The 115,343-nt window shown below is 53.2% G+C and carries 112 protein-coding genes and 2 pseudogenes (1 of these 114 running past the window's edge); 76 read left to right on the forward strand and 38 right to left on the reverse strand.

The window, feature by feature from the left end:
• The coding region (locus FDX22_RS30395; RefSeq protein ID WP_222592511.1) for a hypothetical protein at nucleotides 1-246 on the forward strand (246 nt) is incomplete at its 5' end.
• Nucleotides 247-300: 54 nt separating this feature from the next.
• Here the strand turns inward: FDX22_RS30395 and FDX22_RS00715 are convergent.
• Entirely contained in the window at nucleotides 301-543 is a 243-nt protein-coding gene (locus FDX22_RS00715) for a DinI family protein (RefSeq protein ID WP_096757486.1), read from the reverse strand.
• Between the two features lie 344 nt (nucleotides 544-887).
• Between FDX22_RS00715 and FDX22_RS00720 the strand changes: the two genes are divergently transcribed.
• From FDX22_RS00720 to FDX22_RS00755, 8 genes are all read left to right on the forward strand, one after another.
• Nucleotides 888-2,087, forward strand: coding sequence for a hypothetical protein (locus FDX22_RS00720; protein WP_146716578.1), 1,200 nt, complete (start codon nucleotides 888-890; stop codon nucleotides 2,085-2,087).
• A gap of 378 nt (nucleotides 2,088-2,465) precedes the next feature.
• Nucleotides 2,466-2,654, forward strand: coding sequence for a hypothetical protein (locus FDX22_RS29950; RefSeq protein ID WP_181539770.1), 189 nt, complete (start codon nucleotides 2,466-2,468; stop codon nucleotides 2,652-2,654).
• Between the two features lie 356 nt (nucleotides 2,655-3,010).
• Nucleotides 3,011-3,532 (forward strand): DUF1571 domain-containing protein, encoded by a 522-nt coding sequence (locus FDX22_RS00730; RefSeq protein ID WP_249415746.1) that lies wholly within the window; start codon nucleotides 3,011-3,013, stop codon nucleotides 3,530-3,532.
• A gap of 13 nt (nucleotides 3,533-3,545) precedes the next feature.
• Nucleotides 3,546-4,016, forward strand: a complete 471-nt coding sequence (locus tag FDX22_RS00735; RefSeq protein ID WP_115258807.1) for an SRPBCC family protein — start codon at nucleotides 3,546-3,548, stop codon at nucleotides 4,014-4,016.
• 239 nt (nucleotides 4,017-4,255) lie between these two features.
• On the forward strand, nucleotides 4,256-5,398 hold the full coding sequence (locus FDX22_RS00740) for a transglutaminase-like domain-containing protein (protein ID WP_146716580.1): 1,143 nt from the start codon (nucleotides 4,256-4,258) through the stop codon (nucleotides 5,396-5,398).
• On the forward strand, nucleotides 5,376-5,732 hold the full coding sequence (locus FDX22_RS00745) for a mercuric transporter MerT family protein (RefSeq protein WP_146716581.1): 357 nt from the start codon (nucleotides 5,376-5,378) through the stop codon (nucleotides 5,730-5,732). Before FDX22_RS00740 ends, FDX22_RS00745 begins: the two co-directional genes overlap by 23 nt.
• Nucleotides 5,729-6,010 carry a heavy-metal-associated domain-containing protein gene (locus FDX22_RS00750; RefSeq protein ID WP_096757480.1) on the forward strand — a complete coding sequence of 94 codons (282 nt, stop codon included), beginning with the start codon at nucleotides 5,729-5,731 and terminating at the stop codon, nucleotides 6,008-6,010. The genes FDX22_RS00745 and FDX22_RS00750 overlap by 4 nt, the downstream gene beginning before the upstream one ends.
• Before the next feature lie 84 nt (nucleotides 6,011-6,094).
• Nucleotides 6,095-6,760, forward strand: coding sequence for a YecA family protein (locus FDX22_RS00755; RefSeq protein WP_096757479.1), 666 nt, complete (start codon nucleotides 6,095-6,097; stop codon nucleotides 6,758-6,760).
• A gap of 29 nt (nucleotides 6,761-6,789) precedes the next feature.
• Here FDX22_RS00755 and tyrP read toward each other — a convergent pair whose 3' ends face one another.
• Nucleotides 6,790-8,001, reverse strand: a complete 1,212-nt coding sequence (gene tyrP / locus FDX22_RS00760; RefSeq protein WP_115258804.1) for a tyrosine transporter TyrP — start codon at nucleotides 7,999-8,001, stop codon at nucleotides 6,790-6,792.
• Nucleotides 8,002-8,214: 213 nt separating this feature from the next.
• Between tyrP and FDX22_RS00765 the strand changes: the two genes are divergently transcribed.
• Complete coding sequence (locus FDX22_RS00765) at nucleotides 8,215-8,454, forward strand: YecH family metal-binding protein (protein ID WP_096757478.1); 240 nt, start codon at nucleotides 8,215-8,217, stop codon at nucleotides 8,452-8,454.
• 45 nt (nucleotides 8,455-8,499) lie between these two features.
• On the opposite strand, the gene ftnA is transcribed toward FDX22_RS00765, so the two are convergent.
• Together ftnA and FDX22_RS00775 are read right to left on the reverse strand one after the other, a co-directional pair.
• Nucleotides 8,500-8,997, reverse strand: coding sequence for a non-heme ferritin (ftnA, locus tag FDX22_RS00770; protein ID WP_096757477.1), 498 nt, complete (start codon nucleotides 8,995-8,997; stop codon nucleotides 8,500-8,502).
• 193 nt (nucleotides 8,998-9,190) lie between these two features.
• The gene (locus FDX22_RS00775) at nucleotides 9,191-9,526 is read right to left on the reverse strand and encodes a YecR-like lipofamily protein (protein WP_117341916.1); all 336 of its coding nucleotides are present in this window, start codon (nucleotides 9,524-9,526) and stop codon (nucleotides 9,191-9,193) included.
• Between the two features lie 269 nt (nucleotides 9,527-9,795).
• Between FDX22_RS00775 and FDX22_RS00780 the strand changes: the two genes are divergently transcribed.
• Nucleotides 9,796-10,434 (forward strand): RpiB/LacA/LacB family sugar-phosphate isomerase, encoded by a 639-nt coding sequence (locus FDX22_RS00780; RefSeq protein ID WP_115258802.1) that lies wholly within the window; start codon nucleotides 9,796-9,798, stop codon nucleotides 10,432-10,434.
• 34 nt (nucleotides 10,435-10,468) lie between these two features.
• On the opposite strand, the gene FDX22_RS00785 is transcribed toward FDX22_RS00780, so the two are convergent.
• Entirely contained in the window at nucleotides 10,469-11,890 is a 1,422-nt protein-coding gene (locus FDX22_RS00785) for an MFS transporter (RefSeq protein WP_146716582.1), read from the reverse strand.
• A 127-nt stretch (nucleotides 11,891-12,017) separates the two neighbouring features.
• Here FDX22_RS00785 and FDX22_RS00790 point away from each other — a divergent pair, with 127 nt between their 5' ends.
• Entirely contained in the window at nucleotides 12,018-12,269 is a 252-nt protein-coding gene (locus FDX22_RS00790; RefSeq protein ID WP_096757473.1) for a DUF2766 family protein, read from the forward strand.
• 80 nt (nucleotides 12,270-12,349) lie between these two features.
• Here the strand turns inward: FDX22_RS00790 and FDX22_RS00795 are convergent, their stop codons facing one another.
• Nucleotides 12,350-12,853 carry a non-heme ferritin-like protein gene (locus FDX22_RS00795; RefSeq protein ID WP_137399682.1) on the reverse strand — a complete coding sequence of 168 codons (504 nt, stop codon included), beginning with the start codon at nucleotides 12,851-12,853 and terminating at the stop codon, nucleotides 12,350-12,352.
• A gap of 501 nt (nucleotides 12,854-13,354) precedes the next feature.
• On the opposite strand from FDX22_RS00795, the gene FDX22_RS00800 reads away from it, so the two are divergent.
• The 6 genes from FDX22_RS00800 to otsA all read left to right on the forward strand — a co-directional run bounded on the left by FDX22_RS00800 (nucleotide 13,355) and on the right by otsA (nucleotide 20,200).
• A complete protein-coding gene (locus FDX22_RS00800; protein ID WP_115258799.1) occupies nucleotides 13,355-13,912 on the forward strand; it encodes a DJ-1/PfpI family protein in 558 nt (185 codons plus the stop codon).
• Nucleotides 13,913-14,228: 316 nt separating this feature from the next.
• Nucleotides 14,229-15,218 carry an arabinose ABC transporter substrate-binding protein gene (locus FDX22_RS00805; protein WP_115258798.1) on the forward strand — a complete coding sequence of 330 codons (990 nt, stop codon included), beginning with the start codon at nucleotides 14,229-14,231 and terminating at the stop codon, nucleotides 15,216-15,218.
• 114 nt (nucleotides 15,219-15,332) lie between these two features.
• Nucleotides 15,333-16,847 (forward strand): L-arabinose ABC transporter ATP-binding protein AraG, encoded by a 1,515-nt coding sequence (araG, locus tag FDX22_RS00810; RefSeq protein ID WP_115258797.1) that lies wholly within the window; start codon nucleotides 15,333-15,335, stop codon nucleotides 16,845-16,847.
• Nucleotides 16,848-16,861: 14 nt separating this feature from the next.
• A complete protein-coding gene (gene araH / locus FDX22_RS00815) occupies nucleotides 16,862-17,848 on the forward strand; it encodes an L-arabinose ABC transporter permease AraH (RefSeq protein ID WP_096757468.1) in 987 nt (328 codons plus the stop codon).
• Between the two features lie 152 nt (nucleotides 17,849-18,000).
• A complete protein-coding gene (gene otsB / locus FDX22_RS00820) occupies nucleotides 18,001-18,804 on the forward strand; it encodes a trehalose-phosphatase (protein WP_117341920.1) in 804 nt (267 codons plus the stop codon).
• Complete coding sequence (otsA, locus tag FDX22_RS00825) at nucleotides 18,779-20,200, forward strand: alpha,alpha-trehalose-phosphate synthase (RefSeq protein WP_096757466.1); 1,422 nt, start codon at nucleotides 18,779-18,781, stop codon at nucleotides 20,198-20,200. The genes otsB and otsA overlap by 26 nt, the downstream gene beginning before the upstream one ends.
• A 17-nt stretch (nucleotides 20,201-20,217) precedes the next feature.
• Here otsA and uspC read toward each other — a convergent pair whose 3' ends face one another.
• Complete coding sequence (gene uspC / locus FDX22_RS00830) at nucleotides 20,218-20,646, reverse strand: universal stress protein UspC (RefSeq protein ID WP_096757465.1); 429 nt, start codon at nucleotides 20,644-20,646, stop codon at nucleotides 20,218-20,220.
• A 792-nt stretch (nucleotides 20,647-21,438) separates the two neighbouring features.
• Here uspC and flhD point away from each other — a divergent pair.
• The 6 genes from flhD to cheW all read left to right on the forward strand — a co-directional run bounded on the left by flhD (nucleotide 21,439) and on the right by cheW (nucleotide 26,858).
• Entirely contained in the window at nucleotides 21,439-21,780 is a 342-nt protein-coding gene (gene flhD, locus FDX22_RS00835; RefSeq protein ID WP_137399382.1) for a flagellar transcriptional regulator FlhD, read from the forward strand.
• 2 nt (nucleotides 21,781-21,782) lie between these two features.
• Nucleotides 21,783-22,361, forward strand: a complete 579-nt coding sequence (flhC, locus tag FDX22_RS00840) for a flagellar transcriptional regulator FlhC (RefSeq protein ID WP_161959006.1) — start codon at nucleotides 21,783-21,785, stop codon at nucleotides 22,359-22,361.
• Nucleotides 22,362-22,486: 125 nt separating this feature from the next.
• The gene (gene motA / locus FDX22_RS00845; RefSeq protein ID WP_096757462.1) at nucleotides 22,487-23,374 is read left to right on the forward strand and encodes a flagellar motor stator protein MotA; all 888 of its coding nucleotides are present in this window, start codon (nucleotides 22,487-22,489) and stop codon (nucleotides 23,372-23,374) included.
• Nucleotides 23,371-24,300, forward strand: coding sequence for a flagellar motor protein MotB (gene motB / locus FDX22_RS00850; protein ID WP_115258793.1), 930 nt, complete (start codon nucleotides 23,371-23,373; stop codon nucleotides 24,298-24,300). Before motA ends, motB begins: the two co-directional genes overlap by 4 nt.
• Before the next feature lie 4 nt (nucleotides 24,301-24,304).
• Complete coding sequence (cheA, locus tag FDX22_RS00855; RefSeq protein WP_146716583.1) at nucleotides 24,305-26,329, forward strand: chemotaxis protein CheA; 2,025 nt, start codon at nucleotides 24,305-24,307, stop codon at nucleotides 26,327-26,329.
• Between the two features lie 25 nt (nucleotides 26,330-26,354).
• Nucleotides 26,355-26,858: a chemotaxis protein CheW gene (gene cheW / locus FDX22_RS00860; protein WP_115258791.1), complete on the forward strand. Its 504-nt coding sequence runs from the start codon at nucleotides 26,355-26,357 to the stop codon at nucleotides 26,856-26,858.
• Between the two features lie 69 nt (nucleotides 26,859-26,927).
• Here cheW and FDX22_RS00865 read toward each other — a convergent pair whose 3' ends face one another.
• The gene (locus tag FDX22_RS00865; RefSeq protein WP_115258790.1) at nucleotides 26,928-28,187 is read right to left on the reverse strand and encodes a dicarboxylate/amino acid:cation symporter; all 1,260 of its coding nucleotides are present in this window, start codon (nucleotides 28,185-28,187) and stop codon (nucleotides 26,928-26,930) included.
• Between the two features lie 260 nt (nucleotides 28,188-28,447).
• Here FDX22_RS00865 and tar point away from each other — a divergent pair, with 260 nt between their 5' ends.
• The 10 genes from tar to FDX22_RS00915 all read left to right on the forward strand — a co-directional run bounded on the left by tar (nucleotide 28,448) and on the right by FDX22_RS00915 (nucleotide 40,022).
• A complete protein-coding gene (gene tar, locus FDX22_RS00870) occupies nucleotides 28,448-30,109 on the forward strand; it encodes a methyl-accepting chemotaxis protein II (RefSeq protein WP_146716584.1) in 1,662 nt (553 codons plus the stop codon).
• 152 nt (nucleotides 30,110-30,261) lie between these two features.
• On the forward strand, nucleotides 30,262-31,134 hold the full coding sequence (cheR, locus tag FDX22_RS00875) for a protein-glutamate O-methyltransferase CheR (protein WP_117341923.1): 873 nt from the start codon (nucleotides 30,262-30,264) through the stop codon (nucleotides 31,132-31,134).
• On the forward strand, nucleotides 31,131-32,180 hold the full coding sequence (gene cheB, locus FDX22_RS00880; protein ID WP_115258787.1) for a protein-glutamate methylesterase/protein glutamine deamidase: 1,050 nt from the start codon (nucleotides 31,131-31,133) through the stop codon (nucleotides 32,178-32,180). Before cheR ends, cheB begins: the two co-directional genes overlap by 4 nt.
• Before the next feature lie 16 nt (nucleotides 32,181-32,196).
• Nucleotides 32,197-32,586, forward strand: a complete 390-nt coding sequence (gene cheY / locus FDX22_RS00885) for a chemotaxis response regulator CheY (protein ID WP_045444172.1) — start codon at nucleotides 32,197-32,199, stop codon at nucleotides 32,584-32,586.
• Between the two features lie 13 nt (nucleotides 32,587-32,599).
• Entirely contained in the window at nucleotides 32,600-33,244 is a 645-nt protein-coding gene (gene cheZ / locus FDX22_RS00890; RefSeq protein ID WP_096759429.1) for a protein phosphatase CheZ, read from the forward strand.
• Nucleotides 33,245-33,414: 170 nt separating this feature from the next.
• Nucleotides 33,415-34,566, forward strand: a complete 1,152-nt coding sequence (gene flhB / locus FDX22_RS00895) for a flagellar biosynthesis protein FlhB (protein WP_115258786.1) — start codon at nucleotides 33,415-33,417, stop codon at nucleotides 34,564-34,566.
• Nucleotides 34,559-36,637, forward strand: coding sequence for a flagellar biosynthesis protein FlhA (gene flhA / locus FDX22_RS00900; protein ID WP_137362884.1), 2,079 nt, complete (start codon nucleotides 34,559-34,561; stop codon nucleotides 36,635-36,637). The genes flhB and flhA overlap by 8 nt, the downstream gene beginning before the upstream one ends.
• Nucleotides 36,637-37,029 carry a flagellar protein FlhE gene (gene flhe / locus FDX22_RS00905; protein WP_115258784.1) on the forward strand — a complete coding sequence of 131 codons (393 nt, stop codon included), beginning with the start codon at nucleotides 36,637-36,639 and terminating at the stop codon, nucleotides 37,027-37,029. The genes flhA and flhe overlap by 1 nt, the downstream gene beginning before the upstream one ends.
• 265 nt (nucleotides 37,030-37,294) lie before the next feature.
• Nucleotides 37,295-38,878: an MFS transporter gene (locus FDX22_RS00910; RefSeq protein WP_117341925.1), complete on the forward strand. Its 1,584-nt coding sequence runs from the start codon at nucleotides 37,295-37,297 to the stop codon at nucleotides 38,876-38,878.
• 4 nt (nucleotides 38,879-38,882) lie between these two features.
• Entirely contained in the window at nucleotides 38,883-40,022 is a 1,140-nt protein-coding gene (locus FDX22_RS00915) for a glycoside hydrolase family 105 protein (RefSeq protein WP_117341926.1), read from the forward strand.
• Here FDX22_RS00915 and mrdA read toward each other — a convergent pair.
• Entirely contained in the window at nucleotides 39,994-41,925 is a 1,932-nt protein-coding gene (mrdA, locus tag FDX22_RS00920; RefSeq protein WP_146716585.1) for a penicillin-binding protein 2, read from the reverse strand. The two genes, FDX22_RS00915 and mrdA, sit on opposite strands and share 29 nt — an antisense overlap.
• Nucleotides 41,926-42,166: 241 nt before the next feature.
• Complete coding sequence (argS, locus tag FDX22_RS00925; RefSeq protein ID WP_146716586.1) at nucleotides 42,167-43,900, reverse strand: arginine--tRNA ligase; 1,734 nt, start codon at nucleotides 43,898-43,900, stop codon at nucleotides 42,167-42,169.
• 238 nt (nucleotides 43,901-44,138) lie between these two features.
• Here argS and FDX22_RS00930 point away from each other — a divergent pair, with 238 nt between their 5' ends.
• Nucleotides 44,139-44,705: a VOC family protein gene (locus FDX22_RS00930; RefSeq protein WP_135912213.1), complete on the forward strand. Its 567-nt coding sequence runs from the start codon at nucleotides 44,139-44,141 to the stop codon at nucleotides 44,703-44,705.
• 2 nt (nucleotides 44,706-44,707) lie between these two features.
• A complete protein-coding gene (cutC, locus tag FDX22_RS00935; protein WP_146716587.1) occupies nucleotides 44,708-45,454 on the forward strand; it encodes a copper homeostasis protein CutC in 747 nt (248 codons plus the stop codon).
• Between the two features lie 161 nt (nucleotides 45,455-45,615).
• On the opposite strand, the gene cmoB is transcribed toward cutC, so the two are convergent.
• The 5 genes from cmoB to FDX22_RS00960 are packed head-to-tail and all read right to left on the reverse strand — an operon-like array spanning nucleotide 45,616 to nucleotide 49,194.
• Nucleotides 45,616-46,584, reverse strand: coding sequence for a tRNA 5-methoxyuridine(34)/uridine 5-oxyacetic acid(34) synthase CmoB (gene cmoB / locus FDX22_RS00940; RefSeq protein WP_115258776.1), 969 nt, complete (start codon nucleotides 46,582-46,584; stop codon nucleotides 45,616-45,618).
• Entirely contained in the window at nucleotides 46,581-47,324 is a 744-nt protein-coding gene (cmoA, locus tag FDX22_RS00945) for a carboxy-S-adenosyl-L-methionine synthase CmoA (protein WP_096757441.1), read from the reverse strand. Before cmoA ends, cmoB begins: the two co-directional genes overlap by 4 nt.
• 40 nt (nucleotides 47,325-47,364) lie before the next feature.
• A complete protein-coding gene (locus FDX22_RS00950) occupies nucleotides 47,365-47,760 on the reverse strand; it encodes an MAPEG family protein (RefSeq protein ID WP_146716588.1) in 396 nt (131 codons plus the stop codon).
• 52 nt (nucleotides 47,761-47,812) lie between these two features.
• Nucleotides 47,813-48,631, reverse strand: coding sequence for a DUF72 domain-containing protein (locus tag FDX22_RS00955; protein ID WP_146716589.1), 819 nt, complete (start codon nucleotides 48,629-48,631; stop codon nucleotides 47,813-47,815).
• A complete protein-coding gene (locus FDX22_RS00960) occupies nucleotides 48,628-49,194 on the reverse strand; it encodes a hydrolase (protein WP_146716590.1) in 567 nt (188 codons plus the stop codon). Before FDX22_RS00960 ends, FDX22_RS00955 begins: the two co-directional genes overlap by 4 nt.
• A gap of 264 nt (nucleotides 49,195-49,458) precedes the next feature.
• Between FDX22_RS00960 and aspS the strand changes: the two genes are divergently transcribed.
• From aspS to ruvB, 6 genes are all read left to right on the forward strand, one after another.
• Nucleotides 49,459-51,231: an aspartate--tRNA ligase gene (aspS, locus tag FDX22_RS00970; protein ID WP_096757437.1), complete on the forward strand. Its 1,773-nt coding sequence runs from the start codon at nucleotides 49,459-49,461 to the stop codon at nucleotides 51,229-51,231.
• 1 nt (nucleotide 51,232) lies between these two features.
• The gene (gene nudB / locus FDX22_RS00975; protein ID WP_146716591.1) at nucleotides 51,233-51,676 is read left to right on the forward strand and encodes a dihydroneopterin triphosphate diphosphatase; all 444 of its coding nucleotides are present in this window, start codon (nucleotides 51,233-51,235) and stop codon (nucleotides 51,674-51,676) included.
• 28 nt (nucleotides 51,677-51,704) lie between these two features.
• Complete coding sequence (locus FDX22_RS00980) at nucleotides 51,705-52,448, forward strand: YebC/PmpR family DNA-binding transcriptional regulator (RefSeq protein ID WP_096757435.1); 744 nt, start codon at nucleotides 51,705-51,707, stop codon at nucleotides 52,446-52,448.
• A 34-nt stretch (nucleotides 52,449-52,482) separates the two neighbouring features.
• A complete protein-coding gene (gene ruvC / locus FDX22_RS00985; protein WP_045444124.1) occupies nucleotides 52,483-53,004 on the forward strand; it encodes a crossover junction endodeoxyribonuclease RuvC in 522 nt (173 codons plus the stop codon).
• A gap of 81 nt (nucleotides 53,005-53,085) precedes the next feature.
• Nucleotides 53,086-53,697: a Holliday junction branch migration protein RuvA gene (ruvA, locus tag FDX22_RS00990; RefSeq protein ID WP_096757434.1), complete on the forward strand. Its 612-nt coding sequence runs from the start codon at nucleotides 53,086-53,088 to the stop codon at nucleotides 53,695-53,697.
• Between the two features lie 8 nt (nucleotides 53,698-53,705).
• Nucleotides 53,706-54,716 carry a Holliday junction branch migration DNA helicase RuvB gene (gene ruvB / locus FDX22_RS00995; protein ID WP_115258769.1) on the forward strand — a complete coding sequence of 337 codons (1,011 nt, stop codon included), beginning with the start codon at nucleotides 53,706-53,708 and terminating at the stop codon, nucleotides 54,714-54,716.
• Between the two features lie 87 nt (nucleotides 54,717-54,803).
• Here ruvB and znuB read toward each other — a convergent pair.
• Both znuB and znuC read right to left on the reverse strand, forming a co-directional pair.
• Nucleotides 54,804-55,588 (reverse strand): annotated as a pseudogene (znuB, locus tag FDX22_RS01000) (zinc ABC transporter permease subunit ZnuB).
• On the reverse strand, nucleotides 55,585-56,340 hold the full coding sequence (gene znuC, locus FDX22_RS01005) for a zinc ABC transporter ATP-binding protein ZnuC (protein ID WP_146716592.1): 756 nt from the start codon (nucleotides 56,338-56,340) through the stop codon (nucleotides 55,585-55,587). Before znuC ends, znuB begins: the two are co-directional and overlap by 4 nt.
• A gap of 78 nt (nucleotides 56,341-56,418) precedes the next feature.
• On the opposite strand from znuC, the gene znuA reads away from it, so the two are divergent.
• The 3 genes from znuA (at nucleotide 56,419) to lpxM (ending at nucleotide 59,789) form a co-directional block, all read left to right on the forward strand.
• Nucleotides 56,419-57,363 carry a zinc ABC transporter substrate-binding protein ZnuA gene (gene znuA / locus FDX22_RS01010; RefSeq protein WP_135912207.1) on the forward strand — a complete coding sequence of 315 codons (945 nt, stop codon included), beginning with the start codon at nucleotides 56,419-56,421 and terminating at the stop codon, nucleotides 57,361-57,363.
• A gap of 15 nt (nucleotides 57,364-57,378) precedes the next feature.
• Nucleotides 57,379-58,698, forward strand: a complete 1,320-nt coding sequence (mepM, locus tag FDX22_RS01015; RefSeq protein ID WP_096757429.1) for a murein DD-endopeptidase MepM — start codon at nucleotides 57,379-57,381, stop codon at nucleotides 58,696-58,698.
• A 119-nt stretch (nucleotides 58,699-58,817) separates the two neighbouring features.
• Nucleotides 58,818-59,789 carry a lauroyl-Kdo(2)-lipid IV(A) myristoyltransferase gene (gene lpxM / locus FDX22_RS01020; protein ID WP_115258765.1) on the forward strand — a complete coding sequence of 324 codons (972 nt, stop codon included), beginning with the start codon at nucleotides 58,818-58,820 and terminating at the stop codon, nucleotides 59,787-59,789.
• Nucleotides 59,790-59,890: 101 nt separating this feature from the next.
• On the opposite strand, the gene pyk is transcribed toward lpxM, so the two are convergent.
• Together pyk and FDX22_RS01030 are read right to left on the reverse strand one after the other, a co-directional pair.
• Complete coding sequence (gene pyk / locus FDX22_RS01025; RefSeq protein WP_096757427.1) at nucleotides 59,891-61,333, reverse strand: pyruvate kinase; 1,443 nt, start codon at nucleotides 61,331-61,333, stop codon at nucleotides 59,891-59,893.
• Between the two features lie 121 nt (nucleotides 61,334-61,454).
• On the reverse strand, nucleotides 61,455-62,324 hold the full coding sequence (locus tag FDX22_RS01030; RefSeq protein ID WP_096759428.1) for a MurR/RpiR family transcriptional regulator: 870 nt from the start codon (nucleotides 62,322-62,324) through the stop codon (nucleotides 61,455-61,457).
• Between the two features lie 365 nt (nucleotides 62,325-62,689).
• Here FDX22_RS01030 and zwf point away from each other — a divergent pair, with 365 nt between their 5' ends.
• The 3 genes from zwf to kdgA all read left to right on the forward strand — a co-directional run bounded on the left by zwf (nucleotide 62,690) and on the right by kdgA (nucleotide 66,889).
• Nucleotides 62,690-64,165: a glucose-6-phosphate dehydrogenase gene (gene zwf, locus FDX22_RS01035; protein ID WP_096757426.1), complete on the forward strand. Its 1,476-nt coding sequence runs from the start codon at nucleotides 62,690-62,692 to the stop codon at nucleotides 64,163-64,165.
• Nucleotides 64,166-64,399: 234 nt separating this feature from the next.
• A complete protein-coding gene (gene edd, locus FDX22_RS01040) occupies nucleotides 64,400-66,211 on the forward strand; it encodes a phosphogluconate dehydratase (protein ID WP_115258762.1) in 1,812 nt (603 codons plus the stop codon).
• Between the two features lie 36 nt (nucleotides 66,212-66,247).
• A complete protein-coding gene (gene kdgA, locus FDX22_RS01045) occupies nucleotides 66,248-66,889 on the forward strand; it encodes a bifunctional 4-hydroxy-2-oxoglutarate aldolase/2-dehydro-3-deoxy-phosphogluconate aldolase (protein WP_003034901.1) in 642 nt (213 codons plus the stop codon).
• Nucleotides 66,890-66,936: 47 nt separating this feature from the next.
• Here the strand turns inward: kdgA and paaZ are convergent, their stop codons facing one another.
• Complete coding sequence (gene paaZ / locus FDX22_RS01050) at nucleotides 66,937-68,982, reverse strand: phenylacetic acid degradation bifunctional protein PaaZ (protein ID WP_146716593.1); 2,046 nt, start codon at nucleotides 68,980-68,982, stop codon at nucleotides 66,937-66,939.
• 285 nt (nucleotides 68,983-69,267) lie between these two features.
• Here paaZ and paaA point away from each other — a divergent pair, with 285 nt between their 5' ends.
• From paaA to paaY, 13 genes and pseudogenes are all read left to right on the forward strand, one after another.
• Complete coding sequence (gene paaA, locus FDX22_RS01055) at nucleotides 69,268-70,197, forward strand: 1,2-phenylacetyl-CoA epoxidase subunit PaaA (RefSeq protein ID WP_146716594.1); 930 nt, start codon at nucleotides 69,268-69,270, stop codon at nucleotides 70,195-70,197.
• Nucleotides 70,198-70,208: 11 nt separating this feature from the next.
• On the forward strand, nucleotides 70,209-70,496 hold the full coding sequence (gene paaB / locus FDX22_RS01060) for a 1,2-phenylacetyl-CoA epoxidase subunit PaaB (RefSeq protein WP_062773507.1): 288 nt from the start codon (nucleotides 70,209-70,211) through the stop codon (nucleotides 70,494-70,496).
• A 10-nt stretch (nucleotides 70,497-70,506) separates the two neighbouring features.
• Nucleotides 70,507-71,262, forward strand: coding sequence for a 1,2-phenylacetyl-CoA epoxidase subunit PaaC (gene paaC, locus FDX22_RS01065; protein ID WP_146716595.1), 756 nt, complete (start codon nucleotides 70,507-70,509; stop codon nucleotides 71,260-71,262).
• Between the two features lie 12 nt (nucleotides 71,263-71,274).
• Complete coding sequence (gene paaD / locus FDX22_RS01070; RefSeq protein WP_146716596.1) at nucleotides 71,275-71,775, forward strand: 1,2-phenylacetyl-CoA epoxidase subunit PaaD; 501 nt, start codon at nucleotides 71,275-71,277, stop codon at nucleotides 71,773-71,775.
• A gap of 7 nt (nucleotides 71,776-71,782) precedes the next feature.
• Complete coding sequence (gene paaE, locus FDX22_RS01075; protein ID WP_146716597.1) at nucleotides 71,783-72,853, forward strand: 1,2-phenylacetyl-CoA epoxidase subunit PaaE; 1,071 nt, start codon at nucleotides 71,783-71,785, stop codon at nucleotides 72,851-72,853.
• Complete coding sequence (gene paaF / locus FDX22_RS01080) at nucleotides 72,850-73,617, forward strand: 2,3-dehydroadipyl-CoA hydratase PaaF (RefSeq protein WP_115258756.1); 768 nt, start codon at nucleotides 72,850-72,852, stop codon at nucleotides 73,615-73,617. The genes paaE and paaF overlap by 4 nt, the downstream gene beginning before the upstream one ends.
• Before the next feature lie 2 nt (nucleotides 73,618-73,619).
• Nucleotides 73,620-74,408: a 2-(1,2-epoxy-1,2-dihydrophenyl)acetyl-CoA isomerase PaaG gene (gene paaG, locus FDX22_RS01085; protein ID WP_115258755.1), complete on the forward strand. Its 789-nt coding sequence runs from the start codon at nucleotides 73,620-73,622 to the stop codon at nucleotides 74,406-74,408.
• Between the two features lie 3 nt (nucleotides 74,409-74,411).
• Entirely contained in the window at nucleotides 74,412-75,830 is a 1,419-nt protein-coding gene (locus FDX22_RS01090) for a 3-hydroxyacyl-CoA dehydrogenase (protein WP_146716598.1), read from the forward strand.
• Nucleotides 75,823-76,244, forward strand: a pseudogene (gene paaI / locus FDX22_RS01095) (hydroxyphenylacetyl-CoA thioesterase PaaI). Before FDX22_RS01090 ends, paaI begins: the two are co-directional and overlap by 8 nt.
• On the forward strand, nucleotides 76,244-77,449 hold the full coding sequence (gene pcaF, locus FDX22_RS01100; protein WP_146716599.1) for a 3-oxoadipyl-CoA thiolase: 1,206 nt from the start codon (nucleotides 76,244-76,246) through the stop codon (nucleotides 77,447-77,449). Before paaI ends, pcaF begins: the two are co-directional and overlap by 1 nt.
• Nucleotides 77,450-77,477: 28 nt before the next feature.
• Nucleotides 77,478-78,788, forward strand: a complete 1,311-nt coding sequence (paaK, locus tag FDX22_RS01105; RefSeq protein ID WP_135912197.1) for a phenylacetate--CoA ligase PaaK — start codon at nucleotides 77,478-77,480, stop codon at nucleotides 78,786-78,788.
• A gap of 157 nt (nucleotides 78,789-78,945) precedes the next feature.
• Entirely contained in the window at nucleotides 78,946-79,872 is a 927-nt protein-coding gene (paaX, locus tag FDX22_RS01110) for a phenylacetic acid degradation operon negative regulatory protein PaaX (RefSeq protein WP_186805273.1), read from the forward strand.
• A gap of 11 nt (nucleotides 79,873-79,883) precedes the next feature.
• A complete protein-coding gene (gene paaY / locus FDX22_RS01115; protein ID WP_137399362.1) occupies nucleotides 79,884-80,480 on the forward strand; it encodes a phenylacetic acid degradation protein PaaY in 597 nt (198 codons plus the stop codon).
• 69 nt (nucleotides 80,481-80,549) lie between these two features.
• Here the strand turns inward: paaY and fhuE are convergent, their stop codons facing one another.
• Nucleotides 80,550-82,739, reverse strand: a complete 2,190-nt coding sequence (gene fhuE / locus FDX22_RS01120) for a ferric-rhodotorulic acid/ferric-coprogen receptor FhuE (RefSeq protein WP_146716601.1) — start codon at nucleotides 82,737-82,739, stop codon at nucleotides 80,550-80,552.
• A gap of 350 nt (nucleotides 82,740-83,089) precedes the next feature.
• On the opposite strand from fhuE, the gene hinT reads away from it, so the two are divergent.
• From hinT to FDX22_RS01160, 8 genes are all read left to right on the forward strand, one after another.
• On the forward strand, nucleotides 83,090-83,449 hold the full coding sequence (gene hinT / locus FDX22_RS01125) for a purine nucleoside phosphoramidase (RefSeq protein ID WP_146716602.1): 360 nt from the start codon (nucleotides 83,090-83,092) through the stop codon (nucleotides 83,447-83,449).
• 2 nt (nucleotides 83,450-83,451) lie between these two features.
• The gene (locus tag FDX22_RS01130) at nucleotides 83,452-83,826 is read left to right on the forward strand and encodes a YcfL family protein (RefSeq protein ID WP_096757423.1); all 375 of its coding nucleotides are present in this window, start codon (nucleotides 83,452-83,454) and stop codon (nucleotides 83,824-83,826) included.
• Between the two features lie 13 nt (nucleotides 83,827-83,839).
• Nucleotides 83,840-84,481 carry a penicillin-binding protein activator LpoB gene (lpoB, locus tag FDX22_RS01135; protein WP_096757422.1) on the forward strand — a complete coding sequence of 214 codons (642 nt, stop codon included), beginning with the start codon at nucleotides 83,840-83,842 and terminating at the stop codon, nucleotides 84,479-84,481.
• On the forward strand, nucleotides 84,462-85,286 hold the full coding sequence (thiK, locus tag FDX22_RS01140) for a thiamine kinase (RefSeq protein ID WP_146716603.1): 825 nt from the start codon (nucleotides 84,462-84,464) through the stop codon (nucleotides 85,284-85,286). The genes lpoB and thiK overlap by 20 nt, the downstream gene beginning before the upstream one ends.
• Nucleotides 85,287-85,296: 10 nt before the next feature.
• Nucleotides 85,297-86,322, forward strand: a complete 1,026-nt coding sequence (nagZ, locus tag FDX22_RS01145; protein WP_096757420.1) for a beta-N-acetylhexosaminidase — start codon at nucleotides 85,297-85,299, stop codon at nucleotides 86,320-86,322.
• Nucleotides 86,323-86,342: 20 nt separating this feature from the next.
• Nucleotides 86,343-86,885, forward strand: a complete 543-nt coding sequence (gene ycfP / locus FDX22_RS01150; RefSeq protein WP_115258746.1) for an alpha/beta hydrolase YcfP — start codon at nucleotides 86,343-86,345, stop codon at nucleotides 86,883-86,885.
• A gap of 238 nt (nucleotides 86,886-87,123) precedes the next feature.
• On the forward strand, nucleotides 87,124-88,428 hold the full coding sequence (gene ndh / locus FDX22_RS01155) for an NADH-quinone dehydrogenase (protein WP_117341953.1): 1,305 nt from the start codon (nucleotides 87,124-87,126) through the stop codon (nucleotides 88,426-88,428).
• 168 nt (nucleotides 88,429-88,596) lie between these two features.
• Nucleotides 88,597-89,136 carry a glycine zipper 2TM domain-containing protein gene (locus FDX22_RS01160; RefSeq protein ID WP_096757417.1) on the forward strand — a complete coding sequence of 180 codons (540 nt, stop codon included), beginning with the start codon at nucleotides 88,597-88,599 and terminating at the stop codon, nucleotides 89,134-89,136.
• A gap of 81 nt (nucleotides 89,137-89,217) precedes the next feature.
• On the opposite strand, the gene comR is transcribed toward FDX22_RS01160, so the two are convergent.
• Complete coding sequence (gene comR / locus FDX22_RS01165) at nucleotides 89,218-89,871, reverse strand: TetR family copper-responsive transcriptional repressor ComR (RefSeq protein ID WP_135912193.1); 654 nt, start codon at nucleotides 89,869-89,871, stop codon at nucleotides 89,218-89,220.
• 242 nt (nucleotides 89,872-90,113) lie between these two features.
• Here comR and bhsA point away from each other — a divergent pair, with 242 nt between their 5' ends.
• A complete protein-coding gene (bhsA, locus tag FDX22_RS01170) occupies nucleotides 90,114-90,371 on the forward strand; it encodes a multiple stress resistance protein BhsA (protein ID WP_096759426.1) in 258 nt (85 codons plus the stop codon).
• Between the two features lie 87 nt (nucleotides 90,372-90,458).
• On the opposite strand, the gene FDX22_RS01175 is transcribed toward bhsA, so the two are convergent.
• The 3 genes from FDX22_RS01175 to FDX22_RS01185 form a co-directional block, all read right to left on the reverse strand.
• Nucleotides 90,459-91,424, reverse strand: coding sequence for a L,D-transpeptidase family protein (locus tag FDX22_RS01175; protein ID WP_096757415.1), 966 nt, complete (start codon nucleotides 91,422-91,424; stop codon nucleotides 90,459-90,461).
• A gap of 152 nt (nucleotides 91,425-91,576) precedes the next feature.
• Nucleotides 91,577-95,023, reverse strand: coding sequence for a transcription-repair coupling factor (gene mfd / locus FDX22_RS01180; RefSeq protein WP_146716604.1), 3,447 nt, complete (start codon nucleotides 95,021-95,023; stop codon nucleotides 91,577-91,579).
• Nucleotides 95,024-95,140: 117 nt separating this feature from the next.
• Entirely contained in the window at nucleotides 95,141-96,205 is a 1,065-nt protein-coding gene (locus FDX22_RS01185) for an acyltransferase family protein (protein WP_146716605.1), read from the reverse strand.
• Between the two features lie 261 nt (nucleotides 96,206-96,466).
• Between FDX22_RS01185 and lolC the strand changes: the two genes are divergently transcribed.
• Genes lolC through cobB form a run of 5 tightly spaced genes read left to right on the forward strand, consistent with a single transcriptional unit; the run spans nucleotide 96,467 to nucleotide 101,371 of the window.
• Nucleotides 96,467-97,666 (forward strand): lipoprotein-releasing ABC transporter permease subunit LolC, encoded by a 1,200-nt coding sequence (lolC, locus tag FDX22_RS01190; RefSeq protein ID WP_117341987.1) that lies wholly within the window; start codon nucleotides 96,467-96,469, stop codon nucleotides 97,664-97,666.
• Nucleotides 97,659-98,360 (forward strand): lipoprotein-releasing ABC transporter ATP-binding protein LolD, encoded by a 702-nt coding sequence (gene lolD, locus FDX22_RS01195; RefSeq protein ID WP_115258741.1) that lies wholly within the window; start codon nucleotides 97,659-97,661, stop codon nucleotides 98,358-98,360. The genes lolC and lolD overlap by 8 nt, the downstream gene beginning before the upstream one ends.
• Nucleotides 98,360-99,604: a lipoprotein-releasing ABC transporter permease subunit LolE gene (gene lolE, locus FDX22_RS01200; RefSeq protein ID WP_096757411.1), complete on the forward strand. Its 1,245-nt coding sequence runs from the start codon at nucleotides 98,360-98,362 to the stop codon at nucleotides 99,602-99,604. The genes lolD and lolE overlap by 1 nt, the downstream gene beginning before the upstream one ends.
• 18 nt (nucleotides 99,605-99,622) lie before the next feature.
• Nucleotides 99,623-100,534: an N-acetylglucosamine kinase gene (gene nagK, locus FDX22_RS01205; RefSeq protein WP_096757410.1), complete on the forward strand. Its 912-nt coding sequence runs from the start codon at nucleotides 99,623-99,625 to the stop codon at nucleotides 100,532-100,534.
• A 15-nt stretch (nucleotides 100,535-100,549) separates the two neighbouring features.
• On the forward strand, nucleotides 100,550-101,371 hold the full coding sequence (gene cobB / locus FDX22_RS01210) for a Sir2 family NAD+-dependent deacetylase (protein WP_115258740.1): 822 nt from the start codon (nucleotides 100,550-100,552) through the stop codon (nucleotides 101,369-101,371).
• A 21-nt stretch (nucleotides 101,372-101,392) separates the two neighbouring features.
• On the opposite strand, the gene FDX22_RS01215 is transcribed toward cobB, so the two are convergent.
• The 5 genes from FDX22_RS01215 to potA form a co-directional block, all read right to left on the reverse strand.
• The gene (locus FDX22_RS01215; RefSeq protein ID WP_249414667.1) at nucleotides 101,393-101,884 is read right to left on the reverse strand and encodes a methyltransferase; all 492 of its coding nucleotides are present in this window, start codon (nucleotides 101,882-101,884) and stop codon (nucleotides 101,393-101,395) included.
• Nucleotides 101,885-102,072: 188 nt separating this feature from the next.
• Complete coding sequence (gene potD, locus FDX22_RS01220) at nucleotides 102,073-103,119, reverse strand: spermidine/putrescine ABC transporter substrate-binding protein PotD (RefSeq protein WP_117341988.1); 1,047 nt, start codon at nucleotides 103,117-103,119, stop codon at nucleotides 102,073-102,075.
• Nucleotides 103,120-103,273: 154 nt separating this feature from the next.
• On the reverse strand, nucleotides 103,274-104,053 hold the full coding sequence (potC, locus tag FDX22_RS01225) for a spermidine/putrescine ABC transporter permease PotC (RefSeq protein ID WP_003030794.1): 780 nt from the start codon (nucleotides 104,051-104,053) through the stop codon (nucleotides 103,274-103,276).
• A complete protein-coding gene (potB, locus tag FDX22_RS01230) occupies nucleotides 104,050-104,907 on the reverse strand; it encodes a spermidine/putrescine ABC transporter permease PotB (protein WP_096757407.1) in 858 nt (285 codons plus the stop codon). The genes potC and potB overlap by 4 nt, the downstream gene beginning before the upstream one ends.
• A complete protein-coding gene (potA, locus tag FDX22_RS01235) occupies nucleotides 104,891-106,027 on the reverse strand; it encodes a spermidine/putrescine ABC transporter ATP-binding protein PotA (RefSeq protein ID WP_096757406.1) in 1,137 nt (378 codons plus the stop codon). Before potA ends, potB begins: the two co-directional genes overlap by 17 nt.
• A gap of 250 nt (nucleotides 106,028-106,277) precedes the next feature.
• Between potA and pepT the strand changes: the two genes are divergently transcribed.
• Nucleotides 106,278-107,504, forward strand: coding sequence for a peptidase T (pepT, locus tag FDX22_RS01240; protein ID WP_096757405.1), 1,227 nt, complete (start codon nucleotides 106,278-106,280; stop codon nucleotides 107,502-107,504).
• A 105-nt stretch (nucleotides 107,505-107,609) separates the two neighbouring features.
• On the opposite strand, the gene roxA is transcribed toward pepT, so the two are convergent.
• The 8 genes from roxA to FDX22_RS01280 all read right to left on the reverse strand — a co-directional run.
• The gene (roxA, locus tag FDX22_RS01245) at nucleotides 107,610-108,731 is read right to left on the reverse strand and encodes a [50S ribosomal protein L16]-arginine 3-hydroxylase (RefSeq protein WP_096757404.1); all 1,122 of its coding nucleotides are present in this window, start codon (nucleotides 108,729-108,731) and stop codon (nucleotides 107,610-107,612) included.
• An 88-nt stretch (nucleotides 108,732-108,819) separates the two neighbouring features.
• Nucleotides 108,820-110,283: a two-component system sensor histidine kinase PhoQ gene (gene phoQ / locus FDX22_RS01250; protein WP_146716607.1), complete on the reverse strand. Its 1,464-nt coding sequence runs from the start codon at nucleotides 110,281-110,283 to the stop codon at nucleotides 108,820-108,822.
• Nucleotides 110,283-110,954, reverse strand: coding sequence for a two-component system response regulator PhoP (gene phoP, locus FDX22_RS01255; protein WP_096757402.1), 672 nt, complete (start codon nucleotides 110,952-110,954; stop codon nucleotides 110,283-110,285). Before phoP ends, phoQ begins: the two co-directional genes overlap by 1 nt.
• Nucleotides 110,955-111,128: 174 nt before the next feature.
• Nucleotides 111,129-112,499: an adenylosuccinate lyase gene (purB, locus tag FDX22_RS01260; RefSeq protein ID WP_096757401.1), complete on the reverse strand. Its 1,371-nt coding sequence runs from the start codon at nucleotides 112,497-112,499 to the stop codon at nucleotides 111,129-111,131.
• 3 nt (nucleotides 112,500-112,502) lie between these two features.
• Entirely contained in the window at nucleotides 112,503-113,144 is a 642-nt protein-coding gene (gene hflD / locus FDX22_RS01265) for a high frequency lysogenization protein HflD (protein WP_117343114.1), read from the reverse strand.
• Nucleotides 113,145-113,179: 35 nt separating this feature from the next.
• Nucleotides 113,180-114,286, reverse strand: a complete 1,107-nt coding sequence (gene mnmA / locus FDX22_RS01270) for a tRNA 2-thiouridine(34) synthase MnmA (RefSeq protein ID WP_117342946.1) — start codon at nucleotides 114,284-114,286, stop codon at nucleotides 113,180-113,182.
• Nucleotides 114,287-114,339: 53 nt separating this feature from the next.
• Nucleotides 114,340-114,801: an NUDIX hydrolase gene (locus tag FDX22_RS01275; protein WP_117342947.1), complete on the reverse strand. Its 462-nt coding sequence runs from the start codon at nucleotides 114,799-114,801 to the stop codon at nucleotides 114,340-114,342.
• A 10-nt stretch (nucleotides 114,802-114,811) separates the two neighbouring features.
• A protein-coding gene (locus tag FDX22_RS01280) for a hypothetical protein (RefSeq protein ID WP_146716608.1) crosses the window boundary here: on the reverse strand, nucleotides 114,812-115,343 show its 3' portion. Its footprint extends 398 nt past the window's final position; the window shows 532 of its 930 coding nt (coding positions 399-930); the start codon falls outside the window, past its right edge; the stop codon is at nucleotides 114,812-114,814.

Raw genomic sequence — 115,343 nt, forward strand, 5'->3', positions numbered from 1 at the left:
AGCAATAAGCAGTGTCGTGAAACCACCTACGGGTGGTTTTTTTGTTTTTGTACTCCATGTTCACCATTATTTCGCCATAAAAAGAGGGCATTACTGCCTCACCGCAAACGTAACAACAAAATGCTCTTTTGCTTTCAGAACGAGAAAAGTGAATTGGAAATCAAAGTCGGGAAATTTGCCGCCACCACACTGTATGTAAAGATATGGCAGCGGTTGACTGGCGAATGTTTGAAGTGTGAGTCTTGAATGACTGCCACTCGCGGCGGGTTGTACTTACCCAGTATGATGAATCAGAGATGTTTAATCTGACACCAGCCAGAACTCAGCCTCTTCAAACATTTCCTGAACGGTTCGGCTTATCTGTTCTTTCTCGTGCTTACTGGCATCTGTGTTGATCCCCGGTAGTGTCATCATCGGTTTAACTCGAACATCCGCATCCGGGAAGAGTCGGTGAACCCTCTTACTCAACTCACCTAAAATAATCTCCTTTGCACCCGGTAAACCCTCAAAATTTCTTTTGTCATAAACGAGTTCCACAAACATTGCACACTGCCTTTCTGGTGGATGAATATACAGTATTTATACTGTGTTTTTATCCACTATTCAAGAGGGCGTTAACGTGGGCATCCCTTCAGTTGCGACTGATATGTGCAATGGTCGCTGAAGTCCGGATTGAGCGATGACGGGCTCACCCGAATCCATACCTGACCAACCTGAAGAACGGCAATGTGTGATGACCGCTCCGTGAAAGAGTACGAGAAAGACCGTTTTCAATATTGCTCAATGAGGGGGATATCCTTATATTTGATTGAGTTGTATTGTTTTAACCCCTTATTCTACTGACATCGAGCAACGCTTGATTCATTAAAATATTCTGAGTAAACGGTATGAAGAAACCAAGCGACCATAAAAATGATCGCCTTCCGAAGCCAAGAACGAACTTTTCTGATCCCGATGTGAGAAAACGTGTCGTTGCAGGGTTGAATGATTCTGCAGCAAACGATTTTATTGCCCTTATTAATTGGCTGAGAATGGGTAAAAACGTAGGCGAGGCCATCCCTTTGGCAAAATGTCACAGCCTTCGTAATACGATTTCCAGGCTTGAAGCCCTAAAATGTGGTGTAAAAACCGATTGGAAAGACGTGCTCAAACTGATGGAGCGTACAATACAAAATAGCCACCAAGTTAAAGAGATTGCGTCTGATCCATCGCAAATTGCCACTGGAATTATCAAAAATATGAATGAGATAAGCCAGAGTATCGCGTCAGGGAGCGCAACGCCTGAAATGCTGGCAAGGCTTCATAAAATGCATCAGATCACCTCCAGTCTGAAAGGAAGTGAAGATCTGACAAACAGTATTAACATGCTAATAAAAAGCACGCAGGATGCTTTGCGTGGCTATACGAGTCAAAAAGCAAAACCTAAGGTCAGGAAACCCATTAAGCAAAATTATGCCCAACGTGAAGATATGATACTCCGCAGCGAGTGTGAGCCTTTAATTGGCTTGAATGACATTTTCATGATAGCAAGTCGCCTTATTTCTATGTCAACTCGATTGGGTTGCTCTCCTGTGACCTTGGCAAAACGAGTAGATGCTTTGAAAGGTGTAATTAACCCTGAAATTATGCCCGAATTGCTCGATCTCCTTCAGCAGGATGTCGAGCTGATGGCCCAGACTGTTCCGCTCCAGGTCAAAGATGATAATAGCCGTAGTGATGGTGGAAAACTTGTTGGATTGACGGGGATAGTCGAAGGCGGAGCTTCTATAGGTGTTGAAGCTCAGCGAATAATCACAGCAGAGCTTAAAAGGCTTCCCCCGCTGACCAATGCTCAGCGAATATCTTTTGATACAGCGCGTGCAAGCTTGGCCTTAGAATGTGACACATTCAAGGTTATTGAAGAGATCAGGCGTATTGCAGCTTGCTTTAAATGGAGGCCGTTGGCTGTTGCTGCCTATGTTGCACACAAATCTCTTGGAATCAGGGCTGATATTGCTGGAGACGTGATTACCCTACTAGCGCAAGATGAGGCACTTTTAGAAAGTGCTAAATGCCCGTACTCATCCGGCCAACCGCAATCCAGTTGAGGTAGCGCTTGCGACATGCTTTACGTTCTCCGTTTTGTATCAGTAAAACCTCGCCTTGGTGTTCGGCTTGTGTGGATTCAAGTCCCATTCTAATTGAATAATTAAATCAATAAGCCGTGTCGTGAAACCACCTACGGGTGGTTTTGTTGTGCCTGCAATTTGTTGACCCGCGTCGGCATCGTTTTTAAGGGCAAGGTTTCAATAGGCATCTACCTGCGAATCGGTGCATCCATCATAAATCCTCCGCGGGCCGGGTTACTACTGAACCCATCTCGGGCGGGATTGTAACCCTGGTTCTGAAAACGGTTAAACATAATGGGATCGCCAATGCCATCCTGAATCGCAAAAGGCCGATGGATTTTATTGCGGGACCTGAGCATGAAACCGAAATCCTCCGTTCCTCCAATGATGATGACGCTGTTGCCGGTAGACAGCGCCGCACTTAATTCACGCTCTCTTGCGGCCTGGTCCTGTAAGGTGCTGGCAATAGCACAGAATGACGTCATCAACAGTACGGTGAAGGCGAAGTATGAACGTACCCGTGGCCGTTTCATGATGAATACCTGATAAAAATGTGGCTATTCAAGTATAGCGTTTGGCAGCGTTGGTACCCGACGTAGGCATGATTAATTTTACCGCTGTGTCTGTGAAAATAATGATTATCCAGCCAGTCAGCACCGCTGAATTCCCCCCTATAATGAAAGCAGGTAACAGGTGATAGCTCCTGTTTGCAGACCCTACTGATGCAGGAGACGATCATGAGAGGCTTACTCTCTTTGACGATGATGTCTGCAACGTTACTCGTTTTTAGCGCGATAGCGTATCCAGTAGCAGTGAGCGTTGCTGTGGCGTCTGTGCCGTCGCAAGACCCCATCAGTCGCTATCAACAAAGGTTTGATCAAATACAATCCTATCAGGTTGTTATGCGTTCCTCGTCCACGACAGAAGCGAGCAAAATTATTCGCTATAGCTATAAAAAACCCGGCTATGTACGAATGGACTTCACCCAACCGCATGCTGGTGCGGTACTGACCTATAACCCTGATAGTGGCAAGGTGACGTTGTGGCCATTTGGGCTAGGAACGTTGCCTGTTTTGACGCTGTCGCCCACTAATTCACTGATTCAGGATGAGCGCGGTCATCGTGTGGACCGGTCTGACATCGGCGTTTTGCTGGGGAATATTCGCCGTCTGCAGCGTGAGGGAACCACCACCACCCTTGGCGTGGAGAATCTATCCGGGCGCTCGGTCACCTATGTCTCGGTGGTGGGGCCGAAGGCAATGGTTGTTGATGGTGTTCATCGCTATGACCTTTGGTTAGATAACTATTATGGGCTGCCTGCCAAAGTGATGAGCTACACGCTGGAGGGAAAACTGCTGGAAACGGTGCTTATGGACTCACTGATCGTTAACGTCCGTTTTCCTGCCAATTTCTTCACGCCTTGAAGGAGCCAGCGTAATGGCCGAATATCAGTTTTCTACCGTCTGGCGGGTTGAGGCGTCACTGCAGGAGGTCTGGGAGGTGTTCTCGCATCCGGACCAGTGGCCAGAGTGGTGGGTAAGTCTGGAGCGAGTCACCGAAATTAAGAAAGGTGATGGGCTGGGTATCGGCGCGTTGCACCGTTATACCTGGAAAGGGGCGCTGCCGTATCGTTTAACCTTTGATATTAATGTACTGAATATTCAGCCGTGTTCTCTGCTCGAAGGAGAAGCCTGCGGTGAGGTTGAAGGTCGTGGGGTATGGTCTTTTGTCGAATTAGGTAAGGAGACACTCGTCAGATACGACTGGAACATTCGCACCACGCTTCGCTGGATGAACTATCTTGCCCCGCTGGCAGCCCCCGTATTTCGCTGGAATCACGATACGGTTATGCGCGAGGGCGCAAGAGGACTGGCCCGCAAATTAGGCGCTCCTGTGTATATGTTTTAATTTAATGGCGAGCCAGGTAAAGGGACTCGCATATTTTATGCATTCTTTGCCTTTTTTCTTATTGCGCCTGTACTCTTGTGGTCGAAAGTGGCTTAATCGGTTCTCTTTTCATTCACAGTTAACAGGTCTGTTATTGATGAATAATCCCCATCGACTCGCCTTTTTACGTCAGCGTCTGTCTGCTGTGATGATCGCCTACGCTCGCCGTGGCTCAACTCTCATAATATGGACAGACAGCAATGCAACGTCGCCAGTTTCTTAAAAATAGCGTACTCCTTTCTGCCGCCGGATTCGTCGGCCCTTCGATAGTTAGCCAGACAGTACAAGCCGCAGAGCCGTTAGCAGCGCCGGTGGCGCGTCGACGTTTTGTGTTATCACAAACCTATCAGCTCAATCCACCTCAGGGATCGCGTGGCGTGGTGAAACTGTGGATACCGCTGCCGGTAGACACCGCGTTTCAGCAGATGACAAACCTTGTCTTTACCGGCAACTATAAGCAGGCGTACCTCACCACTAATAACACCTACGGCGCCAAAACGCTGTTTGCCAGTTGGCCCGATTCGCAGGGTGAGTTGCTGATAAAGGTCGAAATTGAGATTGAAACGACCGACTGGGAACCGCTGAAACATGACGCGCTAAAAACCTGGCAAGCGCCGGCGCAGATTATTTACCCGCTGGATGTCAAACCGTATCTGCTGCCGACCGCGCATACGCCCATCGATGGCCTGGTTCAGGAAACCGCGCGTAAAATTACCGGGACGGAGCAGGACCCACTGAAAAAAGCACGCCTTATTTATGAGTGGGTGAGTCGCTATATGGAGCGTGATAATGACGTGATTGGCTGCGGGACAGGCGATGTCGCAGAGATCCTGAAAAGCGGCAAGCTTAAGGGAAAATGTACCGACATGAGTTCCGTTTTTGTGGCCCTGGCTAGGGCTAGCGGCATTCCTGCGCGTGAACTGTTTGGCATCCGCCTGGGGAAAGCCGTTAAGCTGGAACGCTATTCGAAAAGCGCGTTTGGCAAAGCCGACAGCGCAGGGGTTGCCGATGTTAGTGGTGGACAGCACTGTCGTGCTGAGTTCTACCTGGCCGGCTACGGCTGGTTGCCGTGCGACCCGGCAGACGTGACCAAAATGCGTTTGGCAGAGAAAAAAGCCCATCAGGATGCCGATGTCCAGGCCGTGAACGCTTACCTGTTTGGTAACTGGGAAATGAACTGGGTGGGTTTCAACTACGGACGCGATTTTGAACTGTATCCGGCAACCGAGCAGGGTGCGATGAACAACTTTGGTTACCCTTATGCTGAAGTGGACGGCGATCCGATCAATTTCTATGACCCTAAAGCGTTCTCTTACCGCTATGTCGCAACAGAACAACGCTAAGGGGGCGGGATTAACCCTGCTGACGGCCGCTGCGGCGGCTGTCACCGCAGGTCTGTGCTGCGTCGGGCCGCTGTTATATCTGCTGTTTGGTATTTCCGCGGCGGGCTTTGCGGTATTCACCCAGGCTGAATTTTTACGTCTCCCCCTGATGGTGCTGACGTTAGGGTTATTATTACGCGTCTTCTGGCGACTCTATTTTTCTAAACGGTTGTGGTGCACCGGGCGGTTAACCTTGACGCAGATGCGCGTTCTATACTGGTTCGCCGTGGCGCTGATTTTGCCGGTGTTATTCTACCCCACGCTGGTGGCCTGGTTTTATGAGGTGTTTGAATGAAAAAAGTAATGCTGCTGGGATGGTTATTACTGCCGTTATGGGTCCAGGCCGCCAATCAAAAAGTGGTGCTGGATATCCAAAATATGACCTGCTCGCTGTGCGTTATTTCGGTGAACCAGGCGCTGCGCGAAACCGACGGCGTGATCAAAGCCAAATCTTCGCTTAAGACTCGACAGGCCGAAGCCATCGTGCCCCACGGTTTTTCTACTGATACGCTGCTGAACGCAGTGGCGAAAACCGGATACACGGCCACGCTAAACCGTATTGAGCAACAGTAAGCCGTTTATGCCTATTGGTATCAGTTATTCTGCCAGCCATGTAAGATACTCACAGGCAGGAATTATTGACTAAGGAAAAGCGTTATGAAAACGGGACCGTTAAACGAGAGCGAGCTGGAATGGCTGGATGATGTACTGACCAAGTACAATACCGACAAAGCGATTCTGGATGTCTCAGAGCTGGACGGCTTGCTGACGGCAGTGCTCAGTTCACCTTTTGAAATTGAGCCAGAGCAGTGGCTGGTCGCGATATGGGGCGGCGCGCAGTATGTCCCTCGCTGGTCATCCGAAAAAGAAATGGCGCGTTTTATGAACCTGGCGTTTCAGCACATGGCGGATACCGCCGATCGTCTGGATGAATTCCCGGAGCAGTTTGAACCGTTGTTTGGCCTGCGCGAAATTGAAGGCCATGAGCTGACGATTGTGGAAGAGTGGTGCTTTGGCTATATGCGCGGTGTGGCGTTGTCTGACTGGTCCACATTACCGGATTCGTTAAAACCCGCGCTTGAGGCGATTGCGCTGCACGGGACGGAAGAAAACTTCGAGGTGGTGGAAAAACTGACCCCAGAGGCGTTTGAAGAGAGCGTTGAGGCTATCCGTCTGGCGGCGCTGGATCTACACGCGTATTGGATGGCGCACCCGCAGGAAGCCCCGGCGAAGGTACCGGTTAAAGTCGATGCCAAGGTAGGACGTAACGATCCGTGCCCGTGCGGCAGCGGTAAAAAATATAAGCAGTGCTGTCTGCACTAAGACAATGGGGGCATTAAGCCCCCTTTTTTTTAACCCACTTCTGGCAGCAGTCCTGCCGCAATTGAAAACTGCACCGCTATCACCACAATCCCGCAAATAAACACCAGTGCCAGTGCCGGAGCGCCGCCGGCAACGCGATACGTCGCCTGAGGATTGTGTTTTCTGCTCTGCCAGACCAGCATCGACGGGATCAGCAGCGCCAGCACCGCGAGGGCCACGCCTGCGTATCCCAGTGCCATGACAAACCCGCGCGGGTAGAAGAGGGCGAAGGCCAACGGCGGCAGGAATGTCACTATGCCGGTCTGCAGTCTTCCGGCTGCAGTATTACGGCGCTGGAAGAGGTCAGCCAGATAATCAAATAAGCCCAGCGCCACACCCAGGAAGGAGGTCGCCAGTGCGAGGTCGGCAAACAGATGCACTGCCAGCTCAACGTGCGGTGAGGCCACCACTTCACGTAACGCCTGTAATAAACCGTTTAAGCCCGCATGATCGGCGAGCAGCCCCATAAAGGTTGATGAGTTGATACTGCCGAGTGTGGCCAACTGCCAGAAAATATAGGCGACCAGCGGGATGGCGCTACCGGTAATAAACACCCAGCGTAATTTACGGATATTGCCGTTCATATAGCTGACAATGCTGGGAACGCTGCCGTGAAAACCGAATGAAGTGAAGATAACCGGAATGGCAGAAAGCGCCAGACCCTGCTGCAGCGGTAGCGTGAGGAGATTGACTTTATGGACGTGCGGCATCAGCAACGCCAGCATAACGACCAGAAAAATAATTTTGGCGCTGAACAGCAGGCGGTTGAACAGATCAACCAATGAAGTGCCTACACATACCACCCCCCCGGCAACAAAGGTGAACAGTAATACGCCCATCGTTGGGGATATGCTGGTGCCGGTCCAATCACTGATGCTCGAGGCCAAAAGTTCACCCGCACCGCTGATGTACGCCGCTGTGAGCGCATACATCAAAAACATCATGCTAAAGCCGGTGATCCACTGTCCGTAGCGACCGAGATAGCGTTTTGCCAGCGTGCCGAGTCCGGTGTCTGCCGGGACATGCTGATACACTTCGAGCAGCAACAGCGCGGTGTAGCACATCAGTGCCCATAGCCCAACTAACAACACCAGCGTGACGCTAAATCCCACGCCCGCCGCAGCCAATGGCATCGCCAGCATACCGGCGCCAATCGTGGTTCCCGCCACGATAAAAACACTACCCAGAGTTCTATTCTTCACGCTTTCCTCTGTCCCAGAGATAGTCAACAGTTGTATCTGCGGCGCAGAGTAAGGCATAACGCTATTTTCGTCAAATGACCGTTACAATACGTGTATAATTATATTTACACTTGGTGGGTGGTTAAGATGTATTCCAGATGACATTTTTCTGCGTTAGCGCAAAACAGCATAAAGCCGTTCACATTAGGCTATGGGCTTTATTGAGGAGAATGTATGGAATCTATTCACGGCCACGAAGTACTCAACATGATGATTGAGTCTGGCGAACAGTATTCAAATGCCAGCCTTGAAGCGGCGATTACAGCACGTTTTGGCGAGCAGGCACGTTTTCATACCTGTTCTGCTGAGGGCATGACGGCGGCTGAGCTGGTGGCGTTCTTAGCAGCGAAGGGGAAGTTTATTGCCAGAGACGACGGCTTCTCTACGCACGAAAGTAAGATCTGCCGCCATTAATATTCCTGGCTAACGGTAGTATAGCGCCACCGTTAGCCAACAGAATTAATTCTGTGTATCAAGCGTGGCCAGTTCTCTGTCGATGAAATAAAGACCTTCACCGCTTTTGCCTGCCAGCGTTAATTTATCAATAACCGATTTAAATAATTTCTCTTCTTCGTGCTGCTCGGCAACATACCATTGCAGGAAATTAAAGGTCGGATAATCCTGATGGGTCATTGCCGCATGCGCCAGTTCATTAATTTTCTGGGTGATCAGCTGTTCGTGTTCATAGGTAACGCGGAACAGTTCATCCAGTGACGCGTATTCAGCAAACGGTGATGGCACGGTATTAATGCACGGCAAGCTGCCGGTGTCGGTCAGGTAGTCAAACAGACGCTGCATATGCGTCATCTCTTCCTGTGCATGGCGACGCAGGAACGCGGCGGCGCCTTCAAAGCTGTGATAGCTGCACCACGCACTCATCTGTTGGTAGAGCAGAGATGAATATAATTCAAGATTCATTTGCTCATTCAGTTGGTCGATCATTTCTGTTTTCAGCATGGTTCTGCTCCACGAACGGTAATTATATATTGATGTGGCATCACTATAATTTGTTATTTATTTATTTGCAAAAGGTAAAATAATAATTTTAATTATTAAAAATGCGAATGGGAATAAAACGCATTAACGATATTAGATCGTAAAAATAAACCCGGCGTAATAAAAGACCAGCAGCAATATGCTGGTCTGCATATTAGTAATTAAAAGAGGGGGATTGTGGGACGGCGACGCCGTGGCACTGCCAGGCGAGCGTGATGGTGGTATTCATGCACAAGGAACCGGCATAAACGCTGCAGGTGGCAACCGGTTGGCCAAACGCCACCGCGCTGGCGTATCCCATCCGCTGACATTCCTTTGTCGCCGTACCCTGGGCAACATAATCGTCGGTACGAGCCGTCTGCAGCATGGCCTGGTTGTAAGTCAAGCGCACTACACCGGTGATAGGGCTGGCTTCGCTGACCTGTGCCTGTTTAGTGATAGTGCATCCCGTCAGCACGAGCGGCAATAGGGTTAGGATTAGGGTCTTCATGATATCGCTCTGAAAGTTCGGTGATAGGCTATCCTTGCATACACTGCGGCCTGACAATGGCCTGAATAACTTAACGATCACCTGCAAGTAATCACAACGGCGTCTTCGGTATGAGGCAAATCGGTTGTTTCAAAGGAAAAATGTGAGCACATCATTACTTTTTAAAACTAAATTTCATTAAATTTGAAAGTGAGTTTGCAAAATAGTAATGTGGCCTGAATGTTATGACTCATGGCGGAACCCCCGCGACGTATTCAGGAGAAGACACAATGAAAATTGCATTGATGATGGAAAACAGCCAGGCAAGCAAAAACGCGATCATTCATAACGAGCTTAAAGCCGTTGCTGATGAGAAAGGTTTCCCGGTGTTTAACGTTGGTATGAGCGATGAAAATGACCATCATCTGACCTATATTCATCTTGGCATTATGGCCAGCATTCTGCTCAATTCTAAAGCTGTCGATTTTGTCGTCACCGGTTGCGGTACGGGTCAGGGCGCCATGATGTCGCTGAATATCCATCCGGGCGTCGTGTGCGGCTATTGCCTCGACCCGGCAGATGCGTTCCTGTTCGCACAAATCAACAACGGTAATGCGCTCTCCCTGGCGTTTGCGAAAGGTTTCGGCTGGGGCGCAGAGCTGAACGTACGCTATATGTTCGAAAAAGCCTTCACGGGGCGTAACGGCGAGGGTTATCCGCCGGAGCGTAAAGAGCCACAGGTGCGTAACGCCGGTATTCTGAATCAGGTTAAAGCGGCGGTCGTCAAAGAAAACTATCTTGATACTCTGCGCGCTATCGATCCCGAATTGGTGAAAACGGCTGTATCCGGCCCGCGTTTCCAGCAGTGCTTCTTTGAAAACTGCCAGGACAAAGCGATTGAAGCGTTTGTCCGTGAAATCATTGGCTAAATGTTGTTGGCCCGGCGGCGCACGCTGTCCGGGCTTATCGGTTCTTGTTTGACACCGCACAGCCTGCGTCGCGAGTGAGCCGCAACGTATCCACCATGCCGATCAGGCAAATAATAGCAATTACCACAAAGGCCAGACGGAAGCTAATGCCGGGCACATGGCTCAGCGCCAGCCACTTGCTGACTTCATCACCCATTCTGATGCCAATTGCCGCCAGCGAAATTCCTAACCCTACCGCTAATTGCGTGGCCGTGCTGAACAGCGTATTGGCGTAGCTCATCTGCGAGGCGGGAACATCAGCGAAGGCCAGCGTGCTGACACCGGTAAACTGGATCGAGCGGAACACGCCGCCCAGATACAGCACCAGTAAAATCACCCACACTGGCGTTTGCGGGGTAATCAACGCGCAGGCCAGTAGCGCCAGTACGTTCAGCGCACCGTTAATCAACAGCAGCTTTTTAAAGCCCAGCCAGCGAATCAACGGCGTGGTCGCAGGTTTGATCGTCAGATTGCCGACAAACACCGCCAGCACTAATGAGCCGGCATGAAAGGCGTTCATGCTAAAGCCGACCTGAAACATCAACGGCAGCAAAAAGGGTACCGCGCTGATAGACGCACGAAACAGCGACCCGCCGTACATCGTGACGCGAAACGTCGGGACCTGCAGGGCATCGAGACGAATCATCGGCCAGGCAGCATGGCGAAAATGGCGCAAAGCGAACAAAAAGGTGACGACCCCAAGCGTAAGTAGGCCAGCAGTTAGCCAGCCTTGAGGCTGTTGTGCGCCCAATAACTCCATGGCATACACCAGACTAACCATGGCAACCGAGGTGGCAATAAAGCCGGGGATGTCGAAGGGGCGGCGTTCATCATCATGGATATCGGGGATGAAGCGTAACGCCAGGGCTATCGCCAGTAATCCCAATGGGACATTAATAAAGAAGATCCAGCGCCAGTTGGCATAGCTAGTGATAAACCCGCCGAGCGGGGGACCGATGATAGGGGCGACTAATGCCGGCCAGGTCAGGGTGGCAATGGCAGTGATTAACTGGTGTTTTGGCGTGGTGCGCAGCACCGCGAGGCGACCAACCGGCACCATCAGTGCACCGCCCACTCCCTGTAGGATACGCATCGCTACAAAGCTTTCGAGGCTGGTGGATAACCCGCACAGCACTGAGGCGAGGGTAAAGATGGCCAGCGCCAGACTAAACACCTTACGCGCGCCGAAGCGATCGGCAATCCAGCCGCTGGCAGGGATCAGAACCGCCAGGGTGATCAGATAAGCGCTGATGCCAATGTTGAGATCGACCGCCTCAACGCCAAAGCTTTTTGCCATATCGGGTAGGGCGGTGGCGATGACCGTGCCATCGATAAACTCCATAAAAAAAGCCCCGGCAACGAGCAAGGCCGCCGGGGAGAGGCCACGTTTATTCTCAACCGCTACATCGTTACTCATGTTGTGCTTGCCATCTCAAATGAAATTCACGGGATCTTTTTATTTTCAGTGCAGCTGTACTCTCCGCACTGCTATCGTTTCGCACCCTGAATGGGTACTATGACAACCTTTCTATAAGGAGCTCATTATGTCCCAAACACTGAATGCCGATCAGGAACTGCTCTCGGACGTTGTTGCCTGCCAGCTGGTTATTAAGCAAATTCTGGATGTTATTGATGTCATTGCCCCGGTCGAAGTGCGGGAAAAAATGTCCAGCCAGCTGAAAAGCATCGATTTTTCCAGTCATCCCGCAGGTGGCGATCCGGTTACGATGCGCGCTATTCAAAAAGCTGTTGCGTTGATCGAACTGAAGTTCACGCCGCAAAGTGAGTCTCACTAAAATAAACCGTTGTTTCAGATTTTAGAAAGGTTTTTTTGCGCCTCTTGGATACAGAGGCGCAGACAGGGTAGTGCCGAGTATCAGTGATGCTGGTGGTTAACGACGTTTAGCAGATGCTTATCCGTTTGCGCCATACACAGTCCGGCGCGTTTGGCGCTACGAACCTCATCAAGAATCGTTTGCAACAGCACACCATCCTGCTGCTGCTCTTTTTCCAGATCGTGAAGAAAATCAACGGTTGGCACATCGTTCAATGCTTCTGCTTCATTGGTTAAGCGTGACAGTGTGTTGGCTCGCTGTTGATATTCATCCAGCGTTTTTTGAAATAAGTCTTCAAGAGACGTCAACTCATCGCCTGGCACGTCGATGGCTTTGACAATGGGGTTGGCACCCGCGCTTTTCATAAAATTAAACACGCGCATCATTTGCGTGACGTTGCTCTGTGCCTGCGTACGCAGAAACGTTGCGGTGCCGGTCAGACTGTGCTCGTAGCACCATTCACTAAGGTGAAGGTAGAGGTTTGATGCATAAAACTCAAGATTCATTTGGGTGTTGAGTTTGTGAACAATTCCAACTGCAGCCATATCAATATCCTTATTTCCAGAAAGGAAAATGTACGTTACTCACGTCAGTACAACGGGCTGCCGTTGCACTTTACATCTACGTACACGTAATACTGTTAGCAGAATAAATCCGTTCTGCCGGTCCTTTATATGATCACTGAGGCAATTCTATGCCGATCGAAAATAAGCATAGCGCCTGCTCACGCATAAGAAAATCCTTAAATATTCGTATTTATGTTTTTTTACATATTGTTATAAGAATATTCTTGCTCTTAATATTTTGATGTATAGCGGGAGTGAATGTAACGAACTGATTTTAAAGTTGTTAAAGTTAAATAAAGATAATGAAATGGCGTTTCATATCACAAAATTAAATTTTCCGACAAGGTATCCTCGATGCGAGTTCTCAATATTTGACGTTTTTTTTGAGCCTGATCAATTTTACTGAATTGCATTAATCAAATGACATTAATAATTCGATATTTATGGTTTGGTTGATGTGGATAAATCGAGGAGTTAAGTATGAAAAAGGTCGCGGTGCTGCTGGCACCCGGTTTTGAAGAGGCTGAAGCCATTGTCACCATCGATATTCTTCGCCGTCTGCATATTGATGTTGAGACGCTGGCCTGCGCCGAGTCCCGTGCGGTAGTGAGCTATCACGATATTCCGATGGTCACTGACAGCACCCTGGCTGCCCGCCTGGAGACGATGTATGACGCCGTCGTGTTACCCGGTGGGCCGCAGGGCAGCGTGAATCTTGCCGCCAGCGATGCAGTTGTCCAGTTTATTGCACGTCATGATGCCGCCGGAAAACTGATTTGTCCGGTGTGCTCGGCCGCCGCCCGAGTTCTGGGAGGCAACGGCCTGCTGAAGGGCCGTCGCTACGTGTGCTCAGGGGATTTGTGGCAAAACGTCACGGAGGGTGAATACATCGACGCGCCGGTAGTCGAAGATGGCAATCTGATCAGCGGCAAAGGCTTAGGTCATATTTTTGATTTTGCTTTTGCCGTTTCTGCTCGTCTGCTGGAAGATGATGCCCCTGTTCGCGACCATGCCGAACATATTTATTACCCCTGGTAATCATTGCGTTCCCGAATGTGTGCATTCGGGAACAAGGATTCACTGACTGACGTTATGGATTAATCTGCTGCGCCTCATTTTCCCCACCAAAAAAACCGCGTTTTTTTATGTCATTTCCCACTGAATTTATGTACGCAATTACTGTAATTCTGTGGTGTGATGCCGCTCTCTTATGGAGAATCAATTTCCCGCTACAACTACTCTCAGCACTGGCATTGATCTTATCAATAAAAGGTAATGCCTTGTTTTACGTCCGAATTACAAAAAATCGTCTGATTTTACCCTACATAAAAGAACGTTAAAGCTGGAGTTAACCATGCACAAATTCACTAAAGCGCTGGCGGCCATCGGTTTGGCTGCCGTTATGTCACAATCCGCTATCGCTGAATCCATGAAGCTCGGTTTCCTGGTCAAGCAGCCGGAAGAACCCTGGTTCCAGACTGAATGGAAATTTGCGGATAAAGCCGGTAAAGACCTTGGTTTTGAAGTGATTAAGATTGCCGTCCCGGATGGTGAGAAAACCCTGAATGCCATCGACAGCCTTGCGGCAAGTGGCGCAAAAGGCTTTGTTATTTGTACGCCGGATCCCAAGCTCGGGCCTGCGATTATGGCAAAGGCGCGTGGCTATGACATGAAAGTGATCGCTGTCGATGACCAGTTTGCCAACGCCAAAGGTAAGCCGATGGACACCGTGCCGCTGGTGATGATGGCGGCCACTAAAATTGGTGAGCGTCAGGGCGAGGAATTGTACAAAGAAATGCAAAAACGCGGCTGGGATGTGAAATCTTCTGCCGTGATGGCGATAACCGCCAACGAACTTGATACCGCGCGTCGTCGTACGTCCGGTTCAATGGACGCGCTCAAAGCGGCTGGCTTCCCGGAAAAACAGATCTATCAGGTTCCGACCAAATCTAACGATATCCCCGGCGCATTCGACGCCGCGAACTCCATGCTGGTTCAGCATCCTGAAGTTAAACACTGGTTGATTGTCGGCATGAATGACAACACCGTGCTGGGTGGCGTGCGTGCGACCGAAGGGCAGGGCTTTAAAGCACCAAACGTGATTGGTATCGGCATCAACGGCGTCGATGCGATTAGCGAACTGTCTAAAGGTGAAGCGACCGGCTTCTACGGCTCACTGCTGCCAAGCCCGGACGTACACGGCTATAAATCCAGTGAAATGCTTTACAACTGGGTGACTAAAGGGGCAGAGCCGCCGGCATTTACTGAAGTGACAGATGTGGTGCTGATCACCCGCGATAACTTCAAAGAAGAGCTGGCGAAAAAAGGGTTAGGCGGCAAGTAATACGTCATGCCGGATAAGACAAAATGTCTCTTATCCGGCCAACACATTACGCCCTCAGTAGACCGGATAAGGCAACGCCGCTATCCGGCAACAGATTAGATTCACGGAGACGTTATGCAACAGTCTACCCCGTATCTCTCATTTCGCGGCATTGGCAAAACCTTCCCTGGCGTTAAGGCGCTAACGGATATTAGCTTTGACTGCTATGCCGGTCAGGTGCATGCACTGATGGGTGAAAATGGCGCCGGGAAATCAACATTATTAAAAATTCTCAGCGGTAACTATGCGCCAACGACGGGTTCTTTGGTGATCCGCGGCGAGGAGGTTTCGTTTGCGGACACCACCACCGCGCTGAACGCCGGTGTCGCCATTATTTACCAGGAACTGCATCTGGTGCCGGAAATGACCGTCGCCGAGAATATTTACTTAGGCCAACTGCCCCACAAGGGTGGGATTGTGAACCGCTCGCTGCTGAACTACGAAGCCGGTTTACAGCTAAAACATTTGGGGATGGATATCGATCCGGCCACGCCGTTGAAATATCTCTCCATTGGCCAGTGGCAAATGGTGGAAATTGCCAAAGCGCTGGCGCGTAACGCCAAAATCATCGCATTTGACGAGCCGACCAGCTCGCTTTCCGCCAGGGAGATAGAGAATCTGTTCCGCGTTATTCGCGAACTGCGCAACGAAGGGCGCATCATTCTGTATGTCTCGCACCGTATGGAAGAGATCTTCGCCCTCAGCGATGCGATTACCGTGTTTAAAGATGGGCAGTACGTTAAGACATTTACCGATATGCAGCAGGTCGATCACGAGGCGCTGGTGCAGGCCATGGTGGGGCGTGACCTCGGCGATATCTACGGCTGGAAATCTCGACCGTATGGCACAGAACGCCTGCGCTTGCATGAGGTTAAAGCGCCAGGCGTGCGTACGCCGATCAGTTTATCGGTGCGCAGTGGTGAAATCGTTGGGCTGTTTGGTCTGGTCGGGGCCGGGCGTAGCGAACTGATGAAAGGGCTGTTTGGCGGAACACGAATCACCGAAGGTCAGGTGTTTATTGATGAAAAGCCGATTGATATCCGTAAACCCAGCCACGCGATTGAGGCCGGCATGATGCTGTGCCCGGAAGACCGCAAAGCCGAAGGAATTATTCCGGTCCATTCGGTTCGTAACAACATCAATATTAGCGCCCGGCGTAAACATGTTCTGGGCGGATGCCTGATTAACAACGGTTGGGAAGAGACTAACGCTGACCACCATATCCGCTCACTCAATATTAAAACGCCGGGAGCAGAGCAGCTGATCATGAACCTCTCTGGTGGTAACCAGCAGAAGGCGATTCTCGGCCGCTGGTTATCGGAAGATATGAAGGTGATTTTGCTCGATGAACCGACGCGCGGCATCGATGTGGGCGCGAAGCATGAAATTTATAACGTTATTTATGCCCTGGCGGCGCGCGGTGTTGCCGTGCTGTTTGCCTCCAGTGACTTGCCGGAAGTTCTTGGCGTCGCCGACCGTATTGTGGTGATGCGAGAAGGTGAAATTGCCGGTGTGTTGCTCCACGAACAGGCGGATGAGCGTCAGGCGTTGAGCCTTGCTATGCCTAAAGTCAGCCAGGCTGTAGCCTGAATAAGGAGAGTATGATGTCTTCCGTTTCTACATCGGGTTCTGGCGCAACCAAATCAGCGCTTAATCTTGGCAGAATTTGGGATCAGTACGGGATGCTGGTGGTGTTCGCCGTGCTGTTTCTGGTGTGCGCCCTCTTTGTGCCGAACTTTGCCTCCTTTATTAATATGAAGGGGCTGGGCCTGGCGGTTTCTATGTCGGGAATGGTCGCATGTGGGATGCTGTTTTGCCTGGCCTCCGGCGACTTTGACCTCTCCGTTGCGTCTGTAATTGCCTGTGCCGGGGTTACCACCGCGGTGGTCATCAACATGACCGAAAGTCTGTGGATAGGCGTCGCCGCCGGGTTGCTGCTGGGGGTTCTTTGCGGCCTGGTGAACGGCTTCGTGATTGCCCGTTTAAAAATAAACGCGCTGATTACCACGCTAGCGACCATGCAGATTGTGCGCGGTCTGGCCTACATTATCTCTGATGGTAAAGCGGTTGGAATCGAAGATGAGCGCTTCTTCGCCCTCGGCTATGCGAACTGGCTGGGTCTGCCTGCGCCTATTTGGTTAACCGTTGGCTGCTTCATTATTTTTGGCTTACTGCTGAATAAAACCACCTTTGGGCGTAACACGCTGGCTATTGGCGGTAATGAAGAAGCGGCGCGTCTGGCAGGTGTTCCGGTTGTCCGTACGAAGATTATTATCTTCATTCTTTCCGGTTTGGTCTCGGCCGTTGCGGGGATTATTCTGGCGTCGCGTATGACCAGCGGCCAGCCAATGACGTCTATTGGCTATGAATTGATAGTGATTTCAGCGTGCGTGCTGGGAGGCGTTTCGCTGAAAGGTGGCATCGGAAAAATCTCATATGTGGTAGCCGGGGTGCTGATCCTTGGGACGGTTGAAAACGCAATGAACCTGCTGAACATTTCTCCGTTTGCCCAGTACGTTGTCCGTGGCCTAATCCTGCTGGCGGCGGTGATCTTCGACCGCTACAAGCAAAAAGCGAAGCGTACTATTTGATGATTTAACGGCCAACTTTTTAGTTTAGCTTCTCCCAATCGCCAGCCGCTATACCGGCTGGCGATTGTTTTTGCAAATGGCGAGCCTGGTCACACTGTCTATACTTATACCCGTCATACCTCAAGCTGCATAAAGATAAGGAGGAGCACCGGGTGACAGTATCGCGAACCGTACCCCCTGAACTATCCGCAAACTGTGCTTATTTTTTTGATCTCGACGGAACATTAGCTGAGATAAAACCGCATCCCGATCAGGTCACCGTCCCGCAGACGATCCTGCAATTACTACATCGCCTGGCGACGCACAATGCGGGAGCACTGGCATTGATTTCAGGGCGCTCAATGACTGAGCTTGACGCACTCACTCATCCCATTCGTTTTCCGCTTGCCGGCGTGCACGGGGCTGAGCGCCGCGACATCAAGGGTCACACCCACATTGTCCGTCTTCCTCAGGACGTCGAACACGACATTAGCGTGCTATTGCATGCTGCACTGGCGAACATGCCCGGAACGACGTTAGAAACAAAAGGCATGGCGTTTGCTTTGCATTATCGACAGGCCCCACAGCATGAGGCGGCGCTGCTGGCGCTGGCTGAACGCATCACGCGCCGATGGCCCCAGCTCGCCCTGCAGCCCGGAAAATGTGTGGTTGAGATAAAACCAAAGGGGACGAACAAAGGGGAAGCGATTGCTGCATTTATGCAGGAAGCCCCTTTTGCCGGGCGCACCCCTGTTTTTGTTGGTGATGATTTAACCGATGAGGCGGGTTTCGCTGTGGTAAACCGCGCTGACGGCATTTCCGTGAAGGTGGGGAGCGGCGCGACCCAGGCGATGTGGCGTCTGGCGGGCGTAACAGATGTCTGGCGCTGGCTGGAGCAGATCAACTGTCCGCAGCAAGACCAAAAAGCAACGAATGACAGGAGAGATGGCCATGAGTCGTTTAGTCGTAGTCTCTAATCGAATTGCCTCACCGGATGACAAAGGCAGTGCTGGCGGCCTGGCGGTCGGTGTGCTGGGGGCATTGAAAACGGCGGGGGGGCTGTGGTTTGGCTGGAGCGGTGAGACGGGTAATGAAGACCAACCACTAAAAAAAGTCACCCGCGGCAATATCACCTGGGCATCGTTTAATCTGAGTGAGCAGGATTACGAAGAGTATTACTGCCAGTTTTCGAATGCCGTTTTATGGCCTGCTTTCCACTATCGGCTGGATCTGGTGCAATTTCAGCGCCCGGCTTGGGAAGGCTATCAGCGGGTCAATACATTATTGGCTGAGAAACTGCGGCCCTTACTGAATGATGACGACATCATCTGGGTTCATGATTATCATTTATTACCGTTTGCCAGCGAGCTGCGGAAACGCGGCGTGAACAATCGTATCGGTTTTTTCCTGCATATTCCGTTCCCGACGCCGGAGATATTCAACGCATTGCCCCCGCATGATGTACTGCTTGAGCAACTGTGCGATTTTGACTTACTGGGGTTCCAGACCGAAAACGACCGTCAGGCGTTTCTTGATGCGCTGAGTGCACAAACCCGAGTCACCTCGCGGGGCGACAATCATCATCAGGCATGGAAAAAGGCGTTCCGTACCCAGGTTTATCCTATCGGCATTGAACCCGATGAAATTGCCCGCCAGGCGGCGGGGCCACTGCCGCCGAAAATGGCGCAGCTCAAGGCCGAGCTAAAAAATGTGCAGAATATTTTTTCGGTTGAGCGACTGGACTACTCCAAAGGCTTGCCGGAGCGTTTTCAGGCCTACGAGGCCCTTTTGGAGCATTACCCTCAGCACCACGGTAAAATTCGCTATACCCAAATCGCGCCGACGTCGCGTGAAGAAGTGCAGGCCTATCAGGATATTCGCCACCAGTTGGAGACTGAAGCCGGGCGCATCAATGGCAAGTATGGGCAGCTGGGCTGGACGCCGCTTTATTATCTGAATCAGTATTTTGATCGTAAATTGCTGATGAAAATTTTCCGCTACTCGGATGTTGGGTTAGTGACGCCACTGCGCGATGGCATGAATCTGGTCGCTAAGGAGTTTGTGGCAGCGCAAGATCCCGCCAATCCTGGCGTGCTGGTGCTCTCACAATTTGCCGGGGCAGCACATGAACTGACCTCGGCGCTGATCGTTAATCCCTATGACAGAGATGATGTTGCGGGTGCATTAAACCGCGCGCTAACCATGCCGCTTGCTGAGCGTATTTCCCGCCACGCTGAGATGCTGGACATTATCGTTAAAAACGATATCGACAACTGGCAGGCTCACTTTATCCGCGATTTAAAAAAGATCACGCCACGTCATGCTGAAAGCCAACCGCATGACACCGTAGCTGACTTTCCTAAATTGGCCTGACGACGAGGATACGGTCATTAATCGCCTGCCAGCGGCACCAACAGCACATCGACCTGGCTGGCGCTGACCACGCTTTTCGCGGAGCAGGATGCTCGCGAAAAGAAGCTGTGATTATGGTTGCCATAAATGACGAGATCGACGGCGTGTTTGCGACAGATATCCAGTATATGTTCGTTGAGTGCCCCATAGGTAATAAAGGTATGCTCAATGGGGTACTGCGCCTGCTGGGTGAGTTTATCGATAAAATTCAGCGTCTCTTCTTGCATTACCTCACGCAGGTCTTCCAGCATGGGGGCCGCAAACTGGTTATACAGTTCGGGATCGGAGACCAGGGTGACCAGGCTAATGCGCGCATTGACAGGGCGCGCAATAGAAACGGCTTTTGCTAACAACTGGTGACTTTCGGGGGTGGCGGCAACAGCGACAAGAATGTGCATGTAGCTCATAACTCGCTCCTTAAATACAAGAATTATGAGAGGACTTTTAGCGTTACTCTCGCTTCTTTCATAGTGCAATTTTTCATACTGTAATAGTGTGAATGTCATCATGATTATTCATTAATTATTCTTATAAATAGAATAATCAGATCACAAAAGCTGAAAATCTGTTCAATCAATTTAAGTGAAATTCTCGGCTAATGAAAACAATATGTTAATAAAAAACAAACATAAATTAACATTTTGCATATCGTTACCTGACGGTATTAGTTAATGAGGTTAAATATTTAACTCATTGTTTATAAAGATATAAAGTGAGGAAGCAGTTTATTGTAAATCTGTGATCTCGCTCGTTATTTCGCGCGGTGATATTAACTGTCGTAAACAAAAGACTATTCGCTTTTATTGCAAGAATATTCGGGTGTATGGAATCGATAGAGTGAGTTGTTGGCTATAAAATAACCAAAATAAAAGCTGTGCTGATGGATTTATGTTAAACGTTTAGCTGGTTTATGTGATCTGCGTCACATATTCTTTAAATTCGCAGCAGGGTTCCGTTGTATGTGTAACTGGCGGCGGGTAGAGTTGCGTCGAATTAGGAAAAATCTTAGGCATTTGTAAGAATTGATGTGAGCTTGTAAGGAACGCGGCCTTCTTAAAAAGGGATGTTTACACAACGCGTAAGCCGTAACGCTGCTATGTATTTGACCTTTTGCTTTTTTTTTACCGGGCCTTCCCGGCGACATCACGGGGTGCGGTTACGCCGCATAAAAATAATGTTGGTTATTATGGATGCAAATAATGCATACATCCGAGTTGCTCAAACACATTTATGACATAAATTTGTCATATTTATTGCTTGCACAGCGTCTAATCGTTCAGGACAAGGCTTCCGCGATGTTTCGCCTTGGTATCAGCGAAGAGATGGCGGACACATTGGGAACCTTAACCCTTCCTCAAATGGTCAAATTGGCGGAAACAAACCAACTGGTCTGCCATTTCCGTTTCGACGATCATCAAACAGTTACTCGCCTGACGCAAGACTCTCGTGTCGACGATCTTCAGCAAATTCACACAGGTATCATGCTTTCAACGCGTCTGTTAAGCGACATCAATGATGCGGCGCGTAAGAAAAGGGCGTGATGATGAGCGAAAAAAGCATCGTTCAGGAAGCACGTGATATCCAGTTAGCCATGGAATTAATCACACTGGGCGCCCGTTTGCAAATGCTGGAAAGCGAAACGCAACTCAGCCGTGGCCGCCTTATCAAGCTGTATAAAGAATTACGCGGTAGCCCTCCGCCGAAAGGGATGCTTCCTTTTTCTACCGATTGGTTTATGACGTGGGAGCAAAATATCCATGCTTCTATGTTCTGCAACGCATGGCAATTTTTGCTCAAAACGGGCCTGTGTAGCGGTGTCGATGCCGTCATTAAAGCGTATCGCCTGTATCTTGAGCAGTGCCCACAGCCAGCTGAAGGGCCGTTGTTGGCGTTAACCCGCGCATGGACACTGGTCCGTTTTGTTGACAGCGGGTTGCTGGAACTGTCTACCTGCAACTGCTGCGGCGGTAATTTTATTACTCACGCGCACCAACCCGTGGGCAGCTTTGCCTGCAGTTTATGCCAGCCGCCATCACGTGCCGTAAAAAGACGTAAACTTTCCCAGAATGCTGCCGATATTATTCCACAACTGCTGGATGAACAGATCGAACAAGCTGTTTAACTGATACGGTGTGGATAGACACTCCAGCAGCGGTAAGCCATTACCGCTGCTTTTTTTTGTCCCGACCTTTTAGTTAACTGCCCGACTGCGCATCCTGTCATAGTCAATTGCGAAAGGATGATATCGTGCTGATCTTAATAGGTTACCTGGTTGTTATTGGTACAGTTTTCGGCGGCTATATGATGACCGGCGGACACCTTGGGGCACTCTATCAACCGGCTGAGCTGGTGATCATTGGTGGCGCGGGTATCGGGGCATTCATTGTCGGTAATAACGGCAAAGCCATTAAGGGGACGATGAAAGCGATTCCGTTGCTCTTTCGTCGCTCAAAATACACCAAAGCCATGTATATGGATCTGCTGGCGCTGTTGTATCGCCTGATGGCCAAGTCGCGCCAGCAGGGTATGTTCTCGCTTGAGCGCGACATCGAAAACCCCAAAGAAAGTGAAATTTTTGCCAGCTACCCGCGCATTATCGCGGATGCCGTAATGCTTGATTTTATTGTCGATTATTTGCGTCTGATTATCAGCGGCAATATGAATACGTTTGAAATTGAAGCGTTGATGGACGAAGAAATTGAAACGCATGAAAGTGAGTCGGAAGTCCCAGCTAACAGCCTGGCGATGGTCGGCGACTCATTACCGGCTTTCGGTATCGTCGCGGCGGTGATGGGGGTAGTACATGCGCTGGCCTCGGCTGACCGTCCGGCGGCTGAACTGGGGGCGCTTATCGCACATGCTATGGTGGGGACCTTCCTCGGGATTTTACTGGCCTATGGTTTTATTTCACCGCTCGCCAGCGTGTTGCGTCAGAAAAGTGCCGAAACGACCAAAATGATGCAGTGCGTGAAGATCACACTGCTGTCCAACCTGAACGGCTACGCTCCACCGATTGCCGTCGAATTTGGTCGTAAGACACTGTATTCCAGCGAACGTCCGTCGTTTATCGAACTGGAAGAACATGTTCGTGCGGTGAGAAATCCAACGGCACAGCAAACGACTGAGGAAGCATGAAAAATCAGGCCCATCCCATTATCGTCGTCAAGCGACGAAAACATAAAGGTCACGGTGGTGGGGCGCATGGTTCATGGAAAATTGCCTACGCCGACTTTATGACTGCGATGATGGCGTTCTTTCTGGTGATGTGGCTCATTTCCATTTCCAGTCCGAAAGAACTGATCCAGATTGCCGAATACTTCCGTACGCCTCTGGCCACCGCGGTAACCGGTGGAAATCGTATTTCAAACAGCCAAAGCCCGATACCTGGTGGGGGGGATGATTACACCCAACAGCAAGGGGAAGTGAACCGGCAGCCGAATATTGATGAGCTGAGAAAGCGCATGGAACAAAGCCGCCTGAGCAAATTACGTGGCGACCTGGACCAGCTTATTGAGTCCGATCCGAAGCTACGCGCGCTGCGCCCGCATTTGAAAATTGACCTGGTGCAGGAAGGGTTGCGTATTCAGATTATCGATAGTCAGAACCGCCCGATGTTTAAGACCGGCAGTGCCGAGGTTGAACCTTACATGCGCGATATCCTGCGGGCGATTGCGCCGGTTTTGAATGGTATCCCCAACCGCGTTAGTTTGTCCGGTCATACGGATGATTTTCCATACGCCAACGGTGAGAAAGGCTACAGCAACTGGGAACTGTCTGCTGATCGCGCAAACGCCTCACGCCGTGAACTGGTCAGTGGTGGTCTGGACACGGGGAAAGTATTACGGGTGGTAGGTATGGCCGCCACGATGCGTCTGAGCGATCGCGGTCCTGAGGACGCCATCAACCGCCGTATAAGTCTGCTGGTGCTGAATAAGCAGGCGGAAGAGGCCATTTTGCATGAAAACGCTGAAAGCCAGAATGAGCCGGTAAGTGTCTTACAACCGCCAGCGGTCGTTCCGCCGGCAAGCGTTCCCACATCGCCACCAGCCAATCCGAGGTGATAGCGTGAGCATGGATATTAGCGATTTTTATCAGACCTTTTTTGATGAAGCTGACGAACTGTTGGCTGACATGGAGCAGCACCTGCTTGATTTGGTCCCTGAATCTCCGGATTCCGAACAACTGAATGCCATTTTTCGTGCGGCGCACTCGATTAAAGGCGGGGCGGGCACCTTCGGCTTTACTATTTTGCAGGAAACGACCCATTTAATGGAGAACCTGCTGGATGAAGCGCGGCGTGGCGAGATGCAGCTCAATGCCGACATTATCAACCTGTTTTTGGAAACAAAAGATATTATGCAAGAACAGCTCGACGCCTATAAAAGCTCAGAAGAGCCGGATGCCGCCAGCTTTGAGTATATTTGTCATGCGCTACGACAGTTAGCGCTCGAAGCAAAAGGTGAAACCGCCCCCGCGGTCGTCAACACTGCAAAATTGAGTGTTGTTGACGGCACGGCGATACAGGAAGAGACGATGGCGCAGGAAACTGTTGCTGCTGAAGAGGTTAAAAAACGGATCGTTCTGTCACGTCTGAAAGCTGGAGAAGTGGATTTACTGGAAGAAGAGTTGGGGAACCTGGCGACCTTAACGGATGTGGTCAAAAGCAGCGATACGCTGTCGGCTACGATTGACGGTGACCTCGCGGAAGATGACATCATCGCGGTACTTTGTTTTGTTATCGAAGCCGACCAGATTGAGTTTACTCCCGTTGTGGCTGCCCCCGTTGAGTCGGTGACCGTGATGGATGAATCGCTGCCGGTTGCCGTTGTTCCGGTGGTTAAAGCCGCCGTCAGCGAACCGCCGCAGGGGCGCGTTGAGCGTGAAAAACCCGCGCGTGCCAGTGAATCTACCAGCATCCGCGTGGCGGTTGAGAAGGTCGATCAGTTGATTAACCTGGTCGGAGAACTGGTGATCACGCAGTCGATGCTGGCCCAGCGTTCGAATGAACTGGATCCGGTAAACCATGGCGATCTCATCACCAGCATGGGTCAGTTACAACGTAACGCCCGTGATTTGCAAGAATCGGTGATGTCGATTCGTATGATGCCAATGGAGTATGTCTTCAGCCGCTTCCCGCGTCTGGTTCGTGACCTGGCGGGCAAGTTGGGCAAACAGGTTGAGCTGACGCAAATTGGTAGCTCCACCGAACTCGATAAGAGCCTGATTGAACGCATTATCGATCCGCTGACCCACCTGGTGCGTAACAGCCTGGACCACGGTATCGAATTGCCGGAAAAACGCCTTGAATCCGGGAAAAATCCAGTCGGTAACCTGACGCTGTCTGCTGAACACCAGGGCGGGAACATCTGCATCGAAGTCACCGATGATGGCGCGGGCCTCAACCGTGAGCGCATCCTGGCCAAAGCCATCTCACAGGGCATGCCGATCCATGAAAACATGAGCGATGACGAAGTCGGCATGCTGATTTTCGCGCCGGGATTCTCGACCGCCGAGCAGGTGACGGATGTCTCTGGTCGCGGTGTCGGGATGGATGTGGTGAAGCGTAACATTCAGGAAATGGGCGGGCATGTTGAGATCCAATCGAAGCAGGGCCAGGGCACAACCATCCGAATTTTGTTGCCGCTGACGCTGGCGATTCTGGACGGCATGTCCGTGCGCGTGGCAGATGAGGTGTTTATTCTACCACTGAATGCGGTGATGGAATCGCTGCAACCCCGTGAAGAAGATCTGCACCCGCTGGCCGGGGGAGAACGCGTGCTTGAAGTGCGTGGTGAATATTTGCCGCTGGTTGAATTGTGGAAAGTCTTCGAGGTTGACGGCGCAAAAACCGAAGCAACTCAGGGCATTGTGGTGATTTTACAAAGTGCGGGACGTCGCTATGCGCTGCTGGTCGATCAGCTTATTGGCCAACACCAGGTGGTGGTGAAAAACCTGGAAAGCAATTACCGCAAAGTGCCAGGCATTTCTGCCGCAACGATCCTTGGCGACGGTAGCGTCGCGCTGATTGTCGATGTCTCTGCATTGCAGGGGTTAAACCGCGAACAACGTGTGGCGATCACCGCCGCCTGATTGATTGAGTGAGAAAGGGAATAATATGACCGGTATGAGTAATGTAACTAAACTGGCCGGCGAACCGTCAGGTCAGGAATTCCTCGTGTTTACGCTAGGGGATGAAGAGTACGGTATCGATATTCTGAAAGTGCAGGAAATTCGTGGTTATGATCAGGTCACGCGTATCGCCAATACACCGTCTTTTATTAAAGGGGTGACCAACCTGCGCGGTGTGATTGTGCCTATCGTTGACCTGCGCGTGAAGTTCAGCCAGAGCGACGTTGACTATAACGAGAACACCGTGGTGATTGTGCTGAATCTGGGTCAACGCGTGGTGGGGATCGTGGTGGATGGTGTGTCGGATGTGTTGTCGCTGACGACCGATCAGATTCGTCCGGCACCAGAATTTGCGGTTACGCTGTCAACGGAATACCTGACGGGGCTGGGCGCACTGGGCGATCGGATGCTGATTTTGGTTAATATCGAGAAGTTGCTGAACAGCGATGAAATGGCATTGCTGGATATTGCTGCAAGTCACGTCGCCTAACCGCCTCCGGCCTACAACGATCGTCGTTGTAGGCCGGATATGCATATCGCCATCCGGCTCCCTCAACCGTTACGCTTCCTGCTCAACCAGTTCAGGTTCTTCTTCCAGTAACCCTTCATTCCGCGCAAGCATTGCGGTGGCAATCCCGTTGCCTAACACGTTAATCGCCGAGCGCCCCATATCGAGGAAGTGGTCGATACCCATCAGTAACAGAATGCCTGCAACCGGAATATTAAAGCTGGGAATTGTTGCCGCCAGCACCACCAGCGCTGAACGCGGCACGCCGGCAATCCCTTTTGAGGCTAACATCAGCGTTAGCATCAGCACGGTGATTTCGGCGAAAGAAAGGTGAATATTATAGGCCTGCGCAATGAACATTGATGCAAAGGAGCAGTACACCATTGAGCCGACCAGGTTAAACGAGTAGCCGATCGGCAGCACGAATGACACGATGTTGCGTGAGCAGCCAAATTTCGTCAGTTGCTCGAGCGTTTTGGGATAAGCGGCTTCAGAGCTACTGGTGGTGAAGGCCACCAGCACTGGATCTTTCAGCATGCTGACCAGACGAAATACCTCTTTTTTCAACACCACGTAGCCGACCGCGAGCAGCACCAGGCAGGTCAGCACAATCGCCAGATAATAGCCGCCGATGAACGAGGCATAGTTGAGCAGAATTCCCAGTCCCTGGGTGGCGATGACGGAGGAGATGGCGGCAAAAATTGCCAGCGGAGCCACGTACATTACATACCCGGTTACCTTCAACATAATGTGGGAAACCACATCCAGTGCGGCAACCAGCGGCGCGTTAAATTTCTCACCGAGTGAGGCCCCGCCAATACCGAAGAACATCGAGAACACCACGATTTGCAGGATCTCATTATTGGCCATGGCTTCGGCAATGCTGGTCGGGATCGTGTGAGTGAGAAAACCTTTCAGGCTCATGCCGCTAACGGCGAGGCCTGTATCGGTAGCTTCCAGTGGAATGGCCAGGTTCAGCCCGCTCCCCGGTTGTTCAAGGGAGACGACAAAAAGGCCCACCAAAATAGACAGCACGGAGGAACTGATAAACCAGAGCATGGCTTTGCCCCCGACGCGACCAATGGTGGATGTCTCTCCCAGTCGCATAATGCCGACGGTTAGCGTACTGAAGACTAACGGCGCAATGACCATTTTAATGAGCCGCAAGAAAATGTCGGTGAGCAGCGTAATATTATCAGCCCAGGCGGTTACTACGCCCGGTGAGGCCCAGGAGTGGATCACCGCGCCTGACAGGATGCCCGCCAGCATAAAGACCACGATGAACAACGTGAGTTTGTTTGCATTTGCCACTAAAAATCCCTCTGTGATGATGTAATAGTTATTCCCCTGCTACACATTTTTTGTACTTATTAAGTGGTAGCAAAGCATTCATCATATAAATCAAAGTCAGGATCGGTACAACTTTTTTTAATTTTTTATCCATTTTGTTGTGGTGTTTGAGCATCTGCGTTTTCACGCCTCTTTTTCCTGCAGGATTTCCTTTTTGCAAACGTAAAGTTATTCGGGCGGGTGCCGATAATGTTGATAACTCGTTTTCAGGAAGGTGCCTTATGTTTAACCGTATCCGCGTTGTCACAATGCTGATGATGGTGCTGGGGGTTTTCGCACTGCTACAGCTTGTTTCCGGTGGTCTGTTGTTTTCCTCATTGCAGCAGAATCAGCAAAGTTTTGTTATTTCTAACGATTTACGTCAACAGCAAAGTGAACTCACCTCAACATGGGACTTAATGCTGCAAACGCGCATTAACCTGAGCCGATCCTCTGCGCGCATGATGATGGATGCTTCTAACCAACAGAGCAGTGTGAAGAACGATCTGTTGAAGAATGCGAAAGGTACGTTGGCGCAGGCAGAAACGCATTACGCAAAATTCAAAAGCATCACGCCATTACCAGAGATGGCAGAAGCCAGCGGTAACGTTGATGAGAAATATCAGCAGTATCACGCGGCATTAACGGAGCTGGTGCAGTTTCTGGAAACCGGCAACATGGATGGTTTTTTTGCTCAGCCGACCCAGGGTATGCAAAACGCACTGGGTGAGGCGCTCGGGAAATATGCCAGCGTCAGTGAAAAACTCTATCTGCAGGCGTTTGATGAAAGCGCGCGGGATTACCAGTTTGCCCAATGGCAGCTCGGCGTTCTGGCCGTGGTGCTGGTGCTGATCCTGGTGGTGGTGTGGTACGGCATCCGTCATACCTTGCTTAACCCTCTGGCCCGCGTTATTGCCCATATTCGCGAAATAGCCAGTGGCAACTTAACCACGTCATTGACCGTTAGCGGGCGCAATGAAATTGGTGAGTTGGCCAGCACGGTTGATCATATGCAGCGATCGCTTATTGAAACGGTGACCCTGGTGCGCGAAGGTTCCGATGCGATCTATTCCGGTACCAGCGAAATTGCCAGCGGTAATACCGACCTTTCGTCGCGCACCGAGCAGCAGGCTTCTGCGTTGGAAGAGACGGCGGCCAGCATGGAACAACTAACGGCGACGGTGAAGCAAAATGCGGACAACGCGCGTCAGGCTTCGCAACTGGCGAAAAGCGCTTCCGATACCGCACAGCATGGCGGCAAGGTAGTCGATGGCGTGGTAAACACCATGCACGAAATCGCTGATAGCTCGAAGAAAATTGCTGACATCATCAGCGTAATCGACGGTATTGCCTTCCAGACCAATATTCTTGCGCTGAACGCGGCGGTTGAGGCCGCACGCGCCGGTGAACAGGGCCGTGGTTTCGCCGTGGTGGCGGGAGAAGTGCGTAATTTGGCAAGCCGCAGCGCTCAGGCGGCGAAAGAGATCAAAGCCCTGATCGAAGACTCCGTTTCTCGGGTCGATACCGGCTCGGTATTGGTAGAGAGTGCCGGGGAAACCATGAATGACATCGTCAATGCGGTAACCCGTGTCACCGACATCATGGGAGAAATCGCCTCAGCGTCTGACGAACAAAGCCGTGGTATCGACCAGGTTGCGCTCGCCGTATCCGAGATGGATCGTGTGACGCAGCAGAACGCCTCGCTGGTGCAGGAGTCGGCTGCTGCTGCTGCTGCACTCGAAGAACAGGCCAGCCGTCTGACCCAGTCGGTATCGGCTTTCCGCCTGGCTGCACGCCCACTGTCGGCTAAATCTCGCGATGTACGGCCATCTTCAACAGCGGCCCCTGCGTCATACCCGCGCCAGCAAAGTACTGAACCCGATAGCAATTGGGAAACATTTTAACCGGGAGCTAACACCGGATAGTAAGTCGAGCGGGCAGAGTCTCTTTCTGCCTGCATCGTGTTTTTAAGCATGAAGAGCAAACCGTAACACAACACGAATTGGCGCAGCGCAAGCTGTGCCCGTTGTATCCTGAATGTGATTGAGAAGGCGCTATGACATCATCTCTGCCCTCCGGGCAAACGTCATTATTGTTACAGATGACACAGCGCCTCGCGCTGTCTGACGCGCATTTTCGTCGGATATGTCAATTAATCTACCAGCGCGCGGGTATCGTGCTGGCCGACCACAAGCGGGACATGGTGTATAACCGCCTGGTGCGTCGCTTGCGTACCCTGGAGTTGGACGACTTTGGTCGCTATCTCAGCATGCTGGAAGCCAACCAGAACAGCGCTGAGTGGCAGGCGTTTATTAACTCCCTGACCACCAACCTGACCGCTTTTTTCCGCGAAGGACATCATTTTCCGGTGCTGACTGACCACGCGCGTCGATGCAGCGGCGAATACCGTGTCTGGAGCGCCGCGGCCTCTACCGGTGAAGAACCCTACAGTATCGCGATCACGCTGGCAGATACGTTGGGTATGGCACCTGGACGCTGGCGCGTTTTTGCCAGCGATATTGATACCGAAGTGCTGGAAAAAGCCAGAAACGGCATTTACCGCCTCGATGAACTGAAAACGTTGTCGCCACAACAGTTACAGCGTTATTTCATGCGTGGTACCGGACCGCATGAAGGACTGGTGCGTGTGCGTCAGGAACTGGCGAGCCATGTTGAATTCTCCAGCGTGAATTTACTGGATAAAAAATACAACGTGCCCGGCCCGTTCGACGCCATATTTTGTCGTAACGTCATGATCTATTTTGATAAAACGACGCAGCAGGACATTTTGCACCGTTTTGTTCCACTCCTGAAGCCGGATGGGCTGTTGTTTGCCGGTCACTCAGAAAACTTTAGCAACCTCGTGCGCGAGTTTAGCCTGCGCGGACAAACGGTGTATGCGCATGCGCCGGGTAAGGATAAATCATGAGTAAAATCAGGGTTTTGTCGGTCGACGATTCCGCATTGATGCGTCAAATCATGACTGAAATTATTAACAGCCACAGCGATATGGAGATGGTCGCGACGGCACCCGATCCGCTGGTTGCGCGGGATTTGATCAAAAAATTTAATCCTGATGTCCTGACGCTGGATGTGGAAATGCCACGCATGGACGGCCTCGATTTTCTTGAGAAGTTGATGCGTTTACGTCCGATGCCGGTGGTGATGGTCTCTTCTCTGACCGGAAAAGGCTCTGAAGTCACGCTGCGGGCGCTGGAGTTGGGGGCGATTGATTTCGTCACCAAACCGCAACTGGGGATCCGCGAAGGGATGCTGGCCTACAGCGAGATGATTGCCGAGAAAGTGCGTACGGCATCCCGCGCGCGTCTGGCGGCGCATAAACCAATTGCCGCGCCGAAGACGCTGAAAGCGGTGCCGTTGCTCAGTTCTGAAAAACTGATCGCTATTGGCGCGTCGACCGGGGGAACGGAGGCGATACGCCATGTGCTACAGCCGCTACCGCTTTCCAGTCCGGCGGTCATCATCACCCAACATATGCCTCCAGGTTTTACTCGCTCATTTGCCGAGCGCCTGAACAAACTGTGCCAGATCAGCGTGAAAGAGGCGGAAGACGGCGAACGTGTATTGCCGGGACATGCGTATATCGCGCCTGGTGACAAACATATGGAGTTGGCCCGCAGCGGGGCGAACTATGTGATCAAAATTCATGATGGGCCGCCGGTTAACCGGCATCGGCCTTCTGTGGATGTGCTGTTTCATTCGGTGGCAAAACAGGCGGGGCGCAACGCCGTGGGCGTGATCCTCACGGGCATGGGCAACGATGGTGCCGCCGGAATGTTAGCGATGCACCAGGCAGGCGCCTGGACCATTGCGCAAAACGAAGCAAGTTGTGTGGTGTTCGGCATGCCGCGCGAGGCCATCAATATGGGTGGTGTGAGCGAAGTGGTCGATCTTAGCCAGGTAAGCCAGCAGATGCTGGCGAAAATCAGTGCCGGACAGGCAATACGTATTTAATGAGGAGCAGTATTTTATGGCGGATAAAGAGCTGAGATTTCTGGTTGTGGATGACTTTTCCACCATGCGTCGCATCGTGCGCAACCTGTTAAAGGAGCTGGGATTCAACAATGTTGAAGAAGCCGAAGACGGTGTGGATGCCCTGAATAAGCTGCAGGCAGGGGGATTTGGTTTTGTCATTTCTGACTGGAACATGCCAAACATGGACGGACTGGAATTGCTGAAAACCATTCGTGCCGACGGCGGTATGTCTTCTCTGCCGGTGCTGATGGTGACCGCGGAGGCGAAGAAAGAGAACATTATTGCCGCCGCGCAAGCCGGTGCCAGTGGTTACGTGGTGAAGCCTTTCACGGCGGCGACGTTGGAAGAGAAACTCAATAAAATCTTTGAGAAACTGGGCATGTGAGGGTGTGATGATGATGATGCAACCACAAATTAAACCTGTTGATGAACATTCAGCAGGGGATATCATCGCGCGCATCGGTAGTCTGACCCGAATGCTGCGCGACAGCCTGCGTGAACTGGGGCTGGATCAGGCCATTGCTGAAGCGGCGGAAGCGATCCCGGATGCGCGCGATCGTCTGGATTACGTTGTGCAGATGACCGCACAGGCAGCAGAGCGTGCGCTGAACAGCGTTGAAGCCTCGCAGCCACACCAGGACGCAATGGAAAAAGGGGCCAAAACCCTGAGCAAACGCTGGGACGAATGGTTCGAGAATCCGATTGAACTGTCTGATGCCCGTGAACTGGTGACCGACACCCGTCAGTTCCTCGGTGATGTCCCTGGACACACCAGTTTTACCAATGCTCAGCTGCTCGACATTATGATGGCGCAGGATTTCCAGGACCTTACCGGCCAGGTTATCAAGCGCATGATGGACGTTATTCAGGAAATTGAGCGCCAGCTGTTAATGGTGCTGCTGGAGAACATCCCTGAGCAGGGCGCCCGTCCAAAACGTGAAAACGAAAGTTTGCTGAACGGCCCGCAGGTTGATACCTCGAAAGCCGGCGTTGTGGCAAGTCAGGATCAGGTTGACGACCTGCTGGACAGTCTCGGGTTCTGATTCGTGCAGGCCGGATGTAGGGGCAATCGCTTCTCTTCCGGTCTGCATACTCTCTACCGTCTGTAGGGGTTAACGTCATAAACCCCGTCTTTTTTACCGCTTACTCTCGCCATTGCTGTGTCGCGGTTCTGGCATCATTCTCGCCTGTGTCTCTATCCAGGGTCTGATGCGTGGCAGAAGAAAGCGACGACGACAAAACAGAAGCCCCCACACCCCACCGACTTGAAAAAGCGCGGGAAGATGGGCAGATCCCCCGTTCCAAAGAGCTGACCTCACTGCTTATTTTGCTGGTTGGCGTGTGCATTATCTGGATCGGCGGGGAGTCGCTGGCCCGCAGATTGGCGGGTATGCTGTCGGCCGGGCTGCGTTTTGACCACAGTATGGTCAACGACCCTAATCTGATCCTCAGCCAAATCATTCTGCTGATTAAAGACGCCATGATTGCGCTGTTACCGCTGATTACTGGCGTGGTGCTGGTGGCATTGATCTCGCCGGTGATGTTGGGCGGTTTGATCTTCAGCGGTAAATCGCTGCAACCCAAATTTTCGAAGCTGAATCCGCTGCCGGGTATCAAGCGCATGTTTTCTGCGCAAACCGGTGCTGAACTGCTGAAAGCCATCCTGAAATCTACGCTGGTTGGCAGCGTGGCTGGATTCTATCTCTGGCACAAGTGGCCGGAGATGATGCGGTTGATGGCCGAATCGCCGATTACCGCAATGGGCAACGCCCTTGATTTAGTTGGTATGTGTGCGCTGCTGGTGGTACTCGGGGTGATCCCGATGGTGGGGTTTGACGTTTTTTTCCAAATTTACAGCCATGTGAAAAAGCTGCGCATGTCACGCCAGGATATTCGCGATGAATATAAACAAAGCGAAGGTGACCCGCACGTTAAAGGCAAAATTCGCCAGATGCAGCGTGCGGTAGCGCAGCGACGCATGATGGCGGATGTGCCGAAAGCCGACGTCATTGTGACTAACCCCACACACTATTCGGTCGCCTTGCAATATGACGAAAACAAAATGAGTGCGCCACGCGTCGTCGCCAAAGGGGCGGGGCTGGTCGCGTTGCGTATTCGCGAAATTGGCGCGGAACATCGAGTCCCAACCTTAGAAGCACCACCGCTGGCCCGTGCGTTATATCGCCATGCTGAGATTGGTCAGCAAATACCCGGCCAGCTGTATGCTGCCGTCGCAGAAGTGCTGGCGTGGGTATGGCAATTAAAACGCTGGCGTCTGGCGGGCGGCAAGCCGCCACCGCAACCTGGAAACCTTCCGGTGCCTGAAGCACTGGATTTTATGAACGAGAAGAATACTGATGGCTAATCTGGTCGCGATGCTGCGCCTGCCCGGCAACCTGAAATCCACACAATGGCAGATTCTTGCCGGGCCGATCCTCATCCTGCTTATCTTGTCGATGATGGTGCTGCCGCTGCCAGCGTTCATCCTTGATTTACTGTTTACCTTTAATATTGCGTTGTCGATCATGGTGTTGCTGGTGGCGATGTTCACCCAGCGCACGCTCGAATTCGCTGCCTTCCCGACCATTTTGCTGTTCACCACATTATTACGCCTGGCGCTGAACGTTGCCTCGACGCGTATTATTTTGATGGAAGGGCATACCGGTTCGGCGGCGGCGGGGAAGGTGGTTGAAGCGTTTGGTCACTTCCTGGTGGGCGGTAACTTTGCCATCGGTATCGTGGTTTTTGTCATTCTTGTCATTATCAACTTTATGGTTATCACCAAAGGTGCCGGTCGTATTGCCGAAGTTGGCGCACGCTTTGTGCTGGACGGTATGCCCGGTAAACAGATGGCGATTGACGCCGATCTCAATGCCGGACTGATTGGGGAAGATGAAGCCAAAAAACGTCGTTCAGAAGTGACCCAGGAAGCTGATTTTTACGGCTCTATGGACGGTGCGAGTAAATTCGTTCGCGGGGACGCCGTTGCCGGTATTCTGATCATGGTGATTAACGTGGTCGGCGGCCTGCTGGTAGGCGTATTACAACACGGTATGAGTATGGGCAGTGCGGCTGAAAGCTACACCTTGCTGACCATCGGTGACGGTCTGGTCGCCCAAATCCCGGCGCTGGTTATCTCCACCGCGGCGGGCGTTATCGTGACGCGCGTCAGTACCGATCAGGATGTCGGCGAACAGATGGTCACCCAGCTGTTCAGTAACCCCAGCGTGATGGTGCTCAGTGCGGCGGTGCTCGGTTTACTGGGCCTGGTACCAGGCATGCCAAACCTGGTATTTCTGATGTTTACCGCAGCGCTATTGGGGTTGGCCTGGTGGCTGCGCGGTCGCGAGACAAAAGCCCCTGCGGAACCTCAGACGATCAAAATGCCGGAAAATAATGCGGTGGTGGAAGCGACCTGGAACGATGTCCAACTGGAAGACTCGCTGGGAATGGAAGTGGGGTATCGCCTGATCCCAATGGTGGATTTTCAGCAAGATGGCGAGTTGCTGGGACGAATTCGCAGTATTCGTAAGAAATTTGCCCAGGATATGGGCTTCCTGCCGCCGGTGGTGCACATCCGCGACAATATGGATCTGCAGCCTGCGCGCTATCGCATCCTGATGAAAGGGGTAGAAATTGGCAGCGGGGATGCCTATCCGGGACGCTGGCTGGCCATCAACCCTGGTACGGCAGCGGGATCGCTGCCGGGTGAGAAAACGGTTGATCCGGCTTTTGGTCTGGACGCTATCTGGATTGAAAGTGCGCTAAAAGAACAGGCGCAAATCCAGGGCTTCACGGTGGTGGAAGCCAGTACCGTCGTCGCCACGCATCTGAATCACCTGATTGGCCAGTTTGCCGCCGAACTGTTTGGACGTCAGGAGGCGCAACAATTGCTGGACCGCGTGTCGCAGGAAATGCCGAAACTGACTGAGGATCTGGTGCCTGGCGTGGTGACGCTGACCACGCTACATAAAGTGTTGCAGAATTTATTGGATGAAAAAGTGCCGATTCGCGATATGCGCACCATCCTCGAAACGCTGGCTGAACATGCGCCGCTGCAAAACGATCCGCATGAACTCACCGCCGTGGTCCGCGTGGCGTTGGGAAGGGCGATTACCCAGCAATGGTTCCCGGGGAACGACGAAGTTCAGGTTATTGGTCTGGATACGCCACTTGAGCGCTTGCTGCTGCAGGCCTTACAAGGGGGCGGCGGCCTGGAGCCGGGGCTGGCAGACCGACTGTTGGCGCAAACTCAGGAAGCGTTATCGCGCCAGGAAATGTTGGGCGCGCCGCCGGTGCTGTTGGTTAATCATGCATTGAGGCCTCTGCTGGCGCGTTTTTTACGCCGCAGCATACCGCAACTGGTGGTGTTGTCGAACATGGAGCTTTCCGATAACCGCCATATCCGCATGACCGCGACCATCGGAGGTAAATAATGCGTAAGTTTCTGTGGCTGTTATTGTTTCCTCTGGCAGTGCAGGCCGCCGGAGAAGGCGCCTGGCAGGCTAGTGGCATGGGCATTACGTTAAATCACCGCGGGCAGTCTGCCTCGTCTGCGCCTTTGGTTCCCGGCCAGCCCGTCTCGGGGTTGATGACGCTGGTAGCCTGGCGCTATGAGCTGAATGGCCCTACGCCTGCGGGGCTGCGGGTACGTTTATGTTCGCAGTCGCGCTGCGTTGAGCTGGACGGGCAAAGCGGCACCACTCACGGATTTAATAACGTACCTGCCGTGGAGCCGATGCATTTTGTCTGGGAGGTGCCCGGCGGCGGTCGCCTGATCCCGGCCTTACAGGTGCAAAGTAATCAGGTCATCGTCAACTACCGTTAATTCTCTCTTCTTCATCGCAGCTGGCAGATGAAACTGCTGGCTGTCTCGCACTTTTTGACCCGTCACTTTGATTTAAAAGAAACGCTGTTTTATAAAATAGGTGACTTACGTTGCCGGACTCTTTGTGCTGTTGCCATTTCGCGATTATCCCTGGCAGAAATAAAAAGGTTTCCCTTGCGGTTAACTTTTACTGTGGCCGTGTAAGGACGTCCTGCATCGAAGTGAGGATTGCGGGGCCTCCCAATAATGTGCAGGGGTAACGGCAATGAGAACACGTAAAATTGGGTTGGTAAATTATTTTGCCTATGGGGCAGGTGACTTTTTAGGCGCAGGGACCACGGCGCTGACCGCCGCATGGTTGCTCTATTTCTACACCACTTTTTGTGGCCTGACGCCTATTGAGGCGACGTTTATTTTTGCAACGGCCAGGGTGCTGGATGCGGTGGTTAGCCCATTAATGGGCTTTTTAACGGATAATTTTGGATCGACCTGGCTTGGTAAACGCTTTGGCCGACGTAAGTTTTTTATTCTGCTGGGGATTCCCTGTGTCTTTAGCTACTCCCTGATGTGGGTCGGCGACATGGGATTCTGGTACTACCTGCTGACCTACCTGGTGTTTGATGTGGTTTACACCATGATTCTGGTGCCCTATGAAACGCTGGTACCGGAAATGACCGATGATTTTAAACAGAAAACCAAGTTTTCTGGCGCGCGTATTTCTATGGCCCAGATGTCAGCCATACTGGCCTCGTTCTTACCTGGCGTACTGTTGACGCTGTTTGGTAAACACAATCCTGTTTCATTTTTCTATGCCAGCCTGGTGTTTTCGGTGCTGTGCGCGCTGATGCTGACCTTTGTGTGGTTTTTTACCTGGGAACGCCCGCGTGAAGAATGGACCGAAGCGGCACTTCGCGCTGAAGAAGAGAAGAAAAGCCTGACCTTTCGTCAGAGCATGAGTCGTCTTTTCACTGAGCTAAGTTCGACGATGCGCATCCGCATTTTCCGTCAACATTTGGGCATGTATCTTGGTGGTTATATCGCGCAGGACGTGTTCAACGCGGTCTTTACCTACTATGTGGTGTTTGTGTTGATGCAGGAAGCCTCTATGGCGTCGAACCTGCTGGGCACCATGGCTATCTTCCAGTTTATTGCGGTTATCGCCATGATCCCGCTGTGCATTCGCTTTGGACCGGCCCCGTCTTACCGGATGGTGGTGGTGCTGTTTGGCCTGAGTTCTCTCTCTTATGCGGTGTTGTATTACGCCGGGCTGAGTGATGTGTACGCCTTATTGCTGCTGGTTTCCGCCGTTGCGGGCCTGGGACGTGGTGGCATCAATTATGTTCCGTGGAATACCTACACCTATATCGCCGATGTCGACGAGGTGATCACCGGTCAGCGTCGGGAAGGGATCTTTGCCGGCATCATGACTTTAACGCGCAAAGCCTCGCAGGCGGGGGCCGTCATGCTGGTCGGCATTGTTATGCAGTTATCGGGTTTTGTCTCCGGGCAGAGTGAACAACCTGCTGCGGTCAGCCATACCATTCTGTTCATTCTGAGCTGCGGTACGTTGATTGTACTGGCGTTGGGATTCCTGGTGTCTCTGCGTTTCAAACTGAATCTGCAAACACATAGTACCTTGCGTGAAGAGACTGCAAAAATGCGTGAGTCAGGTCGCCCCGTGCCAGAAGGGCTTACTCCTGAAGGACGTGCAACGGTAGAGATGCTGTCAGGCATGCCGTATGAATCACTTTGGGGTAACAACAATATTGGTTACCTGAATCGTAATAAACCTGCTGCGCCATCACTGCAACATGGCTCAGCATTGAATTCGACATTGCACAGAGGTTAAGTAAATGATTGTTTATCCGGTTAAACACAGCCCGTTGTTACGTCAACCTGAACATTTTATTGCCAGAGATGAGTTAAAAACGCTCATCAAGAAGGTGACGCATAATCTGGTCAATATTCATGATGAGAGCGGTGAGTTCTTGCTGCGACTGGACGACGGACGCGTTATTGACACCAAAGGGTGGGCTGGATGGGAGTGGACGCACGGCGTCGGCCTGTACGGGATGTACCAGTATTACCAGCAAACCGGTGATGAAACGATGCGCGATATCATCGATGGCTGGTTTGCCGACCGCTTTGCAGAAGGCGCGACGACTAAAAACGTCAATACCATGGCGCCGTTTCTGACGCTGGCGTATCGCTATGAAGAAACGCGCAATCCGGCGTATCTGCCGTGGCTTGATTCCTGGGCTGAGTGGGCGATGCACGACATGCCGCGTACCGATTTTGGTGGTATGCAGCACATCACGCTGGCGGAAGAGAATCATCAGCAGATGTGGGACGACACGTTGATGATGACGGTGTTACCGCTGGCGAAGATTGGCAAACTGCTCAACCGCCCCGAGTACGTTGAAGAGGCGACGTATCAGTTCCTGTTACATGTGCAAAACCTGATGGATAAAGAAACCGGTCTGTGGTTCCACGGCTGGAGCTATGAGGGAAATCATAACTTTGCCAACGCCCGCTGGGCGCGCGGTAACAGCTGGCTAACTATTGTTATTCCGGAGTTCCTCGAACTGGTCGATTTACCGGAGAATAATGCCGTTCGTCGCTATCTGGTACAGGTACTGAATGCGCAAATTGCGGCCCTGGCGAAGTGTCAGGATGAGAGTGGTCTGTGGCACACGTTGCTGGACGATCCGCATTCTTACCTTGAAGCGTCAGCCACCGCCGGATTTGCTTATGGGATTTTGAAAGCGGTGCGTAAGCGTTATGTCGGGCAGGAATATGCGGCGGTAGCAGAACTCGCCATCAAAGGCATTGTGCAGCATATCTCGCCGGAAGGTGAGCTGCTGCAAACCTCATTTGGTACCGGAATGGGGCACAATCTCGAGTTCTATCGCAACATTCCGCTGACCTCCATGCCTTACGGTCAGGCGATGGCGATGCTGTGTCTCACCGAATACTTGCGTAAGTATTTTTAATATCGGTGTCCGACGGCGCTGTCGGCGTTGTTTGTTGAGTTACCTCTGTTTGTGCGGCGTTGTCCTGCGGCACAAACAGATGATCCATAATTTGTCGCATAACCGGTGCGGCGGTAATGCCGTCGCTGCCGCCGTTTTCCAGAATCAACGCCACGGCGACTTTCGGGTTTTTGTAGGGTGCAAATGCGGTGTAGAACACGTGGTCACGCAGGCGGATGGGGATCATCTTCGCATTGTAAGTCTGGTTTTCTTTCAGGCTGAAAACCTGTGAGGTTCCGCTTTTCGCCGCAATTCCGTAAGGTGCAGTATGGAAAAATTTATAACCTGTCCCGTTCGGCGCATTGGCCATGCCAAACATCGCCTCGCGTACCAGTCCCCAATAGGGCGAGGAGGGAGAGGCAATCTGTGACGGTACCGTGGCGGCATGATAAGGCGTAACAGATTTACCACTCTCTTCAGCCTGCAACAGGTGAGGGGCAATCACTTTCCCGTTGTTAATCAGTGCCACCATTGCTTTTACCATCTGGATTGGCGTGGCAATCCAGTATCCCTGACCGATACCAACCGAAATGGTGTCTCCCTGATACCAGGCTTTTTTATGCACCCGTTGTTTCCAGTCGCGGCTCGGTAACAGCCCGTTGTACTCTTCATCAAGATCAATGCCGGTGGGTTTACCGTAACCAAACTGGCTAAGCATGCTGTTGATTCGGTCAATGCCCATCATATACGCCACCTGATAGAAGAATGTATCAGCGGACTCTTCAATTGCTTTGGTCACGTCCAACATGCCATGACCGGTTTTTTTCCAGTCGCGATAATGTCGCTCAGTGCCGGGCAATGTCCATGTTGGCGCGCCAAAGAAGCTGGTCTGCGGGGTGATAACGCCATTGAGCAATGCTGACATCGCCATGTACGGCTTGACTGTGGAGGCGGGAGGGTACAAACCTTGCGTGACGCGGTTAATCAACGGCAGGTCTTTATCCTGCAGCAGCGTGTTGTAGTCCTGGTAGCTGATACCTTTGACGAACGGATTCGGATCATAGCTGGGGTTAGAGACCATCGCCAGCACCGAGCCATCGTGCGGATCTTCAACCAGTACTGCGGCGCGCTGACCGACCAGCAGGCTCTCTATATATTCCTGTAAGTGTAAATCCAGCGTCAGGTGGATGTCCTTTCCGGCAACAGGCGGTACATCTTTTATCAGGCGTACGATGCGTCCGTGGTTATCGACTTCGACTTCTTGATAACCCGTTTTGCCGTGCAGATCGTTTTCGTAATAGTGTTCGATCCCCTGCTTGCCAATGTTGTGATCGGCGGCGTAGTTTTCTGCCAGCCCCTTTTTATCCAACGCTTTCAGGTCGCTGTCATTGATTTTAGAGACATAGCCGAGCACATGCGCCAACTCTGCGCCATACGGATATTGGCGATCTTCATAGCTGTTGATGGTGACGCCGCTGAAATGAAACTGATTAACCGAGAAACGGGCGATCTCCACGTCGGTCAGCGCATTTTTGAGCACCACCGGGCGATAGCGACTACTGGATTTCAGATCGTGGCGAAACTGGTCAATCTCATCAGGGGTCAGGTCAACAATAGGCGTTAGCTGCTTTAGCAAGGCATCCATATCGTTGATTTTATAAGGAGTGACAGAAATATCGTACCAGGTGACGTTGCGCACCAGCGGGATACCGTTGCGATCGTAAATGATGCCGCGCGTTGGGGCAACCGGCAGCATTTTGATGTCATTGGCATTTGAGCGGGTGGTGTAATACTGATGCTCGCGAATTTGTAAGTTGTAGAGGTTATAAATCAGGATGCCAAAACAGATGACCACCAGGCCAAAGGCCACTATTACCCGTCGCTGAAAGAGTTTCTCTTCCGCCTCAAAATCTCTGAATGTCATGGACCCACACCTGATTAATTCGCCGCCTAATGATACGGAGGTGTAAATGGGATAACAGGTAAAAGATGTTCCATCCCTCTACGGAAATGTGTCATTCCTTGTGAGTTGTAACAAATTACAGTGAACGTAGCCGTTTCTCGTAGGCCTGATGCCGCTTCGCTTATCAGACCTACGGGGGCGATCATTCGGGAAAATAAAAAAGCCCGCGACATAGCGCGGGCTTTCACATCACTCGTGGTGATTACATACGTTCTACGGTTTCGATACCCAGCGTATCCAGACCCAGCTTCAGCGTTTTCGCCGTCAACTGTGCCAGCTTCAGGCGGCTGTTACGAATCTCTTCGCTCTCGGCGCTGAGGATTGGGCAATGTTCGTAGAAACCAGAGAACAAACCGGCAAGATCGTATAGATAGGCGCACATCACGTGCGGTGTACCTTCACGTGCAACGACGGTGAGCGTTTCTTCAAACTGCAGCAGACGCGCCGCCAGTTGGGCTTCACGATCTTCACTGATGATGACCTTCGCGCTGGTCAGCGCACTTTCGTCGATATCTGCCTTACGGAACACGGACAGTACGCGGGTGTAGGCATACTGCATGTACGGTGCGGTATTGCCTTCGAAGGCCAGCATATTATCCCAGTCGAAGATGTAATCCGTGGTACGGTTTTTCGACAGATCTGCATACTTCACGGCGCCGATACCGACCGCATTCGCCAGTTTTTCCAGCTCGTCGGCAGGCATGTCGGGGTTCTTCTCTGCCACCAGACGACGTGCACGCTCCAGCGCTTCATCTAACAGATCGGCCAGTTTAACCGTGCCACCCGCGCGGGTCTTGAACGGTTTACCGTCTTTGCCGAGCATCATGCCGAACATGTGGTGTTCCAGCGGTACGGAATCCGGCACGTAACCGGCTTTACGCACGATGGTCCATGCCTGCATTAAATGCTGATGCTGGCGGGAGTCGATGTAATACAGCACGCGATCGGCATGCAATGTTTCGTAACGGTACTTGGCGCAGGCGATATCAGTGGTGGTGTACAGATAACCGCCATCTTTCTTCTGGATGATAACGCCCATCGGTTCGCCTTCCTTGTTTTTATACTCATCAAGGAATACGACAGTCGCGCCTTCGCTTTCAACGGCCAGGCCTTTGGCTTTGAGATCCGCAACAATGCCTGGCAGCATCGGGTTGTACAGGCTTTCACCCATCACGTCGTCGCGGGTCAGCGTCACGTTCAGACGATCGTAGGTTAACTGGTTCTGGGACATGGTAATGTCGACCAGTTTGCGCCACATTTCGCGGAAGTAAGCATCACCACCCTGCAACTTCACCACGTAGCTACGTGCGCGCTCGGCGAATTCTTCATCTTCGTCGTAATGTTTTTTCGCGTCACGATAGAAACCTTCAAGGTCAGCCAGCGCCATTTCACCCGCGTTTTCCTGCTGCTGCTTTTCCAGCCACGCGATGAGCATACCGAACTGGGTTCCCCAGTCGCCAACGTGGTTTGCACGGATGACTTTATGGCCGAGAAACTCCAGCGTACGGACAGCCGCATCACCGATGATGGTGGAGCGCAGGTGGCCTACGTGCATCTCTTTCGCCACGTTTGGCGCAGAGTAGTCAACAACAACGGTTTGCTTTTCTGGCTGTGCAACGCCCAGACGATCGGAAGCCAGCGCCTGCTGCACGTGCTGCGCCAGGAATGCTGGATCGAGGAAAATATTGATAAAGCCCGGGCCCGCAATTTCAACCTTGCTGGCAATCCCGTTGAGATCCAGATGAGTCAGCACCTGCTCTGCCAGTTGTCGCGGCGCCATACCCAGTTTTTTAGCGACTGCCATCATGCCATTAGCCTGATAATCGCCGAACTGTACTTTTGCTGACTGACGAACCTGAGGTTCGCAATCTGCAGGCGCACCTGCAGCAATCATGGCCTGACGGACTTTTTCTGAGAGAAGAGCCTGAATATTCACCGGAATACCTTACATTTATGAAGCGCTTTACTATACACCGCGCCAGATTAAGAATTTAGGCCGGGAGTATACTGCAAATGCCCGTTGCCGTCAGCATTGTGCGTGCCGCGCGCGGCCTAAAATAGACGCAGTGCAATGACGCATAATCATTCATTTTGTCCCTGAAAAAATCAGCGGTTGGATGGTACTGCGCAACAGAGTAAATTAGCGGCTTTGAACATGGATATGAGCTTTCAATATGGCGAACTGGCAAACCGTTGCAGAACTGCATGATATTTCCGCAGATTTAGGGCATTTCACTCAGGCGTTAACTGAACTTTCCACCCGTCTGGGTTTGAATATTGCTCCGCTTGAAGCCGATCACATCTCTCTGCGCTGTCATCAAAACACCACCGCAGAGCGCTGGCGTCGCGGGTTTGAACAGTGCGGCCAGCTGTTGTCGGAAAATATCATCAATGGCAGACCGATTTGCCTGTTCAAACTGGATGAGCCGGTGTGCGTGGCGCACTGGCAGTTTTCTATTGTGGAGTTGCCGTGGCCGGGTGAAAAACGCTACCCACATGAGGGTTGGGAGCATATTGAGATTGTTCTGCCGGGCGAGCCGGAAACGTTGAATGCGCGAGCGCTGGCGTTACTTTCTGATGAAGGATTGAGTCAGCCGGGTATCTTTGTGAAAACCAGTTCACCACAAGGCGAGCGTGAGCGGTTACCGAACCCGACGCTGGCGGTCAGCGACGGCAGCGTGACTATCAAGTTTCATCCATGGTCAATTGAAACGATTGTGGCAAGCGAGCAACAGGAGTAACCATGGCACTGCTGGAAATCTGCTGTTACAGCATGGAGTGTGCGCTGACGGCACAAAAAAATGGCGCGGATCGTATTGAACTGTGTTCGGCACCCAAAGAAGGGGGCTTAACCCCATCACTGGGTGTATTACGTACCGTTCGTCAGCATATTGATATTCCCGTCTATCCGATTATCCGCCCGCGCGGCGGGGATTTTTGCTATACCGACGGTGAATTCGCGGCCATGCTGGATGATATCGCCATGGTCAGAGATCTCGGATTCTCCGGGCTGGTAACCGGGTTATTAGATGTTGATGGCAACGTCGATATGTCGCGCATGGAAAAAATTATGCGGGCAGCCGGTACGCTAAATGTCACGTTTCATCGGGCCTTTGATATGTGTGCCAACCCCTTAAATGCGCTGAAAAGTTTATCTGATTTGGGTGTCGCCCGAGTGCTGACTTCCGGGCAAAAATCAGATGCTGCGCAAGGTTTAACAAAAATAATGGAACTTATTGCACAGCCCGGTGCTCCAATCATTATGGCCGGAGCGGGGGTTCGCGCTGCGAATTTGTCTCTATTCCTCGACGCCGGTGTGCAGGAAGTCCACAGTTCTGCCGGAGTATGGCTGGCTTCTCCCATGCGTTATCGCAATACGGGGTTGTCGATGTCTTCGGATGCGCAAGCGGATGAATATTCCCGCTATGCGGTAGACGGGGCGGCGGTTGCTGAAATGAAAGCGATTATTGCGCACCATCGGGCCAGCTGATTTTTACCGTTGCATCATGTCGCCCAATATGATGCTTGCTCGTACCAGGCCCCTGCAATTACAGGGGCCTTTTTTTATCCTTTTATGCCTGATGGCGGCGATGCCTTATCAGGCCTACGGGAGTTGTAGGCCCGGTAAGCGTAGCGCCACCGGGCAATCCATCACGGCTTACGCGCAATCAAGACCGCGCGCAGCGGGGCAGGGTACCCTTCTACCGTTTTACTGCTGTCGTTCGGGTCGAGGAAATCAGCCAGCGATTCGGTAATCATCCACTCGGTACGGCGCTGTTCTTCGGTAGTGGTCACACACACGTCGGCAATGCGGACATCGACAAAGCCGCACTTCTCCAGCCAGTTTTTCAACGCCAGTGCAGACGGAATAAAGTAGACGTTGCGCATTTGTGCGTAGCGGTCACCCGGCACCAGCACGGTATTTTCGTCCCCTTCAACCACCAGCGTTTCCAGTACCAGTTCACCGTCTTGTACCAGTTGATCTTTCAACTGCCAGAGATGTTCCAGCGGAGAACGACGGTGATAGAGCACGCCCATTGAGAAAACGGTATCAAACGCGTTCAACGCCGGAAGCTGTTCAATACCCAGCGGCAGCAGATGCGCGCGCTGGTCGTTGCCCAGCAGTTTTCGCACCGCTTCGAACTGACACAGGAATAACTGGGTCGGATCAATCCCAACGGCCAGGTGCGCGCCTGCACCGATCATGCGCCACATGTGATACCCGCTGCCGCAGCCGACATCCAGGATCGTCCGTCCGGTCAGGTCGGATAAATGCGGCAGAACGCGATCCCATTTCCAGTCAGAACGCCATTCGGTGTCGATATTGACGCCATACAGTGAGTATGGCCCTTTACGCCACGGCATCAAATTGCGCATTAACGTATCAATGCGTTTAAGCTGACCGTCGCTGAGCGGCTCTTCGCTTTCAGCGGTGACACTGTGCAGCAAGTCCAGACGGTGCGGTGTCAGTTCAGGCAAAAACTCTACCGCGTTCGACCACTGCTTAAACAGGCCGTGCTGATCGCGCTGCCAGCTCGCAATTTGTGCCGGGAGCGTTTCCAGCCAATGAGAAAGGTGGTTTTTGGCAATCAGCTGATAAAAGTTACCAAAGTCGATCATGCCGCAACCTCAGCTTTTAGTGCCACCAGAGAACCAAAGTTAAAGCACTGGAACCACAGTTCGCTGTGTTCAAAACCAGCCTGATGCAGGCGCGCTTTATGGGTTTCGACCGAGTCGGTCAGCATGACGTTTTCCAGCATGCTGCGCTTTTGGCTGATTTCCAGTTCGCTGTAGCCATTTGCCCGCTTGAAATCGTGGTGCATGTTGAACAACAGCTCACCCACTTTTGCATCTTCGAAACTGAATTTCTCCGACAGCACCAGCGCGCCGCCAGGATTCAGCCCCTGATAAATCTTATCCAACAATGCCTGGCGCTCCGCTGGCTCAAGGAATTGCAGGGTAAAATTCAGCACCACCATTGAGGCGTTTTCAATAGTAATGTTGCGAATATCCCCTTCGACAACCTCGACCGGAATAGGGGCTTTATAGGCGTCAATATGGCGGCGGCAGCGTTCAACCATGGCCGGGGAGTTGTCGACGGCAATAATTTTACAATTGTCATGCTGAATACTGCGACGCACCGAGAGCGTCGCGGCGCCCAATGAACAGCCCAGATCGTAGACCTGCGTGTTGGGTTGCACGAAACGTTCGGCCAGCATACCAATCATCGAAATGATGTTGGAGTAGCCGGGAACGGAACGCTGGATCATATCCGGGAAGACTTCAGCTACCCGTTCATCAAAGGTCCAGTCACCCAGACTGGCGATAGGCGCAGAAAAAAGCGTGTCGCGGTGAGACATAACGTAAAAATCCGGGAAAAATAAAGTGGCGTATTGTGCGCTAATGCAGGGAGAAAACCAACTCCCAGGGCATATACCAGAGATTCGCCAGCACCATTAGCACCAGCGAGCACCAGGTGGCGCTCATGCCGGAACGACGCCAGCGGAACAGACGGTGGTGGAATCCGTAATAATGCATCAGCCGACCGGTAATTAACATCAGCCCGCAAATATGCACCATCCACGTTTCCGCGCCGTTCATTTCCATAAATAACAGCAACACTAATGCGACGGGGATATATTCCACCGCATTACCGTGAATGCGAATCGCACTTTGTAGTTCGCTAAAACCGCCGTCGCCATAAGCCACTCGATACTGCATACGCAGGCGGACAACGTCAAAGGAGAACTTAATCAACAATAACGCACCCAGTACGGCATATAGCGCGCTTACCATACAAACTCCCTTTTAAAATGGCTGCTGGCATTGACTATGATAGGTGGCATTTTCAGAAAAGAGAAGATTGCTGTGGAATAGACGGTGCTGATCCGATCTCTGGCAGAGCGCTGCGTAAATCTGCCCATAGCGTATCTACAAGCTCCGGGGCCTGCGCGATGTCTGGCGTATGTAAAAACAGATAGGGTGTGGTGGTCTGCTTCCAGAGAGACAGTTTGGCCAGCCATACGTTAAATAACGTTCGGTTTTGCTCCATATTATCGCTGCCGATAAAGCGCACCATGGGATTGTTCGCGGTAACCACTGCATGGACCGGAACTTTCGGTTTTTTGCGCTGCGCATCGCGAATCGCTTCACTGTGAGGAACCGCGGCGTGTACCGGCCGACTATCTAAAATTACCCGATTGACCCCTCGCTCGTGTAAGCCGCGATTGAACCATTTCTCGTCTTCACCTTTGGTAAAAAATTCAGGATGGCGAACTTCCACCCCGTAGGTAAACGATGCGGGTAACGCATCGAGAAACGCCCACAGAGCAGGGAGATCGCGAGGAGAAAAGGTGGCGGGTAGCTGCAACCAATATTGCCCGATTCGCGCTTCCAGCGGTGACATGCGGGTGAAAAATTCTTGCACCAAATCATCACAGTTTCGCAATGCAGCTTGATGCGAAATGGTCGCCGGAAACTTAAAGCAGAAGCGAAAGTCATCGGTAGTCTGCGCCTGCCAGCGCGTAACAATCTCGGCTTTTGGCAGCGCGTAGAGTGTGGTATTGCCCTCAACACAGTTAAAGTAGCGGGCATACTCTTCAAGGCTGGTGATCCCCAGGCGCACCCACTTCGGATGCGACCACTGCGGCAGGCCGATATAGATCATAACGCTTGCAGGATCTCGTCCACGCTGCGCACGCGTGCAATGCGCGGGAAGATATGCGTCATGCTGCCCTGATGCTGATCGGCACTGGCTGCGCTACAGGCATTTTCGGCAATCACCAGGTTAAAACCCAGTTCCCAGGCATTACGCGCCGTTGACTCAACGCCGATGTTGGTGGAGATCCCGCATAACACGATAGTGTCAACGCCCCGGCGGCGCAGTTGGAGTTCGAGGTCGGTGCCGTAAAAGGCACCCCACTGGCGTTTGATCACTTCGATGTCACTGGCGTTTTTGCCCAGCGCTGTCGGATAGTCCCACCAGTTTGCAGGGAGTGCTTTAGCCGGTGCCTGGGCATCTACCGGCTGTTTCAGGGCTTCTGCGTAGTCGTCAGACCAGCCAACGCGAACCATCACTACCGGTGAACCGTGAGCTCGGAATTGTGCCGCAAGGCGTGCGGCGCGGGTCACGACATCGCTTGCCAAATGGGGGCCGCCGGCGAAGGGTAAGATCCCTTCCTGTAGGTCAATCACGACAAGGGCGGTGGTTTTAGCGTTCAGTTCCAGCATGGTGACTCCAGTCAAAAAAGAATTCCGTTACACCTTAATCGCGATTGTGTGTGAAAGGGGCGACAATTTTTGTTATTTTTTGTGAGATTACGCAATACCCGCGTAGGAAACACGCGTACAGTCAGTAGCGGACTTATCGTGCGGCAGAATTTCCAGTATAATAGCCGCCTTTTTTCATTCAGTTGTGACATTCAGCTAAAGCTGCGACTTCGTCATCTGCAAGGCAGGTGACAATCCGCCTGCGGCAAAGTTAAGGGATATCTCATGCGTACAGAATATTGCGGACAGCTACGTCTGTCCCACGAGGGGCAGCAGGTGACTCTGTGTGGTTGGGTCAACCGTCGTCGTGATCTTGGTAGCCTGATCTTCATCGATATGCGCGACCGCGAAGGTATCGTGCAGGTATTTTTCGATCCGGACCGTGCGGATGCGTTAAAGCTGGCCTCCGAACTGCGTAATGAGTTCTGCATCCAGGTTACGGGCACCGTGCGTGCGCGTGACGCGAAAAACGTCAACGCCGACATGGCGACCGGCGAAATTGAAGTACTGGCGTCCGATCTGACCATCATCAACCGTTCAGACTCGCTGCCGCTGGACTCTAACCACGTTAACACCGAAGAAGCACGTCTGAAGTATCGCTATCTGGACCTGCGTCGTCCGGAAATGGCGCAGCGTCTGAAAACCCGTGCCAAAATTACCAGCCTGGTGCGTCGTTTTATGGACGATCACGGCTTCCTCGACATCGAAACGCCGATGCTGACCAAAGCGACCCCGGAAGGCGCACGTGACTATCTGGTGCCTTCCCGCGTCCATAAAGGCAAATTCTACGCCCTGCCGCAGTCTCCGCAGCTGTTCAAGCAGTTGCTGATGATGTCTGGCTTTGATCGTTACTATCAGATCGTAAAATGCTTCCGTGACGAAGACTTACGTGCTGACCGTCAACCTGAATTTACCCAGATCGATGTTGAGACCTCCTTCATGACCGCACCGCAGGTGCGCGAAGTGATGGAAGCGTTAGTGCGTAATCTGTGGCTGGAAGTAAAAGGTGTGGATCTGGGTGATTTCCCGATCATGACCTTTGCGGAAGCTGAACGTCGCTACGGCTCGGATAAACCAGACCTGCGTAACCCGATGGAGCTGGTTGACGTTGCTGACCTGCTGAAGTCCGTTGATTTCGCCGTCTTCTCCGGCCCGGCTAACGATGCCAAAGGTCGCGTGGCTGCGCTGCGTGTACCGGGTGGGGCAAGCTTAAGCCGTAAGCAGATCGACGATTACGGTAATTTCATCAAGATCTACGGCGCGAAAGGCCTGGCTTACATTAAGGTCACCGAGCGTGCGAAAGGTCTGGAAGGGGTAACCAGCCCAGTTGCTAAGTTCCTGAATGCCGATATCGTTGATGCGATTCTTGAGCGCACCGGCGCACAAGATGGCGACATGATTTTCTTCGGCGCAGACAACAAGAAAGTGGTTGCTGACTCGATGGGCGCACTGCGTCTGAAACTGGGTAAAGATCTGAGCCTGACCGACGAAACCAAATGGGCGCCGCTGTGGGTTATCGACTTCCCAATGTTTGAAGACGACGGTGAAGGTGGCCTGACCGCGATGCACCATCCGTTTACCGCGCCGAAAGACATGACGGCCGCTGAGCTGAAAGCCGCGCCGGAAGAGGCCGTTGCCAATGCGTACGATATGGTCATCAACGGTTACGAAGTGGGCGGCGGTTCCGTGCGTATCCATAACGGCGACATGCAGCAAACCGTGTTTGGTATTCTGGGTATTAACGAGCAAGAACAGCGTGAGAAGTTCGGGTTCCTGCTGGACGCGCTGAAATACGGTACTCCGCCGCACGCGGGCCTGGCGTTTGGTCTGGATCGTCTGACCATGCTGCTGACCGGTACCGATAACATTCGTGACGTTATTGCCTTCCCGAAAACCACGGCTGCTGCGTGCCTGATGACCGAAGCGCCAAGTTTTGCCAACGACGCTGCCCTGGCGGAACTGAGCATTCAGGTTGTGAAGAAGGCCGAGAATAACTGATATGACATACAAACAGCCTGTCTCGGTGTTAGTCGTGATTTATGCAAAGGACACCGGAAGAGTGCTGATGTTACAGCGACGCGACGATCCTGATTTCTGGCAGTCGGTCACCGGCAGCCTTGAAGAGGGTGAAACCGCGTCGCAAGCCGCCATGCGCGAAGTAAAGGAAGAGATCACCATTGACGTTGCCCGCGAGCAACTGACCTTAATTGACTGTCAGCGCACGGTGGAGTTCGAGATTTTTAGCCATTTACGACATCGCTACGCACCGGGAATCGAACGGAATACGGAATCCTGGTTTTGCCTGGCACTCCCCTCGGAACGAGAGATCGTGTTCACTGAACATCTGACCTATCGTTGGGTTGATGCGGCGGAAGCTGCACAGTTAACCAAATCGTGGAGTAACCGGCAGGCGATTGAAGAATTTGTAATTAACGTCGCCTGAGAAGGCGCGCTTTTTGGAGATATTATTTATGGCAGGTCATAGTAAATGGGCCAACACCAGACACCGTAAAGCAGCGCAGGATTCCAAGCGCGGCAAGATCTTCACCAAAATCATTCGCGAGCTGGTTACGGCCGCTAAGCTTGGTGGTGGCGATCCGGACGCGAACCCGCGCCTGCGTGCGGCTGTCGATAAAGCGCTGTCCAACAACATGACGCGTGACACCCTGAACCGTGCCATCGCGCGCGGTGTGGGCGGTGACGAAGACGCAAACATGGAAACCATCATTTATGAAGGTTACGGTCCTGGCGGGACAGCGGTCATGATTGAATGCCTGTCTGACAACCGTAACCGTACTGTTGCGGAAGTGCGCCATGCGTTCACTAAAACCGGTGGTAACCTGGGCACTGACGGTTCAGTTGCGTACCTGTTTAGCAAAAAAGGTGTTATCTCCTTTGAGCAAGGCGACGAAGACACCATCATGGAAGCCGCGCTGGAAGCCGGTGCTGAAGACGTTGTGACCTATGATGACGGTGCGATTGACGTCTACACCGCATGGGAAGAGATGGGCAAAGTGCGTGATGCACTGGAAGCCGCTGGTCTGAAAGCGGACAGCGCTGAAGTTACGATGATCCCGTCCACCAAAGCGGACATGGATGCAGAAACAGCACCGAAGCTGATGCGTCTGATCGATATGCTGGAAGACTGCGATGACGTGCAGGAAGTTTACCACAACGGCGAAATCTCCGATGAGGTTGCTGCTACGTTAGAATGACGTGGTTGAGCGGTAAAATAACAGGAGATGCGTGATGTCCATTATTCTCGGCATTGACCCGGGCTCGCGCATCACCGGCTATGGCGTGATCCGCCAGGTCGGTCGACAGTTGACCTATCTGGGCAGTGGATGTATTCGTACCAAAGTGGATGATTTGCCGTCGCGCCTGAAGCTAATTTATGCCGGCGTGTCGGAAATCATTACCCAGTTTCAGCCAGACTACTTTGCCATTGAGCAAGTATTTATGGCAAAAAACGCCGATTCGGCGCTTAAGCTGGGGCAGGCGCGCGGCGTGGCGATTGTTGCTGCCGTAAACCAGGACCTTCCGGTGTTTGAATATGCGGCACGTCAGGTGAAGCAAACCGTCGTCGGGATAGGCAGTGCGGAGAAAAGTCAGGTGCAGCACATGGTGCGCACATTGCTAAAACTCCCGGCAAATCCCCAGGCCGATGCCGCGGATGCGCTGGCCATCGCCATTACCCACTGCCACGTCAGTCAGAACGCCATGCAAATGAGCGATACCCGGCTGAATTTAGCGCGTGGTCGACTACGTTAATGACAAATGAGGCTGGATATCTATCCAGCCTTTTTTTATGATAGCGCATTACCTTTTTAGCCCTTAACGCAGGAGCGTCACGTGATAGGCAGACTCAGAGGCATCATTCTCGAAAAACAACCCCCGTTGGTTCTTCTGGAAACGGGTGGCGTAGGCTATGAAGTGCATATGCCGATGACCTGTTTTTACGAGCTGCCGGAAGCCGGGCAGGAAGCGATTGTTTTCACCCATTTTGTGGTGCGTGAAGATGCGCAACTGCTGTACGGGTTTAACAACAAGCAGGAACGCACGCTGTTTAAAGAGCTGATTAAAACCAACGGCGTTGGACCGAAGCTGGCGCTGGCGATCCTCTCCGGCATGTCGGCGCAGCAGTTCGTTAACGCGGTTGAACGCGAAGAGCTCGGGGCGCTGGTGAAACTGCCGGGTATCGGTAAGAAAACCGCTGAGCGCCTGATTGTTGAAATGAAAGACCGCTTTAAAGGCCTGCATGGCGATCTGTTCACACCGGCGGCGGATCTGGTGCTGACGTCACCTGCGGGTCCGGTAACGGATGACGCCGAGCAGGAAGCGGTTGCTGCACTGGTGGCGCTGGGCTATAAACCACAGGAAGCCAGCCGCATGGTGAGCAAAATAGCCCGCCCTGATGCCAGCAGTGAAACCCTGATTCGTGAAGCGCTCCGCGCTGCATTGTGAGGTAAAGGATGATTGAAGCAGACCGCCTGATTTCAGCTGCCAGCACGATACCTGAAGACATTGTGGATCGTGCGATCCGCCCCAAGTTGCTCGATGAGTATATCGGTCAGCCTCAGGTCCGTTCGCAAATGGAGATTTTTATCCAGGCGGCGAAGTTGCGCGGTGATGCCCTCGACCACCTGCTGATCTTTGGTCCTCCGGGTCTTGGAAAAACCACGCTTGCCAATATTGTCGCCAATGAAATGGGCGTAAACCTGCGTACCACCTCCGGCCCGGTGCTGGAAAAAGCGGGCGATTTGGCGGCAATGCTGACGAACCTCGAGCCGCACGACGTGCTGTTTATCGATGAGATCCATCGCTTATCGCCAGTCGTGGAAGAGGTATTGTATCCGGCGATGGAAGACTATCAGCTGGATATCATGATCGGCGAAGGGCCTGCTGCACGTTCGATCAAGATTGACCTGCCGCCGTTTACGCTGATTGGCGCGACAACCCGTGCCGGGTCGTTAACCTCTCCGCTGCGTGACCGTTTTGGTATCGTGCAGCGACTGGAGTTTTATCAGGTTGCCGATCTTCAGCATATTGTAGGGCGCAGTGCGCGTTATATGGGGCTGGAGATGAGCGAGGAGGGCGCGCTGGAAGTTGCTCGCCGTGCGCGCGGAACGCCGCGTATTGCCAACCGTCTGCTGCGTCGCGTGCGTGACTTCGCCGAGGTGAAGCATGATGGCACTATCTCGGCAGACATTGCCGCCCAGGCGCTGGATATGCTCAATGTGGACGCTGAAGGGTTCGATTACATGGACCGTAAGCTGCTGCTGGCGGTGATCGATAAATTCTTCGGTGGGCCGGTAGGGCTGGATAACCTGGCCGCCGCTATTGGTGAAGAGCGTGAAACGATTGAGGACGTGCTGGAGCCATATTTGATCCAGCAGGGCTTCCTGCAGCGTACGCCGCGCGGACGTATGGCGACGGTGCGCGCCTGGAATCATTTTGGTATTACGCCGCCGCAAATGCCTTAAGTTTTTTATGCCGGATGGCGGCTTGCCTAATCCGGCCTACCTGTGAACGTAGGCCTGATACGCGAAGCGCCATCAGGCAACACACTCTTAGCTCGCTTGCTTTTTCATCATGCTGAAAATAAACATCAGCGCGGCACACAGCACCACGGAGGGCCCTGCTGGCGTATCATAGAACGCTGAGAACGTCAGGCCGCCCGTCACCGCTATCATCCCCACGCCCACGGCAACACCGGCCATCTGCTCAGGCGTACGCGCAAAACGACGTGCGGTGGCAGCAGGAATAATCAGCAGCGACGTAATAATGAGCGCGCCGACAAACTTCATCGCCACACCAATCGTTAACGCAGTGACCAGCATCAGCAGTAGCTTCACGCGTTGCAGCTTCACGCCATCGACAAAGGCGAGATCCGGGCTGATGGTCATTGACAGCAGGTTGCGCCATTGCCAGAAGAGAATGGCTAGCACAATGACAACACCAATGGCGATGGAGATCAGATCTTCCGGCGTCACGGCAAGTAGGTCACCGAACAGATAGGCCATCAAATCCACACGGATATTCGACATCAGGCTGACGACGACCAGGCCCAGTGACAGAGCGCTGTGCGCCATAATGCCGAGCAAGGTGTCTATGGCGAGGTGAGGGCGCTTCTCCAGCCACACCAGACCCGCTGCCAGCATCAGAGTGACTGCGATAACCGCATAGAACGGGTTTACATCTAACAGCAGACCAAAGGCCACACCCAGCAGTGACGCGTGCGCCAGCGTGTCGCCAAAATAAGACATCCGACGCCAGACACAAACGATCCCAGCGGGCCAGCGGCGCAGGCCAGCATGATCCCGGCTAACCAACCGGGTAATAACAATTCAATCATGAGTGACCATTTCCCCGGCGTAATACGATGCGACCCTGTAAATCATGGCGATGATTATGATTGTGACGGTAAATTCCGAGTTGCTCGGCACCGCGTTGCCCGAACATAGAGATAAATTCCGGGTGCATAGAGACCACTTCCGGCGTGCCGGAGCAGCAAATATGGTGGTTGAGGCACAGCACTTCGTCGGTCTTCGCCATCACCAGATGCAAATCATGCGAGACCATCAGTACGGCGCAATCGAGTTCACGTCGAAGCTGGTCGATAAGGTCATACAATGCGACCTGACCATTGACATCCACACCCTGAGTGGGTTCATCCAGCACCAGCAGCTGTGGTTTATTCAGCAATGCGCGAGCCAGCAGGACGCGCTGCGTTTCCCCGCCGGACAGTTTTTGCATCGGCGCATCCATCAGATGTCCGGCCTGAACGCGCTTGAGCGCCGGGAGAATATCGTCCTTCTTTGTATCCGGACGTAAGCGCAAAAAGCGGCTGACCGTTAGGGGCAGCGTGGTATCGAGATACAGTTTTTGCGGGACATAGCCAATCCGCAGTTGTCCGTTACGCTTGATAACGCCTGCATCTGCTGCTATCAGCCCGAGGACAACGCGCACCAGCGTAGACTTCCCGGCACCGTTCGGACCAAGAAGCGTTAAAATTTTGCCGGGCCGTAGTTCAAGCGAAACGTCAGAAAGGACGCGGCGTTGACCATAAGAGACCGAGACATTTTCCAGTGAAACCAAAGTCGTCATATCAATTTTAGTCTTGCAGAAGTTATAGAATGTTATAATATCACATTTCTTACATTCATTACGATGATTGGTCGCATTATGTTACATAAAAATACGCTTCTTTTCGCAGCATTATCCGCTGCTCTTTGGGGGAGTGCAACACAGGCAGCAAATGCCGCCGTCGTTGCCTCGCTTAAGCCGTTAGGGTTTATCGCTTCAGCGATTGCTGATGGGGTTACGGATACCGAGGTTCTCCTGCCTGATGGCGCATCCGAACATGATTACTCATTGCGTCCGTCAGACGTAAAACGCTTACAGGGCGCGGACTTAGTTGTTTGGATTGGCCCCGAGATGGAAGCGTTTATGGAAAAATCTGTCAAGAATATTCCTAACGCGAAACAGGTAACGATTGCGCAACTCAATGACGTGAAGCCGTTGCTCATGAAAGGGGGCGACGATGATGATGACGATCATGGACACAATGACGCCCACGGTGAAAAAAGTGACGAACATCACCATCATGGCGACTACAACATGCATCTTTGGCTTTCCCCAGAGATAGCGCGGGCCTCAGCGGTTGCAATCCATGAAAAATTAGTGGAACTTATGCCGCAAAGTCGAGCCAAACTTGACGCCAACCTGAAGGATTTTGAGGCACAATTAGCCGCAACCGATAAGCAGGTAGGTAACGAGCTCGCACCGCTCAAGGGGAAAGGGTATTTCGTTTTTCATGACGCCTACGGCTACTACGAAAAACATTACGGACTAACACCGCTTGGTCACTTTACCGTGAACCCTGAGATTCAACCTGGTGCGCAGCGTTTACATGAAATAAGAACACAGTTGGTTGAGCAAAAAGCAACCTGCGTTTTTGCTGAGCCACAGTTCAGGCCAGCGGTCGTTGAAGCCGTTGCGAGAGGGACATCCGTTCGAATGGGAACGTTGGATCCCCTCGGAACAAACATCAAACTGGGTAAAACAAGCTATTCTGCGTTTCTGAACCAATTAGCCAACCAGTATGCGAGCTGCCTGAAAGGAGATTAATGAGGAAGTGAATACGTGCAACAGATAGCCCGCTCTGTCGCTCTGGCATTTAATAATCTGCCCCGACCCCATCGCGTTATGCTGGGGTCGCTGACCGTTCTTACATTGGCCGTCGCCGTATGGCGGCCTTACGTTTACCATCCCGATGCTGCACCGATTGTCAAAACCATCGAACTTGAAAAAAGCGAGATTCGTTCTCTGTTGCCTGAGGCCAGTGAACCTATCGATCAGGCTGCTCAGGAAGATGAAGCGATACCTCAGGATGAACTGGATGACAAAACCTCCGGTGAGGTGGGCGTTCACGAATATGTTGTCTCGACCGGCGATACGCTGAGCAGCATCCTGAACCAGTATGGTATCGATATGGGCGATATCAGCCAGCTTGCCGCCTCGGACAAAGAGTTGCGTAACCTGAAGATTGGCCAACAGCTTTCCTGGACGCTGACCTCTGACGGTGATTTGCAGCGCCTGACCTGGGAAGTTTCTCGCCGTGAAACCCGCACGTACGATCGTACTGCGACGGGCTTCAAAATGAGCAGTGAAATGCAGCAGGGCGACTGGGTTAACAGCCGTATCAAGGGCACCGTCGGCGGCAGTTTCGTCGCCAGCGCCAAAGAGGCCGGGCTGACCAGTTCTGAAATCAGTGCGGTGATTAAGGCTATGCAGTGGCAGATGGACTTCCGCAAACTGAAAAAAGGCGATGAGTTCTCGGTGCTGATGTCTCGCGAGATGTTGGACGGCAAGCGTGAGCAAAGCCAACTGCTGGGCGTTCGTTTGCGCTCTGAAGGTAAAGACTATTATGCGATTCGTGCCGAAGACGGTAAGTTCTATGACCGTAACGGTACCGGGTTGGCGAAAGGGTTTATGCGTTTCCCGACCGCGAAACAGTTCCGCATCTCGTCTAACTTTAATCCGCGTCGCCTGAATCCGGTAACCGGACGTGTGGCACCGCACAAAGGCGTCGACTTCGCGATGCCGCAGGGTACGCCGGTACTGTCGGTAGGTGATGGTGAAGTCGTTGTTGCGAAGCGCAGCGGCGCTGCAGGCTACTATGTCGCGGTGCGTCATGGTCGTACCTACACCACCCGCTACATGCACCTGCGTAAACTGTTAGTCAAACCAGGACAAAAAGTAAAACGCGGCGATCGTATTGCGCTGTCAGGTAACACCGGACGTTCAACTGGACCACACTTGCATTATGAAGTCTGGGTTAACCAGCAGGCCGTGAACCCGTTAACGGCGAAGCTGCCGCGTACAGAAGGGCTGACCGGCTCGGATCGTACCGAGTACCTGGCGCAGGTGAAAGAGGTTCTGCCTCAGTTGCGCTTCGATTAATCAGCATACTGACAAAGCCGGTACGCGATGCGTGCCGGCTTTTTTATTTTGTACGGGGCACGACGCGCCGCTACACTATCAACAGATTTATTTTTCGCGGTACCAGACACTGGAAGAGCATGGAAACGAAAAAAAAGAATATTGAATATATCCCTGAATTTCATAAATCATTCCGCCATCCGCGCTACTGGGGTGCCTGGCTGGGTGTGGCGGCGATAGCAGGGATTGCGTTAACGCCCGCATCGTTTCGCGATCCTGTGCTGGCGAAGCTGGGACGTCTTGCCGGAAGGTTGGGGAAAAGTTCGCGCCGCAGAGCGCTGATTAATTTATCCCTGTGTTTTCCAGAGCGCAGCGAAGCCGAGCGCGAAGCCATCGTCGATGAGATGTTTGCAACGGCTCCGCAGGCGATGGTGATGATGGCAGAGCTTGCCCTGCGTGGCCCGGAGAAAATCCAAAACCGGGTTGACTGGCAAGGTCTGGAGATCATAGAAGAGATGCGGCGCAACGAGGAAAAGGTCATTTTTCTCGTCCCGCACGGTTGGGGTGTCGACATTCCAGCCATGCTGATGGCCTCGCAGGGCCAGAAAATGGCCGCGATGTTCCATAACCAGGGTAATCCTGTTTTTGATTACGTCTGGAACACGGTACGCCGTCGTTTTGGTGGCCGTTTGCATGCGCGTAATGATGGCATCAAACCCTTTATTCAGTCCGTGCGTCAGGGCTATTGGGGATACTATTTGCCGGATCAGGATCATGGTCCCGAGCACAGCGAATTTGTTGATTTTTTTGCCACCTACAAAGCAACATTGCCGGCGATTGGTCGCCTGATGAAGGTTTGCCATGCGCGGGTTGTGCCGCTGTTCCCGGTGTATGACGGAAAAACACATCGCCTGACGATTCAGGTCCGCCCGCCGATGGATGACATCCTGACCGCAGATGACCACACCATTGCCAGACGCATGAATGAAGAGGTGGAGATTTTTGTCGCGCCGCACCTCGAGCAGTACACCTGGATTTTAAAACTGCTGAAAACCCGCAAACCCGGTGAGATTGAGCCGTATAAACGTAAAGATCTCTACCCGAAGAAATAAAAAGAAGAAATAAAAAAAGCCTCTCACTTGAGAGGCTTTCTGTATCAGGTACCACCTGTAGGCCTGATGATCAAAGCAACATCAGGCATTGAGCGAGGTTATTATTCTACGGTCAGAATACGCGTGGTGTTGGTGGAGCCAATGGTGCTCATGACGTCGCCCTGGGTGACAATCACCAGATCGCCAGAAACCAGATAGCCTTTATCACGCAGCAGGTTCACCGCTTCGCTGGCGGCAACCACACCGTCGGTTTCGCTGTCAAAGTGAACCGGAGTAACGCCGCGGTACAGGGAGGTCAGGTTCAGCGTACGCTCATGACGCGACATGGCGAAAATCGGCAGGCCGGAACTGATACGGGACGTCATCAGCGCGGTACGACCGGATTCTGTCATCGCGATGATGGCGGTGACCCCTTTCAGGTGGTTCGCTGCATACATTGCGGACATGGCAATCGCTTCTTCAACGTTATCAAACTGCACGTCGAGGCGGTGTTTGGAGACATTAATGCTCGGGATTTTTTCCGCGCCCAGGCAGACACGCGCCATGGCGGCAACGGTTTCAGCCGGATACTGGCCTGCGGCGGTTTCTGCTGACAGCATAACGGCGTCGGTGCCGTCGAGTACGGCGTTCGCCACGTCCATCACTTCTGCACGGGTCGGCATCGGGTTGGTGATCATCGACTCCATCATCTGCGTGGCAGTAATGACCGCACGGTTCAGCTGACGCGCACGACGGATCAGGGCTTTCTGAATACCGACCAGCTCTGGATCGCCAATTTCAACGCCCAGGTCGCCACGAGCAACCATCACGACGTCAGAGGCCAGGATGATGTCATCCATTGCATTCTGGTCGCACACGGCTTCTGCACGCTCCACCTTGGCAACAATTTTCGCATCGCAGCCTGCATCGCGCGCCAGACGGCGGGCATAGTTCAGATCTTCGCCGCAGCGCGGGAAGGAGACGGCCAGATAGTCAACGCTGATTTGCGCCGCGGTGATGATGTCAGCTTTGTCTTTTTCGGTCAGTGCTTCTGCAGAGAGACCGCCGCCCAGTTTGTTGATGCCTTTGTTATTGGAAAGCGGGCCACCGACGGTCACTTCGGTGAAGACCTTCATGCCCTGAACTTCCAGTACTTTGAGCTGTACGCGACCGTCATCCAGCAGCAGGATGTCGCCCGGCACTACGTCAGCAGGTAGGCCTTTATAGTCAATACCGACTTTTTCTTTATCGCCTTCGCCTTTACCCAGGTTGGCATCTAACAGGAACTTGTCGCCAATATTGAGGAATACTTTGCCTTCTTTGAAGGTTGATACGCGGATTTTAGGTCCCTGCAGGTCACCCAAAATAGCGACATGACGTCCCAGTTTGGCGGCAATCTCACGGACTTTATCCGCCCGCAGTTTGTGATCTTCTGGAGAGCCGTGCGAAAAGTTCATACGTACAACGTTTGCGCCCGCGGCGATAATTTTTTCAAGGTTGTTATCGCGGTCAGTTGCTGGGCCTAACGTGGTAACGATTTTGGTTCTGCGAAGCCTTCTGGACATGTAATACTCCGTTGACTGAAACAACTAGGTGTTGCGTGTGAACATTGATCCGGCCGTTCTGAAACATAACGGTAGAAATGAACGACCCGGATGATAAAAGGGTAGAACATCGTTATTGCTTTTAGCGGTCATCACTCTTGATGAGTAATTCTTTATCAAAACGCGATTCCTTGAGCGCTTCCTTGACACGCTTCAAGTTATCTCTAAATTTTGCACCACGGCGCAAAGTAAATCCCGTAGCCAGCACATCTATCACGGTCAGTTGAGCAAGTCGAGAGACCATAGGCATATAAATGTCAGTATCTTCCGGTACATCCAGGGTAATTGCCAGCGTGGCTTCACGCGCCAGCGGCGTTCCGGGGGAAGTAAGGGCGATCACCATGGCATCGTTTTCCCGCGCCAGCTGCGCCAATTCAACCAGACTCTTTGTTCTGCCGGTATGTGAAATAAGGACAATGACGTCGTCATCGCTACAATTCATACAGCTCATACGTTGCAGTACAATATCGTCGGAATAGATAACCGGTACGTTAAAGCGGAAAAATTTATTCATGGCGTCGTGCGCCACGGCAGCGGACGAACCCAGACCGAAAAAGGCGATTTTCTTTGCCTGGGTTAATAAATCTACCGCCCGATTGACCGCCGCGTTATCCAGCGACTGACGGACGTGGTCCAGGCTTGCCATGGCAGATTCGAAGATTTTCCCGGTGTAGGACTCGACGCTATCATCCTCATCGACATTACGATTAACATACGGGGTACCATTAGCCAGACTTTGTGCCAAATGCAGTTTAAAATCAGGGAAGCCTCGTGTGTCCATGCTGCGACAGAAGCGATTCACGGTCGGCTCACTGACGTTGGCTTCCAGAGCCAGCGTGGCAATACTTGAATGGATAGCCCGGTCAGGTGAGGTCAGAATAACATCGGCGACCTTACGTTCTGACTTGCTCAGATGTTCCAGTTTTAACTGGATTTTTTCCAGCATATTCATTATGTGAGTAGACTCATCGGCCATGGGCAAAAACGATTTCAGCGATATGGGGAAATCGAGCGGTAACTCTGGTAGATATTACCCCTGTGAACCCACATTCGGGGCAAAATGGACAGAAAAGTTGTTGTTTTTTTTCAATACATGATCGGAGTCGGATTTTCTTACGTCTTCATGGTCACGTAAAAAAGCGACTTTTTTATCCATTTTGCGGCGGTAAACGTCAATAACGCCGCTGTTCACGGTAACAGCACGGCTGGATAAGCGTTTACGGTTCACGGAATCACGTAAAAGCAGTACAGTGCACTGTAATAAAATTACATTCAGTGTCGGGCATGAATACCAGACACTCAACTGAGGAGAATGACATGGCGGTAACGCAAACAGCCCAGGCATGTGACCTGGTCATTTTCGGCGCGAAGGGCGACCTTGCACGTCGGAAATTGCTGCCTTCCCTGTATCAGCTGGAAAAAGCCGGACAGATTAACCCGGACACCCGCATTATTGGGGTTGGCCGCGCAGACTGGGACAAAGCAGCCTACACCAAGGTTGTACGCGAAGCGCTCGAAACTTTCATGAAAGAAAAAATTGATGAAAGTTTGTGGGAAACCCTCAGTGGTCGTCTGGAGTTTTGTAACCTGGACGTCAATGATACTGCTGCCTTTAGTCGTCTGGGTGACATGCTGGATCAAAAAGCACGCACCACGATTAACTACTTTGCCATGCCGCCAAGCACCTTTGGCGCGATCTGCAAAGGCTTAGGGGAAGCGAAACTGAACGCTAAACCGGCGCGCGTGGTGATGGAAAAGCCGCTGGGAACGTCGCTGGCAACCTCCCGCGAAATTAATGACCAGGTCGGTCAATATTTTGAAGAATGCCAGGTCTACCGTATTGACCACTATCTGGGCAAAGAAACGGTACTAAACCTGCTGGCACTGCGTTTTGCCAACTCCCTGTTTGTGAACAACTGGGATAACCGCACCATCGATCACGTCGAAATTACCGTGGCGGAAGAGGTGGGTATCGAAGGCCGTTGGGGTTATTTTGACCAGGCCGGTCAGATGCGCGACATGATCCAGAACCACTTGCTGCAGATTCTGTGCATGATCGCCATGTCGCCGCCGTCTGATCTGAGCGCCGACAGCATCCGTGATGAGAAAGTGAAGGTCCTGAAATCACTGCGCCGTATCGATCGTACGAACGTGCGTGAAAAAACGGTGCGTGGTCAGTACACCACCGGTTTTGCACAAGGTAAAAAAGTACCGGGGTACCTGGAAGAAGAGGGTGCGAACAAGAGCAGCAACACCGAAACCTTTGTCGCTATCCGTGTGGATATCGACAACTGGCGCTGGGCGGGCGTGCCGTTTTACCTGCGTACCGGTAAGCGTCTGCCGACCAAATGCTCTGAAGTGGTGGTGTACTTCAAAACGCCTGAACTTAACCTGTTTAAAGAATCCTGGCAGGATCTGCCGCAGAACAAGCTGACCATCCGTTTGCAGCCGGACGAAGGTGTCGATATCCAGGTGCTTAACAAAGTGCCGGGTCTGGACCACAAGCATAATCTGCAGATAACCAAGCTGGATCTGAGCTATTCCGAAACCTTCAATCAAACGCACCTGGCAGATGCCTACGAGCGCTTGCTGTTGGAAACTATGCGCGGTATTCAGGCGCTGTTCGTGCGCCGTGATGAAGTCGAAGAAGCATGGAAGTGGGTGGACTCCATCACCGAAGCCTGGGCGATGGACAACGACGCTCCGAAGCCGTATCAGGCTGGGACCTGGGGACCGGTTGCCTCGGTGGCCATGATCACCCGTGACGGTCGTTCCTGGAACGAATTCGAGTAAAATTCCATCTAGCCATTAGGTGTTATTTTACCGGTAACATGATCTAACACAGATTGTAGAATAATTTTTGCACTTTTAAGCCTCGCGTGGATTCACCCGCGGGGCTTTTTTTATTACACTGCCTGAAACGATTTTGCCCCTGAGCTACGGCCAGCAAGCTATTCAGCATGGTGTTACCTTGCTGAAACGCATTGTTAATCCTGATGCTCTGACAGATAAATTTTAGGAGCCTCTATGAATCCGAATTTGTTACGCGTAACACAACGCATCGTTGAACGTTCTCAAAAGACGCGTTCTGCCTACCTCGCCCGTATCGAACAGGCCAAGACGAACACCGTTCATCGTTCGCAGCTGGCGTGCGGGAATCTGGCCCACGGTTTTGCCGCCTGTCAGCCAGAAGATAAAGCATCTCTGAAAAGCATGCTGCGTAACAATATCGCGATCATTACCTCCTATAACGACATGCTTTCTGCGCATCAGCCGTATGAGCATTATCCGGATATCATTCGCAAAGCCTTGCATGCAGCCAATGCGGTAGGCCAGGTTGCGGGTGGCGTGCCGGCGATGTGTGATGGCGTCACTCAGGGACAGGACGGGATGGAGCTTTCCCTGCTGAGCCGCGAAGTGATTGCAATGTCGGCGGCTATTGGCTTGTCTCACAACATGTTCGATGGCGCGCTGTTCCTCGGCGTGTGTGACAAAATTGTCCCGGGACTGGTGATGGCGGCGCTGTCGTTTGGTCATCTGCCGTCCATCTTTATCCCTTCAGGCCCGATGGCGAGTGGTCTGGCGAACAAAGAAAAAGTCCGTATCCGCCAGCTCTATGCCGAAGGCAAAGTTGACCGTATGGCGCTACTGGAATCCGAAGCCGCGTCTTATCACGCGCCGGGAACCTGTACTTTCTACGGTACCGCAAACACCAACCAGATGGTGGTGGAGTTTATGGGCATGCAGTTGCCGGGCTCCTCTTTCGTGCATCCTGATGCCCCCCTGCGTGAAGCGCTGACCGCGGCGGCGGCGCGTCAGGTCACACGCCTGACCGGTAACGGCAACGAGTGGATGCCTATCGGTAAAATGATTGATGAAAAAGTGGTGGTGAACGGTATTGTGGCCCTGCTGGCGACCGGGGGGTCAACCAACCATACGATGCACCTGGTGGCGATGGCGCGCGCGGCAGGCATTCTCATCAACTGGGATGACTTCTCCGATCTGTCCGATATCGTGCCGTTGATGGCGCGTCTGTACCCTAACGGTCCGGCCGATATTAACCACTTCCAGGCCGCGGGCGGTGTACCGGTGTTGATGCGTGAGCTGCTCAATGCGGGTCTGCTGCATGAAGATGTCAACACCGTCGCGGGCTTTGGCTTGTCGCGTTATACCCAGGAACCGTGGCTGAACAACGGCGAACTGGACTGGCGAGAAGGGGCTGAGAAGTCGCTGGATAGCAGCGTGATTGCTACCTTTGACCAGCCGTTCTCGCATCATGGCGGCACCAAAGTGCTGAGCGGCAACCTGGGGCGCGCGGTGATGAAAACTTCCGCGGTACCGGTTGAAAACCAGATCATTGAAGCCCCGGCAATTGTCTTTGAGAGTCAGCATGATGTGTTACCGGCCTTTGATGCGGGCCTGCTTGACCGTGACTGCGTGGTGGTCGTTCGCCATCAGGGGCCAAAAGCGAACGGTATGCCAGAATTACATAAACTCATGCCGCCTCTTGGTGTATTATTGGACCGTTGTTTCAAAATTGCGTTAGTTACCGATGGACGACTTTCAGGTGCTTCAGGTAAAGTGCCTTCAGCAATCCATGTAACACCGGAAGCTTATGATGGCGGGCTACTGGCAAAAGTACGCGATGGCGACATCATTCGAGTGAATGGACAGACAGGTGAATTGACGCTGCTGGTCGATGAAGAGGAACTTGCCTCTCGTCAGCCCCACATTCCTGACCTCAGCGCATCGCGGGTAGGAACAGGGCGTGAGATGTTCAGTGCGTTGCGCGAAAAGCTGTCCGGTGCGGAGCAGGGCGCAACCTGTATCGATTTTTAAGACTCATTTTGTAATCAGGCGAGAGAAGAAACTCTGATGAAAAACTGGAAGACAAGTGCAGAAGCAATCCTGACCACTGGCCCGGTTGTACCGGTTATCGTGGTGAATAAACTGGAACACGCGGTGCCGATGGCAAAAGCGCTGGTTGCAGGGGGTGTTCGTGTTCTGGAAGTGACCTTACGTACCGCATGTGCGATGGACGCCATTCGTGCTATCGCCAAAGAAGTGCCGGATGCGATCGTCGGTGCAGGTACCGTACTGAACCCGCAGCAGCTCGCGGAAGTGACGGAAGCTGGTGCGCAGTTTGCTATTAGCCCAGGACTGACCGAGCCTCTGCTGAAAGCGGCAACCGAAGGGACGATTCCTCTGATCCCAGGCATCAGCACCGTTTCTGAACTGATGCTGGGCATGGATTACGGCTTGAAAGAATTCAAATTCTTCCCGGCTGAAGCGAACGGCGGGACAAAAGCGCTGCAGGCGATTGCGGGTCCGTTCTCCCAGGTGCGTTTCTGCCCAACCGGCGGTATTTCTCCGGCCAACTACCGTGACTATCTGGCGCTGAAAAGCGTACTGTGTATCGGCGGCTCCTGGCTGGTTCCGGCGGATGCGCTGGAAGCGGGTGACTACGATCGCATTACCAAACTGGCTCGCGAAGCGGTAGAAGGCGCGAAGCAGTAAATCGTTAAATGCCCGATGGTGCGACTGGAACGCACCATCGGGTTTGTTCACGCCGGGAAATCCCCCTGCTGGCGCGCGACCAGCGTCAGGATCGAGTACAGCGCCACCGCTTGCTGATGCTGATTGAAAATCTCCACTGACCATTCCACTACGCCTGTGGCCTTCTCTTCAGCGCTGCGCTGGCGTTTCACCGTTTTACGTTTGCAGGTCAGGCGCACCTGGATGGTATCGCCCGGTTTTACCGGTTCGATAAAGCGCAGGTTTTCCATGCCGTAGTTGGCGATAACCGGGCCGACGCCCGCGTCAACAAACAGCCCCGCGGCGGCAGAAATCAGGAAGTAACCGTGTACCACGCGCTCGCCAAAAATCGACTCGGCGGCGGCAATTTTGTCCATGTGAGCGTAGAAGTGATCGCCGCTCAGGCAGGCAAAGTTGACGATATCCGCTTCGGTCAGCGTGCGGCGCGGGGTCAGCAGGCTGTCACCGGGCTGGATCTCTTCAAAATATTTGCGGAACGGGTGGACGCGGTCTTCCGCCACCTGCGCGCCGCGCACCCATTGCTGGCCGATGGCGGCAAGCATCGTCGGGCTGCCCTGAATCGCGGTGCGCTGCATGTAATGCTTCACCGCCCGCAGTCCGCCGAGTTCTTCGCCGCCGCCCGCGCGTCCCGGACCGCCGTGTACCAGCTGCGGTAGCGGGGAACCGTGGCCGGTGGATTCGACAGAAGATTCTTCGTTCAGCACCTGAATACGCCCGTGGGCGCGGGCAGCACCGAGAATAAACGCACGCGCCAGTGCGCCATCTGCCGTCACTAACGTTCCCGCCAGGCTACCTTCACCAGCGCGCGCTAGCTGCATCGCATGCTCGCTATTCTGATACGGCATCAGCGTCGCCACCGGGCCAAATGCTTCAATGGCGTGAACCGCCGCCACTTCATCCGGCTGCGCGCAGAACAGCAGCGTCGGTGGGAAGAATGCCCCGGCGGCGTTGAGATCGGCTTTGCCACCCAGCAGCACGTCACATCCCGCTTCCACCAGACGATTCACATTATCCTGTACGTCCTGACGCTGTTCGCTATTGACCAGCGCGCCCATCTTCACACCTTCCTGCGCCGGGTCGCCGACCACCACTTTTTGCAGACGGGCAATCAACGCCTCGCTCACCGCTTTCACCTGCGCCTGCGGCACGATAATCCGGCGAATAGCGGTACATTTTTGCCCGGCTTTGGTGGTCATCTCACGCACCACTTCACGGATAAACAGCGCAAATTCTGGCTGTTCCGGCGTCACATCGTCACCCAGCACGCAGCAGTTCAGCGAGTCCGCTTCCATGGTGAAGGGGACAGACTTCGCCACCAGATTCGGATGCACGCGCAGCTGTTGCCCGGTTTTTGCCGAGCCGGTAAAGGTCACCACGTCCTGATGATCAAGCTGGTCGAGCAGGTCGCCCGCGCCGCCGCAAATCAGGCTGATCGCGCCTTCCGGCACCAGCCCGCTATCGACAATCGCTTTGACCATCGCCTGGGTTAACTGCGCGGTGGCGGTGGCTGGTTTGATGATCGCGGGCATCCCGGCAAGCCAGGTGGGGGCCAGCTTTTCTAACATGCCCCAGCAGGGGAAGTTAAAGGCGTTGATATGCACCGCCACGCCGGATTTTGAGGTCAGCACGTGACGCGCGGCAAAGCCGCCTTGTTTGGACAGCGGGATCAGCTCATCTTCCGGCCATAGGGTATCGTCCGGCAGTTCACGGCTGCCCAGCCCGGCATAGGTGAAGAGGGTGCCGATACCGCCTTCAATATCCACCCAGCTATCCGCACGCGTCGCGCCGGTCTCGGCGGAGATGGCATAGAAATCGGCTTTCAGCTCCAGCAGATGTTTCGCCACCGCTTTTAACATTGCGCTGCGTTCAATAAAGGTCATCGCCTGTAACGCTTTACCGCCGTGCTCGATGGCGAAGCGGCGCGCCTGCGCCATATCCAGCCCTTCGCTTGTGACTTCCCACAGCGCTTCGCCGCTGATGGCGTGATGAATGGTGCGGGTGCGGCCCCGGCCGGTCTGCCAGGCGCCGGATAAATAGCTGGCTAACTGCTGCATGGTTATTCTCCAGATATGTTACGTAATCTCGCTATAAATAGTTCTTTTATGAATCATAAAATGCAAGCCTGATTTTAATAATTTGTTAACAATGCGATCGGGGACACTATCCCTGATAGTGATACAAGCCTGTTTATAAAAGGATTACTAAAACCCTTTGCGGTACTCATCACAAAATTCACAAACAAAATTTGTGGTTTTATTTAACTAAGATGTAACTTTTATAAAACAAAGTGATTCGCAAAAATTGATTTGTTGAATTTATCGGAATCATAAGGTGATGACGTGACAGAAGAACATAGCTTTGACCAGCGCATCGCGCAGGATACAGCCATCGAACCGCAGGACTGGATGCCGGATGCCTACCGCAAAACGCTGATTCGCCAGATTGGTCAGCATGCGCATTCGGAAATTGTTGGCATGCTGCCGGAAGGTAACTGGGTAACTCGCGCCCCAACGCTTCGCCGCAAAGCGATTCTGCTGGCGAAAGTGCAGGATGAAGCCGGGCACGGCCTGTACCTCTACAGCGCCGCCGAAACCCTCGGCTGCGCCCGTGAAGATCTGTATCAGAAGATGCTCGACGGGCAGATGAAGTACTCCTCCATTTTTAACTATCCAACCCTGACCTGGGCCGATATCGGCGTCATCGGTTGGCTGGTCGACGGCGCTGCGATCGTCAATCAGGTGGCGCTGTGTCGCACCTCCTACGGCCCGTATGCCAGGGCGATGGTCAAAATTTGCAAAGAAGAGAGCTTCCACCAGCGTCAGGGTTTTGAAGCCTGCATGGCGCTTGCCGCGGGCAGCGAAGAACAGCGTCAAATGTTGCAAGACGCCATCAACCGATTCTGGTGGCCAGCGCTGATGATGTTCGGCCCGAGCGATGACAACTCGCCGAACAGCGCCCGCAGCATGGCGTGGAAAATCAAACTGCACTCCAACGACGAATTGCGTCAGCGCTTTGTCGACAACACCGTGCCGCAGGTGGAAATCCTCGGCATGCAGGTGCCGGACGCTGACCTGACGTTTGACGAAGCTACCGGTCACTACCGCTACGGCGAAATTGACTGGCAGGAACTTAACGAAGTCATCAACGGGCGTGGCATCTGTAACCACGAACGTCTGGGCGCAAAACGCAAAGCCTGGGAAGAGGGGGCATGGGTGCGCGAAGCCGCGCTGGCGCATGCCGAAAAACAGCAGGCCCGCAGCGCCGCCTAAGGAGAATAAAGATGAGCAAAACATACTGGCCGTTATACGAAGTGTTTGTCCGCAGCAAACAAGGTTTGTCTCACCGTCACGTCGGCAGCCTGCACGCCGCCGATGACCAGATGGCGCTGGAAAACGCGCGCGATGCCTACACCCGTCGCAGCGAAGGTTGTTCGATTTGGGTAGTGAAGGCGAGCGAAATTGTCGCCTCGCAACCGGAAGAACGCGGTGCGTTTTTCGACCCGGCAGAGAGCAAAGTCTACCGCCATCCGACGTTCTACACCGTGCCGGACGGCATGGAACATATGTGAGGCAACGACGATGAAAAACCTGAATCCCGTTGCCACCTATGCCCTGCGTCTGGGCGATAACGGCCTGGTGCTGGCCCAGCGTTTAGGCGCGTGGTGCGGTCATGCGCCGGAGCTGGAGATTGACCTGGCGCTGGCTAATATCGGACTCGACCTGCTGGGTCAGGCGCGTAATTTCCTCAGCTATGCCGCCGAACTCAACGGCAGCGGCGATGAAGACACGCTGGCCTTTGGTCGCGATGAACGTCAGTTCCGCAATTTGCTGCTGGTCGAACAGCCGAACGGCAACTTTGCCGACACCCTCGCCCGTCAGTTCTTTATCGACGTCTGGCACGTGGCGCTGTTCAGCCGCCTTATTAACAGCCGCGACGCGCAGCTTGCCGCTATCGCCGCCAAAGGGCTGAAAGAAGTGCGCTATCACCAGCGTTTTAGCCGCGGCTGGCTGGAGCGTTTGGGTAACGGCACCGAACACTCGGCAAACCTGATGCAGCAAGCGGTGGACAGCCTGTGGCGCTTCACCGGCGAGTTGTTCCAGGCCGATGAGCTGGAGATCGAATTAATTGCGCAGAGGATCGCCGTCGATCCGCGAGAGCTACAGGCCGAATGGCAGGCGACGGTGCACACCGCGCTGCTCGATTCTGGTTTGCAGATCCCGCAAGAAGCAGCGTTCCGCAGCGGCGGGAAACAGGGGCTACACAGTGAACATCTGGGGCCAATGCTGGCAGAGATGCAGTACTTGCAACGTGCTTACCCCGGTCAGCAGTGGTAAACGGAGGTCGCTATGCAACGTCTTGCCACCATCGCGCCCGCTGAGGTGCATACCGTTTGGGGATTGCTAAGCGCCATCCCCGACCCGGAAGTCCCGGTGCTGACCATTACCGACCTCGGTATGGTCCGCAGTGTGGAACGTCGCGGCGACGGCTGGGTGATTGGCTTCACGCCAACCTATTCCGGCTGTCCGGCAACCGAACATCTGCTCGGTGAAATTCGCGCGGTGATGACCGAGCACGGCTACACGCCGGTACACATTGTGTTGCAGCTTGATCCACCGTGGACCACCGACTGGATGAACCCGGACGCCCGCGAACGCCTGCGTCAGTACGGCATCAGCCCGCCGCAGGCCCATGCCTGTCACGCCGACGAAATGCCGAAGGATGTGCTCTGTCCACGTTGCGGTAGCACCCACAGCTCGCTGATTAGCGAATTCGGTTCCACGGCCTGCAAAGCGCTGTATCGCTGCGAAAGCTGCCGTGAACCCTTTGATTACTTTAAATGTATTTGAGGCTGCGATGACAACATTTCATTCGCTTACCGTGGCAAATGTCGAGCCGGAAACCCGCGATGCGGTGACCATCACCTTTGCCATTCCCGACGCGCTACGCAGCGCCTACGCCTTCCGTCCGGGCCAGCATCTGACGCTGAAAACTCGCCTTGGCGGCGAAGAACTGCGCCGTTGCTACTCCATTTGTCGCAGCCGCTCACCGGCAGAAATCAGCGTGGCGGTGAAAGCCATCGACGGTGGCCGTTTTTCACGCTTCGCCCAGAGCGATATCCAGCAGGGCATGGAATTCGAGGTGATGGTGCCGCAGGGTCACTTTGGCTACCAGCCACAGGTCGATCGCAGCGCCCACTATCTGGCGATCGCCGCCGGTTCCGGGATCACGCCGATGATGGCGATTATCGAAGCCACGCTGGCGATGGAAAGCGACAGCCGCTTCACCCTGATCTATGGCAACCGCAGCAGCCACAGCATGATGTTCCGTCAGGCGCTGGCCGATCTGAAAGACCGCTATCCGCAGCGTTTACAAGTGATCCATCTGTTCAGCCAGGAGTCGATGGACAGCGACCTGTTACAGGGGCGCATCGACGGCGACAAACTGCGCGCGCTGTCTGAGCATCTGCTCGATTTCACCCGCTTTGACGACGCCTTTATCTGCGGCCCGTCGGCGATGATGGACGACGCTGAAATCACGCTGCTTGCGCTGGGAATGCCGGAAAAAGCCATTCACCTGGAGCGTTTTAATACGCCGGGCACCAGCGTTAAACGCGCCACTGGCGTACAGGCAGAAGGGCGCACGGTGACGTTGCGTCAGGACGGTCGTGAGCGTCTGATTTCACTGACTGCCGATGACGACAGCATTCTCGATGCCGCGCTGCGTCAGGGGGCTGATTTGCCGTTCGCTTGCAAAGGCGGCGTCTGCGCTACCTGCAAATGCAAAGTGGTGCGCGGCGAAGTGGCGATGGCAGCTAACTACAGCCTCGAAGCCGACGAACTGGCGGCGGGCTATGTGCTGAGCTGTCAGGCGCTGCCAACCAGCGGCGATGTGGTGGTCGACTTTGATGCGCGGGGGATGGCATGAGCGAACTCCTTATTACCCGTCACGACCGCGTTTTACAGCTGACGCTGAACCGTCCGCAGGCGCGTAATGCGCTGAATAACGCGTTGCTGACCCAGCTTGCCGAGGCGCTGGAAAGTGCGGCGGGGGACTCAAGCGTTAGCGTCTGCGTGATAAGCGGCAACCCGCGCTACTTTGCCGCCGGTGCCGATCTCAACGAAATGGCAGAAAAAGATTTGCCCGCCACTTTTGATGATATTCGCCCGCGCTTATGGGCGCGTATCGATGCCTTTAACAAGCCGCTGATTGCGGTGGTCAACGGCTACGCGCTGGGCGCGGGCTGCGAGCTGGCGCTGCTGTGCGACCTGGTGATTGCCGGGGATAACGCCCGCTTTGGTCTGCCGGAAATCACCCTCGGCACCATGCCGGGCGCGGGCGGCACCCAGCGTTTGATTCGCAGCGTCGGGAAAGCGCTGGCCAGCCGCATGGTACTGAGCGGTGAAAGCATTGATGCTCAGCGGGCACAGCAGGCGGGGCTGGTCAGCGATATCCACCCAGCCAACCTTTCTGACGAATACGCGCTGAAACTGGCGACGACGATTGCCCGTCACTCACCGCTGGCGCTGCGTGCCGCCAAACAGTCGTTACGTCTGGCGCAGGAAGTGAGCTTGCAGGCCGGGCTAACCCAGGAGCGCCAGCTGTTTACGCTGCTCAGCGCCACCGAAGACCGTCGCGAAGGCATCGCTGCCTTTTTAGAAAAACGCACCCCAGCCTTCAAAGGACGTTAACCGTGGACGCATTCATTCTTAGCGATATCGACCAGGGCGTGATGACCCTCACCCTGAACCGCCCGGACCGACTCAACAGCTTTAACGACGCCATGCACCAGCAGTTGTCCGAATGCCTGAAGCAGGCTGAACGCGACGAGACCATTCGCTGCCTGCTGATTACCGGTGCCGGGCGCGGTTTTTGTGCCGGACAGGATCTGAACGATCGTAACGTTGACCCAAGCGGCCCCGCACCGGATTTAGGCATGTCGGTGGAGCGTTTTTATAACCCGCTGGTGCGTCGCTTAGCCGGGCTGCCGAAGCCGGTGATTTGTGCGGTCAACGGCGTAGCGGCAGGTGCCGGTGCCACGCTGGCGCTGGGCTGCGATATCGTGCTGGCGGCGCGTTCTGCGAAATTTGTGATGGCTTTCAGCAAGCTAGGTCTGGTACCGGACTGCGGCGGTAGCTGGGTATTACCGCGCGTCACTACCCGCGCCCGCGCGATGGGGTTGATGCTGCTGGGCGACAGCTTGAGCGCAGAACAAGCCGCGCAGTGGGGCATGATCTGGCAACTGGTTGATGACGCAGAGCTGAAAGACACCAGCCTGGCGCTGGCGCGCCATCTGGCTTCCCAGCCCACCTACGGTTTAGGGCTTATCAAGAAAGCGTTGCAGCTGGCGGAAACCAACTCCCTGGATGACCAGCTCGACGTTGAGCGCGATTTCCAGCGCCTTGCCGGGCGCAGCGACGACTACCGCGAGGGCGTCAGCGCCTTCCTTGGCAAACGTCCTCCACAGTTCAGCGGGAAATAAGCCATGACGCAAACACTCCACACCGTCGCCGTGATTGGCGGCGGCACCATGGGCGCAGGTATCGTTGAAGTCGCTGCCAGCACCGGACATTCGGTGCTGCTGTATGACATTTCCGCCGACGCGATTACTCGCGCCATCGACGGTATTGCCCAGCGTCTGGATTCCCGCGTCAGTCGCGGGAAAATCAGCGCCGAGCAAGCACAGATGCTGCTGGCGCGTATTACTCCGGCAACTGAACTGAATCAACTTGCGGATGCGCAACTGGTGATCGAAGCCGCGTCCGAGCGTCTGGAGATCAAACAGGCGCTGTTCAGCCAGCTGGCGGAGATCTGCTCCCCGTCGACGTTGCTGACCAGCAATACCTCGTCGATTTCCATTACCGCCATTGCCGCTGGCATTAAACACCCCGAGCGCGTAGCGGGTCTGCATTTCTTTAACCCGGCACCGGTGATGAAGCTGGTCGAAGTGGTCAGCGGGCTGGCGACCTCAGCCGAAGTGGTTGAGCAACTGTGCCAGTGTGTGAGCACCTGGGGTAAACAGCCGGTGCGCTGCCGTTCAACGCCGGGCTTTATCGTCAACCGCGTGGCGCGTCCGTTTTACGCCGAAGCCTGGCGGGCGCTGGAAGAGCAGGTGGCGACGCCTGAGGTGATTGACGCCGCATTGCGCGACGGCGGCGGGTTCCCGATGGGGCCGCTGGCGCTGACCGACCTTATCGGCCAGGACGTGAATTTTGCGGTGACCTGTTCGGTTTTTAACGCTTTCTGGCAGGACCGACGTTTTCTGCCGTCGCTGCTGCAACAGGAGCTGGCCATCGCCGGGCGTCTGGGTAAGAAGAGCGGTCACGGCGTTTATCGCTGGCCTATTGAAGCACCGCCGGAACAGGCGCTGGCTGTGGTGTCAGCGGAATATGCTGCAAAGAGCGTTAAGCGTGACGTTGTCACTGAATTAGACGATGTGCTGCTGCTGGAAACCACGGGTGAAACCGCGCTGGCCTTAAGTGTGCAGCACAACCGCCCGGTGGTGGTGTACGACTACGCGGCGGGCGACACGGTAGTGCTGGCCAGTGCTGCCACCAATTCACAAGCCGCCACCGATAAAGCGGTTTATTTCTTCCAGCAGCAGGGCAAAAAGGTGCTGCACATCGCCGATTATCCCGGTCTGCTGGTGTGGCGCACGGTGGCGATGCTGGCGAACGAAGCGCTGGACGCGCTGCAAAAAGGCGTTGCCAGCGCCGAGGATATTGATACCGCCATGCGTCTGGGCGTCAACTACCCGCGCGGCCCGATTGGCTGGGGTGAATCACTGGGCTGGGGGCGCGTCCTGCGTCTGCTGGAGAACCTGCAACAGCATTACGGCGAAGAACGCTATCGCCCGAGTGCGCTGCTGCGCGAAAAAGCGCTACTGGAGATGCGTCATGAGTAATGAAGCCTGGCGCAACGCCCGCGCCATGTATGAGAACGATACCTGTGCCAAAACGCTGGGTATCAAGATTATCGAAATGGACGAAGGCTACGCGCAGATGACCATGGCGGTGTCACCGAATATGTTGAACGGCCATCAAACCTGCCACGGCGGACAGCTGTTTTCGCTGGCTGATACCGCATTCGCCTACGCCTGCAACAGCCAGGGTTGGCGGCGGTGGCGTCTGCCGCCAGTATCGATTTCCTGCGTCCGGCCTTGGTTGGTGAACTGCTGACCGCCACCGCGCGGGTCAAGCAGCAGAGCAAGCTGACCGGCGTCTATGACATTGAAATTATCAACCAGCAGCAAAAAATCGTGGCCCTGTTTCGCGGCAAATCGCACCGCATCGGCGGCACTATTACAGGAGAAGTCTAATGCGTGACGCGTTTATTTGTGACGGCATTCGTACCCCGATTGGTCGCTACGGCGGCGCGCTGGCCGGCGTTCGCGCCGACGATCTGGCTGCCATTCCGCTGCGGGAATTACTCAACCGTAATCCGAAATTGGATGCCAGCGCCATCGACGATGTGATCTTCGGCTGCGCCAATCAGGCCGGGGAAGATAACCGTAACGTGGCGCACATGGCGACGCTGCTGGCGGGTTATCCGCACACGGTGGCGGGCACCACCATCAACCGCCTGTGCGGTTCCGGGCTGGACGCGATTGGCTTTGCCGCTCGGGCGATTAAAGCCGGTGATGCGGATCTGTTGATCGCCGGTGGCGTGGAATCCATGTCCCGCGCGCCGTTTGTGATGGGCAAAGCCACCTCGCCGTTTCAGCGTCAGGTGGAGATGTTTGATACCACCATCGGCTGGCGTTTTGTGAACCCGCTCATGCAGCAACAATTTGGAACTGACAGCATGCCGGAAACGGCAGAGAATGTAGCTGAATTGTTAAATATCAGCCGCGAAGACCAGGACGCCTTTGCTTATCGCAGCCAGCAGCGCACGGCACAAGCTCAGCGCGACGGCATTCTGGCGCAGGAAATTGTGCCAGTGCAGATTATCGGCAAGAAGGGCGCGGTCAGCGCGGTGCGTGATGATGAACATCCGCGTGCGGAAACCACTCTCGAACAACTCTCTTCACTGAAAACCCCGTTCCGTAAAGGCGGCGTGATTACCGCCGGGAACGCCTCCGGCGTGAACGACGGCGCGGCGGCGATGATTATTGCCAGCGCAGAACAGGCTAGTGCGCAGGGGCTGACGCCGCGAGCACGTATCGTAGCGATGGCGACGGCGGGTGTGGAGCCGAAGTTTATGGGGCTGGGGCCGGTGCCGGCAGTGCGTAAAGTGCTGGAGCGTGCCGGGCTGAATATTAACGATATGGACGTGATTGAGCTGAACGAAGCGTTTGCTGCTCAGGCACTGGGCGTGATGCGCCAGCTCGGTCTGGCGGATGACGCTGAACACGTGAATCCCAACGGTGGCGCCATCGCCTTAGGTCACCCGTTGGGAATGAGCGGCGTGCGCTTAGCGCTGGCGGCAACGCTGGAACTGGAACGACGCAATGGACGCTATGCGCTGTGTACGATGTGTATTGGCGTGGGCCAGGGCATTGCCCTGATCCTCGAGCGAGTGTGAGCTAATTGACCTGCGGATACCCTACAAAATGACAACAACATTAGATCCGATTGAAACTGCATCGCGTGACGAATTACAGGCTCTGCAAACCGAACGTCTGAAGTGGACGTTAAAACACGCCTATGAAAATGTGCCGATGTATCGCCGTAAGTTCGATGCGGCGGGCGTTCATCCGGATGATTTCCGTGAGCTGAGTGACCTAAGCAAGTTTCCCTGCACCACCAAGCAGGACCTGCGTGATAACTATCCGTTCGACACCTTCGCGGTGCCGATGGAGCAGGTGGTGCGTATCCATGCGTCGTCCGGCACCACCGGCAAACCGACCGTCGTCGGCTATACGCAAAACGACATCGACACCTGGGCCAATATTGTTGCGCGCTCTCTGCGTGCGGCGGGCGGCACGGCGAAAGACAAAATCCACGTCGCCTACGGCTATGGCCTGTTTACCGGCGGCCTGGGCGCACATTACGGCGCGGAACGTTTAGGGGCCACGGTGATCCCGATGTCCGGCGGACAAACCGAGAAACAGGCGCAGCTGATTCGTGATTTCAAGCCTGACATGATTATGGTGACGCCGTCTTACTGCCTGAACCTGATTGAAGAACTCGAACGCCAGATGGGCGGCGACGCGCGCGGCTGCTCGCTGCGTACCGGCGTGTTTGGCGCCGAGCCGTGGACGGCGGGGATGCGCGCAGAAATTGAACGTCGCCTCGGCATTACCGCGCTGGATATTTACGGCTTGTCTGAAGTGATGGGGCCGGGCGTGGCGATGGAATGTATTGAAACCGGCGACGGCCCGACTATCTGGGAAGACCATTTCTTCCCGGAAGTGGTTAACCCGGAAGACGGCACGCCGCTGGCTGACGGCGAGCACGGCGAACTACTGTTCACCACCCTGACCAAAGAAGCGCTGCCGGTGATCCGCTATCGCACCCGCGACCTGACGCGCCTGCTGCCGGGCACCGCCCGCACCATGCGCCGGATGGATCGCATCAGCGGGCGCAGCGATGACATGCTGATTATTCGCGGCGTTAACGTCTTCCCATCGCAACTGGAAGAAGAGATCCTCAAGATTGAACATCTGGCGCCGCATTATCAGCTGGAAGTGGATCGTCGCGGGCATCTTGATTCACTTTCCGTGCGCGTGGAGCTAAAAGAGAGCGGTCTGGCGCTGGACCATGAGCAGCGCTGTCAGATTTGCCACCATCTGCGTCACCGTATTAAGTCGATGGTTGGAATTTCTACCGACGTCAGCATCGTTAACTGCGGCAGCATTCCACGCTCCGAAGGCAAAGCGTGCCGCGTGTTTGATTTGCGTAAAGTCGCAGCAAACGGTTAAGACTCGTAGGCCTGATACGCGCAGTGCCATCAGGCGAAAGCGCACAGATTGCCGGATGGCGGCGTTGCCTTATCCGGCCTACCAATTCCCGCCGTTTCGCGGAATTATTCCTGTGCTATGATTCAAAAAGGATATAAATAACAACAGAATGAATCATATGGACAAACTCGACAGCTTTATTCAGCAGGCGGTGACCGCGATGCCCATTAGCGGCACCTCGCTTATCGCTTCGTTATACGGTGACTGCTTATCCCAGCGCGGCGGCGAAGTGTGGCTCGGCAGCGTGGCGGCACTGCTTGAAGGACTCGGCTTTGGTGAACGCTTTGTGCGCACCGCGCTGTTTCGCCTTAATAAAGAAGAGTGGCTGGACGTGGTGCGCATTGGCCGCCGCAGCTTCTACCGCCTGAGTGATAAAGGCCTGCGCCTGACACGACGCGCCGAAAGCAAAATTTATCGCGCCAGTGCCCCGGAATGGGACGGCACCTGGCTGTTGTTACTTTCTGAAGGGCTAGAAAAAAATACCCTTAATGAAGTCAAAAAGCAGCTGATTTGGCAGGGGTTCGGCGTCCTTGCGCCAAGCCTGCTGGCCTCGCCGTCGCAAAAGCTGGCGGATGTGCAGTCGCTACTACACGAAGCGGGGGTGGCGGAAAATGTGATTGTATTTGAAGCACATTCACCGCTGGCCATTTCCCGCGCTGCGCTGCGTGAGCGTGTGGAAGAGTGCTGGCAGTTGACCGAACAAAACGCCATGTACGAGGCGTTTATCACATTGTTCCGCCCGCTGTTGCCGCTGCTGCGTGACGCCGAGGCGGATGAGCTGACGCCGGAACGCTGCTTCCAGATCCGTCTGCTGCTGATCCATTTATATCGTCGGGTGGTACTGAAAGATCCGCTGTTACCAGAGGAACTGCTGCCCGCCCACTGGCTGGGTCAGACCGCACGCCAGCTGTGTATCAATATCTATCAACGCGTCGCGCCCGGTGCTCAGGCTTTTGTCAGTGAAAAAGGCGAAAGTTCAGTGGGCGAACTGCCCGCGCCGGGGCCGCTCTATTATCAACGCTTTGGTGGGTTAGCCGAGGCGTAACAGGAGAAGCCATGCCGATTTACCAGATGGACGGAATGATCCCCGTCGTACCTAACGAAAGCTATGTTCATCCAACCGCCGTACTGATTGGCGATGTGATCCTCGGCAAAGGGGTTTACGTTGGCCCCAATGCCAGCCTGCGCGGCGATTTTGGTCGTATCGTGGTGAAAGATGGTGCGAACATTCAGGATAACTGCGTAATGCACGGTTTTCCGGGGCAGGACACGGTGGTGGAAGAAGACGGACATATTGGCCATGGCGCCATTCTGCACGGTTGTGTGATTGGTCGTAATGCGCTGGTCGGTATGAGCGCAGTAATTATCGACGGGGCGACCATTGGTGAAAACAGTATTGTCGGTGCGTCGGCGTTTGTAAAAGCCCGGGCTGAGATGCCCGCCAACCATCTGATTGTCGGTAGTCCGGCAAAAGCGATTCGCACCCTAACCGAGCAGGAACTGACGTGGAAGAAGCAGGGCACCCGTGAATATCAGGTACTGGTGGAACGCTGTCAGCACACGCTTTCTGAAGTGCAACCGCTGACCGAAGCGGAGCCCGACCGTAAGCGGCTGGAGTTTGATGAAGATCTGAAGCCGAAATCAGCGAGTTAGCTCGGGGCAAGCGGGCGTCGGGTTACCGGCGTTGTCATCGGGGAGACAACGCCGGGCACAATGTTCTTATCAGAACTGATAGCTGGCGGTGACGCTGACGTTACGCGGTTCACCATAGACGATAGAGCCGTCAATGTTGGTGTCGTAAGTCTTATCGAACAGGTTGTTCAGGTTGCCCTGCAGGGAGAAGTTTTTTGTCACCTGGTAACGGGTGAATAAATCTACCAATGCGTAGCTACCCTGTTCGGCACGGAACGTCCCGTACGGCGTCACGGTATCGCTGTAAACGCGATTCTGCCAGTTAACACCACCGCCGACGGTCAGCTCCGGTATCGCTGGCAGACGATAACGGGTGAACAGTTTCACCGTAGTACGTGGCAGGTTTGGGTTCACCGCCTTGCCTTCGTTATCTTCGGCAACGTAGCGCGTTGCACCAAACGTCATCTGCCAGTTATCGGTGATTGCACCGTTCACTTCGAATTCAACCCCTTTGCTGACTGTACCATTGCTCGACTTATAGGCCGTTTCGCCATTGCTGCCGGCAATTGGCGTACCGGTAGACTGTGCCAGGTTATCCTGCTCGATACGGAATACCGCAAGGGTGGTGGTCAGGCGACTGTTCATCCAGTCCGACTTTAACCCCATCTCATAGTTGTTACCGGTGATCGGGGAGAGGTATTTACCCGAACTGTCACGTTTGTTCTGTGGCTGGAAAATAGAGGTATAGCTGGCGTAGGTTGACCAGTTATCATCAATGTCATATACCAGACCTGCATACGGTGTGGTGTGATTTTTTTCCATGCTGTAGGTCAGGGTGTCGATACGCCAGTTGGTATAACGCGCGCCGAGGATCAAGTGCAGCGGGTCGGCCAGCGAAACACGCGTCGCCGCGTAGAGCGATTTCATGTGGGTGGTATCGTCCTGGGCCAGCGATTGTGGACGCCAGTTAGTCTCAGGAATATTACCGTCGAAGTTATTGAAATTCCCTACTTCGTTCGGATACACGTTATCCCAGGCATTGACATAACGGTTGTTCTGTTTGCTGTAGCTGCCGCCGAGCATCAGGTTATGTTGACGACCAAACAGGTCGTAGCCACCGTCGGCGAACAGATCAACCGCATCGATCTTACGCTTGCCGCTGTTCCACCCAGTGCCGCCGACGTTGTCGAAGCCAGGTCCATAATTAGCATAAGGGCCGACCAGCATACCGGTGTTTTTGTCGACATAGGCATCGATGTACATTGTTTTGCTGTCGAACTTAACCTCAGAGTGGGTAGCGTTCAGGGTTGTCTGCCAGGTATCGGCAAAACGCTGTTTCAGCGTGACAAAGACTTTGTTGATGTCTTTGTCATTGTAGGCCCAGTCCGGAGCCGTGCTGCGCGAACGGTCATAGCTGTTTTTGCTGCCGTCGGTATTCCAGCGCGGCAGGCCACCCCAGGTTGGGCTGTTAACGTCAATACGCTGGTATTCATAACCTGCAGACAGGCTGGTGGTGTCACCCAGATCCGCATCGACAATCCCGGAGAAGAACATTTTTTCGCTGTTGTAGCGGTCAAGCCAGGAGTCGTTATTCTGATATCCGGCGACGATGCGAGCGCGCACATTGCCATCTTCGGTTAACGGACTCTGTAAATCAGTGACATAGCGCTGTTTATTCCAGCTGCCGTATTCTGCCGACACATTACCGGTGAACTCGCGGCTGGTGGCGTGTTTACGAATCATGTTAATGGAGGCCGAAGGATTGCCCGTTCCGGTCATCAAACCGTTCGCTCCGCGCACCACTTCTACGCGTTCAAACAAGGCGGTGTCGGAAAGTGCATCGCCGAGGTTCCAGCGGGATTCAAAATAGGTCGGGATCCCGTCGACCATATAGTTATCAATCTCAAAACCGCGGGAAAAATAGCTGTTACGATCGGAGTCAGCCTGGCTTTTACTGATACCGAGCGTATTGTCCATCACATCACCGAGAGTCTGTAACTGCTGATCTTCCATGCGCTGCTGGCTAACGATAGTGACCGACTGAGGTATATCGCGCTGGGTCATCTGCATTTTGGTGCCCGCTGTCGTCGACTTCACGCTGTAATCCTGTTCTTCGCCGGATGCCGAGTCTGCGGTGGCTGAACCATCAACGACCACCGTATCTTCGTTGGCGGCGAAGCCTGAAGCGGGAATAAAAGCCATGGCAATACAGACAGCAAGCAAGGAAGGGGCGAGTGCGGGTTGACGCTGAGAATCCCGGTTGTATGTTGTGAAAGACATCAATAAGTCCTTGATAATTATTAATATTAAGTTCTAATCACCGTTGCGGGCGATGAACCCTTTTGTTGTTAACTATTAAATTTGTATGTAAATGCAAATGCGAAATATACGCATTCATATTCAACGTGTAAACAGATGCTACAGAGATAAATGAAATATTGTTTCAGTACTATGTCTGAGCAATAGCGGCGGTAAATGGTTATAAGAACAGCAGAGGGGGAGCTTTTTGCTTAAAAAATCGGGGGTTAAAGTTGAAAGAGCGTGAGTAACTCGCTCATACTCTATACTCGCAGAGTCGCTCGGCGTAGCATGGCACAACGCATGGGCTGTTAATGAAAAAGGAAAACGTCGTGGCAGAAGAAACTATATTCAGCAAAATTATTCGTCGTGAAATTCCCTCAGACATCGTGTATCAGGACGAACTGGTAACCGCGTTTCGTGATATTTCACCTCAGGCACCCACGCATATCCTGATCATTCCCAACGTTCTGATCCCAACCGTTAACGATGTAACGGCAGAACATGAACAGGCGCTGGGCCGAATGATCACCGTGGCGGCCAAAATCGCCGAGCAGGAAGATATTGCCGAAGATGGCTACCGTTTGATCATGAATACCAATCGCCACGGTGGACAAGAGGTGTATCACATCCACATGCATCTGCTAGGGGGCCGTGTGTTGGGGCCAATGCTTGCACATAAAGGTCTATGATAATGACCAGAGGATGCATCGCGCTGACGCTGGGCTTACTGTTGCTGGCTGGCTGTCGTTCACACCCCGAAATTCCGGTCAGTGATGAACAGTCTCTGGTGATGGAATCAACAATACTGGCCGCGGGTATAACAGCAGAACAACCTGCGTTAACCACGTCTGATATTCAGCCTTCGGCATCCTCACGACTCTATAACGAAAGGCAAGAACCCGTCACCGTTCATTATCGGTTTTACTGGTATGACGCCAGAGGGCTGGAAATGCACCCTCTGGAGGCGCCACGTAGCGTTACGATTCCGGCACGTTCGTCGGTGACATTGTATGGCAGCGCCAATTTTCTGGGGGCGCACAAGGTTAGACTTTATCTTTATTTGTAAGAGGTGAATCTTGATGATCAAATTGAATCGCTACGCCGTGGTTGCTGCGCTGGCGATATTTCTCTCTGGTTGTGTGGCGCAACGTGAGCCTGCACCGGTAGATGAAGTAAAACCGGTACCGGAACAGCCCGCGCAGCCGCAACAGCCTGTGCCGGTTGTGCCTACAGTGCCGACCATTCCGCAGCAGCCGGGTCCGATTGAACATGAGGATCAAACGGCGCAGCCCGCTCCGCGAGTACGTCATTATGACTGGAACGGGGCGATGCAGCCGATGGTGGGCAAAATGCTGCAGGCGGATGGCGTAAAAGCCGGGGGCGTTCTGCTGGTCGACAGCGTGAACAACCGCACTAACGGTTCACTTAATGCAGGGGAAGCCACCGAGACGCTGCGCAATGCGCTGGCGAATAACGGGAAATTTACCCTGGTTTCGGCGCAGCAACTGGCGATAGCGAAGCAGCAACTCGGTTTATCACCGCACGACAGCTTAGGCACGCGCAGCAAAGCGATTGGCATTGCCCGTAACGTCGGTGCCCAGTATGTGCTGTATTCCAGCGCATCCGGTAACGTCAATACGCCATCACTGCAAATGCAATTAATGCTGGTACAAACGGGTGAGATAATCTGGTCAGGTAAAGGTGCCGTTCAGCAACAATAAGCCATTGACGCGCGATGAGGTGTTGTCGCGCTATTTCCCGCAGTATCGTCCCGTCGCAGCTGGTAAGCTTGGCTTGAGCGGCGGGAGCTGCGTCATTGAACATCATTCCCATCGCCTCGTACTGCGCCGTCATCACGATCCTGACGCGCCAGAGTCGCATTTTTTACGCCACTATCATGCGCTAAAACGCCTGCCGGACAGCCTGGCTCCTGAACCTCGTTTTTATACGCGCGGGTGGATGGCCATCGACTATTTTCACGGTAAGGTCGATTCCAGATTACCGGAAGCCGACGAACTCGCGCGCTTACTGTATCATCTTCACCAACAACCCCATTTTGGCTGGCGAGTGAGTCTGTTACCGTTGCTGGAACAGTACTGGCAGTGTTGTGATCCGACGCGTCGCACATCGTGCTGGTTACGTGTGCTAAAGCGTCTGAGAAAACGACGGGAACCTCATCCCTTGCGTTTGGGGCCTTTGCATATGGATGTCCACGGCGACAACATTGTGCATACGGCGTCAGGTCTGCGGTTGATTGACTGGGAGTATGCCGGGGACGGTGATATCGCCCTCGAGCTGGCAGCAGTGTGGGTCGCTGACGAGTCGCAACATCGCGAGTTGGTCAACGCCTATGCCCGCCATGCGCATATTGACCCAAACGTTCTGTGGCGGCAGATCAGACAGTGGCAACCCTGGATACTGATGCTGAAGGCGGGGTGGTTTGAGTATCGCTGGCAACAGACTGGCGATCGACAATTTATCAGGCTGGCCGATGACACCTGGCGGCAGCTAACCATGAAAGGATAAGGAGAGCAGTGTGGGTCCAGTAATGTTGGATGTTGAAGGGTATGAGCTGGACGCGGAAGAGCGTGAGATTTTGGCGCACCCGTTGGTGGGTGGTTTAATCCTCTTTACCCGTAATTACCACGACCCGGAACAGTTACGTGAATTAGTGCGTCAGATTCGCGCGGCGTCACGTAATCATCTGGTGGTGGCGGTGGATCAAGAAGGCGGGCGCGTGCAGCGTTTTCGCGAAGGCTTTACCCGCCTGCCAGCGGCACAATCCTTTGCCGCACTGCACGGTCTGGAAGAGGGTGGAAAGCTGGCTGAAAACGCCGGATGGCTGATGGCCAGCGAGATGATTGCGATGGACATCGATATCAGTTTTGCCCCCGTTTTGGATGTCGGCCATATCAGTGCCGCGATTGGCGAGCGTTCGTATCATGCCGATCCGCTAAAAGCGCTGGCGATGGCGACGCGCTTTATCGACGGTATGCACGCGGCAGGCATGAAAACCACCGGGAAGCATTTCCCTGGACATGGGGCAGTGACGGCGGATTCACACAAAGAAACGCCCACCGATCCGCGACCGGAAGCTGAAATTCGCGCTAACGATATGTCGGTGTTCCAGGCGCTTATTACGGAAAACAAACTCGACGCGATTATGCCTGCGCACGTGATTTATAGCGAAGTAGACTCCCGCCCGGCGAGTGGTTCACCGCACTGGCTAAAAACGGTCCTGCGTCAGGAGCTTGGTTTTGACGGTGTGATTTTCTCTGACGATCTGTCGATGGAAGGTGCGGCAATCATGGGGAGCTATGCAGAGCGAGGCCAGGCATCGCTGGATGCAGGTTGCGATATGATCCTGGTCTGCAATAATCGTAAAGGGGCAGTCAGTGTGTTAGATAATCTGTCGCCGATCAATGCAGAGCGTGTTACACGTTTGTATCATAAAGGTTCATTTTCGCGTCAGGAACTGATGGACTCGGATCGCTGGAAAACAATCAGCGCCCAGCTCAACCAGCTTCATGAACGCTGGCAGGAAGAGAAAGCAGGTCATTAACGCAAGTTTGCGAGGATGCGATGATTATCTATTTACACGGTTTTGACTCTAACAGTCCGGGCAACCACGAGAAAGTGTTGCAATTACAGTTTATTGACCCGGATGTCAGGCTGATTAGCTACAGTACACGGCATCCTAAACATGATATGCAGCATCTGCTGAAAGAAGTAGATAAAATGTTGCAGCTTAATGTCGACGACCGACCGCTGATTTGCGGTGTGGGTCTGGGCGGCTACTGGGCAGAAAGGATTGGTTTTCTGTGTGATATTCGCCAGGTGGTGTTTAACCCTAACTTGTTCCCGAATGAGAACATGGAAGGAAAAATCGACAGGCCGGAAGAGTACGCTGACATCGCCACAAAATGTGTGACCAATTTCCGTGAGAAGAATCGCGACCGGTGTCTGGTCATTCTGTCACGGCATGATGAAGCGCTGAACAGCCAGCGTTCTTCCGAAGAGCTGCATCACTACTATGAAATTGTATGGGACGAAGATCAGACCCATAAATTTAAAAATATCTCCCCACATTTGCAGCGAATCAAAGCCTTTAAGACGTTAGGTTAGTCACTCACCCACGTTTAACAAAGCCAGCCTGCGGGCTGGTTTTTTTATCTTTAAAATTCCAGTTGTCTATCTTTTCAGCATCAAAACTTGATGCACATCAAATTTGGTATGACCAATGCACCGTTCGTGTTATTCTCAGTCTCGAAGGACATTTTCATTATCGTAACGTGTTGTTAATTAAAGGCTATGCCTATAACGTTTAATTAACAATTGGTTAATAAAATTTAAGGGGGTCACGTTGACTACACCATTGAAAAGGATCGTGATTGTCGGCGGCGGTGCTGGCGGACTGGAAATGGCGACGCAGCTCGGTAAAAAGCTGGGGCGCAAGAAGAAGGCCAAAATCACGCTGGTAGACAGAAATCACAGCCATCTATGGAAACCGTTGCTGCACGAAGTGGCAACCGGATCGCTGGATGAGGGTGTTGATGCACTGAGCTATCTGGCGCATGCCCGTAACCACGGCTTTGAATTCCAGCTGGGTTCGGTTATGGATATCGATCGCGAAGCGAAGACTATTACTATCGCTGAGCTGCGCGATGAGAAAGGTGAACTGCTGGTTCCTGAGCGCAAAGTGGCGTATGACACGCTGGTAATGGCGTTGGGCAGTACCTCCAATGATTTCAACACGCCGGGTGTCAAAGATCATTGCATCTTCCTTGATAACCCGCATCAGGCTCGCCGTTTCCATCAGGAAATGCTGAACCTGTTCCTGAAGTATTCGGCGAATTTGGGCGCCAACGGCAAAGTGAATATCGCTATTGTCGGTGGTGGTGCGACGGGCGTTGAGCTGTCGGCTGAACTGCATAATGCGGTGAAACAGCTGCACAGCTACGGCTACAAAGGGTTAACCAACGAAGCGCTGAACGTGACGCTGGTGGAAGCCGGTGAGCGTATTCTGCCTGCGTTGCCGCCACGTATTTCCAGCGCGGCTCATAATGAGCTGACCAAGCTGGGCGTGCGTGTGCTGACGCAGACGATGGTGACCAGCGCTGATGAAGGCGGTCTGCACACCAAAGACGGCGAGTATATTGAAGCCGATCTGATGGTCTGGGCGGCAGGTATCAAAGCGCCAGACTTTATGAAGGATATTGGCGGTCTGGAAACGAACCGTATTAATCAGCTGGTGGTTGAACCGACTCTGCAGACGTCGCGCGACCCTGACGTGTACGCGATTGGTGACTGTGCCTCCTGCGCGCGTCCGGAAGGGGGCTTTGTCCCGCCGCGCGCCCAGGCTGCACACCAGATGGCATCGTGCGCAATGAGCAACATTCTGGCGCAGATGAATGGCAAGCCGCTGAAGGCGTATCAGTATAAAGATCACGGCTCGCTGGTTTCACTGTCTAACTTCTCTACCGTTGGTAGCCTGATGGGCAACCTGACGCGCGGTTCGATGATGGTGGAAGGGCGCATTGCGCGCTTTGTTTACATCTCGCTGTACCGTATGCACCAGATTGCGCTGCACGGTTATTTCAAAACCGGCCTGATGATGCTGGTGGGTAGCATCAACCGTGTAATTCGCCCGCGCCTGAAACTGCACTAATATCGATGTGTGATGCCGGATGACGCTGTTCATCCGGCCCCTTCCTTAAGAGTTCTCTGAATCCTGCTGCTTTGTTTCCTTGTTCCGCTATTTTCATCCGTAATCTGATTGGCATTTTTCATCTCCTGTTGCAAAGTTGTTGCTAATAGCAAAAAAGGAGGAAGTCCCGTGAATAAATCAATGTTGGCGGGTATAGGGATTGGCGTAGCTGCTGCGCTGGGTGTGGCAGCGGTGGCCAGTCTTAACGTGTTTGAGCGTGGCCCACAATATGCACATGTTGTCTCTGCGACCCCGATTAAAGAAACGGTAAAAACGCCGCGTCAGGAATGCCGTAACGTGACGGTTACCCACCGTAAGCCGGTGCAGGATGAAAATCGTATTGCGGGTTCAGTGCTGGGTGCTGTTGCGGGTGGGGTTATCGGTCATCAGTTTGGTGGCGGACGCGGTAAAGATATTGCCACCGTTGCAGGGGCATTAGGTGGCGGTTATGCCGGTAACCAGATCCAGGGTTCGATGCAGGAAAACGATACCTACACCAGTACGCAGCAGCGCTGTAAAACAGTGTATGACAAATCGGAAAAAATGCTGGGTTACGACGTGACCTACAAAATTGGCGATCAGCAGGGCAAAATCCGCATGGATAAAGACCCTGGCTCGCAAATCCCACTGGATAACAACGGCCAGTTGGTGCTGAATAACAACGCGTAAAATAGTCTTGCTCTGTACATTAATTAGCCCCCCATTCGCTCAGGCTGGGGGGCTTTTTTTATCAGAAGGTTAATGCGGAGTTCAGGCCAGAGGCGCGGTTTCTTCTTTCAGCAGTTCAGGCCACAGACGCAGCGTGGTCCGGGATATCTGCATCAGTTTCTCAAAAGTTGCCCCTTCGCGGGCGCTGATCGACATACCTTGTAAAATACAGTTCAGAAATTCGGCCAGTTTCTGCGGATCGCAGTGTGCCGGAATTTCGCCATGCTGCTGGCGCTGGCGAAGAAACTGGGTCAGCGTTTGCTCCTGCATGGCATGGCGGGATTTCACCGTGTGCGCAATATCGCGGGAAGAGGCGGCAAGCGTTGCGGAGGTATTAATCATAAAACATCCTGCCGGCGTGTCTTTGCTGGTGAAGCAGCTGGCGATTGCCGTGAAATAGTCTTCCAGCGCACAGGTGAGGCTTTTTTCTTCGCAAAAGAGTTGGGCTTCGTGCTTTGCAGCGAAGCAGGTGATGTAGCGGTCCAGCACGGCACGAAATAACCCTTCCTTATTGGTGAATTCCGCATACAGCGTGGGCGCTTTGGCACCGGTTGCTTCCACGAGATCGGCGAGCGAGGTCGCTTCATATCCGTGCTGCCAGAAGAGTGTCATGGCCTTATCAAGCGCGGCTTCCCTGTCGAACACTTTTGGTCGGCCACGGCTTTTTTTTGCACAACCTGTCGTTTCAGTTGTCATGGTGCCGTCGTACCTGGTTGGGTTTATTGAACAATCATTATAAAAATATTTTCCCACACTCTCCAGTGTATTCACGATAAAAATAATTTGTTTCTATTGATATGAAAAATAAGACCTTTGCATTTTATATAACGATCGTTATAAAAAAACATTGACGTGTGACATGGATCACATCTATGATTTCCCTATCGATCGTTAAGTTAATCTTTTCGACAGACATTCATCTGCATAAGGTCACTATTATGAAAAACGTAAAAACGCTGCTGCTTGCTACGGTTCTGAGCTCACTTTCATTTGCCAGCTTTGCCGCTGTAGAAGTTCAGGCCACGCCTGAAGGCCAACAGAAGGTAGGGATTATCTCTGCGAATGCGGGGACTAACTTAGGTTCTCTGGAAGATCAACTGGCGCAGAAAGCAGATGAAATGGGGGCGAAATCGTTCCGTATTACCTCTGTGACCGGTCCTAACACGCTTCATGGTACAGCGGTAATCTACAAATAAGTTTTAACCCATCGCAATGCCACTGCGAGTTAACTAAAAAAACCCCCGCGGAATAACATCCAGCGGGGGTTTTTTATGGGCAACTGTTTACAGTGACTGCTGACTGACGTCGTGATGACGCGTTACGTCTACCGGCATCCCGGAACGCAGTTCCATAGCGTGTTCCATGACGGAGGCATCCGTTTGTGCTGCATTCTTAAACGTCTTCATCGACGCGTTCAGTACGATCGGCAGCACCTGCGGATCGTCATCAATATTTTCCGACAGCGGCTGATGCACTTCTACCAGGCGCACGCCGTTGGGTTCAACAGAGGCTTTGATTGGCGTGTTGATAATATTGACCTTGGTACCTGGCGTAACCTGACGGAATAAGGTTTCAATATCACCGTCGCGCAGGCGAATACAGCCAGAGCTGACGCGCATACCGATACCAAAATCAGCGTTGGTACCATGAAGTAAATAGACTCCACCGTAAGCCGCCAGGCGGATGGCATGATGACCCATCGGGTTTTCCGGACCCGCAGGGACGACGGCAGGCAGGTCGATACCATTGGCTTTGTAACGGGCGCGGATATTGGCCGTTGGGGTCCAAGTCGGGTTGGCACGTTTATCAGAGATACTGGTTACCATGGTGGGGGTCAGGGTATCTCCGCCCAGTTGACCAATACCAATCGGATACACGGTCACCGAATTTTTACCTGGGTGATAATAGTACAGACGCAACTCGGCAAGATTAATCACAATCCCTTCGCGCGGGGCATCCGGTAGCAGGGTTTGCAGCGGAATGGTTAATACGCTACCGGCTCTTGGCACGAAAGGGTCGACGCCAGGGTTAGCCTGTAGCAGCGCTAAAAAACCCACATTGTACTTTTTCGCAATGGCTTCCAGTGAACCGCCGTTATCTTCGACAACGTGTACGGTATTTTCACCCACCAGTCTGCTTCCTGGCGGAGGCAGCGGCCAGGTGTTCGCCTGGGCCGGAAGCGCCAGCGCAAGAGACGCGGCAAGCGTAAAATACGTCAGCCAGCGAGAGAATTGCTTATTGTTTAACATTGCCATAAGTCCATTGTTTTTACGTGGTTTTTATCATGTAAAAGTAAACAGGAATTATGGCGGTTTGCTGTGTCGGGAAGTGCAGGGAAGTGCAAAGAGTTTGTAAATTCAACTGGCCGGGTGCGTACGGTGAACTGCACCCGGCCTGATGGCTATGCTACGGCGTTTTCTTCCAGTTGGCGCATAAACTGACGCACCCACTCCATACGCGTTTTTCGGTCAGCAAGGTCCTGAATAAACTTCAGGCGCGTGGGACCGTCCAGGCGGAAGTGCTGTGGTTGTTTTTGCAGCAAACCGATCAGCCACACTGGGTTGACGTGGTTTTTCTCTGCAAATTCAATGGTACCGCCTTTTTCATTACCCTCGAGCTTTCTGATACCCAGCTTTTGCGCCTGCTGGCGCAGACGGGCAATATCCAGCAGCGTGCGGGCAGGATCGGGCAGCAGGCCAAAGCGGTCGATTAGCTCGACCTTGATCTCTTCCAGTTCATTTTCACCCTTTGCACTGGCAATGCGTTTATAGAATGACAGTCGCGTGTTCACATCGGGAATGAAATCATCCGGCAACAGCGACGGCATACGCAGTTCCACTTCGGTTTGTTGACTGGTGAGATCTTCCAGCGACGGTTCACGCCCTTCTTTGAGCGCATCCACCGCGTTCTCCAGCAGCTCCATATACAGCGAGAAACCGATGGTTTCCATTGAGCCGCTCTGGTCTTCACCCAGCAGTTCGCCTGCCCCGCGAATCTCGAGGTCGTGGGTCGCCAGCGCAAAACCTGCACCCAAATCTTCCAGTGAGGCAATGGCTTCGAGGCGTTTTTGTGCGTCGGTGGTCATGGCTTTCGGGTGCGGTGTCAGCAGCCAGGCGTAGGCCTGGTGATGCGAGCGTCCCACGCGACCACGTAGCTGATGCAGCTGCGCCAGACCGAAGTGGTCCGCACGTTCGATGATAATCGTGTTGGCAGTCGGAATGTCGATCCCGGTTTCGATAATGGTGGTACACACCAGCACGTTAAATCGCTGGTGGTGGAAATCGTTCATCACGCGTTCCAGCTCGCGCTCGCGCATCTGTCCATGCCCGATGGCAATACGCGCTTCCGGCACCAGTTCTGCCAGCCTGTCGGCAGTTTTCTGGATGTTCTCAACGTCGTTGAACAGATAATAGACCTGACCACCACGCAGCACTTCACGCAGAATGGCTTCGCGTACCACCAGATTGTCATACTCGCGTACAAAGGTTTTGACCGCCAGACGGCGGGCGGGCGGCGTGGCAATGATCGACAGATCGCGCATACCGCTCATCGCCATATTCAGCGTGCGAGGGATCGGCGTTGCGGTTAGCGTCAGAATATCCACGTCAGCGCGCATCGCTTTGATTCGCTCTTTATGCCGCACGCCGAAGCGGTGCTCTTCATCGACGATCAGCAGACCTAAATCTTTTAGCTTCACATCGCTTTGTAGCAGTTTGTGGGTACCGATAAGAATATCGATTTTACCTTCAGCGACCTGCTCCAGGATCTGCGCTTGCTCTTTGGCGCTACGAAAACGCGACAACATCTCAATGCGTACCGGCCAGTTGGCAAAGCGGTCACGGAAGTTGTCGAAGTGCTGCTGAGCAAGCAGGGTGGTCGGTACCAGTACGGCGACCTGTTTGTGGTTCTCGACGGCGAGGAAGGCGGCGCGCATCGCTACTTCGGTTTTACCGAAGCCAACGTCGCCGCAGACTAGTCGATCCATCGCCAGCGGCTGACACATATCGCTGAGTACCGCGTTAATGGCCTGCGCCTGATCGGGGGTGGTTTCAAACGGGAAGCTGTCGCAAAACAGCTGGTACTGTTTGCGGTCATGCTTAAAGGCAAAGCCTTCTTTCGCCGCACGCTGGGCGTAGATGTCCAGCAGCTCTGCTGCCACATCGCGCACTTTCTCGGCGGCTTTCTGCCGCGCACGTGACCAGGCGTCACCGCCGAGTTTATGCAGCGGCGCATTTTCTTCTGCACCACCGGCGTAACGGCTGATTAAATGTAATGACGACACGGGTACATACAGTTTGGCGTCGTTGGCATAGGTGAGCATCAGGTATTCAGCGGTGATACCGCCTGCTTCCAGCGTGGTCATGCCGGCGTAGCGCCCCACGCCGTGCTCCAGATGCACCACCGGCTGACCGGGGTGCAACTCCGCCAGGTTGCGGATTAAGGTATCGGGGTTGATGGTGCGACGCGAATCCTGACGACGGCGCGCCACGCGCTCGCCGAGGAGATCGCTTTCGCAGATCAGCGCCAGATTTCGTTTGCTATCAATAAACCCGTGTTCCGCCGAGCCAATCATCAGATAACGACCGGCATCGACCGCTTCATCGAGGCGCAAAATGCGCTTCGGCGCAATCTTGATACGGGCGAGCAGTTCACCGAGAGCTTCACGACGGCCTTCACTTTCTACCGAGAAAATCACCGGACCGGTAAAGGCTTCAAGGAACTTACGTAATGCATCCAACGGCGCTTTTTGCTGCGCCTGGACGGCCAGGTCTGGCAGCTTCTGGAACCCGAGGTTGGTATTCGCCGCTTTTTTCGGCAGGCTCTCGGTTTTCAGCTGAACGCGGGGCCAGCGTTTAAGTTCAGAGAACAGCTCATCCACCCGCAGCCACAGTGATTCCGGCGGCAGAAGTGGACGCATCGGGTCAACGCCCCGATTCTCAAAGCGCGACAGCGTGTCGGCCTGAAAGCGCTCGGCGCTGGTTTCTAGATCGCCGGTATTCACCAGCAGCGTATTGGCCGGGAAGTAGCTGAATAGCGGCGGCAACGGCTCGCTGAAAAACAGCGGCTGCCAGTATTCGATCCCGGCAGGAAGCGTACCTTTACTGACCTGCTGATAAATATGTTCCGCGTCGCGTTTCACCTCAAAGGTGTCGCGCCACTGGCTGCGAAACAGTTCGACAGCCGTTTTATCGGTGGGGAATTCGTGCGCGGGCAGCAGATTAATGGCGTCGACTTCTTCCAGCGTGCGCTGGGTATCGGTATCAAACAGACGCAAGCCGTCAATTTCATCATCAAAAAAATCAAGACGATAGGGAAACTCGCTGCCCATCGGGAACAGATCCAGCAGTGCACCGCGCGTGGCATATTCACCGTGTTCCATGACTTGATCAACGTGGCGATAACCGGCACTTTCCAGCTGTTCACGCAGCGCGTCACGCGATAAACGCTGACCTTTTTTCATCACCAGCGCGTGACCGTGCAGATAGCTGTGCGGACACACACGTTGCATCAGCGTGTTGACCGGTACGATCAGCACGCCGCGCTGCATGGACGGCAGTTGATATAGCGTGGAGAGCCGCGAGGAGATGATTTCCTGATGCGGAGAAAAACTGTCGTACGGGAGCGTTTCCCAGTCCGCGAGGTTCATCACCATCTGGTCAGTAAACTGGCGAATTTCGTCATGCAGGCGCAGGGCATTTTGCATGTCAGGTGCGATGAGTACCACGGGGCCGGCGTGGTGTTCGGCAATGTCTGCCACCAGCGTGGCACAGGCGGCACCGGTAAGTTCACCTAACTGGCGCTGATCGCCAGCTTTCGCCGGGAGCGTGTAACGATGTTGTTCAGGCATTAGGTTGTCAGGATCTCGTTTAGATATACGTCTGATAAGCAATGTTCTTATTATCCGCAAACGTTTCTCATAAGCAAATTGATTCGCCCCCTGATGGGGGCAAAAAGCGCGTTAAGGTTAGCGCGAGGCGGCCGATAAAGAGGGTGGGGAAAACAGCAGGTCGGCAACGGTTTTTTGTGAAATTTTGCGTACCAGCAGGCCAAACAAAGTACACAGCAGCAAACAGACAAACGGATAAATCAGCAGCAGGGCCAGTTCTGCATGCGCAGACCATTTAGCATGATTGATGACGGGAATCAGCGTTAAGCTGAACAGTTCGACCAAAATTCGGTGGGTTGTGTAGATGGCGATTGTGTTAGAGCCGATCACGCTTAATGGGCTGGCCGCACGCATACCGAAGCGTTGCTCGAACTGATAAAACAGCTTCATGATCAGCACAATGGAAACCAATGATAGCAGCAGCGAAACGTTGGCCAGCCATGCGATGACCGCCAGAATCATCGTCAACGAGAACAGGAGCGGGTGGCGGCGCAGCGGAACCTCTTTAATCCCTGCCATCAGCGTGCTGCCAAACCATGCCCCGAGACTGTAATACGCCAGATTACGTATCACGCTATTCATTCCCCACCACGGCGTCGGAAAAAAATTGACCGCCACACTGAGCAATACGAACAGAGCCAGCAGCGGCAGCGCCCAGCGGCTGAACAGTTTGCACAGAATGAAGTAGACGATCAGCGCATACAGATACCATAAGCTGGTGCTGGCGGTCAGCATGCCCCAGGAAAAGTCGCCGACGGAACCGGCATACGCGGCGTTGGCGGCCTGGCTCAGATCGCGCTCTGGTGCCAGCCAGTGATTGAGCATGGTGAGTGCCAGCCATTGCACCATTCCCCACAGCAGCAGTACCCAGGCAATATTCCAGATCCGTTTATCTACGCAGGTCGTCCAGCCCACGCCATCGATGTATCGACGGATCAGATATCCCGAAATAAAGAAAAACACCGGCATGCGAAACGGAGCCAGGTAAAGATTGAGGTAAATCCAGCACTTGGTCAGCAGTTCTGACAGCGGATGCTGAAAACTGGTGAGATGGGGGTAAAAGGTAATCACGGAATGGTAAATGACCACCAGGAAAATACATAACCCTTTGATTTGGTTAATCCATAGCTCTTTTTTTATCATTACGTCGACGTATCCGTAGTGTTAAACATAACCTGCTATCCTGCGGATGGCAGGCGTCGCTGTAATGCGTAACCGTCTGCATTTTTGTTTTTTCAGATAAAGATCAGGTATTAGGCTTGATGAGCAGGTGGTTCACTTTAGCGAATTGATTTGTTTATGCTTTTCAGAATAATGCTGACGAACACTTACGGTTCAGTCATTTACCCATTCCGCTTTCGCTTATATACTCGTGACTTTGCTAACAGCAACCAGACGGATTTCATGTATCAACCTGTCGCTCTATTCATCGGCCTGCGTTATATGCGTGGGCGTGCAGCAGATCGCTTCGGTCGTTTTGTTTCCTGGCTTTCCACCATTGGCATTACTCTTGGGGTAATGGCGCTGGTCACGGTATTGTCGGTGATGAACGGTTTCGAGCGTGAGCTGCAAAATAATATTCTTGGCCTGATGCCTCAGGCCATTCTCTCGTCAGAGCAGGGTTCTCTGAACCCGCAACAGCTGCCGGAAAACGCGGTGAAGCTGAGCGGTGTCAATCGTATTGCCCCGCTGACAACCGGTGATGTGGTTCTGCAAAGCGCGCGCAGCGTAGCGGTTGGCGTGATGCTGGGCATCGACCCGACGCAAAAAGATCCGCTTACGCCGTATTTGGTCAATGTGAAGCAAACCGATCTCGAGCCGGGTAAGTATAATGTCATCCTTGGCGAGCAGCTTGCCGGTCAGTTGGGCGTGAATCGTGGCGATCAAATCCGCGTTATGGTGCCGTCAGCCAGCCAGTTCACGCCGATGGGACGTCTGCCAAGCCAGCGTTTGTTTACGGTAATTGGCACCTTTGCCGCCAACAGTGAAGTTGATGGCTACCAGATGTTGACCAATATTCAGGATGCGTCACGCCTGATGCGCTACCCGGCGGGCAATATTACCGGCTGGCGTTTGTGGCTGAATGAACCTCTGAAGGTCGACACGTTGAGCCAGCAAACGCTGCCGCAAGGCACCAAATGGCAGGACTGGCGTGAGCGCAAAGGGGAATTATTCCAGGCTGTGCGGATGGAAAAAAACATGATGGGGCTGCTGTTGAGCCTCATCGTGGCGGTCGCGGCGTTTAACATTATTACCTCGTTGGGCCTGATGGTCATGGAGAAGCAAGGCGAAGTGGCGATTTTACAAACCCAGGGACTTACGCCGCGGCAAATCATGATGGTGTTTATGGTGCAGGGGGCCAGCGCCGGGATTATTGGCGCGCTACTGGGTGCCGCGTTGGGGGCATTACTTGCCAGCCAACTGAACAACCTGATGCCGATCATTGGGGCATTACTGGATGGCGCTGCGCTGCCGGTTGCCATTGAGCCGTTACAGGTTGTCGTCATTGCGCTGGTGGCCATGGCCATCGCGCTGCTGTCTACGCTTTATCCTTCCTGGCGCGCCGCCGCCACTCAACCCGCTGAGGCTTTACGTTATGAATAAGATCCTGTTGCAATGCGACAACCTGTGCAAACGCTATCAGGAAGGCACCGTGCAAACTGATGTGCTGCACGATGTCAGCTTTAGCGTTGGCGAGGGTGAAACGGTGGCGATTGTCGGCAGCTCTGGATCCGGTAAGAGTACGTTGCTGCATCTGCTGGGCGGACTGGATACGCCAACGTCGGGCGACGTTATTTTTAGCGGACAGCCGATGAGTAAACTCTCTTCGACGGCAAAAGCGGAACTGCGTAATCAAAAGCTCGGTTTTATTTACCAGTTTCACCATCTGCTGCCGGACTTTACCGCGCTGGAAAACGTGGCGATGCCGCTACTTATTGGCAAGAAAAAACCGGCTGAAATTACCGAGCGTGCACGCAATATGCTGAAAGCGGTAGGGTTGGATCATCGTGCCAGCCATCGCCCGTCTGAGCTGTCGGGCGGTGAGCGCCAGCGCGTGGCGATTGCCCGTGCGCTGGTCAATAACCCACGTCTGGTGCTGGCAGATGAACCCACCGGTAACCTTGATGCGCGCAACGCTGACAGTATTTTCGAGCTTCTGGGTGAGCTGAATCGCTCTCAGGGGACGGCATTTTTGGTGGTGACCCACGATCTGCAGTTGGCGAAGCGCATGAGCCGCCAGCTTGAAATGCGCGATGGTCGCCTGACGGCCGAACTGAGCCTGATGGGAGCTGAGTAATGGCTGCGCCTTTATCGTTATTGATTGGCTTACGCTTTAGCCGTGGTCGGCGGCGTGGGGGCATGGTCTCGCTGATCTCTGTGATTTCTACCATCGGTATCGCGTTGGGTGTGGCGGTCTTGATTGTCGGTTTGAGCGCGATGAACGGATTTGAGCGCGAGTTGAACAACCGCATTCTGGCCGTTGTCCCGCACGGCGAGATTGAAGCGGTTAACCAGCCCTGGAACAACTGGCAGGAAGCGCTGGATAAAGTACAGAAAGTGCCGGGCATTGCCGCTGCGGCGCCCTATATCAACTTTACCGGGCTGGTGGAAAGTGGCGCAAATTTACGCGCGGTGCAGGTGAAAGGTGTCGATCCCAAACAGGAACAACGTTTGAGTGCGCTGCCTACGTTTGTACAGAACCATGCCTGGGATAATTTCAAAGCCGGTGAGCAGCAGATAATCATAGGGAAAGGGATTGCTGATGCGCTGAAGGTGAAGCAGGGTGACTGGGTGTCAATCATGATCCCTAACGCCAGTGCCGATCACAAACTGATGCAACCCAAGCGCGTACGGTTACACGTCATCGGTATTTTGCAGTTGAGCGGCCAGCTTGACCACAGCTTTGCAATGATCCCAATGGAAGATGCGCAGCAGTATCTGGATATGGGGTCCAGCGTGTCGGGTATTGCGCTGAAGGTTAACGACGTCTTCAATGCGAATAAGCTGGTCAGAGATGCCGGTGAAGTGACCAATAATTACGTTTACATTAAAAGCTGGATTGGTACTTACGGCTATATGTATCGTGATATTCAGATGATCCGCGCCATTATGTACCTGGCGATGGTGCTGGTGATAGGTGTCGCCTGTTTTAATATTGTTTCGACGTTAGTGATGGCGGTAAAAGACAAGAGCGGCGATATTGCGGTATTAAGAACATTGGGCGCGAAAGACGGGCTGATCCGTGCCATTTTTGTCTGGTATGGCTTGCTGGCAGGACTGTTTGGTAGCCTGATTGGCGTCGTGATTGGCATCGTCGTTTCGCTGCAACTGACGCCGATTATTAACGGTATTGAGGCGCTTATTGGCCATCAGTTCCTGTCCGGTGATATCTATTTTATTGACTTCTTGCCATCGGAATTACACTGGCTGGACGTTATTTACGTGCTGGTTACAGCATTATTGCTGAGTCTGTTGGCGAGTTGGTATCCGGCGCGTCGCGCCAGTAATATTGATCCTGCGAGAGTGCTGAGCGGCCAGTAACAATAAAAAGGAGCGGTGATGTACTACGGGTTTGATATTGGCGGGACAAAAATTGCGTTAGGCGTCTTCGATAATCAACGCCGTTTGCAATGGGAAAAACGTGTTCCTACGCCGCGCGATAGCTATGATGCTTTCCTCGATGCGGTGTGCGACCTGGTGACGGAGGCCGACCAGCGATTTGGCGTTAAAGGTTCAGTGGGAATTGGTATTCCCGGTATGCCAGAAACCGAAGACGGTACGTTGTATGCCGCTAACGTTCCTGCTGCCAGTGGAAAACCGCTGCGTACCGACCTCAGCGCGCGGCTGGACCGCGATGTGCGTCTGGACAACGATGCTAACTGTTTTGCCCTCTCCGAAGCCTGGGATGATGAATTCACCCAGTACCCGTTAGTGATGGGGTTAATCCTCGGCACGGGTGTTGGCGGCGGCCTGGTGCTGAACGGCAAATCCATCACCGGACGCAGCTATATTACCGGTGAGTTTGGTCACATACGCCTGCCGGTAGATGCGTTAACGCTAATGGGATTTGACTTCCCGCTGCGTCGCTGTGGATGCGGTCAGTTAGGCTGCATCGAGAGCTACCTTTCCGGTGGCGGATTTGCCTGGCTGTATCAGCATTACACCCATCAACCGCTGGACGCCCGTGAAATTATCGCGCTCTGGGAGCAGGGTGATGAACAGGCGCTTGCCCACGTCGAACGCTATCTCGATTTGCTGGCGGTATGTCTGGGGAATATTCTGACTATCGTTGATCCGGATTTAGTGGTCATTGGCGGTGGTTTGTCGAATTTTACCGCGATAACGGCGCAACTGGCAGACCGTTTGCCACGCCATTTATTGCCGGTTGCCCGCGTGCCGCGTATTGAACGGGCACGCCATGGTGATGCGGGTGGAATGCGTGGAGCTGCTTTCCTACATCTTACCGATTAATACAAAGAGGTTGTTATGCTGTCGCGTCGGGGTCATCGGTTAAGCCGTTTTCGTAAAAATAAACGCCATATGCGCGATCGCCTGCGTCAACGGATCTTTTTCAGAGACAGAGTGGTGCCTGAATTGATGGAAAAACCAAGAGTATTAGTCCTGACGGGGGCGGGGATCTCCGCCGAATCGGGTATTCGTACCTTCCGCGCTGCGGATGGTCTCTGGGAAGAACATCGGGTGGAAGACGTGGCGACTCCGGAAGGATTTTCGCGTAACCCCGGACTTGTGCAGTCGTTTTATAACGCACGTCGTCTTCAGCTACAACAGCCTGAAATCCAACCCAACGCGGCGCACATTGCGCTGGCAAAACTTGAAGCAGAGCTGGGCGACCGCTTTTTACTGGTGACGCAGAATATCGATAACCTGCATGAGCGCGCCGGTAGCCAGAACGTCATCCATATGCACGGTGAACTGCTCAAAGTGCGCTGTTCGCAAAGCGGACAGATCCTGGACTGGACAGGAGATGTGACCCCGGAAGATAAGTGCCATTGCTGCCAGTTTCCGGCACCGTTGCGCCCGCACGTCGTGTGGTTTGGCGAAATGCCCTTGGGGATGGATGAAATCTATATGGCGCTGGCGATGGCGGATGTGTTCATCGCGATCGGTACGTCCGGACATGTTTATCCGGCGGCCGGATTTGTACACGAAGCGCGCCTGCACGGGGCGCATACGGTGGAACTTAACCTTGAGCCGAGCCAGGTAGGCAGCGAGTTCGAAGAAAAGTATTACGGTCCGGCAAGCCAGGTGGTGCCTGAGTTTGTTGAGAAGTTATTGAAAGGGCTGTAATCGGTTTAAATCCCTCCTTGTTTAAGCTTGTGTCAGATGGCGGTTCTCACGCAGAGCCGCCAGAATCAAAAATCCAATAATGTAAAAACAGCAGGTCAATGCCAACCCGCTCAGCCACATGGGCAGCCGGGTGATGTAGACCATACTGCATGAAATAATGACTAAAATAATTCCGGTGTACATTGGGTGAGCAATCCAGGCGAAAATGCCGCGCGAGACGCGTTTTGCGTTCGGTAAATAGTAGCCTGTCCATGTATGACTCCCGCCCAGATCCCATTTCCCTTTGATGACTAACACATTGCCGATCATGGCAATCACCAGATATACCCAATCCACAGCGCTAATGAGGTGCTCGAAAAACAGGCTGTAACCAAACGCCAGAATCGGTATAAAAAAAGTGAGCCGTAGCAATTGCGTTGCGATGAACGGCAGTAACGGGCGAGCGTCAGCTGGCTGCCGACGGGGCAGTATAAAAAGGGTGAATATGATGAGGTTAGCCAGCTCAAGTAGCATCCATAGCGTTGCCATTGGGAGCCTCAAAGCAGAGTTGGGATAGTGTAAGCGTAGCCGTTGGCAGAGTAGGTGATATCAGTCAAAAGGTGTAGAAAAGGTATTTTCCCCGGAACCTGGGTATGATTTAGCCGACACAGGAATGCAGGTAATAACCCGGCGCAGCTAAGTGTCGCCGGGTTATAAGGGGATTAGCGTCCTGCTTTCAGCTTCTGATAGTACTCTTCATAAATTGTGCTAGCGGAGCCGACATCGTTCTGCCACTCCCCTTTATTGATAGTCTCTGCATCAGGATAGAGCGTTTTATCATTGGCCACTTCCGGGCTGAGCAGTTTACGTGCCGCCAGGTTTGGCGTTGGGTAACCGATGGTTTCGGCCACTTCTTTTGCGACATCCGGGCGCAGCAGGAAGTTAATCAGCTTCAGCGCACCTTCTTTGTTTTTGGCGTTCGCCGGAATAGACAGACTGTCCATCCAGAAAATGCCGCCTTCTTTCGGCCACACGACTTCCAGCGGCGTGCCTGCCTGACGCGCGACGAATGCTGAGCCGTTCCACACCATACCGAGGTTGACTTCACCTTCCATATACGGGTTTGCCGGGTTGTCTGAGTTAAACGCCGCGACGTTAGGCATCAGTTTCTTCAGCTCGTTATACGCGGCTTCAATCTCTTTCGGGTCGGTGGTGTTACCGGAGTAGCCCAGCTTGCGCAGCGCTACCTGGAACACTTCACGCGCATCATCGGTTAACAGCAGGCTGCCTTTGTATTCCGGTTTCCACAGATCGGCCCAGCTGGTCACGGTTTTCGGATCAATGACATCGCTGTTGACGCCAATAGCCGTTGCTCCCCAGATATACGGAATGGAGTAGTCGTTATTTGGGTCAAACGGCTTGTTGAGCATGTCCGGATCGAGATTGTTGAAGTTGGTGAGCTTGGTCTTATCAATCTTCTGGATCATGCCTTCTTTGCGCATTTTATCCACGTAGTAGGTGGAGGGAACCACCAGATCGTAGGCGCCGTCTTTATACGTTTTGAGTTTGGCATACATGGTTTCGTTCGACTCGTAGGTCGAATAGATAACCTTAATACCGGTCTCTTTCGTGAACTGCTCCAGCAGTCCTGGCGGAACGTATTCGGTCCAGTTGTAGAAATAGAGCGTGTTGTTGTCGGAGGCTGTGGCGGTGTTCATACCCAGTGCCAGAGCACCCGCGGCGAGCAGGTGGCGTGACCATTGTTTCATCATTTAACGTCCCCTGAATAACATACCCGTCGTCTTTCAAGCCGCATTTTTGTTGGCTACGCTAGTTCACCTCAGTCACATAGTTATCTATGTTCCTGGGGACTCACGAGCTTGCCGCCTCAATGCAACTCGAAATCCATAGGGTATGGGCCTGTTAGCGGCCTTTAGTTTTATCACGTGCAATAAGCTGGCTGGCGATAACCATGACCAGCGACAGAACCAACAAAATGGTGGCCAGCGCATTAACTTCTGGTGACACGCCGACTTTAACCATTGAGTAGATTTTTAACGGCAGAATTTCATAACCTGGTCCAGTGACGAACGATGAAACAACCACGTCATCCATCGACAGGGTAAAGCTCAGTAACCAGCCCGCAGCGACCGCTGGCATTGCCAGCGGCAGAATGATTTTGCGCAGAATAGTGACTTCGCTGGCGCCCAGGTCTTTTGCGGCTTCCAGCATTCGCACATCGAATCCTTTCAGGCGTGAGTACACTGTCACCACCACAAAAGGCAAACAGAAGGTGATATGCGAGAACAGCAACGACCAGAACCCCAGTTGAATACCGATCAGCATAAACAGCACCAGCAGTGAAATCGCCATCACGATATCCGGCGACATCATCACCACGAACAGCATACCGCTGACAAACGGTTTACCGCGAAAACGGTAGCGGTAAAGCGCAACCGCCGTCAGTGAGCCGATCAGGGTGGCAAAGGTTGCGGATAACACGGCCATCGTCAGTGAATGCTGTGCCGCCTGCAGCAGGCTGTCGTTGTTCATCAGCAGGCCGTACCATTTAGTGGTAAAGCCTTGCCAGTTGATGCCAAAGCGCGAGCTGTTAAAGGAGTTCACAATCAAAATAATGATTGGAATGTACAGATACGCGTAGATGGCGGTCATGAAACCACCGCGAAGCAGTCGACCGATCATTCGAGTTCCACCTTTTTATTCAGCAAGCGGGAGGCGCGCCAGTAAACTAATAACATCAGTCCCATCACGATGGTCAGGGTAATGCTGGTGGCGGCACCAAACGGCCAGTCACGAATGTTCAGGAACTGAACTTTTATCACGTTACCAATCAACAGGTTTTTCGCGCCGCCCATTAGATCAGACACGTAAAATAACCCCATGGCTGGCAGCATCACCAGCAGGCAACCGGCGATAATTCCCGGCATGGTCAGCGGAATGATGATGCGGGTGAAGGTCTGAAATTTGCTGGCACCCAGATCGCGCGCGGCTTCCAGTAGCGGCTTATCGAGTTTCTCAATGCTGGAATAAAGCGGCATAACCATAAACGGCAGCAGGATGTAAACGAGGCCGATAATGACCGCGCTGGGGGTGAACATAATGCGAATGGGGGTATCAATGACCCCGAGCCACAGCAGAAACTCGTTGAGATAGCCTTTGGTACTGAGGAAAATTTTGAGTCCATAGATGCGAATAAGCGAGTTGGTCCAGAACGGAACAATCAGCAGGAACAGCAGCAGTGGACGCACTTTTTCCGGCAGTTTTACCAAAAACCAGGCAAACGGATAGCCGAGCACCAGGCAGGCGAACGTGGCAATCAGCGCCATATTGAGGGAGTGAATCAACACCTCAAAGTAGAGCGGATCGAGCAGGCGAGCATAGTTTTCCAGCGTAAAGACCATTTTGACGAAATTCGCATCGTCACGGGTCAAAAAGCTGGTGCCAATGATCATCAGGTTGGGCAGGAAGACAAATAACACAAGCCAACCGACAATGGTGACGATCACCACACTCTGGAATTTACTTGTGTTCTTCATCAGCCAGTACGACCTCCCAACTTTCTACCCAGTTAATGGCCATTTTCTGGTCCAGAGAGTGATCGAAGTCAGGATCGTCTTCGTTGAAGAATTCGCTAACCATCACCATCTTGCCATTTTCCAGTTCGACAACCGACTCCAGCGTCATGCCTTTGTAGTTGCGCTCACGCACGTAGCCGATAAGTCCTTCGATGTGGTTGTCATCGTTGATCTCATCTACGCGCAGATCTTCCGGACGCAGCAAAACATGCAGTTTTTGTCCCGGCGTAACGGCGAAATTCACGTAGATGTTGCACTCTCGACCTTCAACGTTAGCACGAACGCGTTGTTCATCCAGACGTTCAATAACCGTCGCGTTGAACATATTGATCTCACCGATAAACCCGGCGACGAACAGATTTTTCGGCTCTTCGTAAATTTCTCGCGGCGTGCCGTCCTGCTCAATTTTACCGTCACGCATCACCACGATACGGTCTGACATGGTCAGCGCTTCTTCTTGATCGTGAGTGACAAAGACAAAGGTGATACCGAGCTTACGCTGCAGCGCTTTCAGTTCGTTCTGCATCTGCTTACGCAGTTTGTAGTCCAGCGCGGAGAGCGATTCATCTAACAATAGCAAACGAGGTTTGTTGACCACTGCACGGGCAATTGCCACACGCTGCTGCTGTCCACCGGAGAGTTGATGGGGTTTACGCTGGGCAAACTCTTCCAGTTGCACCATGCGCAAGGCTTCGGTGACGCGAGGTTGAATGTCGGCAGTCGGGGTCTTTTGCATGCGCAAACCGAAGGCCACATTCTCGAACACGGTCATGTGGGGGAATAACGCATAACTTTGGAATACGGTGTTCACGTAGCGGTTTTCCGCAGGTACGTGAGTGATATCCTGGTTGTCCAGCATGATATGACCGGAATCAACCGTTTCAAGACCCGCAATCAGGCGAAGAACGGTTGTTTTACCGCAGCCAGAGGGGCCGAGCAGCGTGAGAAATTCGCCATTGTTGATGGTCAAATCCAGGTCGGAAATCACCTCTTTGCCATCGAAACTTTTGCGAATTCCCGCTAATTGCACCAGTGGAGAAAGCGAACGCGGTTGTTTATTCAATTTTTTACTCTGTCCCATGTAAACGCAACGGATGGCTGACCGCTGCGGGGTTTGTGGTTAACCACCTTGATGACTCTTAATGAGGGCGATTATTCTACGGCAAACCATTGTAATCGCCAATCCTTGTTGCGAATTACTGACTTACCCTTATAGTCAGAAGGGGTGTCAGAGACAAATATTCTCACTTGCGGGGATAAAAATGACCTGACGCAATATTTGTCTTTTCTTGCTTATTGATAATGTTGTCACGAAAAGTGAGGGTGACTGCATGGATAAACTACTTGAGCGTTTTTTACACTACGTGTCGCTGGACACTCAGTCCAAATCGGGTGTGCGGCAGGTACCCAGCACTGAGGGGCAGTGGAAGCTATTACAGCTGCTCAAACAACAGCTTGAAGAAATGGGGCTGGTTAACGTTTCATTAAGTGAGAAGGGAACACTGATGGCAACGTTACCCGCAAACGTTGCCGGTGATATTCCCGCGATTGGCTTCATTTCTCATGTCGATACCTCACCGGATTTCACGGGTAAAAACGTCAACCCGCAAATTGTTGAAAACTACCGTGGGGGCGATATTGCGTTAGGCATTGGTGATGAAGTTCTGTCGCCGGTGATGTTCCCGGTGTTACATCAACTTTTGGGACAAACGTTGATCACCACCGACGGTAAAACCCTGCTGGGAGCGGACGACAAAGCCGGAGTGGCGGAGATAGTGACCGCGCTGGCTGTGTTGAAGCATAAAAACATTCCCCATGGCGATATTCGTGTGGCCTTTACGCCCGACGAAGAGGTGGGTAAAGGGGCGAAGCACTTTGACGTCGCCGCATTTGATGCGAAGTGGGCTTACACCGTTGATGGGGGTGGCGTGGGTGAACTGGAGTTTGAAAACTTCAACGCGGCGTCGGTCAATATCAAAATCGTTGGTAACAATGTGCACCCTGGTACCGCAAAAGGGGTGATGGTGAATGCGCTGTCGCTGGCTGCTCGTATCCACGCAGAGGTTCCGGCAGATGAAAGCCCGGAAACGACCGAAGGTTACGAAGGTTTTTACCATCTGGCGAGCATGAAAGGCACCGTTGATCGGGCGGACATGCACTACATTATCCGTGATTTTGACCGTAAACAGTTTGAAGCGCGCAAACGTAAAATTATGGAGATCGCCAAAAAGGTTGGCAAAGGGTTACACCCGGACTGCTATATCGAACTGGTGATTGAAGATAGCTATTACAATATGCGCGAGAAAGTGATTGAGCACCCGCACGTACTGGATATTGCCCAGCAGGCGATGCGTGATTGCGACATTGAGCCTGTGCTGAAACCTATTCGTGGCGGCACCGATGGTGCGCAACTGTCGTTTATGGGATTACCGTGCCCGAATCTGTTCACCGGCGGCTACAACTATCATGGTAAACATGAGTTTGTGACGCTGGAAGGAATGGAAAAAGCGGTGCAGGTGATCGTGCGTATTGCCGAATTGGCCGCGAAACAAAAATAAAGAGTGTGTAGAGGCCGGATGGTGGCTTGCGCCTTATCCGGCCTACAGATACCTCATTCCGTGGGCCGGATAAGCGAAGCGCCATCCGGCGCAGTCACTACTAATTTACCCTTCGAAGAACCAGTATCCGCTGTTAACCAGCGCGGCCAGCATGGCGAGGAAAGACGGATCTTCCAGCGCATCTTCAAAGTTCTCGGCTGTCAGCACAATATGGCTGGCCAGCGCCTCGAGGGCAGGGCGATGCGGTGAGTTAATTTTTTCACCGTTGACGTAAACCTCGTCGCCGACACGGATAACGCGTAATCCGCCCAGACGTACCAGCACATCCCCTTGTTTCAGCGCGTCGTAGATTTCGTCGGGCTGATAAGGTGGCTCCGGCGGGGCGACATCCAGCTCATGACGCGACTGGGAAATAAACTCACCAAACCACTGTTTGAAATGTTCAGGTTGATTAATCAGCCCCAGCATCATTTCACGCAGTTTATCCATTTCTTGTGGCAGAACATCCGCCGGATGGTCGCGCGGCGGCAGGTCCGGGTCGCTGTAATAGGTGCTGCCCAGCTCACGTTGCAGAACGTAATCGGCGAATCCGCTGATTAACTCCCGGGCGTTCGGGGCGCGGAAACCGACAGAATAGTTCATCGCGTTTTCCAGCGCGTAGCCTTCGTGCGGGAATCCTGGCGGGATATACAGAATATCACCCGGCTCCAGCTCCTCATCAATGATGGCCTCGAACGGATCAACCTGCAGCAGGTCCGGGTGTGGGCAGTGTTGTTTTAGCTGGAGTTTTTCGCCTACGCGCCAGCGACGACGACCGGTGCCTTGAATGATAAACACATCGTACTGATCCAGGTGCGGACCAACGCCGCCGCCGGGCACGGAAAAGGAGATCATCAGGTCATCAATACGCCAGTCCGGTAATTCGCGAAACGGACGCATCAGCGCGGCGGTCGGTTCGTGCCAGTGGTTGACGGCCTGGACCAGCAGCGACCAGTTGTTCTCGCCGAGATGGTCATAGCTTTCGAATGGACCGTGGCTCACCTGCCATTTACCGTCCTGATGGCTGACCAGTCGGCTGTCGACTTCGCTTTCCATCGCCAGTCCGGCCAGTTCATCAGGGGAAAGCGGATCGATAAAGTTTGTAAAACCACGCTTTAAGACCACCGGGCGCTTTTGCCAGTGGCGTTCGAGAAAGTCGGGCCAGTTGAGGTTTAATTGGTATTCCATAATGCGCATCCGCAGACTGTTGGTTGCTCCGATTATAACGGATGCTTAACCGGATAAGTGATCCCGGTACATAAATATTACAAACAACTTACTCGTCTTTATGCCCCGGATGCTGACGGCCAAAAATGACCTCCATGCGCGCGCCGCCTAACAGGCTATCGCCTGCGATAATTTGCCCGTCATACTGCTCGGTAATTTCGCGAGCTACCGCCAGCCCCACGCCTTGCCCGGGGCGTAAGGTATCCACACGCTGGCCGCGATCAAAAACCACTTCACGCTTGGCTTGTGGAATGCCAGGACCGTCATCTTCCACCAGAATATGTAGGCGATCGTCGGACAGCTGAGCGGAGATCTCGACGAACTCCAGACAGTATTTACAGGCGTTATCCAGCACGTTACCCATGACCTCGACAAAATCATTCTGCTCGCCGACGAAACTGATTTCGGGTGAGATATCGAGACTAATAGTGACGCCTTTACGCTGATACACCTTATTGAGGGCGGAGGTTAGCTTATCCAGCAAAGGGGCAACCGGGTGCAGTTCGCGGCTGAGCAGGGCGTTACCACCGCGCATGCTGGCGCGATGCAGGTAGTAGCCAATTTGCTGGGAAATGCGGCTAATTTGTTCCAGCATCACGGGTTCGGCATCGGTTACGCTCATCTTTTCATTGCGCATCGAGCGTAGCGTGCTTTGCAATACCGCCAGCGGTGTTTTCAGGCTATGGGTGAGATCGGTTAAGGTCGTGCGGTATTTATCGTAACGCTCACGCTCACTTTTCAGCAGTCGGTTGAGGTTACGTACCAGGCTAGTTAGTTCCCGCGTGGTGGCGGGATTGAGCATTTCACGGTGATGCTCCTCAAGTTCTCGGACCTCACGCGCCAGTGACTCGATAGGCCGTAAACTCCACCAGGCGGCGACCCATAGCAGCGGGATCACGAGCAGCAAGTTGGCGACCAATACATAGATAAACCAGCTCCAGACCATATATGAGCGCTTGAGCTCAATGGGGATAGTGTCGACAACGACAATGGTAAGCTGAGGCATGCGGGCGGTCTCAGGGTAGACGTTTACCGCCACCGAGTGGGTCATTTCGGCATCGTTATCATCTTCTCTGACTTCTTTAAGCTGCTGTTGCGCGGAGTGATCTTCGCGCAGCAACGTGCTGGTGGCATCGACATCGGCTTCTATTTCATGAAAACCATTCGTTTTTAACCAGTCCGGCTGAATACTGTGCGTCAGCCAGGGGACATCGCGTTGTGCCCACAACAATTTGCCATTTTCATCGTAGATCAGCGACATGGTGGGGCTTTGCATATCGAGATGTTCAGGCAGTTCGACCTGGAGCTTGCCGTCTTCCCATTTCGCGAGGGTGTAAAACAAGTTACTTTCACCGCGCAGAAGACGAAATGTGGTCTTATCAAAGCTTACACTGTAACCCACCAGCGCGACCATGCCATAGGCCAGTGAAAGCACAAGGACAACGCCAGCGGTCGCCAGCAAAAAGCGTACACGCAGCGATAACGGGAAAAAATGACGCAATAATTTGTTCATTAGCGCAGTTCGAAGAGGTAGCCCTGTCCACGTACGGTGGTGATCACGTCATCCGGATATTGCGCCTGAATTTTTTTGCGCAGACGTCCCATCAGTACATCGATGGTGTGGCTTTCACGCAGTTCTGCATCCGGATAAAGTTGTAGCATCAGTGAGTCTTTGCTGACCACTTTGCCGTTATTGCGGATCAGCGTTTCCATGATGGTGTATTCAAACGCGGTGAGTTTGATAACCTCATCATTCACTGATAATTCGCGGCGGGAAAGGTCAACCTGAAAAGGCGGCAGCGAGATAATTTGCGAGGCCAGGCCGCTATTGCGGCGCATCAGTGCCTGCATGCGGGCGACCACCTCTTCAATATGGAAAGGTTTTGTCACGTAGTCATCAGCCCCAGCGCTGAGCACTTCCACTTTATCCTGCCAGCCTTCGCGGGCGGTCAACACCAGAATGGGGAGCGAAACGTCATTGCTGCGCCAGCGGCGGATCAGTGACAAGCCATCTTCATCGGGCAGACCTAAGTCGACGATCGCAATATCTGGCAGATGTTCGTTAAGGTAATAATCTGCTTCCTTTGCATCCTCAGCATCATCAACCTGGTGGCCTGCATCCTGTAACTGAACCTTCAGGTGGTGACGTAATAAGGCATTATCCTCAACAACCAGTACGCGCATCTTCGTTTCTCCCTAAATTGACGGTATGAATAGTTTAACGCTGATTATGTGGCTGTGGGGATAAACATTTAATAAACCGAGGGGAATGTCGGAAGGTGGCATGAACGCCACATCTGGCCTACGCGGGATAAATGTAGGCCAGATAAGCGTGAGCGCCATCTGGCGCAGGATTGATTACTTCAACTCATCAACCATGGTGATGGCGCGACCAATATAGTTGGCTGGCGTCATCGCTTTCAGGCGCGTTTTCTCGTCTTCTGGCAGGGCCAGTCCGTCGATAAACTGCTTCATGCCTTCGGCGTCAACGCGCTTGCCGCGGGTCAGCTCTTTCAGCTTCTCGTACGGTTTTTCAATGCCGTAACGACGCATAACGGTCTGAATCGGCTCGGCCAGCACTTCCCAGTTATGGTCCAGTTCATCCAGCAGATGATCGCGGTTTACTTCCAGTTTGCTCACACCCTTCAGTGTGGACTGATACGCGATCAACGCGTAGCCAATTCCCACGCCCAGGTTACGCAGAACGGTAGAATCCGTCAGGTCACGCTGCCAGCGGGAAACCGGCAGTTTGCTTGCCAGGTGCTGCAGTACCGCATTAGACAGGCCCAGGTTGCCTTCGGAGTTTTCGAAGTCGATAGGGTTAACTTTGTGCGGCATGGTGGAAGAACCAATTTCACCGGCAATGGTTTTCTGTTTGAAGTGGTTCAGCGCCACATAGCCCCAGACGTCGCGGTCAAAATCGATCAGGATGGTGTTAAAACGCGCGACGCAATCGAACAGCTCAGCAATGTAGTCGTGCGGCTCAATCTGCGTGGTGTACGGGTTCCACTGAATACCCAGCGAAGTGACGAATTCTTCACTGAACTGATGCCAGTCAACTTCCGGATAAGCGGCGATGTGGGCATTATAGTTACCGACGGCACCGTTGATTTTACCGAGAATTTCTACCTGGTTTAGCTGGCGATACTGGCGCTCCATACGGTATGCCACGTTAGCCATTTCTTTGCCCAACGTAGAGGGTGTTGCCGGCTGGCCGTGCGTACGGGAGAGTAGGGGAATGTCACGATACTGCACGGACAGGTCTTTTACCGCATCGATAAGCTTGCGCCAGTATGGCAGGATCACTTCATCGCGGGCGGTTTTCAGCATCAGCGCATGAGACAGGTTGTTGATATCTTCTGAGGTACAGGCGAAGTGGATAAACTCGGAAACAGCGTGCAGTTCCGGGATATCAGCGACTTTTTCTTTCAGGAAATACTCAACGGCCTTCACATCGTGGTTGGTCGTGCGTTCAATGGTTTTGATGCGCGCGGCATCTTCTTCATTGAAGTTAGCGACGATCGTATCAAGGAAACCGATTGCGTCGGCAGCAAAAGCAGGAACTTCCTTGATCGCTGCGTGCGCGGCCAGTTTTTGCAGCCAGCGTACTTCAACCTGTACACGGAATTTCAGCAAACCGTATTCGCTGAAAATCCCGCGCAGCGCGCTGACTTTATCGCCGTAGCGTCCATCGACAGGGGAAACGGCGGTCAGTGAGGATAATTCCATAGATCACAACTCCGGGGTTAAATGAGCAAGAATTTGTTTTGCCTGAGTGGTCAGGCGATTACGAGAAAACATGAGTTGCAGACGACCGCCACCGACCTGGTGCCAGAGTACGGCAGCACGAATACCAGCCAGAAGCGACGCGCGGACTTTTGCCTGAACCTGCGGGCTCTGGAGGATAGCTGGGGATCCCGTGACCTGAATACGTGGGCCGAGCGGGCTGATGACGTCAACATAAATGCCCGCCATTGCGCTCATTAACGTTTCTGACTGCAAATCGAAATGGTCTAGCTGGCGCTGCAGGCCATTAATACGGTCCCCCAGCGTGTCCATTGCGCCCTTGGCGGCTGACAGCTTGCGCTCCAGCACCATCAGGCTCAGGGTATAGCGGGTGAGTTCCGCGTTCAGTCCCTGACGACTGCTGGCGTTCAGTACACCGAGCAGCGTTTCAAGGCCCAGACGCAGATTGGCTTCACTGCCACCAAACACGCCCAGCGTAGAATTGGGATTCATATCAATAACACTGTTGAGTGAAACGTGTAGTGCATCGGCATCACAGTGCCCCTGGTGTGCCAGTTGTTGCACCAGGCGAGCCGACTGGCAAATGCCTGCCAGAGCGAGGGTGATGTCATAATAATTCTTTGCCACGTTCACTGCTTCCTTGTATTAGATATGTAGATAAATTATACCGGCAGAGGCAGGCGCTGCTCGATAATTCCGCCACCGAGGCACACTTCGCCGCAGTAAAAGACGGCCGACTGACCTGGCGTCACCGCCGCAACCGGCTCGTCAAAAATCACTTCAATACGTTCGTCATCCAGCGACTTAACGGTGCACGGAATATCGGTCTGACGATAGCGGGTTTTCACCGTACAGCGCATTGTGCCGGAGAAGGGTTCGCGATCGACCCAGTGCAGCTGTTGCGCGATCAGGCCAACGGACATCAGACGCGGGTGATCGTGACCCTGAGCGACAACCAGAATGTTGTTCTCAACGTCCTTATCGACCACATACCATGGATCCTCGGTCCCTTCTTTGGTTCCGCCGATACCCAGACCTTTACGTTGGCCCAGAGTGTGATACATCAGCCCCTGGTGCTGGCCGATTTCTTCGCCATCCACGGTGATGATTTTTCCTGGCTGAGCCGGAAGGTAACGGCCAAGGAACTCGCGGAATTTACGTTCACCAATAAAGCAGATGCCGGTGGAGTCTTTTTTCTTCGCGGTAATCAGGCCCAGATCTTCGGCGATTTTGCGCACCTGCGGTTTTTCCAGTTCACCGACCGGGAACAAGCTTTGGGCGATCTGCTCGTGACCGAGCGTATAGAGGAAATAGCTTTGGTCTTTATTGCCGTCGAGTCCACGCAGCAGGCGGCTTTTGCCGTCGACGTCCGCGCGGCGCACGTAGTGACCGGTGGCGATGAAATCGGCACCTAAATCTTCAGCGGCAAATTCGAGGAAGGCTTTAAACTTAATTTCTTTGTTGCACAGAATATCCGGGTTTGGCGTACGACCCGCTTTGTACTCTTCAAGGAACAACTCAAAGACGTTGTCCCAGTATTCTGCGGCAAAGTTAACGGTATGCAGTTCAATGCCGAGTTTGTCGCAGACTGCCTGCGCATCTGCAAGATCGGCAGCAGCGGTACAGTATTCCTCACCGTCGTCCTCTTCCCAGTTCTTCATGAACAGGCCTTCAACCTGATAACCCTGTTGTTGCAACAGCCAGGCAGAAACGGAGGAATCGACACCGCCGGACATGCCGACGATCACTTTTTTTGGGCTTTCAGACATAGGAATACTCACGACATTGAACTTAAAGGCGGCATATTCTATCACGCAGCCCTTTACTTGACACCCTCTGTAAACGGCCAGTTAAATTCTCCGATCATTGCCAGCGGATACCGTTGCCCGCTCTGATAACAGCGAATGCTCTCAGCAACCAGCGGCGAACGCAGGTTCGGTGCAGATAAAATCGCTTCAGCGCTGACCCAACGACAGCAATCTATATCGTTGTCATGCGGCTCAGTAGCGCACATATTGGCAAGCTCAATAGAAAACAGAAAACGCAAGAACGGGGTTCTGTCCGGGGCTATCCATTGATGCATGCGAATAAAATGCTGCGGCTGCGCGGTGATGCCGGTTTCTTCCCACAGTTCGCGTGCAGCGGCTTGTACCAAGGTTTCGTCCGCTTCCAGATGCCCGGCAGGCTGGTTCCATAACGCTTTGCCGTTGATGGTTTCCTCAACGACTAAAAACTTATCCTCGGCATGTACAATGCAGGCGACGGTGACGTGCGGTTTGAACATGGTTCACCTCTTATTCTTCTTTAAAGCCTTCAGACACATCTGGCCAGCTGATCTCACCCGTGGCTTTATCGATACTGATATAGGCCACCGGAGGGGAGGTTTGTGGATCGGCGGCACCCCGGCAAAATTCGGTTTGGTGGTCTTCGCGCACGATGATTTCAATCGCGTTTTTCGCATTCCAGCTCTCATAAAAAACACATTGATAGTCATAACGCAAACTGAGAGTGGCGACTCGCGTGGCTGTATCTGTAGAGAGTGGATTGATGTCGTCGCGATAGCGGTCACCGCTGTTTAAAGGTTGCAGCTGTGATTTTTTCAACCAGCCGCGCACGCTATGACGATCGGCGGTGTAATAGACCACTTCAATAAAATCGTCTTTGGACTCTTCCTGAGCAGAAACCACGTCGCCGGGAACCAGGAATACGGAACTGTTGTGACACTGTGCATTTGGCATTGAATAGAATCCAGCGCGCGAGCTGCCGATGACCTGATAATGGTTGCTGGTGGCGGGGGGCATTTTTTCGCGTTGTGACATCGCTTTA

The sequence above is a fragment of the Citrobacter sp. TBCS-14 genome, assembly GCF_005280805.1.
GTDB classification, from domain to species: domain Bacteria; phylum Pseudomonadota; class Gammaproteobacteria; order Enterobacterales; family Enterobacteriaceae; genus Citrobacter; species Citrobacter gillenii.

Bases quoted from the DNA above. Each gene is read 5' to 3' on its own strand.
- FDX22_RS00715 (WP_096757486.1), bottom strand. From the start codon at position 543: ATGTTTGTGGAACTCGTTTATGACAAAAGAAATTTTGAGGGTTTACCG.
- FDX22_RS00720 (WP_146716578.1), top strand. From the start codon at position 888: ATGAAGAAACCAAGCGACCATAAAAATGATCGCCTTCCGAAGCCAAGA.
- FDX22_RS29950 (WP_181539770.1), top strand. From the start codon at position 2,466: ATGAAACCGAAATCCTCCGTTCCTCCAATGATGATGACGCTGTTGCCG.
- FDX22_RS00730 (WP_249415746.1), top strand. From the start codon at position 3,011: ATGCGTTCCTCGTCCACGACAGAAGCGAGCAAAATTATTCGCTATAGC.
- FDX22_RS00735 (WP_115258807.1), top strand. From the start codon at position 3,546: ATGGCCGAATATCAGTTTTCTACCGTCTGGCGGGTTGAGGCGTCACTG.
- FDX22_RS00740 (WP_146716580.1), top strand. From the start codon at position 4,256: ATGCAACGTCGCCAGTTTCTTAAAAATAGCGTACTCCTTTCTGCCGCC.
- FDX22_RS00745 (WP_146716581.1), top strand. From the start codon at position 5,376: ATGTCGCAACAGAACAACGCTAAGGGGGCGGGATTAACCCTGCTGACG.
- FDX22_RS00750 (WP_096757480.1), top strand. From the start codon at position 5,729: ATGAAAAAAGTAATGCTGCTGGGATGGTTATTACTGCCGTTATGGGTC.
- FDX22_RS00755 (WP_096757479.1), top strand. From the start codon at position 6,095: ATGAAAACGGGACCGTTAAACGAGAGCGAGCTGGAATGGCTGGATGAT.
- FDX22_RS00765 (WP_096757478.1), top strand. From the start codon at position 8,215: ATGGAATCTATTCACGGCCACGAAGTACTCAACATGATGATTGAGTCT.
- ftnA (WP_096757477.1), bottom strand. From the start codon at position 8,997: ATGCTGAAAACAGAAATGATCGACCAACTGAATGAGCAAATGAATCTT.
- FDX22_RS00775 (WP_117341916.1), bottom strand. From the start codon at position 9,526: ATGAAGACCCTAATCCTAACCCTATTGCCGCTCGTGCTGACGGGATGC.
- FDX22_RS00780 (WP_115258802.1), top strand. From the start codon at position 9,796: ATGAAAATTGCATTGATGATGGAAAACAGCCAGGCAAGCAAAAACGCG.
- FDX22_RS00785 (WP_146716582.1), bottom strand. From the start codon at position 11,890: ATGAGTAACGATGTAGCGGTTGAGAATAAACGTGGCCTCTCCCCGGCG.
- FDX22_RS00790 (WP_096757473.1), top strand. From the start codon at position 12,018: ATGTCCCAAACACTGAATGCCGATCAGGAACTGCTCTCGGACGTTGTT.
- FDX22_RS00795 (WP_137399682.1), bottom strand. From the start codon at position 12,853: ATGGCTGCAGTTGGAATTGTTCACAAACTCAACACCCAAATGAATCTT.
- FDX22_RS00800 (WP_115258799.1), top strand. From the start codon at position 13,355: ATGAAAAAGGTCGCGGTGCTGCTGGCACCCGGTTTTGAAGAGGCTGAA.
- FDX22_RS00805 (WP_115258798.1), top strand. From the start codon at position 14,229: ATGCACAAATTCACTAAAGCGCTGGCGGCCATCGGTTTGGCTGCCGTT.
- araG (WP_115258797.1), top strand. From the start codon at position 15,333: ATGCAACAGTCTACCCCGTATCTCTCATTTCGCGGCATTGGCAAAACC.
- araH (WP_096757468.1), top strand. From the start codon at position 16,862: ATGTCTTCCGTTTCTACATCGGGTTCTGGCGCAACCAAATCAGCGCTT.
- otsA (WP_096757466.1), top strand. From the start codon at position 18,779: ATGAGTCGTTTAGTCGTAGTCTCTAATCGAATTGCCTCACCGGATGAC.
- uspC (WP_096757465.1), bottom strand. From the start codon at position 20,646: ATGAGCTACATGCACATTCTTGTCGCTGTTGCCGCCACCCCCGAAAGT.
- flhD (WP_137399382.1), top strand. From the start codon at position 21,439: ATGCATACATCCGAGTTGCTCAAACACATTTATGACATAAATTTGTCA.
- flhC (WP_161959006.1), top strand. From the start codon at position 21,783: ATGAGCGAAAAAAGCATCGTTCAGGAAGCACGTGATATCCAGTTAGCC.
- motB (WP_115258793.1), top strand. From the start codon at position 23,371: ATGAAAAATCAGGCCCATCCCATTATCGTCGTCAAGCGACGAAAACAT.
- cheW (WP_115258791.1), top strand. From the start codon at position 26,355: ATGACCGGTATGAGTAATGTAACTAAACTGGCCGGCGAACCGTCAGGT.
- tar (WP_146716584.1), top strand. From the start codon at position 28,448: ATGTTTAACCGTATCCGCGTTGTCACAATGCTGATGATGGTGCTGGGG.
- cheR (WP_117341923.1), top strand. From the start codon at position 30,262: ATGACATCATCTCTGCCCTCCGGGCAAACGTCATTATTGTTACAGATG.
- cheB (WP_115258787.1), top strand. From the start codon at position 31,131: ATGAGTAAAATCAGGGTTTTGTCGGTCGACGATTCCGCATTGATGCGT.
- cheY (WP_045444172.1), top strand. From the start codon at position 32,197: ATGGCGGATAAAGAGCTGAGATTTCTGGTTGTGGATGACTTTTCCACC.
- cheZ (WP_096759429.1), top strand. From the start codon at position 32,600: ATGATGCAACCACAAATTAAACCTGTTGATGAACATTCAGCAGGGGAT.
- flhA (WP_137362884.1), top strand. From the start codon at position 34,559: ATGGCTAATCTGGTCGCGATGCTGCGCCTGCCCGGCAACCTGAAATCC.
- flhe (WP_115258784.1), top strand. From the start codon at position 36,637: ATGCGTAAGTTTCTGTGGCTGTTATTGTTTCCTCTGGCAGTGCAGGCC.
- FDX22_RS00910 (WP_117341925.1), top strand. From the start codon at position 37,295: ATGAGAACACGTAAAATTGGGTTGGTAAATTATTTTGCCTATGGGGCA.
- FDX22_RS00915 (WP_117341926.1), top strand. From the start codon at position 38,883: ATGATTGTTTATCCGGTTAAACACAGCCCGTTGTTACGTCAACCTGAA.
- mrdA (WP_146716585.1), bottom strand. From the start codon at position 41,925: ATGACATTCAGAGATTTTGAGGCGGAAGAGAAACTCTTTCAGCGACGG.
- FDX22_RS00930 (WP_135912213.1), top strand. From the start codon at position 44,139: ATGGCGAACTGGCAAACCGTTGCAGAACTGCATGATATTTCCGCAGAT.
- cutC (WP_146716587.1), top strand. From the start codon at position 44,708: ATGGCACTGCTGGAAATCTGCTGTTACAGCATGGAGTGTGCGCTGACG.
- cmoB (WP_115258776.1), bottom strand. From the start codon at position 46,584: ATGATCGACTTTGGTAACTTTTATCAGCTGATTGCCAAAAACCACCTT.
- cmoA (WP_096757441.1), bottom strand. From the start codon at position 47,324: ATGTCTCACCGCGACACGCTTTTTTCTGCGCCTATCGCCAGTCTGGGT.
- FDX22_RS00950 (WP_146716588.1), bottom strand. From the start codon at position 47,760: ATGGTAAGCGCGCTATATGCCGTACTGGGTGCGTTATTGTTGATTAAG.
- FDX22_RS00955 (WP_146716589.1), bottom strand. From the start codon at position 48,631: ATGATCTATATCGGCCTGCCGCAGTGGTCGCATCCGAAGTGGGTGCGC.
- FDX22_RS00960 (WP_146716590.1), bottom strand. From the start codon at position 49,194: ATGCTGGAACTGAACGCTAAAACCACCGCCCTTGTCGTGATTGACCTA.
- aspS (WP_096757437.1), top strand. From the start codon at position 49,459: ATGCGTACAGAATATTGCGGACAGCTACGTCTGTCCCACGAGGGGCAG.
- nudB (WP_146716591.1), top strand. From the start codon at position 51,233: ATGACATACAAACAGCCTGTCTCGGTGTTAGTCGTGATTTATGCAAAG.
- FDX22_RS00980 (WP_096757435.1), top strand. From the start codon at position 51,705: ATGGCAGGTCATAGTAAATGGGCCAACACCAGACACCGTAAAGCAGCG.
- ruvC (WP_045444124.1), top strand. From the start codon at position 52,483: ATGTCCATTATTCTCGGCATTGACCCGGGCTCGCGCATCACCGGCTAT.
- ruvB (WP_115258769.1), top strand. From the start codon at position 53,706: ATGATTGAAGCAGACCGCCTGATTTCAGCTGCCAGCACGATACCTGAA.
- znuC (WP_146716592.1), bottom strand. From the start codon at position 56,340: ATGACGACTTTGGTTTCACTGGAAAATGTCTCGGTCTCTTATGGTCAA.
- znuA (WP_135912207.1), top strand. From the start codon at position 56,419: ATGTTACATAAAAATACGCTTCTTTTCGCAGCATTATCCGCTGCTCTT.
- lpxM (WP_115258765.1), top strand. From the start codon at position 58,818: ATGGAAACGAAAAAAAAGAATATTGAATATATCCCTGAATTTCATAAA.
- pyk (WP_096757427.1), bottom strand. From the start codon at position 61,333: ATGTCCAGAAGGCTTCGCAGAACCAAAATCGTTACCACGTTAGGCCCA.
- FDX22_RS01030 (WP_096759428.1), bottom strand. From the start codon at position 62,324: ATGAATATGCTGGAAAAAATCCAGTTAAAACTGGAACATCTGAGCAAG.
- zwf (WP_096757426.1), top strand. From the start codon at position 62,690: ATGGCGGTAACGCAAACAGCCCAGGCATGTGACCTGGTCATTTTCGGC.
- edd (WP_115258762.1), top strand. From the start codon at position 64,400: ATGAATCCGAATTTGTTACGCGTAACACAACGCATCGTTGAACGTTCT.
- kdgA (WP_003034901.1), top strand. From the start codon at position 66,248: ATGAAAAACTGGAAGACAAGTGCAGAAGCAATCCTGACCACTGGCCCG.
- paaZ (WP_146716593.1), bottom strand. From the start codon at position 68,982: ATGCAGCAGTTAGCCAGCTATTTATCCGGCGCCTGGCAGACCGGCCGG.
- paaB (WP_062773507.1), top strand. From the start codon at position 70,209: ATGAGCAAAACATACTGGCCGTTATACGAAGTGTTTGTCCGCAGCAAA.
- paaC (WP_146716595.1), top strand. From the start codon at position 70,507: ATGAAAAACCTGAATCCCGTTGCCACCTATGCCCTGCGTCTGGGCGAT.
- paaD (WP_146716596.1), top strand. From the start codon at position 71,275: ATGCAACGTCTTGCCACCATCGCGCCCGCTGAGGTGCATACCGTTTGG.
- paaE (WP_146716597.1), top strand. From the start codon at position 71,783: ATGACAACATTTCATTCGCTTACCGTGGCAAATGTCGAGCCGGAAACC.
- paaF (WP_115258756.1), top strand. From the start codon at position 72,850: ATGAGCGAACTCCTTATTACCCGTCACGACCGCGTTTTACAGCTGACG.
- FDX22_RS01090 (WP_146716598.1), top strand. From the start codon at position 74,412: ATGACGCAAACACTCCACACCGTCGCCGTGATTGGCGGCGGCACCATG.
- pcaF (WP_146716599.1), top strand. From the start codon at position 76,244: ATGCGTGACGCGTTTATTTGTGACGGCATTCGTACCCCGATTGGTCGC.
- paaK (WP_135912197.1), top strand. From the start codon at position 77,478: ATGACAACAACATTAGATCCGATTGAAACTGCATCGCGTGACGAATTA.
- paaX (WP_186805273.1), top strand. From the start codon at position 78,946: ATGGACAAACTCGACAGCTTTATTCAGCAGGCGGTGACCGCGATGCCC.
- paaY (WP_137399362.1), top strand. From the start codon at position 79,884: ATGCCGATTTACCAGATGGACGGAATGATCCCCGTCGTACCTAACGAA.
- fhuE (WP_146716601.1), bottom strand. From the start codon at position 82,739: ATGTCTTTCACAACATACAACCGGGATTCTCAGCGTCAACCCGCACTC.
- FDX22_RS01130 (WP_096757423.1), top strand. From the start codon at position 83,452: ATGACCAGAGGATGCATCGCGCTGACGCTGGGCTTACTGTTGCTGGCT.
- lpoB (WP_096757422.1), top strand. From the start codon at position 83,840: ATGATCAAATTGAATCGCTACGCCGTGGTTGCTGCGCTGGCGATATTT.
- ycfP (WP_115258746.1), top strand. From the start codon at position 86,343: ATGATTATCTATTTACACGGTTTTGACTCTAACAGTCCGGGCAACCAC.
- comR (WP_135912193.1), bottom strand. From the start codon at position 89,871: ATGACAACTGAAACGACAGGTTGTGCAAAAAAAAGCCGTGGCCGACCA.
- bhsA (WP_096759426.1), top strand. From the start codon at position 90,114: ATGAAAAACGTAAAAACGCTGCTGCTTGCTACGGTTCTGAGCTCACTT.
- FDX22_RS01175 (WP_096757415.1), bottom strand. From the start codon at position 91,424: ATGTTAAACAATAAGCAATTCTCTCGCTGGCTGACGTATTTTACGCTT.
- mfd (WP_146716604.1), bottom strand. From the start codon at position 95,023: ATGCCTGAACAACATCGTTACACGCTCCCGGCGAAAGCTGGCGATCAG.
- FDX22_RS01185 (WP_146716605.1), bottom strand. From the start codon at position 96,205: ATGATAAAAAAAGAGCTATGGATTAACCAAATCAAAGGGTTATGTATT.
- lolC (WP_117341987.1), top strand. From the start codon at position 96,467: ATGTATCAACCTGTCGCTCTATTCATCGGCCTGCGTTATATGCGTGGG.
- lolD (WP_115258741.1), top strand. From the start codon at position 97,659: ATGAATAAGATCCTGTTGCAATGCGACAACCTGTGCAAACGCTATCAG.
- lolE (WP_096757411.1), top strand. From the start codon at position 98,360: ATGGCTGCGCCTTTATCGTTATTGATTGGCTTACGCTTTAGCCGTGGT.
- nagK (WP_096757410.1), top strand. From the start codon at position 99,623: ATGTACTACGGGTTTGATATTGGCGGGACAAAAATTGCGTTAGGCGTC.
- cobB (WP_115258740.1), top strand. From the start codon at position 100,550: ATGCTGTCGCGTCGGGGTCATCGGTTAAGCCGTTTTCGTAAAAATAAA.
- FDX22_RS01215 (WP_249414667.1), bottom strand. From the start codon at position 101,884: ATGCTACTTGAGCTGGCTAACCTCATCATATTCACCCTTTTTATACTG.
- potD (WP_117341988.1), bottom strand. From the start codon at position 103,119: ATGAAACAATGGTCACGCCACCTGCTCGCCGCGGGTGCTCTGGCACTG.
- potC (WP_003030794.1), bottom strand. From the start codon at position 104,053: ATGATCGGTCGACTGCTTCGCGGTGGTTTCATGACCGCCATCTACGCG.
- potB (WP_096757407.1), bottom strand. From the start codon at position 104,907: ATGAAGAACACAAGTAAATTCCAGAGTGTGGTGATCGTCACCATTGTC.
- potA (WP_096757406.1), bottom strand. From the start codon at position 106,027: ATGGGACAGAGTAAAAAATTGAATAAACAACCGCGTTCGCTTTCTCCA.
- pepT (WP_096757405.1), top strand. From the start codon at position 106,278: ATGGATAAACTACTTGAGCGTTTTTTACACTACGTGTCGCTGGACACT.
- roxA (WP_096757404.1), bottom strand. From the start codon at position 108,731: ATGGAATACCAATTAAACCTCAACTGGCCCGACTTTCTCGAACGCCAC.
- phoQ (WP_146716607.1), bottom strand. From the start codon at position 110,283: ATGAACAAATTATTGCGTCATTTTTTCCCGTTATCGCTGCGTGTACGC.
- phoP (WP_096757402.1), bottom strand. From the start codon at position 110,954: ATGCGCGTACTGGTTGTTGAGGATAATGCCTTATTACGTCACCACCTG.
- purB (WP_096757401.1), bottom strand. From the start codon at position 112,499: ATGGAATTATCCTCACTGACCGCCGTTTCCCCTGTCGATGGACGCTAC.
- mnmA (WP_117342946.1), bottom strand. From the start codon at position 114,286: ATGTCTGAAAGCCCAAAAAAAGTGATCGTCGGCATGTCCGGCGGTGTC.
- FDX22_RS01275 (WP_117342947.1), bottom strand. From the start codon at position 114,801: ATGTTCAAACCGCACGTCACCGTCGCCTGCATTGTACATGCCGAGGAT.